Annotated in this window: 111 protein-coding genes, 8 tRNA genes and 1 pseudogene (2 of these 120 only partly in view); 49 read left to right on the top strand and 71 right to left on the bottom strand. The window is 33.9% G+C overall.

What is annotated here, in order from left to right; genetic code table 11:
* The 3 genes from larC to Q7I96_05990 all read left to right on the top strand — a co-directional run.
* A protein-coding gene (larC, locus tag Q7I96_06000; protein MDO9627160.1) for a nickel pincer cofactor biosynthesis protein LarC crosses the window boundary here: on the top strand, window positions 1-759 show its 3' portion. The gene continues 450 nt to the left of window position 1, outside the view; only the last 759 of its 1209 coding nucleotides appear in the window; its start codon lies off the left edge, out of view; the stop codon is at window positions 757-759.
* A gap of 124 nt (window positions 760-883) precedes the next feature.
* A complete protein-coding gene (gene queC / locus Q7I96_05995; protein MDO9627159.1) occupies window positions 884-1573 on the top strand; it encodes a 7-cyano-7-deazaguanine synthase QueC in 690 nt (229 codons plus the stop codon).
* 180 nt (window positions 1574-1753) lie between these two features.
* Window positions 1754-2278 carry a hypothetical protein gene (locus Q7I96_05990; GenBank protein MDO9627158.1) on the top strand — a complete coding sequence of 175 codons (525 nt, stop codon included), beginning with the start codon at window positions 1754-1756 and terminating at the stop codon, window positions 2276-2278.
* 107 nt (window positions 2279-2385) lie between these two features.
* Here the strand turns inward: Q7I96_05990 and Q7I96_05985 are convergent, their stop codons facing one another.
* Together Q7I96_05985 and oadA are read right to left on the bottom strand one after the other, a co-directional pair.
* Window positions 2386-2721, bottom strand: a complete 336-nt coding sequence (locus tag Q7I96_05985; GenBank protein MDO9627157.1) for a hypothetical protein — start codon at window positions 2719-2721, stop codon at window positions 2386-2388.
* A gap of 295 nt (window positions 2722-3016) precedes the next feature.
* A complete protein-coding gene (gene oadA, locus Q7I96_05980; GenBank protein MDO9627156.1) occupies window positions 3017-4738 on the bottom strand; it encodes a sodium-extruding oxaloacetate decarboxylase subunit alpha in 1722 nt (573 codons plus the stop codon).
* 845 nt (window positions 4739-5583) lie between these two features.
* Between oadA and Q7I96_05975 the strand changes: the two genes are divergently transcribed.
* A complete protein-coding gene (locus Q7I96_05975; protein MDO9627155.1) occupies window positions 5584-5775 on the top strand; it encodes a 4Fe-4S dicluster domain-containing protein in 192 nt (63 codons plus the stop codon).
* Window positions 5776-6067: 292 nt separating this feature from the next.
* Here Q7I96_05975 and Q7I96_05970 read toward each other — a convergent pair whose 3' ends face one another.
* The 5 genes from Q7I96_05970 to Q7I96_05950 form a co-directional block, all read right to left on the bottom strand.
* Entirely contained in the window at window positions 6068-7162 is a 1095-nt protein-coding gene (locus tag Q7I96_05970; protein MDO9627154.1) for an inositol-3-phosphate synthase, read from the bottom strand.
* Window positions 7163-7626: 464 nt separating this feature from the next.
* Window positions 7627-8040, bottom strand: a complete 414-nt coding sequence (locus Q7I96_05965) for a small multi-drug export protein (GenBank protein MDO9627153.1) — start codon at window positions 8038-8040, stop codon at window positions 7627-7629.
* Between the two features lie 191 nt (window positions 8041-8231).
* Window positions 8232-9179 carry a hypothetical protein gene (locus tag Q7I96_05960; protein MDO9627152.1) on the bottom strand — a complete coding sequence of 316 codons (948 nt, stop codon included), beginning with the start codon at window positions 9177-9179 and terminating at the stop codon, window positions 8232-8234.
* A 113-nt stretch (window positions 9180-9292) separates the two neighbouring features.
* Window positions 9293-9865 (bottom strand): thymidylate kinase, encoded by a 573-nt coding sequence (locus Q7I96_05955; protein ID MDO9627151.1) that lies wholly within the window; start codon window positions 9863-9865, stop codon window positions 9293-9295.
* A gap of 85 nt (window positions 9866-9950) precedes the next feature.
* Window positions 9951-10604, bottom strand: a complete 654-nt coding sequence (locus Q7I96_05950; GenBank protein ID MDO9627150.1) for an SEC59/DGK1/VTE5 family protein — start codon at window positions 10602-10604, stop codon at window positions 9951-9953.
* Between the two features lie 273 nt (window positions 10605-10877).
* Here Q7I96_05950 and Q7I96_05945 point away from each other — a divergent pair, with 273 nt between their 5' ends.
* The gene (locus Q7I96_05945) at window positions 10878-11702 is read left to right on the top strand and encodes a UbiA family prenyltransferase (protein MDO9627149.1); all 825 of its coding nucleotides are present in this window, start codon (window positions 10878-10880) and stop codon (window positions 11700-11702) included.
* A gap of 142 nt (window positions 11703-11844) precedes the next feature.
* On the opposite strand, the gene Q7I96_05940 is transcribed toward Q7I96_05945, so the two are convergent.
* The gene (locus Q7I96_05940; protein MDO9627148.1) at window positions 11845-12588 is read right to left on the bottom strand and encodes an alpha/beta hydrolase; all 744 of its coding nucleotides are present in this window, start codon (window positions 12586-12588) and stop codon (window positions 11845-11847) included.
* A 395-nt stretch (window positions 12589-12983) separates the two neighbouring features.
* Here Q7I96_05940 and Q7I96_05935 point away from each other — a divergent pair, with 395 nt between their 5' ends.
* The 10 genes and pseudogenes from Q7I96_05935 (at window position 12984) to Q7I96_05890 (ending at window position 20140) form a co-directional block, all read left to right on the top strand.
* Window positions 12984-13490: a DUF308 domain-containing protein gene (locus tag Q7I96_05935; GenBank protein ID MDO9627147.1), complete on the top strand. Its 507-nt coding sequence runs from the start codon at window positions 12984-12986 to the stop codon at window positions 13488-13490.
* A 141-nt stretch (window positions 13491-13631) separates the two neighbouring features.
* The gene (locus Q7I96_05930; protein ID MDO9627146.1) at window positions 13632-14456 is read left to right on the top strand and encodes an ion channel; all 825 of its coding nucleotides are present in this window, start codon (window positions 13632-13634) and stop codon (window positions 14454-14456) included.
* Between the two features lie 143 nt (window positions 14457-14599).
* Window positions 14600-15058, top strand: a complete 459-nt coding sequence (locus Q7I96_05925) for a hypothetical protein (protein ID MDO9627145.1) — start codon at window positions 14600-14602, stop codon at window positions 15056-15058.
* A 203-nt stretch (window positions 15059-15261) separates the two neighbouring features.
* Window positions 15262-15744: a DUF308 domain-containing protein gene (locus Q7I96_05920; protein ID MDO9627144.1), complete on the top strand. Its 483-nt coding sequence runs from the start codon at window positions 15262-15264 to the stop codon at window positions 15742-15744.
* Window positions 15745-15967: 223 nt separating this feature from the next.
* Window positions 15968-16531: a PadR family transcriptional regulator gene (locus tag Q7I96_05915; GenBank protein MDO9627143.1), complete on the top strand. Its 564-nt coding sequence runs from the start codon at window positions 15968-15970 to the stop codon at window positions 16529-16531.
* 1 nt (window position 16532) lies between these two features.
* Window positions 16533-17165, top strand: coding sequence for a GyrI-like domain-containing protein (locus Q7I96_05910; GenBank protein MDO9627142.1), 633 nt, complete (start codon window positions 16533-16535; stop codon window positions 17163-17165).
* A gap of 4 nt (window positions 17166-17169) precedes the next feature.
* Window positions 17170-17568, top strand: coding sequence for a hypothetical protein (locus Q7I96_05905; GenBank protein ID MDO9627141.1), 399 nt, complete (start codon window positions 17170-17172; stop codon window positions 17566-17568).
* The gene (locus tag Q7I96_05900) at window positions 17568-18407 is read left to right on the top strand and encodes an amidohydrolase family protein (GenBank protein MDO9627140.1); all 840 of its coding nucleotides are present in this window, start codon (window positions 17568-17570) and stop codon (window positions 18405-18407) included. Before Q7I96_05905 ends, Q7I96_05900 begins: the two co-directional genes overlap by 1 nt.
* Before the next feature lie 8 nt (window positions 18408-18415).
* On the top strand, window positions 18416-19420 hold the full coding sequence (locus Q7I96_05895) for a nitrogen fixation protein NifH (protein ID MDO9627139.1): 1005 nt from the start codon (window positions 18416-18418) through the stop codon (window positions 19418-19420).
* Window positions 19421-19545: 125 nt separating this feature from the next.
* Window positions 19546-20140: pseudogene (locus Q7I96_05890) on the top strand (DNA alkylation repair protein).
* Window positions 20141-20176: 36 nt separating this feature from the next.
* On the opposite strand, the gene fumC reads toward Q7I96_05890, so the two are convergent.
* The 3 genes from fumC to Q7I96_05875 form a co-directional block, all read right to left on the bottom strand.
* On the bottom strand, window positions 20177-21580 hold the full coding sequence (gene fumC, locus Q7I96_05885; protein ID MDO9627138.1) for a class II fumarate hydratase: 1404 nt from the start codon (window positions 21578-21580) through the stop codon (window positions 20177-20179).
* A gap of 814 nt (window positions 21581-22394) precedes the next feature.
* Window positions 22395-22874, bottom strand: coding sequence for a pyridoxamine 5'-phosphate oxidase family protein (locus Q7I96_05880; protein ID MDO9627137.1), 480 nt, complete (start codon window positions 22872-22874; stop codon window positions 22395-22397).
* An 89-nt stretch (window positions 22875-22963) separates the two neighbouring features.
* Window positions 22964-24331: an MBL fold metallo-hydrolase gene (locus tag Q7I96_05875; GenBank protein MDO9627136.1), complete on the bottom strand. Its 1368-nt coding sequence runs from the start codon at window positions 24329-24331 to the stop codon at window positions 22964-22966.
* A gap of 356 nt (window positions 24332-24687) precedes the next feature.
* Here Q7I96_05875 and Q7I96_05870 point away from each other — a divergent pair, with 356 nt between their 5' ends.
* The 5 genes from Q7I96_05870 (at window position 24688) to Q7I96_05850 (ending at window position 27638) form a co-directional block, all read left to right on the top strand.
* Window positions 24688-25632, top strand: a complete 945-nt coding sequence (locus Q7I96_05870; GenBank protein ID MDO9627135.1) for an ATP-binding cassette domain-containing protein — start codon at window positions 24688-24690, stop codon at window positions 25630-25632.
* A gap of 76 nt (window positions 25633-25708) precedes the next feature.
* A complete protein-coding gene (locus Q7I96_05865; protein MDO9627134.1) occupies window positions 25709-26476 on the top strand; it encodes an ABC transporter permease in 768 nt (255 codons plus the stop codon).
* 114 nt (window positions 26477-26590) lie between these two features.
* Window positions 26591-26809: a hypothetical protein gene (locus Q7I96_05860; protein MDO9627133.1), complete on the top strand. Its 219-nt coding sequence runs from the start codon at window positions 26591-26593 to the stop codon at window positions 26807-26809.
* Between the two features lie 221 nt (window positions 26810-27030).
* The gene (locus Q7I96_05855; protein ID MDO9627132.1) at window positions 27031-27252 is read left to right on the top strand and encodes an AbrB/MazE/SpoVT family DNA-binding domain-containing protein; all 222 of its coding nucleotides are present in this window, start codon (window positions 27031-27033) and stop codon (window positions 27250-27252) included.
* Between the two features lie 14 nt (window positions 27253-27266).
* On the top strand, window positions 27267-27638 hold the full coding sequence (locus Q7I96_05850; GenBank protein ID MDO9627131.1) for a type II toxin-antitoxin system VapC family toxin: 372 nt from the start codon (window positions 27267-27269) through the stop codon (window positions 27636-27638).
* 569 nt (window positions 27639-28207) lie between these two features.
* Here the strand turns inward: Q7I96_05850 and Q7I96_05845 are convergent.
* The 3 genes from Q7I96_05845 to Q7I96_05835 all read right to left on the bottom strand — a co-directional run bounded on the left by Q7I96_05845 (window position 28208) and on the right by Q7I96_05835 (window position 32082).
* Window positions 28208-28729: a hypothetical protein gene (locus tag Q7I96_05845; protein MDO9627130.1), complete on the bottom strand. Its 522-nt coding sequence runs from the start codon at window positions 28727-28729 to the stop codon at window positions 28208-28210.
* 198 nt (window positions 28730-28927) lie between these two features.
* Window positions 28928-29536, bottom strand: a complete 609-nt coding sequence (locus Q7I96_05840) for a PAP2 family protein (GenBank protein MDO9627129.1) — start codon at window positions 29534-29536, stop codon at window positions 28928-28930.
* Window positions 29537-29628: 92 nt separating this feature from the next.
* On the bottom strand, window positions 29629-32082 hold the full coding sequence (locus Q7I96_05835) for an Ig-like domain-containing protein (GenBank protein ID MDO9627128.1): 2454 nt from the start codon (window positions 32080-32082) through the stop codon (window positions 29629-29631).
* 545 nt (window positions 32083-32627) lie between these two features.
* On the opposite strand from Q7I96_05835, the gene Q7I96_05830 reads away from it, so the two are divergent.
* Entirely contained in the window at window positions 32628-34124 is a 1497-nt protein-coding gene (locus tag Q7I96_05830) for a PQQ-binding-like beta-propeller repeat protein (protein MDO9627127.1), read from the top strand.
* 346 nt (window positions 34125-34470) lie between these two features.
* Here the strand turns inward: Q7I96_05830 and gdhA are convergent, their stop codons facing one another.
* Window positions 34471-35805, bottom strand: a complete 1335-nt coding sequence (gene gdhA, locus Q7I96_05825) for an NADP-specific glutamate dehydrogenase (GenBank protein ID MDO9627126.1) — start codon at window positions 35803-35805, stop codon at window positions 34471-34473.
* Between the two features lie 1158 nt (window positions 35806-36963).
* Here gdhA and Q7I96_05820 point away from each other — a divergent pair.
* From Q7I96_05820 to pscS, 5 genes are all read left to right on the top strand, one after another.
* Window positions 36964-40695 (top strand): VWA domain-containing protein, encoded by a 3732-nt coding sequence (locus tag Q7I96_05820; GenBank protein ID MDO9627125.1) that lies wholly within the window; start codon window positions 36964-36966, stop codon window positions 40693-40695.
* 399 nt (window positions 40696-41094) lie between these two features.
* Window positions 41095-42144 (top strand): hydrogenase formation protein HypD, encoded by a 1050-nt coding sequence (gene hypD / locus Q7I96_05815; GenBank protein ID MDO9627124.1) that lies wholly within the window; start codon window positions 41095-41097, stop codon window positions 42142-42144.
* A gap of 93 nt (window positions 42145-42237) precedes the next feature.
* Entirely contained in the window at window positions 42238-42933 is a 696-nt protein-coding gene (locus tag Q7I96_05810) for a phosphoglycolate phosphatase (protein ID MDO9627123.1), read from the top strand.
* Between the two features lie 314 nt (window positions 42934-43247).
* Complete coding sequence (locus Q7I96_05805; GenBank protein MDO9627122.1) at window positions 43248-44549, top strand: TldD/PmbA family protein; 1302 nt, start codon at window positions 43248-43250, stop codon at window positions 44547-44549.
* 75 nt (window positions 44550-44624) lie between these two features.
* Window positions 44625-45764, top strand: a complete 1140-nt coding sequence (pscS, locus tag Q7I96_05800) for an O-phospho-L-seryl-tRNA:Cys-tRNA synthase (protein MDO9627121.1) — start codon at window positions 44625-44627, stop codon at window positions 45762-45764.
* A gap of 103 nt (window positions 45765-45867) precedes the next feature.
* Here pscS and Q7I96_05795 read toward each other — a convergent pair whose 3' ends face one another.
* The 7 genes from Q7I96_05795 to Q7I96_05765 all read right to left on the bottom strand — a co-directional run bounded on the left by Q7I96_05795 (window position 45868) and on the right by Q7I96_05765 (window position 52267).
* On the bottom strand, window positions 45868-46326 hold the full coding sequence (locus Q7I96_05795) for a GyrI-like domain-containing protein (protein ID MDO9627120.1): 459 nt from the start codon (window positions 46324-46326) through the stop codon (window positions 45868-45870).
* 207 nt (window positions 46327-46533) lie between these two features.
* Entirely contained in the window at window positions 46534-47052 is a 519-nt protein-coding gene (locus tag Q7I96_05790; protein MDO9627119.1) for a hypothetical protein, read from the bottom strand.
* Window positions 47053-47282: 230 nt separating this feature from the next.
* The gene (locus tag Q7I96_05785) at window positions 47283-48767 is read right to left on the bottom strand and encodes a TrkH family potassium uptake protein (protein ID MDO9627118.1); all 1485 of its coding nucleotides are present in this window, start codon (window positions 48765-48767) and stop codon (window positions 47283-47285) included.
* 323 nt (window positions 48768-49090) lie between these two features.
* A complete protein-coding gene (locus tag Q7I96_05780) occupies window positions 49091-49537 on the bottom strand; it encodes a universal stress protein (GenBank protein ID MDO9627117.1) in 447 nt (148 codons plus the stop codon).
* Window positions 49538-49912: 375 nt separating this feature from the next.
* Window positions 49913-50398 (bottom strand): TIGR00288 family NYN domain-containing protein, encoded by a 486-nt coding sequence (locus Q7I96_05775; GenBank protein ID MDO9627116.1) that lies wholly within the window; start codon window positions 50396-50398, stop codon window positions 49913-49915.
* A 290-nt stretch (window positions 50399-50688) separates the two neighbouring features.
* A complete protein-coding gene (locus Q7I96_05770) occupies window positions 50689-51459 on the bottom strand; it encodes a carboxymuconolactone decarboxylase family protein (GenBank protein MDO9627115.1) in 771 nt (256 codons plus the stop codon).
* A 118-nt stretch (window positions 51460-51577) separates the two neighbouring features.
* Entirely contained in the window at window positions 51578-52267 is a 690-nt protein-coding gene (locus Q7I96_05765) for a class I SAM-dependent methyltransferase (GenBank protein ID MDO9627114.1), read from the bottom strand.
* Window positions 52268-52493: 226 nt separating this feature from the next.
* Here Q7I96_05765 and Q7I96_05760 point away from each other — a divergent pair, with 226 nt between their 5' ends.
* Window positions 52494-52895: a hotdog fold thioesterase gene (locus tag Q7I96_05760; protein ID MDO9627113.1), complete on the top strand. Its 402-nt coding sequence runs from the start codon at window positions 52494-52496 to the stop codon at window positions 52893-52895.
* Window positions 52896-53008: 113 nt separating this feature from the next.
* Here the strand turns inward: Q7I96_05760 and Q7I96_05755 are convergent, their stop codons facing one another.
* From Q7I96_05755 to Q7I96_05745, 3 genes are all read right to left on the bottom strand, one after another.
* On the bottom strand, window positions 53009-53503 hold the full coding sequence (locus tag Q7I96_05755; protein MDO9627112.1) for a tetratricopeptide repeat protein: 495 nt from the start codon (window positions 53501-53503) through the stop codon (window positions 53009-53011).
* A gap of 237 nt (window positions 53504-53740) precedes the next feature.
* A complete protein-coding gene (locus tag Q7I96_05750; protein ID MDO9627111.1) occupies window positions 53741-54199 on the bottom strand; it encodes a GyrI-like domain-containing protein in 459 nt (152 codons plus the stop codon).
* Between the two features lie 119 nt (window positions 54200-54318).
* Window positions 54319-54792: a GyrI-like domain-containing protein gene (locus Q7I96_05745; protein MDO9627110.1), complete on the bottom strand. Its 474-nt coding sequence runs from the start codon at window positions 54790-54792 to the stop codon at window positions 54319-54321.
* A 224-nt stretch (window positions 54793-55016) separates the two neighbouring features.
* Between Q7I96_05745 and Q7I96_05740 the strand changes: the two genes are divergently transcribed.
* From Q7I96_05740 to Q7I96_05725, 4 genes are read left to right on the top strand one after another with little or no spacing between them, the layout of a single operon-like run.
* The gene (locus Q7I96_05740) at window positions 55017-55577 is read left to right on the top strand and encodes a TetR/AcrR family transcriptional regulator (GenBank protein MDO9627109.1); all 561 of its coding nucleotides are present in this window, start codon (window positions 55017-55019) and stop codon (window positions 55575-55577) included.
* Between the two features lie 59 nt (window positions 55578-55636).
* Window positions 55637-56140, top strand: coding sequence for an aldo/keto reductase (locus Q7I96_05735; GenBank protein ID MDO9627108.1), 504 nt, complete (start codon window positions 55637-55639; stop codon window positions 56138-56140).
* On the top strand, window positions 56137-56859 hold the full coding sequence (locus Q7I96_05730; GenBank protein ID MDO9627107.1) for an aldo/keto reductase: 723 nt from the start codon (window positions 56137-56139) through the stop codon (window positions 56857-56859). Before Q7I96_05735 ends, Q7I96_05730 begins: the two co-directional genes overlap by 4 nt.
* 12 nt (window positions 56860-56871) lie before the next feature.
* Window positions 56872-58080, top strand: a complete 1209-nt coding sequence (locus tag Q7I96_05725; protein ID MDO9627106.1) for an aldo/keto reductase — start codon at window positions 56872-56874, stop codon at window positions 58078-58080.
* Between the two features lie 125 nt (window positions 58081-58205).
* On the opposite strand, the gene Q7I96_05720 is transcribed toward Q7I96_05725, so the two are convergent.
* The 4 genes from Q7I96_05720 to Q7I96_05705 all read right to left on the bottom strand — a co-directional run bounded on the left by Q7I96_05720 (window position 58206) and on the right by Q7I96_05705 (window position 61293).
* A tRNA-Ser gene (locus Q7I96_05720) sits at window positions 58206-58290 on the bottom strand.
* A gap of 340 nt (window positions 58291-58630) precedes the next feature.
* A tRNA-Ser gene (locus Q7I96_05715) sits at window positions 58631-58715 on the bottom strand.
* A gap of 234 nt (window positions 58716-58949) precedes the next feature.
* Entirely contained in the window at window positions 58950-60332 is a 1383-nt protein-coding gene (locus Q7I96_05710) for an MATE family efflux transporter (GenBank protein MDO9627105.1), read from the bottom strand.
* Between the two features lie 259 nt (window positions 60333-60591).
* A complete protein-coding gene (locus tag Q7I96_05705) occupies window positions 60592-61293 on the bottom strand; it encodes a class I SAM-dependent methyltransferase (GenBank protein MDO9627104.1) in 702 nt (233 codons plus the stop codon).
* 161 nt (window positions 61294-61454) lie between these two features.
* On the opposite strand from Q7I96_05705, the gene Q7I96_05700 reads away from it, so the two are divergent.
* Complete coding sequence (locus Q7I96_05700; protein ID MDO9627103.1) at window positions 61455-61781, top strand: hypothetical protein; 327 nt, start codon at window positions 61455-61457, stop codon at window positions 61779-61781.
* Between the two features lie 5 nt (window positions 61782-61786).
* Here the strand turns inward: Q7I96_05700 and Q7I96_05695 are convergent, their stop codons facing one another.
* Window positions 61787-62620, bottom strand: coding sequence for a carotenoid biosynthesis protein (locus tag Q7I96_05695; GenBank protein MDO9627102.1), 834 nt, complete (start codon window positions 62618-62620; stop codon window positions 61787-61789).
* 129 nt (window positions 62621-62749) lie between these two features.
* On the opposite strand from Q7I96_05695, the gene Q7I96_05690 reads away from it, so the two are divergent.
* Window positions 62750-63505, top strand: coding sequence for an L-2-amino-thiazoline-4-carboxylic acid hydrolase (locus tag Q7I96_05690; GenBank protein ID MDO9627101.1), 756 nt, complete (start codon window positions 62750-62752; stop codon window positions 63503-63505).
* A 99-nt stretch (window positions 63506-63604) separates the two neighbouring features.
* Here Q7I96_05690 and Q7I96_05685 read toward each other — a convergent pair whose 3' ends face one another.
* Complete coding sequence (locus tag Q7I96_05685; GenBank protein MDO9627100.1) at window positions 63605-64012, bottom strand: hypothetical protein; 408 nt, start codon at window positions 64010-64012, stop codon at window positions 63605-63607.
* A gap of 75 nt (window positions 64013-64087) precedes the next feature.
* Between Q7I96_05685 and Q7I96_05680 the strand changes: the two genes are divergently transcribed.
* Both Q7I96_05680 and Q7I96_05675 read left to right on the top strand, forming a co-directional pair.
* Window positions 64088-64210 carry a hypothetical protein gene (locus tag Q7I96_05680; GenBank protein ID MDO9627099.1) on the top strand — a complete coding sequence of 41 codons (123 nt, stop codon included), beginning with the start codon at window positions 64088-64090 and terminating at the stop codon, window positions 64208-64210.
* A 249-nt stretch (window positions 64211-64459) separates the two neighbouring features.
* Window positions 64460-64705 carry a hypothetical protein gene (locus Q7I96_05675; protein MDO9627098.1) on the top strand — a complete coding sequence of 82 codons (246 nt, stop codon included), beginning with the start codon at window positions 64460-64462 and terminating at the stop codon, window positions 64703-64705.
* Between the two features lie 242 nt (window positions 64706-64947).
* On the opposite strand, the gene Q7I96_05670 is transcribed toward Q7I96_05675, so the two are convergent.
* The 3 genes from Q7I96_05670 to Q7I96_05660 form a co-directional block, all read right to left on the bottom strand.
* Entirely contained in the window at window positions 64948-68577 is a 3630-nt protein-coding gene (locus Q7I96_05670) for a hypothetical protein (protein ID MDO9627097.1), read from the bottom strand.
* A gap of 430 nt (window positions 68578-69007) precedes the next feature.
* Window positions 69008-69412: a hypothetical protein gene (locus Q7I96_05665; GenBank protein MDO9627096.1), complete on the bottom strand. Its 405-nt coding sequence runs from the start codon at window positions 69410-69412 to the stop codon at window positions 69008-69010.
* Window positions 69413-69600: 188 nt separating this feature from the next.
* Window positions 69601-71241, bottom strand: coding sequence for a hypothetical protein (locus Q7I96_05660; protein MDO9627095.1), 1641 nt, complete (start codon window positions 71239-71241; stop codon window positions 69601-69603).
* 332 nt (window positions 71242-71573) lie between these two features.
* Between Q7I96_05660 and Q7I96_05655 the strand changes: the two genes are divergently transcribed.
* The 4 genes from Q7I96_05655 (at window position 71574) to Q7I96_05640 (ending at window position 75245) form a co-directional block, all read left to right on the top strand.
* The gene (locus Q7I96_05655; GenBank protein MDO9627094.1) at window positions 71574-71957 is read left to right on the top strand and encodes a DUF5518 domain-containing protein; all 384 of its coding nucleotides are present in this window, start codon (window positions 71574-71576) and stop codon (window positions 71955-71957) included.
* A 72-nt stretch (window positions 71958-72029) separates the two neighbouring features.
* The gene (locus Q7I96_05650) at window positions 72030-72893 is read left to right on the top strand and encodes an alpha/beta hydrolase (GenBank protein ID MDO9627093.1); all 864 of its coding nucleotides are present in this window, start codon (window positions 72030-72032) and stop codon (window positions 72891-72893) included.
* Between the two features lie 46 nt (window positions 72894-72939).
* Entirely contained in the window at window positions 72940-73518 is a 579-nt protein-coding gene (locus Q7I96_05645) for a hypothetical protein (GenBank protein ID MDO9627092.1), read from the top strand.
* Between the two features lie 272 nt (window positions 73519-73790).
* The gene (locus tag Q7I96_05640) at window positions 73791-75245 is read left to right on the top strand and encodes a tetratricopeptide repeat protein (GenBank protein ID MDO9627091.1); all 1455 of its coding nucleotides are present in this window, start codon (window positions 73791-73793) and stop codon (window positions 75243-75245) included.
* Between the two features lie 79 nt (window positions 75246-75324).
* On the opposite strand, the gene Q7I96_05635 is transcribed toward Q7I96_05640, so the two are convergent.
* From Q7I96_05635 to Q7I96_05615, 5 genes are all read right to left on the bottom strand, one after another.
* Entirely contained in the window at window positions 75325-75921 is a 597-nt protein-coding gene (locus tag Q7I96_05635) for a carboxymuconolactone decarboxylase family protein (GenBank protein MDO9627090.1), read from the bottom strand.
* A gap of 16 nt (window positions 75922-75937) precedes the next feature.
* Entirely contained in the window at window positions 75938-76717 is a 780-nt protein-coding gene (locus Q7I96_05630; protein MDO9627089.1) for a YoaP domain-containing protein, read from the bottom strand.
* Window positions 76718-76786: 69 nt separating this feature from the next.
* On the bottom strand, window positions 76787-77941 hold the full coding sequence (locus tag Q7I96_05625) for a hypothetical protein (GenBank protein ID MDO9627088.1): 1155 nt from the start codon (window positions 77939-77941) through the stop codon (window positions 76787-76789).
* A 2-nt stretch (window positions 77942-77943) separates the two neighbouring features.
* The gene (locus Q7I96_05620; GenBank protein ID MDO9627087.1) at window positions 77944-78612 is read right to left on the bottom strand and encodes a hypothetical protein; all 669 of its coding nucleotides are present in this window, start codon (window positions 78610-78612) and stop codon (window positions 77944-77946) included.
* Between the two features lie 227 nt (window positions 78613-78839).
* Complete coding sequence (locus tag Q7I96_05615) at window positions 78840-79124, bottom strand: hypothetical protein (protein MDO9627086.1); 285 nt, start codon at window positions 79122-79124, stop codon at window positions 78840-78842.
* Between the two features lie 97 nt (window positions 79125-79221).
* Here Q7I96_05615 and Q7I96_05610 point away from each other — a divergent pair, with 97 nt between their 5' ends.
* Window positions 79222-79596: a DUF5518 domain-containing protein gene (locus tag Q7I96_05610; GenBank protein MDO9627085.1), complete on the top strand. Its 375-nt coding sequence runs from the start codon at window positions 79222-79224 to the stop codon at window positions 79594-79596.
* Between the two features lie 291 nt (window positions 79597-79887).
* The gene (locus Q7I96_05605; GenBank protein ID MDO9627084.1) at window positions 79888-80592 is read left to right on the top strand and encodes a DUF169 domain-containing protein; all 705 of its coding nucleotides are present in this window, start codon (window positions 79888-79890) and stop codon (window positions 80590-80592) included.
* A 142-nt stretch (window positions 80593-80734) separates the two neighbouring features.
* On the opposite strand, the gene Q7I96_05600 is transcribed toward Q7I96_05605, so the two are convergent.
* Both Q7I96_05600 and Q7I96_05595 read right to left on the bottom strand, forming a co-directional pair.
* Complete coding sequence (locus tag Q7I96_05600) at window positions 80735-81103, bottom strand: hypothetical protein (protein MDO9627083.1); 369 nt, start codon at window positions 81101-81103, stop codon at window positions 80735-80737.
* Window positions 81100-81414, bottom strand: coding sequence for a hypothetical protein (locus Q7I96_05595; protein ID MDO9627082.1), 315 nt, complete (start codon window positions 81412-81414; stop codon window positions 81100-81102). Before Q7I96_05595 ends, Q7I96_05600 begins: the two co-directional genes overlap by 4 nt.
* A 140-nt stretch (window positions 81415-81554) precedes the next feature.
* Between Q7I96_05595 and Q7I96_05590 the strand changes: the two genes are divergently transcribed.
* Window positions 81555-82556 (top strand): NAD(P)/FAD-dependent oxidoreductase, encoded by a 1002-nt coding sequence (locus tag Q7I96_05590; GenBank protein MDO9627081.1) that lies wholly within the window; start codon window positions 81555-81557, stop codon window positions 82554-82556.
* Here Q7I96_05590 and Q7I96_05585 read toward each other — a convergent pair.
* The 4 genes from Q7I96_05585 to Q7I96_05570 form a co-directional block, all read right to left on the bottom strand.
* Window positions 82547-82837: an alpha/beta hydrolase gene (locus Q7I96_05585; protein ID MDO9627080.1), complete on the bottom strand. Its 291-nt coding sequence runs from the start codon at window positions 82835-82837 to the stop codon at window positions 82547-82549. The two genes, Q7I96_05590 and Q7I96_05585, sit on opposite strands and share 10 nt — an antisense overlap.
* A complete protein-coding gene (locus Q7I96_05580) occupies window positions 82809-83033 on the bottom strand; it encodes an alpha/beta fold hydrolase (protein ID MDO9627079.1) in 225 nt (74 codons plus the stop codon). The genes Q7I96_05585 and Q7I96_05580 overlap by 29 nt, the downstream gene beginning before the upstream one ends.
* Window positions 83034-83192: 159 nt before the next feature.
* The gene (locus tag Q7I96_05575) at window positions 83193-84557 is read right to left on the bottom strand and encodes a hypothetical protein (protein MDO9627078.1); all 1365 of its coding nucleotides are present in this window, start codon (window positions 84555-84557) and stop codon (window positions 83193-83195) included.
* A 206-nt stretch (window positions 84558-84763) separates the two neighbouring features.
* Window positions 84764-84904: a hypothetical protein gene (locus tag Q7I96_05570; protein MDO9627077.1), complete on the bottom strand. Its 141-nt coding sequence runs from the start codon at window positions 84902-84904 to the stop codon at window positions 84764-84766.
* A 187-nt stretch (window positions 84905-85091) separates the two neighbouring features.
* Here Q7I96_05570 and Q7I96_05565 point away from each other — a divergent pair, with 187 nt between their 5' ends.
* The 3 genes from Q7I96_05565 to Q7I96_05555 all read left to right on the top strand — a co-directional run bounded on the left by Q7I96_05565 (window position 85092) and on the right by Q7I96_05555 (window position 88305).
* On the top strand, window positions 85092-85643 hold the full coding sequence (locus tag Q7I96_05565) for a hypothetical protein (GenBank protein ID MDO9627076.1): 552 nt from the start codon (window positions 85092-85094) through the stop codon (window positions 85641-85643).
* 346 nt (window positions 85644-85989) lie between these two features.
* Window positions 85990-87546, top strand: a complete 1557-nt coding sequence (locus Q7I96_05560) for a hypothetical protein (protein MDO9627075.1) — start codon at window positions 85990-85992, stop codon at window positions 87544-87546.
* A 30-nt stretch (window positions 87547-87576) separates the two neighbouring features.
* The gene (locus Q7I96_05555) at window positions 87577-88305 is read left to right on the top strand and encodes a hypothetical protein (protein ID MDO9627074.1); all 729 of its coding nucleotides are present in this window, start codon (window positions 87577-87579) and stop codon (window positions 88303-88305) included.
* A 127-nt stretch (window positions 88306-88432) separates the two neighbouring features.
* Here Q7I96_05555 and Q7I96_05550 read toward each other — a convergent pair.
* The 21 genes from Q7I96_05550 to Q7I96_05450 form a co-directional block, all read right to left on the bottom strand.
* A tRNA-Ser gene (locus Q7I96_05550) sits at window positions 88433-88517 on the bottom strand.
* A 72-nt stretch (window positions 88518-88589) separates the two neighbouring features.
* Window positions 88590-88898 (bottom strand): 30S ribosomal protein S10, encoded by a 309-nt coding sequence (rpsJ, locus tag Q7I96_05545; GenBank protein ID MDO9627073.1) that lies wholly within the window; start codon window positions 88896-88898, stop codon window positions 88590-88592.
* Between the two features lie 45 nt (window positions 88899-88943).
* Window positions 88944-90185, bottom strand: coding sequence for a translation elongation factor EF-1 subunit alpha (gene tuf / locus Q7I96_05540; protein MDO9627072.1), 1242 nt, complete (start codon window positions 90183-90185; stop codon window positions 88944-88946).
* 165 nt (window positions 90186-90350) lie between these two features.
* On the bottom strand, window positions 90351-92543 hold the full coding sequence (locus Q7I96_05535; GenBank protein ID MDO9627071.1) for an elongation factor EF-2: 2193 nt from the start codon (window positions 92541-92543) through the stop codon (window positions 90351-90353).
* Between the two features lie 181 nt (window positions 92544-92724).
* Entirely contained in the window at window positions 92725-93285 is a 561-nt protein-coding gene (rpsG, locus tag Q7I96_05530) for a 30S ribosomal protein S7 (GenBank protein MDO9627070.1), read from the bottom strand.
* A gap of 4 nt (window positions 93286-93289) precedes the next feature.
* Window positions 93290-93715: a 30S ribosomal protein S12 gene (locus Q7I96_05525; protein MDO9627069.1), complete on the bottom strand. Its 426-nt coding sequence runs from the start codon at window positions 93713-93715 to the stop codon at window positions 93290-93292.
* 232 nt (window positions 93716-93947) lie between these two features.
* Entirely contained in the window at window positions 93948-94379 is a 432-nt protein-coding gene (locus tag Q7I96_05520) for a NusA-like transcription termination signal-binding factor (protein ID MDO9627068.1), read from the bottom strand.
* A gap of 7 nt (window positions 94380-94386) precedes the next feature.
* Window positions 94387-94683, bottom strand: a complete 297-nt coding sequence (locus Q7I96_05515) for a 50S ribosomal protein L30e (GenBank protein ID MDO9627067.1) — start codon at window positions 94681-94683, stop codon at window positions 94387-94389.
* Between the two features lie 11 nt (window positions 94684-94694).
* Complete coding sequence (gene rpoA2, locus Q7I96_05510) at window positions 94695-95792, bottom strand: DNA-directed RNA polymerase subunit A'' (protein ID MDO9627066.1); 1098 nt, start codon at window positions 95790-95792, stop codon at window positions 94695-94697.
* Window positions 95793-95966: 174 nt separating this feature from the next.
* On the bottom strand, window positions 95967-98624 hold the full coding sequence (locus tag Q7I96_05505) for a DNA-directed RNA polymerase subunit A' (protein ID MDO9627065.1): 2658 nt from the start codon (window positions 98622-98624) through the stop codon (window positions 95967-95969).
* 126 nt (window positions 98625-98750) lie between these two features.
* Entirely contained in the window at window positions 98751-100562 is a 1812-nt protein-coding gene (gene rpoB / locus Q7I96_05500; GenBank protein ID MDO9627064.1) for a DNA-directed RNA polymerase subunit B, read from the bottom strand.
* 47 nt (window positions 100563-100609) lie between these two features.
* Window positions 100610-102154 (bottom strand): DNA-directed RNA polymerase subunit B'', encoded by a 1545-nt coding sequence (locus Q7I96_05495; GenBank protein ID MDO9627063.1) that lies wholly within the window; start codon window positions 102152-102154, stop codon window positions 100610-100612.
* A 238-nt stretch (window positions 102155-102392) separates the two neighbouring features.
* Window positions 102393-102626 (bottom strand): DNA-directed RNA polymerase subunit H, encoded by a 234-nt coding sequence (locus Q7I96_05490; protein MDO9627062.1) that lies wholly within the window; start codon window positions 102624-102626, stop codon window positions 102393-102395.
* A gap of 44 nt (window positions 102627-102670) precedes the next feature.
* A tRNA-Lys gene (locus tag Q7I96_05485) sits at window positions 102671-102744 on the bottom strand.
* 8 nt (window positions 102745-102752) lie between these two features.
* Window positions 102753-102824: transfer RNA gene (locus Q7I96_05480), tRNA-Asp, on the bottom strand.
* A gap of 325 nt (window positions 102825-103149) precedes the next feature.
* Window positions 103150-103223 (bottom strand) — tRNA-Tyr (locus tag Q7I96_05475).
* Between the two features lie 72 nt (window positions 103224-103295).
* Window positions 103296-103370 (bottom strand) — tRNA-Pro (locus Q7I96_05470).
* A 50-nt stretch (window positions 103371-103420) separates the two neighbouring features.
* A tRNA-Thr gene (locus Q7I96_05465) sits at window positions 103421-103494 on the bottom strand.
* A 388-nt stretch (window positions 103495-103882) separates the two neighbouring features.
* Window positions 103883-105106, bottom strand: a complete 1224-nt coding sequence (locus Q7I96_05460; GenBank protein ID MDO9627061.1) for a phosphoglycerate kinase — start codon at window positions 105104-105106, stop codon at window positions 103883-103885.
* Between the two features lie 111 nt (window positions 105107-105217).
* On the bottom strand, window positions 105218-105898 hold the full coding sequence (tpiA, locus tag Q7I96_05455) for a triose-phosphate isomerase (protein MDO9627060.1): 681 nt from the start codon (window positions 105896-105898) through the stop codon (window positions 105218-105220).
* Between the two features lie 343 nt (window positions 105899-106241).
* The gene (locus tag Q7I96_05450) at window positions 106242-106727 is read right to left on the bottom strand and encodes a transglutaminase domain-containing protein (GenBank protein ID MDO9627059.1); all 486 of its coding nucleotides are present in this window, start codon (window positions 106725-106727) and stop codon (window positions 106242-106244) included.
* Between the two features lie 13 nt (window positions 106728-106740).
* On the opposite strand from Q7I96_05450, the gene Q7I96_05445 reads away from it, so the two are divergent.
* The gene (locus Q7I96_05445; protein MDO9627058.1) at window positions 106741-106950 is read left to right on the top strand and encodes a hypothetical protein; all 210 of its coding nucleotides are present in this window, start codon (window positions 106741-106743) and stop codon (window positions 106948-106950) included.
* Window positions 106951-107297: 347 nt separating this feature from the next.
* On the opposite strand, the gene Q7I96_05440 is transcribed toward Q7I96_05445, so the two are convergent.
* Window positions 107298-107894: a transglutaminase domain-containing protein gene (locus Q7I96_05440; protein MDO9627057.1), complete on the bottom strand. Its 597-nt coding sequence runs from the start codon at window positions 107892-107894 to the stop codon at window positions 107298-107300.
* A 1069-nt stretch (window positions 107895-108963) separates the two neighbouring features.
* Here Q7I96_05440 and twy1 point away from each other — a divergent pair.
* From twy1 to Q7I96_05425, 3 genes are all read left to right on the top strand, one after another.
* Window positions 108964-109878, top strand: coding sequence for a 4-demethylwyosine synthase TYW1 (gene twy1 / locus Q7I96_05435; GenBank protein MDO9627056.1), 915 nt, complete (start codon window positions 108964-108966; stop codon window positions 109876-109878).
* 180 nt (window positions 109879-110058) lie between these two features.
* Window positions 110059-110922 carry a DUF1002 domain-containing protein gene (locus Q7I96_05430; GenBank protein ID MDO9627055.1) on the top strand — a complete coding sequence of 288 codons (864 nt, stop codon included), beginning with the start codon at window positions 110059-110061 and terminating at the stop codon, window positions 110920-110922.
* Window positions 110923-111304: 382 nt separating this feature from the next.
* A complete protein-coding gene (locus tag Q7I96_05425; GenBank protein MDO9627054.1) occupies window positions 111305-112387 on the top strand; it encodes a hypothetical protein in 1083 nt (360 codons plus the stop codon).
* A gap of 163 nt (window positions 112388-112550) precedes the next feature.
* Here the strand turns inward: Q7I96_05425 and sucC are convergent, their stop codons facing one another.
* The 4 genes from sucC to Q7I96_05405 all read right to left on the bottom strand — a co-directional run.
* Complete coding sequence (sucC, locus tag Q7I96_05420; protein ID MDO9627053.1) at window positions 112551-113654, bottom strand: ADP-forming succinate--CoA ligase subunit beta; 1104 nt, start codon at window positions 113652-113654, stop codon at window positions 112551-112553.
* Between the two features lie 167 nt (window positions 113655-113821).
* On the bottom strand, window positions 113822-114370 hold the full coding sequence (locus Q7I96_05415; protein MDO9627052.1) for a 2-oxoacid:ferredoxin oxidoreductase subunit gamma: 549 nt from the start codon (window positions 114368-114370) through the stop codon (window positions 113822-113824).
* A 1-nt stretch (window position 114371) separates the two neighbouring features.
* The gene (locus tag Q7I96_05410) at window positions 114372-115235 is read right to left on the bottom strand and encodes a 2-oxoacid:ferredoxin oxidoreductase subunit beta (GenBank protein ID MDO9627051.1); all 864 of its coding nucleotides are present in this window, start codon (window positions 115233-115235) and stop codon (window positions 114372-114374) included.
* A gap of 75 nt (window positions 115236-115310) precedes the next feature.
* Window positions 115311-115343 carry the 3' portion of a 2-oxoacid:acceptor oxidoreductase subunit alpha gene (locus tag Q7I96_05405; protein MDO9627050.1) on the bottom strand. 1092 nt of this gene lie beyond the right edge of the window, so only the last 33 of its 1125 coding nucleotides appear in the window; its start codon lies beyond the right edge, outside the window; it ends in the stop codon at window positions 115311-115313.

Genomic DNA, 115343 nt, shown 5'->3' with positions numbered 1-115343 from the left:
TATGGCCTTCCTACTGCTCTTGGTGGAGGAACTAAGGAAACAGCCCACGGAAGAATTCCCATACCTTCTCCATCTGCATTAGATATTTTAAGAGGAGCTGCCAGCTTTGGAGGCCCAGAGAACAAGGAACTAACCACACCTACAGGGGCTGCTCTTTTAATGACCATGGTTCAAGACTTCCAGGAATTTTATCCACCTTTCATGCATCAGAGTACAGGATATGGTGCAGGGGGAATGGATCTAGATTTTCCAAATGTTCTTAGGGTTAGTAGAGGTTTAAGTCCAGTTAAACAAGATAAAATAGTTTTGCTGGAGACAAATATTGATCATCTAAGTGGGGAAGTCATGGGCCACATTTTTAAGCGCTTAATGAAAGATGGTGCATTGGATGTAGTTTTGATACCGATAATCATGAAGAAAAATAGGCCGGGACAGCTTTTAAGAGTAATATGTAAGTTAAAAGATTCTGAAAATGTCTTGGGGGCCATATTCAGGGAAACAGGTACTCTGGGCATTAGAACTTTTCCACAGGTTCATCGAAGTATTCTTGATAGAAAGATAGTTCCTTTAGAAGTGGATATTAAAGGAAAAAGAAAAATTCGATTTAAATTAGGAATGATGGGATCTCAAATAATAAATTCTCGTGTAGAATATGAGGATGCTCGCGGGGTTTCCGAAGAAACTGGAATTCCACTTAAAGATGTAATGGAAAAGGCAAATAAAGCTTTTAAACAATATTTAAATAGCCCTGATGAATAAAAAGAGTTTAATAAGTTATTAGTAGCTATTTACTATAATTTATTTTTAACTCTAATTTAATATTAAAATTAAATCATGTTTAAATTAAATTTTAATTAAAATTTTAGATACACGGGGAATAATAATGCCACAGAAACAGAAAAAAGCAATTTCAGTCCTTTCTGGAGGATTGGATTCAACTGTAGCCACTTCTGCTTTAAAAGAAGAATATGAAATTCATGCTTTAACCTTTGATTACGGCCAACGCAGTGCTAAGATGGAAATTGAGTCATCTAAACAAATTTGCCAAAAATTAGGTATTAAACACACGGTTATGGATTTATCCTGGCTGGGTAAATTGGGGAAATCGGCCCTAACAGATCATGAAAATGAAGTTCCTCAGTTAGAAAGTGATAAACTGGATGATAAAGAAATCTGCGACGAAACAGCCCGGAAAGTATGGGTTCCTGGTAGAAATGTGGTATTTACGGCCATTGCCACGGCATTTGCTGAGGCCGAGGATGCAGAAATAATTATTGTGGGCTGGGATTTGGAAGAAGCAGTTACTTTTCCAGACAACTCTCGAGAATTTTTAGAGGCCTTTAATAAAACTCTTGAAATTGGGACCTTGGAAGGAGTTCAGATTGAGGCCCCAGTTATTGATTTAAATAAGAATGAGATTGTTGAAATGGGTGAAACTGTAGACGCACCTATGGAAATGAGTTATTCTTGTTATATGGGTGAAGAACAACATTGTGGACTTTGTGAATCTTGTATGAGGCGCAAAAGGGCCTTTGAAATGGCTGGTGTGGTAGATAAAACTAATTATAAATGATTTTTTAATTTAAACCTATTTTTATTACTTTTTCATTTATTTATCTGTAGGATTTTTGAAATTAATTATTAATACGAAGAATTAGATCAAAATATTCTTAATTTATTAATAATGAATCTTAATTAAGTATATTAAAAACATGATATTTTTGTTAAGATTTTAATTATTATGGGGTAAAGAATGGAAAAATATGATTCAGTTATAATTGTGATAGCTATAATAATTGGGGCACTTATTGTTGGCGGGGCCGTGTTATTAGGTTCTTTCTTGATTTCTCAAGGTGTAACAATTTTTACGGATGATAATGAGACAGTACTTCCAACTGCAGCTAATGATTCTTACTTAAAACCAATTAATGGATCAGAACTGAAAGATTACGATGCCTCTTGTGTTCAATTGGAAAATAGTGTTATTCCCACTGGCTGGGATACAAGTAGTTTAGTGGCTAAGAATGTAAAATGTACGGGAAAAATAGTCAGCATTTTATCAAATTCTTCTAACTCTTCGGATATAATAATTCAAGTACCTGAGATTACCAAATATCCTTTTATTGTGGTAACTTATGGAGATAGTGCTCCATTTAACTCAGGAAATACTATTAATATATTTGGTGAATATGGCGACCTTGCTTCCATACCAGACCCTAACTCCGGCGAATACAAAATGGTTCCCATGATTCAGGCGGTTTATTTGCAAAAAAGTTGATATATTTAATTATCTATAATTTTTTAGATATTCTAAACATTTTTACTTAAACAATTTAAAAATAAAATTTTAGTATGATTATAGTTAACCACACTTAATCTAGTATTCTATAAACCCGGCCTCATTTCATTATAATAGAATTTACTGGCATTTCCTGAGTATTTAATATAATCGGTTATTTTACCGTAATAATAACTCATCAAGCCATCAGGATTTTTTGATTTACTTTGCATTACCTGAATAACCACTAATTTTTTATTGCTGACTTTTTTAATAGTAATAGTTGTAGTGCCTATTATCTTCTTTTTTTCATAAGATTTCATTTTCATGATTATATAATTAGGACTGTACTGATAGGTTTTCCAAGTAGTTGCTGTGCTTGATTCAGAATCATAAGATGATCCATGATCAATAACTTTAACTGCAGCTACTGGACTGGCCATTTGCAGGCAGCATACGAAAAGTGAGAGTATTAATAGTGCAATGATAGTTCCTTTTTTAATTATTGTATTGCCTCCTTATTATTGATTTTTAAATCTTTAATAATAAAGTGTTATTTTATTATTTAAATATTATTAATCGACTTTCAAAAGATAGAACAATTAATTTTTCACAAATAATAAAAATAAATTAAATTATTTTTTGATTTATAATTTAAAAAAATAAATTTAGAATAAAAAAGGAATTATAAAAATCAATTATTATTCATATAATAAAAAAGGATAAATAAATGATTATTTACTTAATAACCATCAATGTATCGCCAGTATTCACGGTTTCCCCTTCGGCAGTGAATATTTCCTCAACGGTTCCAGAATGAGCGGCCTGGATATCATTTTCCATTTTCATGGCTTCAATAACGGCCACCACATCTCCTTCCTTAACTTTGTCACCAGGGGCAACTTTTAATTTTAGAACCATTCCCTGCATGGTGGAGCTAACTCCTCCTTCTACAGGTCCGGATGGGGGTTTAATGTTTCCAGTTTCTTCGATGCTGATGTATCCTGTAGGGACAACTTTTACTTCGAATTGGTCTCCATCGACTTCTACATTGTATTCAGTAGGAATAGCTGAAATATCACATGAACCATTACTTTCTGAAGGAGGAAGTAAAATTTCTGCTTCAGCCTCTCCTTTTAAGAATTTAGGGGCCACGGCAGGGTAAAGAGCAAAAGTCAGGATGTCTTCTTCTTTGTGAATAATTCCCATTTCTTTTCCTTCTTTTTCATATCGAGCGTATTGGGGTTCTAGAATGTCTGCTGGCCTACAATCAATAGGTTTTTCATCACCAATAATCTGTTTGGAGATTTCAGGATCTACTGGTGCCGGTGGTCTTCCATAGTATCCTTTAAAGTAATCTTTAACTTCGTTGGAAACCATTTTGTATCTTTCGTCACCTAAAACATTCATTACTGCTTGAATACCAACAATCTGGCTGGTAGGAGTAACTAATGGAGGATATCCCATGTCTTTCCTTACTTTAGGCATTTCTTTTAATACATCCTCGTATCTATCCAGAGAATCCTGAGCTTTAAGTTGAGAAACCAGGTTAGAAAGCATTCCTCCAGGAATCTGGTAAATTAGAACATCCGTATCGATTTGTTCTGCAATTGGATCCAAAATACTACTGTATTTTTTCCTAATTCCTTCAAAGTACTTTTTAATACTATTTAATGCTTTTAAATCAAGGTCAGTATCATACGGGGTGTCCTTAAGGGCTGCTACCATGCTTTCAGTTGGTGGCTGTGATGTTCCCCATGCAAGTGGAGAAATTGCAGTGTCTAAAATATCAACTCCTGCCTGACAGGCAGCATAATAACTCATTGGAGTCATACCACTGGTACAATGGCAGTGCAGATTTACTTTTAAATCTGTTTCTTCTTTTAAGGTTTTAACCAGTTCGTAAGTGTCATGTGGAGAAATTAACCCAGCCATATCTTTTATAGCAACGGAATCACATTCTAGAGCTTCTAATTCTTTTGCAAATTCCACGTATTTTTCCATGGTGTGATAGGGACTGATAGTGTAACTTATTACTCCCTGAACATGAGCACCTTGAGCTTTAGCAACTTTCATGGCATATTCCATGTTTCGAATATCATTTAATGCATCAAAAATCCGGAAAACATCTATTCCATTTTCATAAGATTTTTCCACGAATTTTTTAACAATATCGTCGGGATAATGTTTGTAACCAACTAAATTCTGTCCTCTAAGGAGCATCTGTAGGGGAGTCTTAGTTACAAGTTCTTTTAGGTTTCTTAGCCGGTCCCATGGATCTTCATTTAAATATCTAATGCAAGTATCGAATGTTGCACCACCCCATGCTTCCAATGAGAAGTACCCAATTTTATCCATTTCTTCAGCAATAGGGAGCATATCTTCGGTTCTCATCCGGGTTGCCAGGAGAGACTGATGTGCATCTCGGAATGCAGTCTCTATAATTTTTATTCCTTTCATTGTGACCCTCACAAACATTAAATCATAATATATAAATTTTTATATTGTCTATATTTAATAGTCAAAACTAGCATATATACTTCTCAATTAGTATTCTTTTAATGTTAATTACTCTTATTTTTTCAGAGTAACTACCAAAATGTTTATATATATTACTTTACTATGCATATATGTCAAAAGGAAATATGATTCCTTCTTCCTAATAAACCTATAACAAAATTTAAGCCCAATATATCATTTAAAATAGATAAACTGCCATTTATCCTTCTTTGAGGGATATGTGGTCATTTAATATTATTAATGAAAAATGAATTATGGTTTTTATTCAATAATATTGTTGGAGGCGGTTTAAACCATGAATCATAAATTTCATTTAATCTCAAATGGGAGTTCATTCACACATGAATTTGGGCTTAAATTGAGATTATATGAGTTATTTTGGCCTATTTGGTTTCATAGAACTAATTTATCATTAAATTATCTATATTTGGATTAATATTCATATCTGTACATATATTCTATTATTGGACATAATATCCTTAAAACATTCACATCCGGATAATTTGGGAACTGCTACAAAAAATCACTCTAAATAATATTGACTTTATTTGTTCATACGCTGTACGAGCATCTCTCCCCCAAATTATCCATTTTTTATCACTAATTTAATCATCATTATTATATAATTAGTATTAAAATTTTTCATAAATATAATTTTAAGGAATATAGTTATATGCTTAAAATTTCAATTACTCTTATTGTTATAAATCATGACAATATAAGTGAATTTAATTGTCATTAACAAAAAATTTACAAAATAACTAAAACTAAAAAAGGTAGATATTATGCCAAAAGTAATTATAGATGATGGAAACTGCGATGGAGCAGAGTGTGGAGAATGCGTCGATGTTTGCCCTATGGAAATCCTAATCATTGATGGGGAAAAAATAAAGATCCAAAACGTGGAAGAATGCAATGAATGCGAAGTCTGCGTAGATGTTTGTCCTAATGCTTGTATCGAAGTAAAAGAAGACTAATTTTTTATTTTTTTACTAAATTTTATTTTTCATTTTTTAGATTTAATATTAAAATAAGATTTAACTATTTTTAATTAAATTGAAGCTATTTTTTAATCTAATTTTTAAAACAGGATGATGAAAGTGTTTAAACTATATTTAAACAATATTTAAACATTAATTCATTAATTCATTTTTTTAATGTATTTAATATCAAATTGATTCAATAAATTCAAAAATAGAAATAAACTAATAAAATAAAAAAGAGAATATTGGATTTGAATTTTAATTTAAATAGACATTAAAGTATTAATTACCTTTCTAATTTTCCTTCAATAAATTCATCCACCTTTTCTGCAGCTTTATCATCAGTAAACTGTTCTGGAGGATGCTTCATAGTATATGATGATATGGAGATTAGAGGTCCTCCAATTCCACGTTCTAATCCTAATTTACAGCATCGGATGGCATCAATTACACATCCTGCAGAGTTAGGAGAATCTTCTACACTTAGACGTAGCTCAATGTTCATGGGAATATCTCCAAAGGTCTTACCTTCCATTCTTAAAAAACAAATTTTATTGTCTTCTTGCCATGGTACGTAATCACTGGGCCCAATGTGTATGTTGTGGGGATCCATTCTTTCACTTAAAACAGATTGTACTGCTTCAGTTTTTGATTCCTTTTTAGAATCTAAACGATCCCTGTTGAGCATATTAAGAAAATCAGTGTTCCCACCAGTGTTAATTTGATAAGTACGGTCTAATTTGACTCCTCTATCTTTAAATAAATTGGCCAGAGTCCTGTGAGTTATGGTAGCTCCTATTTGGGCCTTAATATCGTCACCAACAATTGGTATTCCTTTTTCCTCAAATTTAGCAGCCCATTCCGGGTTACTGGCAATGAAAACTGGCATATTATTGATGAAGGCTACTCCAGCATCTAATGCACACTGTGCATAAAATTTAGTGGCTTCTTCAGAACCTACGGGTAGATAATTCAAGAGTATTTCAGCCCCACTTTCTTTTAAGACTTTAACCACATCCGATGGATCTGCATCAGCTTTTATAAATGTGTAATTATCTTCGTATTCTTTCATGTGGGCAGCAACACCATCCAGGGCATGGCCCATGGATACTTTAACTCCACTGCCTGGTATTTTATCACAGAATACTTTTGTACAGTTGGGCTTAGCAAATATGGCCTTGCTAACGTCTTCTCCAACTTTTCGCTTGTCAACATCAAAAGCTGCTACTACTTCTATGTCTTTTGGTTGGTAGCCACCAATTTCCCAGTGCATGAGTCCAATGGCGTCTTCACTCTTTTTGTCCTTGTAATAATGTATCCCTTGGATGAGGGAACTTGCACAATTACCCACACCGATTATTGCTATTTTTATTTTATCCAATTGTAACACCTTTTAAACTAATTTAAAAAAATGTGATTAGTAAGCACAAAATAATATTCTTCTGGTCACTCTTATCAATATACTATATTGAGTTTAGGGAATATATAATCTTAATATATAATAAATCTGTTCTTATTTAGTTTTAGGGAATATTATAATCTTTTAAATTTATGAAATTTATTAAATGAACATTAATTATTTTTTATAATTAATTTTATTAGACTAATTTTAATATTCCTTATAACTTTTTACATACAGTTTCTTTTTAATTTAGCCATTTTACTATTAAATCTTTTGCTTAAACTAATATCCTTAAAAATATTGTCTGAAATATTTTTTGAGGTTAAATGTTAACTTTTATTATTCTATCTTTATTAGCTGAATAATATTGACCATAAAAATCAATAAAATAATAAATAAATATAAATGAAGATTAATTTTATTTTTACAGCATTATTTGATTATTAAAATGTTGAAGCTATATTAATTCCCTGTAAAACTAAAATTACAAGGATAATTGTCCACATTATTATTCCCACACTCATCCACAAAAGAAGACGCTTTCGGGGTGCTCCCAAAGCAACTCCAATGGCCACACCAAGGGGGGCCCCAAATAATAATGGTGAAAGGAGGCCCAGGCCTATTATTCCGTATTTATTCCATATTTTTCTTAATAATCTTTCCCTACTACTTTCTGGTTTATCCACACTTTTTAAAATCCGGTTTCTAATATTTTCTCCAATCACAATGACTATAACTGCTGCAGTGATGGCCCCTAATGAACTAGCAATGCCAATTATAATTGGATTAAGGCTTAAAACAAAGCCTGCAGGAACGGAGGCCCATAGCTCAACAATTCCTAATAAAAAAACGCCCAATATGGATAAAAAATATTCTATAGGACTTATATTGCTCCCTCCACTAATTTTATTTAAATTTAATCAATAATAATTATAATAGACTAGCTATTTACAAAATTAATAAATAATTGAAATAATTTATATAAATAGTTTATTACTGATATAAAAAAATAAAAAAAATATAATTTTATATCTATTTTAGCACGGGATTAACTTTGAATTAGCACTATTCTCAAAAATAAAAACACAATCCAGAATACTAGGAGTAAAGTGCTCAATTTGCTAGGTATTTTATCTGAGGACAATTTATTTAGTTTTGAATTAAGACCCCAATGCATTAATAATATCATTATCAGCAGAATTGTTTCGATTATTCCCAATATATTAAATGTGTTTTTATAGTATGTTAGAATCCACATTACTGCAGTAATAGCTACTCCAATTAACATTATTGGATTTATTGCACTATAAACTGTTTTTGCTACTTCTAAGGTGGTAATTGATTTGCGAGATCTTATAATGAGAACATAAAGTACTATGAATGTTCCCATGGCCAGAATTAATCCTAAAAATTGTAGGAATAACTCAGCTACAGGCACTTTGAATATATCTGCTTTAATCAAAGGTAATAAAAAGATAGTACTCATAGTTTCAGCCGGTGGAAAAGACTCTATATCTCCTATGGCCAATGAATATCTTCCCTGGTTATTACCATTAAAAACTTTAATAAAATAGGTTCCTGCGGGCACGGTCTGGTTGAATTCAGGGCCTTTAATATAATAATCTCCACCAAATTCTTCAAAATATGGGGTCCAAGTACTATTTTTAGCATCAAGCAGACCTATGGTTTTACCAGAAGAATCAGTTATTTGCACTGACATTAAATGGCTACTTGCTCCAGGAATATCTGGAACCAGGATATTAGTATACAATTGGAATTGTTTATTGCTCTGGATTTTATAATAAACTGGATTTCCATTTAACTGTCCGTAAAAAGCCTGTGATATTTCGGGATTTTTAACCACAATTGGATTGGCAATGGTGCTGTTGGCACTGTCCAGACGGGGCTGGTGAGCAAAGGCCATTGAAATCGACAAAAAAAGAACTATAATTAAAATTCCCATTATTCCCAATTTAGAATGTTTTGGAAATGTCATGTTTATTTATTTTGATTTTAATTAGCAATAAAATTTTGTTTTGATTTATTAGTTAATTTATAAATAATACGGTATTATATCAGTTTAAATCACAATTAATATCTAATTTATAATTACTTATTAATTTGGTCCAGATCGTCCAGTATGATATCTATTTGTTTTTGAACATTTTCAATAGTTCCACAACTATTGACTACATACCATCCTTTAGTAAATTTAAGAGCCTTAAAACGCACTTTCTTAAGATCCTCAAGGTTTTCAAACATTTCTGTTTCTTCCCTAGTAGATACACGTCTCAGGGACTCTTCAGGGGTTACATCTAGGAAAAACATGTAATGCGATGTTGGTAATATTGCTTCTAAGACAAAATAAAATACTTTGGCTAATTTTAAGGGTAAATATGTGACTCCCATTAAGTACCTTGAGAATATTAGTGTGTCAGATTTTCCATAGTATAATCTAAGTGATCTAATAACATCTGCAGCATAATAAAATGCAGCTTTGATTTTATTCTTTTTACCCTGACCTAAAAGCGCTTTTTTAGCTTTAAGGCCGTACTTATTGTCACTTTCTGGATGGGAACGGAAAACTACATTCTCACCTTTAGAAACATATTTTTCAACAATTAGGCGAGAGTGAGTATCTTTTCCAGCACCATCTAAACCATCTATGACTATGAACCGCATTTATACACCATATGTTATATTAATAAATATCAACATTATTTATTTTTTATTCGTTAAATCGCTTTTCAAATGGTTATATAAAATTTTATAGCATTCCCATTAGTATAAAAGTTGCCACAGCCCCAAAGCACGCAGTTAAATTGTCCAACCCTTTTGGTGTAATTCCTTCCAGTAAAGTGGCCACTAAAGAAACCATAATAATTGTCAAGCCATTAATTGGCTGCCCATAATAAATTAAAACTCCTAAAAGGGCAAAAATTAAGACAAGGAACATGGCCAGAGATCCTTCAATACTTTTGGTGTCCCCTAGAAGGTTGTATTTATGTTTACCAAATCTAGCTCCAATCAATGATGCTAAACCGTCCCCATAGGACATGGCAGCAATACCCACGGCAATGATCCATGGCTGGTCAAAGAAGAATAATGCCAGAATTGTCCAGGCAATGGCATAATAAACCAGACCTAATCCATGCCCGGAACTGGATACTTTATGATTAAGTTTAATAGGTGAATGCGGACTCATTAAAAATGTTAAAACTACAAATGGTGCTGCTGCCAGGAAAGCCATAGCTTTCATGGTGGCAAAAATTGGTAAAATAAATAAAACATTCCCTACCATAATATGAACGAACTTTCGGCTGAAGGTAGGGTATTTACTTAATAATTTTTCTGATACTAAAAGTAAAATAGCTACATAACCATAAACAAATATCAATCCTAATAAATCACTTTGTACCATGAATTTATAAAGTCGTTCAATATATAAGTGAATTTGGATTTGATTTTGATATAATATCACAATATTTAAAAGCTAATGGATAATGATAAGAAATTATTGAGAAATTATTGAGAAATTATTGAAGTTCCATGATGAACTAGAACTTAGAAATTGTGAAAATTCTAGATTAAATTTGATATTAAATAGACTATATGAATAAAGTTGTGAATAGAATATTATTGATTAAAATCATATTATCTCTCTCTAAATTATTATTAATTAACTGGTGTTTTAATGAATGCGTATTTAGAAATATTAAGGCCCTTCAATGCCATGATGGCGGTAATTACCATAGTTTTAATGGCAGTAATCAGTGGACAGTTTACTTTTAATGTATTCTTAGCAGGAATCGTAGTTTTTATATCTACTGGTGCGGGAAATGCAATTAATGACTATTTTGATCATAAAATCGATGCCATTAACCGGCCTGAGCGTCCCATACCTTCGGGCAGAATAAGTTTAAAAACTGCGGGAATTTATTCGCTTTTGCTTTTTGTAGTGGCTATAATAATTGGATTTATAATTGGTCTTCTTCCAGGAATAATTGTATTTTTCAGCGCTTTATTAATGGTTTATTATGCTTACAGTCTTAAAACAAAGTGTTTAATTGGAAATATAAGTATTTCATTTTTAACAGGTATGAGTTTTGTACTGGGTGGAGTAGTGGTTAATGAGCTACTTATTTCAATTTATCTTGGTTTTTTTGCCTTTTTAATGACCATGGCCCGGGAAATAGTTAAGGACATGGAAGATATGGAAGGGGATAAAATGGAAGGGGCCTCTACCTTGCCTATAGTTTACGGAAAAAAAGTTTCTTCAATAATAGCTGCATTTTTCATGATATTAGCTAGCTTGGCCAGTCCGGCGCTCTATTTTTTGGGAATATTCAATATTTTGTATCTTATAGTTCTATCAGTGGGCATTGTGATATTTTTAAGAGGTTCTGTGTTGATTTTAAAGGATCAATCCACACAAAATACTAAAAAGATTTCTAAACAGATTAAAATAGGCATGGCTGTAGTTTTCTTGGCCTTTTTGATAGGTTCTTCCATCTTTTAACTAATTTTAAAAATAAAATTTAAATATTTTTTAATTCTTTTTAAATTTCTTTTAGTAGAATTAATTTGGTATTATTTTATGAGCATATTTCTGGATATAAATGATTTAAGCTGTGCCGAAAAATTTATAGAAAAAAATTAATTTAAAGGTTGTTAATAAATTCAATTATGTAATTCACGGTTTGATTCTGCTGCTCTTCCCGGGTGATGGTACTGTTATTATCTCCAGCTTGGATTTCATAATTGCCAAAATTAAAGTGATTACCTCCAGTTAGGGTAATGAAAGTAGTATTGGCTGGAAATTTATTTTTATTATCCGAAATATCTTGCTCTTTGGTTAGTCCATCTAGGGAACCTCGTATGGATAATGCTTTAAAAGTGGCATTTGATGCATTTGCTGATGGATATGCAGCTAAATATATCACACCACTGATTTTATCCTGATTATTCACAGCATAATCTGATGCAAAAACACCTCCCAGGGAATGGCCTCCCATAATCCATTTTTTTATTTCTGGATGGCCTGCTATTACTGAATCTGCCTTATTTGCTCCAAAAAATGCTAAATTAAATGGCATTTTTACAATAATTGTTGTATAATTATTTTCAGCTAGTTTAGAAGCTAAAGTTGCATAAGCTTCGGCTTGAACTTTGCCCCCAGGATAAAATATTATTCCGGTAGTGCTTTTGTTCCCGGTGGGAGTGAATGTAATGGAATCAGCAGTATTCTCTACAGAATAGGCTGCTGTGGATTGAAGTGCGGATATCGCTGCATTATCTGCATGATAATAGTCAGAAACATAATATGTAAATCCTGCGACGGCTATTAAAATCAAAGCTAAAAAACATATTAAGATAAATTTCTTTTTTGAATTAAAATACTTCATTTCTGACCCTCTTTAATTAATTCTTATAAATAGTTGGTCTAAGATGGTTAAAATAATTATTCAAAATATGGATTATTTTTTACACAATTTTTTTAAAATAATATTTTTCTAATGAATTAAAAACAATAATTTAAAATTAAAGTTGATTAAACATCAATAAATGAAATTAAGGACAAAAATAGATATTAATGATTTTTTAACTCTCAAAAAATGAAATTAAGACTATTTGGAAGAAATATATTGATTAATTAGTTAATTATCTATTATATGGCTGGCTTGAGATAAATGCAACACATCTTCTAAGTTTAAATAGACAATTATTAATATTACCTTATTAAATATAATTTAATATAAAATTAGGGCTTGTTGGGATGAAAAATTATGGAGGCGACTTTATGGCTGAGAAAAATGTATTGTCTGGAATTTTAGCAATTATTTTAGGTTTATTAGTCATGGCATTTCCCATGTTCAGTGTATTTACACTTAGTGTCCTAACTGGATTTGGAATTATATTTATTGGAATATGGTTAATTTTTATGGGTATGGCCGCATGGAGTACCAATAAAGGAATCAGTATAGCTTCCTTATTACTGGGAATTATTGGCCTAATCGTAGGTATAGGACTATTTGGAAAAATACTCGCATTTAGTGTATTGGTCGGAATGGTAATTTACATAGGTGGATTTTTCTTAATAATCGCAGGCATAATTGCTCTTATATCTGGCCAAGGCTCTGCTGGCAGATGGGGCGGCCTTTCAGGTATCATTCTAGGTGTTCTATATTTGATAATTGGTATGTATGCTTTGAATCCATTATATCTAGCATTTTTAATCGGAATTTTCTTAATAATTAATGGAATATTCCAAATTTTGATGCCAGAACCAGAACCAGAATTAGAATAAAAATAAAATATTCACAAGCCCTATTTTTTTTAAAATTAATTTGAGGACATTAATTGTGAATTTGGGAATTAAATTTAAAAATTAACTTAATCATATGAATCAGATTTTATCTGTATCTCACTACCTAGTGATGTGTGAAAAATGGATCGACACTATAAAGTAATTTTTGAAGCATTATTGTCCTTTTTGATAATAATTGAAATATTATTCCTGGTTTTGCTGTCTATAGGATTCGCGGTAGGAATACAACCTGATTCAATATATTCTTTTGGTATATGGGATTTGATTATATGTATTATTATTTTGTTTGATTTTGTCTTTTTCAGAGTCATTGGAAGTAATGTGAATAAAAGTGAATTTATCCGTGAAAACTGGGTATATATTATTGCTTCTATTCCATTGTTTTTCATAAGTTTCAATATTTTCAATTTACTGGATTATAAAATAATTATTGGGTTAATCGGAATACTAAGGCTTTATGCTCTTTTGAAAGTTTTGAAAATTACTACAAGGAATGTCCTTAAATATCCCCAAAAAACTAAATTAGATTATGCCACATTTATCCTTTTATTAGTCCTCATAATAGGTTCTTTGCTATTTTTTTTAGTAGAAAGAGGAGTTAATCCGGAAGTTACTAGCTATGAGTCTGCTATCTGGTATTCTTTGGTTTCTATGACCACTACGGGATATGGGGATATTGTTCCAATTACACTTATTGGCCAAATTATAGGTGTAATAATGATATTTTCGGGTATGGGCTATGTAAGTTTAGTCACAGCTACTTTAGCTTTTTCTTTCATTGAAATATTCCGAAAAGCGAGTAATAAGGCATCTACTAAACTTGGAAAAACTGCAGAAAGGCTGGAGAGCAATTTGGATAGTCATGATAAAAAAATAGATGAAGTACTCAAAAAAATGGAACAATTAGAGAAAAAAATAGATGAACTGGAAAAATCAAATAAATAAAAAATTAACAATTTTTTAGTTAAATAAAATAAATTGGTTGTTATAATGATTTATAATCTTAAAAATGTCCTCTTCGACAATAATTCTTTTTATATTGATATTAACTATATTTCCGTAGGAATTTTAACCCATAATTCATTTTAATGCTTAGGATAAGAAAAATGAAAAAAAGAAAAGAATCTTATTCAAAAACTCAAAATATTGATAGTCGTATTATAAAGCGACTGAGAATCTACTTACTTGTGATGTTTATTCTGTTAGTAGTGATAGTATTTGAAGTATTAAATGGTAGATTTAGCATCTTATTTTCAATTAGTGGGATAATTATTGGCCTTCTAATCGGGATCATTGTAAGCCGCGTCTATAACCTTAGCTGGGATGAAGAAGCTAACAATGTCATTGGGAAGATTGATTGGATTGGTGCAGTAATTTTAGTGTGTTACTTGATTTTTATATTTACTAAAACACAGTTGCTGGGATATTGGGTCCAGGGAAATTCATTATTTGCTATGGTTCTTGGTATAACTGCAGGTACCATGTTGGGGCGGGTTATGAGTACAGAAAGAGGCATAAAAAAAGTTTTGAAAGTTTTAGAAATTTAGAAATAATTCAAATTATAATTATAATTATTATTATTATTATTATTATTATTATTTAATTTTCATTAGATGACTAAATACTGATTCTATCACTTTTTAACAGATGTTTCAAACCAAATCACAAAAATTATTAATTAAAGTATTATAATATTAATATATTGAGTTTTCAATAATTGAGTTTGTTAATAACTAAATGGAGTGAAAAAATGGAAAAAACAGGAAATGCGTTGGTTTTGATCATTTTAGGCCTTATTGTATTGGCCTTTCCATTATTAGGACTGATCCCTTATGCTTTAATCACTGGATTCATAGTCTTGATATTGGGTATTGGTCTATTAATGAGTGGAATAATGGAAATGGGTGAAAGTGCCGGATTGGGAATTCTTCAAATTATTTTGGGAATAATTGCTCTGGTTTTGGGTATTGGTTTCATATTTAATCCTGGACTATTTGGTTGGTTAGCTGGTTTCATAGTATGGATTGTAGGATTATTCCTGATTATTGCCGGTATTATGGGTGTAATTTCCAAAGCTGATGGGAGCAGATGGAATGGTGTCGTTGCCATAATCATAGGTATTTTATACGTTATTATAGGAAATCTGTTCAAAGATAACCCGGCCCTTTTAGGTGTTTTAATCGGCCTATGGCTATTAATCACGGGAATAATAATGCTTGTGATGAAAGAATAAATGAAATTTTCACCAAACTCGTTATTTTTCTTTTTTTAAATTGAAAACATTAATTCATTGTAAGATATTGGATGGAATTTATTATTTAATCTATTTTTTTAGTAATTACTATTTTAACAGCAGATTTTACAATTTAACATTTGTAGTGGAATATATTTTTTTGAATTCAAAAGATTAAGCTTATTAGAAACTTTTTTATATTATTCTATACCTAGAATATAATATGTCTAGAATATCGGATATTGAAGCCGCCATATTGGGACTACTTTATGAACATTATCACTATGCTTACCGTCTTGAACAGATTATAAAAAAGAGAGGAATGCGTAATTGGGCAGATATAGGATTTTCATCCATTTATTATGTTCTTAAACGGCTGGAAGAAAAGGAATTGGTCGAAAGTAAAATGAGAACTGCTGAAGGCAAACCATCAAGAAAGGTATATACTATAACCGAAGAAGGACAGCAGGCCATGCAGGAAAAAGTTCAGGAAATTTTATCTGAAAATAAAAAACAAATATACTCCTTTGATCTGGGAATGGCTAATATTGAGATTTTAGGGCCAAAAAAAGCTATAAATTGTCTAAATGATTATTTGAAATCAACAGAAGAACGCATTGAATTTCTTGAAGAATCAATAGTGATGCATGAAAGTATAACTTCTCCTTACAATGTAATTGCTCTTTTTACCCGCCCTTTGGCCCTTTTAAAAGCAGAAAAATCATGGGTAGAAAATTTCATTCAAAAAATTAAAGAGATTGATGGATTTAATAAAATGGAGTCATAAAATGCCTAAAATTGATCTTAAAAAAGAATTAAAAGATATTTATTCCGCTTCTAAAAGTAAAGCTACAATTGTAAAAGTTCCTAAATTAAACTATCTAATGATTGATGGAGAAGGAGATCCTAATAATTCAATTGAATATCAACAAGCGATGGAGGTCCTTTTCCCAGCTTCTTTCAAAGTAAAATTTATTTCTAAAAAAGATAAATCCCAGGATTATGTGGTAATGCCCTTAGAAGGCCTTTGGTGGGCGGATAATATGGAAGATTTCAATGTGGAAGATAAATCAGGCTGGAAATGGACAGCCATGATAATGCAACCTGATTTTATTACTAAATCCATGATTGAACAAGCTATTGAAGAAGTTGAGGAAAAGAAAAATCCGGTAGCACTTTCTAAGATGAGGTTTGAAACCTTGGAAGAAGGACCATCGGCCCAAATTATGTATATTGGTCCCTACTCTGAAGAAGGCCCCACAGTTGCAGCATTGCATGAATTTATTGAGAAAGAAGGATATGTATTTGATGGTAACATCCATGGCCAACAGCACCATGAGATCTATTTAAGTGATATGCGACTTATAAAACCAGAAAGACTTAGAACGATTATAAGACAACCCTTAAAAGAAAATAGGTGAAAAAATGAACAAAAATTTGAAAATAATATTATATGGGGGTTTGGTCTGGCTGATCCCTTTCGCGATTTCTTTTATTGTTTTCCCGCTAAAAACTTCAATGAGGCCTCTTTTTGAATCTATAATGCCTTTAGTTCTGTCTATGGTGGTGATAACTCTTGCTTATTATTATTTGAAGGATTTAGAATCTGATCTTGTTAAAGAAGGATTTTTGATAGGTATTTTGTGGTTTATTATCAACATTGCTATAGATCTTTTCATTTTCATGCCGGCCAGCCCTATGCAAATGAGCTTTTTGAATTATATGATGGATATTGGCCTTACTTATGTAATAATTCCAGTCATAACTCTGGGAATGGGCTTTATGGCCCATAATAAATCTGATAAAGTAGTTGAGGTTAAATAATGATTATAGATGCTCATGTACACCTCCATCCTACCAAAGAAGTTGGAAAAATGGTTGTGGAAATGATTAAAGAAGAACAGGGGGTAGATTATTACAGCTATGGCACACCTGATGATTATTTAAATGATATGAAAAATGCAGGTATTGATAAGGCAGTAATGGTCAGCTTTGCACATGATAACCAGCTTAAAAACAATAATTTTTGGACGGTAGCCATAACTCGATCTGGAAAAAACAGACCTGCTAAATATCCTATGTTCATCCCGTTTATATCAGTAAGTCCCACAATGAATGGCAGAACTCCGGTGGAAGAGCTTGAACACAAGTATAACTGGGGAATGAAAGGCCTAAAGATTCATCCAATAGCTCAAAATTTTTCTCCAGATGATGAACGAATGTGGCCGGTTTATGACTGGATGGTTAAACATGATTTGCCTATTACGGCCCATTCAGGAATGAATATTGATAATAAATCTGATCTCGGTGAACCAAATAGATGGATTAAAGTTTTAGAAAATTTTCCGGATTTAAAGCTCATTTTAGCACATTTAGGTAATGGGTTTTGGGATCAAACAGTAGAAATAGCAGATAAATATCCTAATGTAATGTTTGATACTGCAATTGCTATTTCTCACATTGATAGTCCCACTACACTGGACGATGAAGAATCAATTGACCTTATAAAGACCATTGGTTCCCACAGGATACTGTTTGGTTCAGATTATCCCTGGGTAAATCCTGGAAAAGATATAATGAAAATAAAAAGCCTTGAAATTAGTATGGATGATAAAAAGAAAATTTTAGGGGAAAATGCAGCTAGACTTTTTGATTTAAAGTAGGTGTTAATATGGGTGGATGGAAATCATATTTAAATTCAGATCCCACTGAATGGCTCTTGGATGAAAATAATCCTTCAGTTAGATACTTTACCTTAAGAGACATTTTAAATAGGTCAGAAAATGATTTGGAAGTTAAAGATGCTCAAGAAAAAATAATGGAAATCGGTGTTGTTCCTAAAATACTGGATAAACAGGAAATTGGAGGATATTGGGGCCTTCCTGAAAATTTTTACAGTCGTGCTAAATACAAAGGAACCTCATGGCAGTTAATAACATTGGCTGAGCTGGGAGCTGATGGAAAAGATGAAAGAATAAGAAAAACTTGTGAATTTATCCTTAAAAATGCTCAAGATCCAATTAGTGGCGCATTTTCATATATAAGTAATAAAAACGGAGAAGGGGACTATGAACGAGTTCTAACATGCCTTACAGCAAATATGGCTTGGTCTCTTATTAAATTTGGGTATTTAGAGGATGAAAGAATTCAAAAAGCAATAGAATGGCTAATAAAATACCAGAGATTTGATGATGAACCAGGTAAAGCACCAAATGAATGGCCCTATAAAAGATGGAAAAGATGTTATGGTGAACGTACATGTCACAGCATAATTGTAAAATCTCTTAAAGTCTTTTCTGAAATACCTAAAAATAAAAGAACACCAGAAATGGTGGATTATATTGGTAAAGGGGCGGAACACATGCTTAATCATCATATCTACAAAAGAAGTCAACCTCCGACTTTAGGTAGTTTTAAATGGCTAGAATTTGGTTTTCCATTGATGTGGAGCATAGATGCTCTGGAAGTTTTGGGATTACTCACTAAACTGGGTTATAAAGATGAAAGAATGAAGGATGCCTTTGATATTATGATATCCAAACAGAATGATGACGGTAAATGGTTATTGGAAAATACTTTTAATGGGCGTGTTCAAGTGGGGATTGAAAGAAAGGGAAAACCCAGTAAATGGATTACTTTAAATGCATTGCGCGTTTTAAAAGGATATCATGGTTAAATACATTTTAATATGATTATTCATGGATTATTATAGTTTTAAATTATCAAAGATGGGTTATCATGAAATTTGAAGAAATAATAAAAGAATTAGAATCTCTTTCCAATCCTGAAGATGTAGAAGGAATGGCCAGATTTGGCATAAATCCTGAAAATGTTTATGGGGTAATACCTGAGTTAAGGTGCATGGCTCGAAAAATCGGTAAGAATCACGTTCTTGCAGAAGAACTGTGGGATTTTGGCTACCATGATTGACGACCCCACAGAAGTCACAGAAGAACAAATTGAAAACTGGGTACTAGATTTTGATACTTGGGACATATGTGACCAATGTTGTATGAATCTGTTTGATAAAACACCTTTTGCTTATAAAAAGGTTTTTGAGTGGAGCAAAAGAGAAGAAGAATTTGTAAAAAGAGCAGCATTTACCATGATGGCTGTTTTAGCAGTGCATGATAAAAAGGCCACGAATGAGAAATTTGAGCAATTTTTCTCGGTTATTATTAGAGAATCAAATGATAATCGGAATTTCGTTAAAAAAGCAGTTAATTGGGCATTAAGGGGAATTGGAAAAAGGAATATAGCTCTAAATAAGATGGCCATTGAAATTGCATTGGAAATAAAAGAATTAAATTCTAAAAGCGCAAAGTGGATATCTTCCAATGCTTTAAGGGAATTAGAAAGCGAAAAAATTCAAAATAGATTAATTAATAATAGTTAGGGTGTTAAAGCCAGACTTTTAAAGGGTAAATCATGATTAATATTTTATTGATGGATGAACCATTTTTACGGGATCAACTACTTTTTCAAATTCTTCTTTTGAAATGTAATTTAATTTTAAAGCGGCTTCTTTTAGGGTTAAATCATTTTCCAATGCATAATGGGCCACATAGGATGCTTTATCATATCCAATTACTGGACTTAACGCAGTTACTAACATTAAAGATCTTTCTAAGAAGTACTTAATCTGTTCTTCATTTGCCTTCAGGCCTTCTACTAAAAATTTCCTGAAATTATGGCATCCATCCCCCATTATTCTAATAGATTGCATTATATTGTAGATGAGGAGTGGTTTGTAAACATTCATCTCCAAATATCCTCCGGCCCCGCCCAGAGTCACGGCCAGATCATTGGCTATAACCTGAACAGAAATCATGGCCAAGGCCTCGCACTGTGTTGGATTAATTTTTCCAGGCATTATTGATGACCCTGGCTCGTTGGATGGAATATCTAACTCATGAAAACCACAGCGAGGACCACAACTTAGCATTCTAATATCATTGGAAATTTTGTACAGTGAAGCTGCCAAAGTTTTAAGGCATCCGCTGACTGCAATCAGGCCGTCATGTGATCCATGTACAGTGAATTTGTTAGGTGCGGTTACAAAGGGCAAACCAGTTAATTTAGCAATTTCTTGAGCAGATTGTTCACCAAATTCCGGAGAAGCATTAATACCAGTACCTATTGCAGTACCTCCTAATGCCAATTTATAAATATCACTTAATGAATCATCTAAACGCTTTAAATTATCATCTAACATGCCTACATAGCCTGAAAATTCCTGGCCTAATGTCATGGGAGTAGCATCCTGCATATGGGTCCGGCCAATTTTAATAATGTCTTTCCATTCTCCTGATTTCTTACCTAAAGCATCTCTTAATTGTATTATTGAAGGAATAAGTCTCTCTTTTATACCCTTAGCAGTTGATATGTTCATGGCTGTAGGGAATGTGTCATTTGAGGATTGGGACATGTTTACATGGTCATTAGGATGAACTGGTATTTTACTTCCTAAAGGTTTTCCAGTTAGCTGAGAGCATCGATTGGAGATTACTTCATTAATATTCATATTGAAATGAGTTCCACTTCCCGTCATCCACACATGGAGTGGAAACTGATTTTGATGTTCTCCATTTAATAATTCATCACAGACTTGAATTATCAAATCTTTTTGCTCATTATTAAGTTTTTTTTCATTGTAATTTACAACTGCTGCTGCTTTTTTTAAAATTACATATGATTCTATCATTTCACGAGGAATTAGGTCTTCTCCTATGTTGAAATATTTTAAAGAACGCTGTGTTTGAGCACCCCACAGCTTATTTTTCGGGATATGAACTTCTCCTAAACTATCCGTTTCTTTACGGTGCTTATTTTCCACTTTACCACCCTCAAACCAGAAATTTATAGAATCCATTTAAAAATAACTTTTATACTACTTTTCCACGGAATTAAAATAATAAAATTAATGAATTATTAAATCAATTAGTTTAATATCTGTACTAGGAATGTATTAAGATTTATTTAATAATTTTACAAGCAATTACTAAGATAATGAATTTTAGTGAATATGCTCACATTAAAGATTGGAAGTAATGATGCTTATCTGCTTTTCATGTTGATATTAATAATTTAAATCAATAAAAACTAGCATATATGTATGTGTTTAAATTAATATAAGGTTATACTAATTTTTTTATTCATTAATTAGTTAATAAATGTTTTAAATTTATTTAATTAGTTTAATTATAGAATTATAATTAAATATGCTTTAAATATTATTAATAATCTCATTTATAGACTTTAAATTATTATTGAGTTTTAAATAAACTAATATTTGATTTTAAATGAATAATATTGATTTTATCCTCAATTTGGAAATTTATTTTTTCACTGGAAATGTATGTATTGAACTTTTGGTGAAAATTATCACATTAACCTGACAAAGATGTTATACATTTGTGATTATAAGAGATGAACTAGGGTACCATGAGCTTTGTTGGAGGATTTAGGAATCCAAATTAACCATATCCCCCCAATTTTTGGCAATGTTTGGTGAACGGCCTCCTTCAAGCGAACCCAACTTTATTTTTTGTTTGATTTTAAATCTAATTTATTTAATACTCTTAAAAATTTTAAATATTAAATTTATTGTTGTTTTGTTAATCCGGAATGTATTGATATTCTATTGATATTTATGATTCTGCTTTTTTTATACCAATAATTGATTGAACATTAACTAACTTCCAAACATAAGAACACTCTTTTTGAACGAGACAAGCTAATGGATCCTCAGGAGAATGGCCTAAAGCAGCTAAAATATTTCTAGATAAACCCTGTGATTCAATAAGATTGGCAAAAAGCTGTCTTACTTCTTTTCGTTTTTCAGGTGATTGTTCTTCTATAATCTGACCTTGCAAGGTTACAAACTGGTAATTGGATAAGTCATCATTATATTCTTCTATTTCCACAGCTACCCTAGGATTTTTCTCCAATCTCTTGATTTTTTTCCCATATTTTGTAGATAAGAAATAAAGATGATTATCTTGAAAAACATATAGAAATGGGGCGATATATGGATATTCTCCAGTGAAGGCAATTCTACTAATGAAATTATTTTTGATAATAGAATCGTACTCATTTTTTTTTATTAGGGGCACTTTGTATAAACTCAAAACATCACCTTTTAATTTTTTTTAATTTTTTAATGAATTCAATAATTATTTATATAATTCATAATATATAGGGGGTTTTAATGATTATTTTATTTAACCACCGGATATTCGGCATTTAACCAGGCCCCCATACTACCTAAAACACTTTTAACGGATTTATATCCATTTTTTTGTAATATGCTAGCAGCAATAGTTGATTTATAACCAGAATCACAGTATATTATAACTTCTTGGTCTTTTGGAATTTCATTTAGTTTTAAAGGCACTTCTCCTACCCATATATTGTGGGAATTTTTAATATATTTCTTTTTATGATCATTTAATTTTCTTACATCCAGTAAAAACATATCTTGTCCATTATCTTGAGCTTCTTTTAACTGGTGAACGGACCATATATCTAAATTTTCAACTTTCATAGCAGCCATATACCATGATAGAAAACCATCTGATAAATGACCATAAATATTATCGTAACCTAATCTAATCAGATAACGTTTAATTTCATCCATTTTTTGCTCATTATCATCAATGATAATTATGGGATCTTCGTAATTCAAGAACCATCCTGCATAAGCTCCCAGACCTTCTCTCCAAATATTAATGCTGCCTGGAATGTGACCTCCACCAAAGCTGGTTGGCTTTCTAACATCAACTATTTGAGCACCTTCAGATGCCTCAGACTTAACTTCGTGTGCATTCAATGGGGTTAGATAGGGGATACTCCCCAATATTTTGGGCCCATTCTGATTGCTAATTTCCATTTGCCTAAAGTAAGGTGGAGTATAAAGTTTTTCTTCAACTTTTCTCTGAATAAATTCTTCTTCACTTAGCTGCAACAGGGGATTTGTCTTTTTTTCATAACCTATGGTGGTTATGTCTTGTTCCCGAATATCTGCTCCACAAACTGAACCGGCTCCATGGGATGGGTAAATTATGGTCTGATCTCCCAGGGGCAGTATTTTTTGCTGTATGCTGTTGTATAATAATTGGGCCATATGCGGAGTTTCTGACTTTCCAAAAAAATCAACCCGACCTACTGCACCGGCAAAAAGCGCATCTCCCACAAAAACCATCTGCGAATTATCAGAAATACTTTTATCTTTAATTACAAGCGATATACTTTCTTTAGTATGGCCTGGTGTTTCTAAAACTTCTAGTTCTAGAGAACCTAAGCTAAATTTGTCTTTATCGAATACAGGGTTTCCATAAGCAAAATCAACTTGTGAACCATGAAGTATTTTGGCCCCAGTAAGTTCTGCCAGCTCCAAAGAACCAATGATGTAATCTTCATTACGATGTGTTTCAAAAACGTATTCTATTTTGAAATTATTGGCCTCTGCCAGATCAATATAAATATCTACATCTCTTCGAGGATCTATTACGCTGGCTTTGCCATGGTCACCTAAAAAATAAGAATTATGGGCAATGCCTGCTGATTTAATCATTTCAAATATCATTTACCCCACCACCGGATTATAATTTAATCGATTATCACTGATTATATTATAGAGTTAAAAGTAATATAATTTTATTAAAATTCTTTTTGAATTAAATTGGATAATGGGGAAATTATTTGAAAATATGCATTTCAAATATTTTATTAATTACTTTATCAATATTTAAGGTAGAAGCTAAATTAATTGAATAGATTTAATCATTATTTGTGGGTTTAAATTAAGTTTTAGCTTAGAATAGTGCTTTTTAAATCATTATTTTGGGTTTAAATTAAGTTTTAGCTTAGAATAGTGTTTTTTAAATCCATTAAATAATCTATATTGATTGATATCATTTTAATATAAATCGGGGTAATAAAATGGGCTATGCAATTGAAACTAATAAAATCAGTAAAAAATATGATAGTTTCACGGCCGTAGATTCTATTGATCTTAAAGTACCTAGAAATAGCATATATGGTGTTTTAGGACCTAATGGGGCGGGCAAGACTACATTAATTTCTATGCTGTGTACTATACTGCGTCCTACTGGTGGTTCGGCAATGGTAAATGGTTATGATATTGAAAAACAGGCCAAGCAAGTTAGAGCATCCATTGGAATTGTATTTCAATCAAGAGCACTGGATGATATTTTAACAGGTAGGGAACATCTGGAAATGCATGCTGCATTATATGGGGTTCCTAAAGACATTCGACAGGAAAGGTTGGATGAAGTCCTGGATTTAATAGCACTGGGTAAAAAAGCAGATGAATATGTGAAAACATATTCTGGAGGAATGAAAAGACGGCTTGAAATTGGCAGGGGCTTAATTCATCACCCTAAAGTTCTTTTTTTAGATGAACCAACCCTAGGCCTTGACCCTCAAACCAGGGAAAGTATATGGGATTATATTTATGATTTAAACCAGAATCATGATATTACAGTCCTCTTAACCACACACTACATGGAAGAGGCAGATAAACTCTGTGATGAGGTGGCTATTATTAATCAGGGTCATATAATCACTTCTGAATCTCCGAAAAATCTAAAAAGGGATCTAAAAGCAGATACTCTTACTATTACTGTAGATTCTCCAGAGGAGTTTGTAGAAAAAGTTAAAACCCTAGGATTCATAAAAGAGGCATTTTCAGTGGATGGTGAGGTCAAATTAATGGTTGAAATGGGAGAAAACCTAATTCCTGCAGTTGTTGGATTTGCCAGCGAACAAGGATTCCCTATTCGGTCTATTGAGCTGGAACATCCCAATTTAGAAGATGTTTTTATTAAATTTACAGGTTCTAAGATTAGTAGTGAGGGGAAATAATGCTATTGGTCCGTTTTAAATTTTATAAATCTAATTTGATGTTTGTAGATTCTCAAATATATTTGGGGGCCTAGTAATGGCAGAAATTGAAGGAATATATACTATATGGCTCAGAGAAACCAAGAGATTTTTCAGATACCGCTCCCGAATTGTGACTTCTGTGGTAACTCCGCTTTTATGGCTAATAATATTTGGAACTGGTTTGGGATCAGCAGTAAGATTTGGTGGGAACATACCTGGTGGGTATCAGGCATTTATTTATCCAGGAATAATTGGCCAAACCATTCTTTTCACATCTATCTTTTCTGGCCTTTCGGTTATTATGGATCGCCAATACGGGTTTTTAAAGGAAATATTGGTTGCTCCCATTTCAAGACCCTCTATTGTATTGGGGAAAGCATTGGGAATCAGCACTGCATCAGTAATTCAAGCGTCTATTTTATTGATTCTTTCTTTCATTGTAGGGGTCGCTATGGATCCTCTGACATTCGTTCTTTGTATTATAATAGCTTTGATAATGTCAGTGGGACTTGGGGGTATGGGCCTGGTTATTGCCGCTTTTACAGATAGTATGGAGGGATTTAACCTTATAATGAGTTTCATTGTTTTACCTATGTTCCTTTTGAGTGGAGCACTGTTTCCCATCACGGGACTGCCCACATGGCTCCAGGCAGCAGTTTATATAAATCCCTTGACTTATGGTGTGGATGCACTGAGAGCCGCTACTTTAGGTGAATCAGCACTTCCTTTAGAAATAAGCATTATTGTAATCACTTTCTTTGCTATATTAATGATTTTAATATCTGCATTAATATTTAGCAAGAAAGAACAAAGCTTGATGTGAGTTTTGTTCTATTTTTTGTTTTTTTAAATAATTAATATGATCAATTATAATAAATAATGATTTAAATAGGCATAATTTATATTTAATTTAAAATTCATTTTTGGAGAATTATACATGAAAAAAGGTCAGGAAACTAGAAATCTTAAAAAAAGAAGCAAAGTAACTTTAAAATATCAAATAATTGCTTATGGAGTAATTATAATTGCTTTAACAGCTTATTTCTATATTTTGTATTTGCTAAATATTTCATCATCAATATGGACATTTTTAGGGGCCATAGTGATCGCAGTTATTGTTTTACCGTTAGTACAAGGATTAATTTATCCTAAGTAAATAATCAAAGTCAATAAGCTTAAAATAAGATTTTTTTTAACATATGTCCAAAATTTATTTTAAGAATTATGAATAGAACTAATCTCAAGAAAACAAATAAAAAATATTAATATAGTTCACTTAATTTTTATCATACTAAACTTTTTAAGGTATTACTGCCCAAATTTTGGTAGGATAACATTTCTAATATTATTGGATATTATTTAATTTAAGGTGAGATCATGGTTAGTGTTACCAAAAAATTTCAAGTGACAATTCCAAAAGATGTAAGAGAAGATTTGAATATTCAATCTGGAGATAAGGTAGTCTTTGTAAAAAATAATAATTGTGAATGGGTAATCATGACAGTTAAGTCCTTGGCTGAAATGATGGTTTGTGATGAAAACTCAAAAAATACAGATTCAGGATCAAGGCAGAGTTTCACAACTCAACTTGTAAAATAATTTGAGGCAATAATATGAAATTAGTTTTAGACACAGATGTGCTGTATAATAAGCAGTTCTTCAACTGGTTATTAAATTCTGATGAAGAAAAGTATTTATCGGCTGTAGTTTATATGGAATACCTTTATAATCAGACTAATATGGGAAATACTCCCTCAATGGTTGATACTATTTTAAATGAGATGAATGTAGTAGTGGTTCCTATTGGAACTGAAGAAGCAAAGATGGTTATTGAAAAATCTTCTAAAGATTTCGTTAAAAATGCAAGGGATTATGTTGTGGGAAGTACTGCTATTTTATTGGATGCCCATTTAGTAACTGATAATTTGGAAAATTTTAAATGGCTGGAAAATGTTTGCACTCCTGCTCAAATTTTAGAGAAATAGAATTCTAAAATTGCTTTTAACTTTTTATTCTTAAAATTTTTTTATTAAAATTATAATCTATAATTTTTCAATATTTCTTTAAGATTTTTAAAAATAAAAAAAAAATCATGAAAGATTCACATTAATAAAAATTTTAATGAATTATAATTATTCAAAAATAAAATCTTAAAACCTTTGATATTTTTACCATTACATGGATACCACATACTTTAAAAAATTCTATTTGAAAGGTAGTTTAAAAATTATTACATGGAACATCTAAGAAAACCACTACTTATCTACAACACTAATCATATCTACTACTAATAGTCAGAATTTTTTCAGTATTTAATTTCACATTTTATTGCAGCGTAATTATTCCAATTTTTATTAGTAATTAGAGTTTTTTTTCTCAATGCCCATCTTTTTCATTTGTGAAAATGATAAATTAATTTTTGAATTTAAAATTATTCGTATTGTGAAAAACTGTTGCTAAAGATTATGGGTTTAATGATTTAAAATTGATTTTTTATGAATTATTATGTTAGTAAATTCAAGGTGGAAATATAATTGAGGAAATTTATAAAATATTATATCTCACCTATTAAAAGTGGAATATTACCTACTAAATAGGCTAATAACGCGAAAAATATCAGATAAGCAATGCCTGATATAAAATGGGCTTTGAATGTGTTGTCATCATCATCATCCCGGCCCCAGTTGGAAACCACATATTGAAATTCGTCTGCAGAATAGAACTTCAGGTGATTTTCGGTGGCGATAATTGAGTGTAATATTTTTACAAAACCTAAAACTGACAAAGCGGCAAATGCTGCGGCCATAATGGGAAATGGGCCACTGTAAGGTGTAATAACGAATGCATATAGTATTAAAAGCCATATAACTGGAAAAATATCTATTAAAAAGAATCCTACGATGAATCTACGTATAAAACGATTTCTTCTCTTTTTATCATTTGAAAAAAATAGTTGAACATCGAATGTTCGGTATTTACGTATTAAATTCATTACAATCATTAAATAAATCCCGAAAAACAGGATTAATGCGTCTTTACCATTTAGTAAACTACCCATTGAACTACTTAAAACCATTATTTTTCACCATTAAAATATTTAAAAAACTTGTAATTATATTATATTTTATCCTTATCAATGAATATTTATTTATTATACTGTTCATTTCACAATTTCAAAAAAATTTGAAATATATTTATACACTCTTATGATATATTTAATTCTTTAATGATATTAAAGTTCTTTAAGAAATTCAATTAAGCTAAACAAAAAAAATTAAATAATTAAATTTAAGAATAGGATCATTTGGGCAGCAGTAAGTATAAAACCGAACAAAAATCCGACCAAAACTTGGGAAACAGTATGGCGATTTAAATATACTCGACTCCACATTACCAAAGGTCCTAATAATCCCAATATGGCGCCAGCCAAACCAAATGCAAAAATTAAACCCGTTGTAGGTCCTGAAATTCCCATGGAATGTATGCTTATCTTCCAGTATCGGGATATGACCATTACTATCATGGTATTGGAAAAATAGCAGAACATTAGTGCGGTACTAATGGGTGGAGCTTGCATCATGAAAAGGGCGATTGTGCCTAAAAAATAGGAAATAATAGCAATTATTAATGGTATTTTCCGATCTTCCTTTTTCAAAAGGTCGCGATGAATATTCTTTCTCTTTAAAAAAACTATTATTACTACGGCGGGCAGTATGCTGGCGAAAAAAACGCTTATGATATCTATTTTAATAAAATCATTGAAATTTAAGTAGTAAAAATTTATAATTGAAAAAACAATCAAGGCCAAAATAGGAGCATTACTAACATCTGAAATTAACTGGGCCTGTTTTTCATATTTTTTATTTTCTTTTAGATCGTTCATAAGTCTCCTCTATTAGAAATACTGGCCAAAATAATTAAAAACAAAATTAAAAACTATTCTATCATTAAAATTCAAAAATAAAAAACTGGGGTTTAGGCCCCTGTTTTGAATTTAAATGTGTATTTTACAGCTAACTTGTGTCCTGCATAGTCTTTAATGGCAGAGGACGGGATGTATACTGTGTAATAACTGTACTTGGTTCTTTTGTAGGTTTGTTTTATGTACAATGTATTTCCGGAAATCCATTTTTTAATGGATACATTTTGTCCACGGCTGTTTTTTACTACAACTTTTGACCAGTTAATACTGGACTTAATGTTTTCACTAAACTTGATGTAGATGGTACTGGTTCTAGAAACACCTTTAGCCGCATTTTTAGGATAAGTTGAAACTACTACTGGTGGTGTAACATCAATCACAGTTCCTGAAACTGTGGCAGTACTGGTTCCTCCGTGGCCGTCATTTATAGTGTATTTGAAACTTTCTGAACCGAAGTATCCTGCATTTGGGGTGTAAGTAATTATATTTCCATTTATTGATACTTTTCCATGTAGGGGTTTGCTGAAAATGGAAACAGTTAGATTATCGCCATCAGGATCCATATCATTTTTAGTGACATCTATCGCAGTGGAAACAGTGTTTAGAGTATTAAATACATCATTTACTGCAATTGGTGGATTATTAACAGTTATAGTTACTGTAGCAGTGCTGGCCTCCCCGTGGCCGTCATTTATGGTGTAGGTAAAACTGTCAGAACCTATAAATCCAGTATTTGGGGTGTAAGTTATGGTTTTATCTGGATTTACATTTATTGTTCCATGTAATGGGTTGCTGGTACCAGTTATGGATAAATTATCGTTATCCATATCACTATCATTTAATAGAACTGGAATGACAACGGAAGTGTTTCCAGGAGTCATTTTTGCATCATTTGCAGCAACTGGAGCATCATTTACTGGAGTAACGGTTATATTAACTACTGCAGTACTGAAACCATTTTTTCCATCGGTAATGGTGTATGAAAAACTATCTAATCCATTGTAATTAGAATATGGTTTGTATAATATGGTTTTATCTGGATTTACAGTCACGGTTCCATGTAATGGTCCAATAATCTTATATATGGTCAAATTATCTCCATTTTGATCAGTATCATTGTTTAATACTGGAATAGTAACATTGGTATCCTCAGCGAGAGTTACAGTATCATTAATTGCAATAGGCTCGTTATTTACCTTAGTGAAGTATATTTGTTCTCCAATGATATTCTTTCCTTTAATAAGATCGCTGGCACTGGATTGATAAACTATAGTTGTTCCGTCATAGCTAATAACTGGATTGAAACTTCCAGCATTTCCACCTTTACCTCCACTTCCAGGACTCATGAGGCCCATTTCATCATTAAGAACATCATAAACGAATATATTTTCTTTTCCATTGGTTATTAGGCCGGGTATTAGGTCTGTGGCCGTGGAGTAGAAGGTTATTATGGTTCCGTCTGCATTTATACTGGGACGTGAACTGTATCCATTTCCTCCATTTCCAGAGGCTCCTTTGGTTATGAGGATTAATCCAGTATAATCATTATAGATGAAAATATTTTCATTAGTGTTGGTTAAAGTCCCGTAGATCATATCTGTGGCAAATGAAGCAAAAACAATGGTGCTCCCATCGGCACTGATGTGGGGATAGTTACTGACACTGTTTCCTCCATTTCCAATGGCCCCATAACTTATTAAATAGTTTATTTCTTCATCCAAGTCATAGAGGTTAATATTTCCATAAGTTACGCTTGTATTGTCTTTTAATTTGCCATGTTCGGAAAAATATGCTATTAATCTACCATTAGCACTGATACTAGGGTATCTATTATTTCCTGCTCCGCTAAAGTCAGCTTCATTACTGATTAATGTGTTATTTCTTTCCCCAGAACTATCTATATAAGTAACAAAAATTTCGTAAGTATTTGTTGCTTTACTCATATTTTTGTAAATATTGTTGGCTTGGGATTCATAGGCTATAACCGTTCCATCGTAATTAATGGATGGATGGCCACAATCCCCATTTACCCCAGCCCCACCTGGCCCTTCGGTAATAAGTTCAGTAATTTCGGAATTTATATTGTAAGTGTAGATGTTGGCGGTGTTATTTATTACGCGTCCCGGTAACAGATCACTGGCACAGGAAGCAAAGGCAATAATAGTTCCATCACCACTTATGGTAGGGCTGTAACTGTCTCGGTTTCCACCATTACCTTTCAGGCCTTTACTAATTAAAATGGTTTTCCCTGAGCTTTTATTATACAGGAATATGTTTTCGTTGTAGGTTGTGGTTTTATTTGGTATGAGATTGGTGGATGTTGATGAATATACAATTAAATTCCCATCAGCACTTGTACTGGGAACTGTACTTTCATGATTTCCTCCACTTGAAATACTGCTATTGGATACTAAAGTAGTATTATATGCATTTGTTGCACTAACTGTTCCAATCAACATGGTTATTGTAAAAATAAGCAGTATTAGTATAGTTAATTTTTTAATCAATATATTTCCCCTCCTATTTTTTATATTAGATATTATTAATTTATTTTTGTGCAAAACAAAAAAAATATATTATTATAATTTATATTGTTTCTATATTTATTATGTATTTATATTAAAATCATATAGAAACTTTTTTAAGTAGAATATTTTGATTAAAATCAAATATTTAAAACGTATAAAATTAGAATTTATTGAATTAAATTAAATTTGAACTATTAATTCTGGTTATTAATTAATTTTAAAAAACGGGTTTGTTTGATATTGGTGAAATAGGGGCATAAACTGATTTTTTCACGATTTTTGATTTTTCACTGCGTAATTTCTTGTATGCTTTATCACCAACCATTTTAAACAAGTGAAAATATATTTTACAATTTTTATCATAAAAAATCAGCATCATAAAATAAATATTTATGTTATAACAATAAATTAAATTGTGAATTTTCAAATTGTCCACTTTCTTTATCATCATATAATATTCAAATATTTACAATGATAAAACCGGACAAGAAACTCTAAAAATTGTAAAAGGAGGTGAAAAATAGTTGATCAAAAAAGAACACAAATTAAAACAAATAACACTTGTCATGGCTTTGATTGCACTGATATTTATATCAATTAGTCCGGTTATGGCTGATTCGCCCGATACCCTGGCTGACAGTCAGTACCCTAAAGCCATGAATGACAACCAGAACACTGGACAGTCCCAGTATGTTGGACCTCAAAACAACAGCACAAAATGGAACTATACTACTGGAGATAACGACAGTCAAATAAATCAGGCACCATCTATAGGTCCCGATGGCACCATATACTTGCCAACTCGATTCAATAATGGTACAAATTATCTAGCTAATTTATATGCATTGAATCCAGATGGAACCAAAAAATGGAATTATACCATTTTAGATGGAATCCTGAATGAGAACTGTTACAATTACTTTGTAGGATCTCCAGCCATTACAGCTGATGGCACCATCTATATTACCGGTGAATTCCATGATAATACCCGAACTTACGGTATGGTATATGCCTTCAATCCTGATGGAACTGTAAAATGGAAATACATCCTCAACGAAGGAGCAGCAGTCTACATGAGCGGATCTCCAGCAGTTTGGACTGATGGAACTATCTACTTCAGCAGCAGCTATTACGAAGGAGGATGGAACGCTAAATTAAACGCGTTAAATCCTGACGGCACTAAAAAATGGGAATATGGTGTTTCCGAAGGACAGTATGGTGATAATGTACCATCTCCCGCTATAGCTCCCGATGGAACTATCTACTTTGTATATCACGTTTGGTCTTATAGTGACAGAACAGTTAACCTATGCGCATTCAATCAGAATGGGAATATAATATGGGTTTACCAATTTAATGGAGGAGTAAGATCACATCCAACAGTCGCCAGTGATGGAACTATCTATTTAGCAAGTGACGACAGCAAATTATACGCAATAAATCCTAATGGAACATTTAAATGGTTATATGCCGCTGAAAAAGGAGATTACTCTTATTTTGCAACAGCCCCTTCAGTATCTAAAGATGGTACTATATATGTCGGAGGTTCTTTCCAAGATAATAATAAGTATTCTGGCATTTTGTATGCAATTAATCAGGATGGAACCCTTAAATGGAGTTTCACCACTGTTCGTGCAGTTGGTATAGATCCAGTAATAGGTGCCGATGGAACCATTTACTTTGGTGATGGTAGTGCCTGTACTACATTCTATGCTTTAAACCCGGATGGAACCATTAAATGGTCATTAGCAGTTAATCCAAGTACTTCCGCAGCCTTATCTAGTGATGGTACCCTATACTTCGGGGTGAACATTGATGGAATCTTTTATCTCTACGCTGTTCAGGGACCAGGAGTTAATCCTGGAAACAATACCAACAACACCAACAATACCTCTGTTAACGCATCAACCACTACATCATATGACACCGTGGGAATGCAAAACACTGGAATGCCATTAACTGGAGTAATACTGGCAATTTTAATGGTTGTAAGTGGATTTATAGGTGTTAGTAAAAAGTAATAATGGGATTTTACATCCCACTCCCAATTTTTTTTTAAATCCCTAAATTATGTAATAAACAGTTCAAAATACCTTAGAACTGCTTGGAAAACTTTAATTTTTAATACAATCAATATATTTCCCTTAAAAAAAGTAAAATGAAAATTATTTTCCATGATAAGCTTGGTCATTAGAGGACAATAGGTGGTAAGAAAGTATATGGAACTTTTAAAAAATCACTCGGATGAGCACGATGATTTTGAAGTAAAGTTTCAATCCTTGTTTTATTGGAAAAGCTTCTGCAACTAATAAATTATATATGATTTATAAATATCTTACTCATAACAGAATATACGTATATTAGTTATTAGACAATTCCCTGAGCCATCATTGCCTTTGCAACTTTAATAAATCCTGCAATATTAGCTCCAACTACATAGTTGCCTTCAAATCCATATTCTTTAGCCATTTTATCAATATTTCTATATATTTCAATCATGTTTCTTTTTAATCTGGAATCAACCTCTTCAAATGACCAGTGCATATTTGAGCTTCTTTGGGCCATTTCTAGTACACTGGTTGTAACTCCTCCAGCATTAGCTGCTTTCCCTGGTAAGAACATTAATCCAGATTTTAAGAATAATTTAGTAGCTTCGGGGGTTGATGGCTTATTTGCTCCTTCTGCAACATATTTAACTCTATTATTAATAAGTTTTATTGCTGAATCTTCATCTAACTCATTTTGAGTAGCACAGGGAAGAGCTATATCGCATTTTATATTCCAAAGACCTTCACTTCCTTCTTTATAGACGGTATCAGGAAAATCATTTAAGTATTCATAGATACATTTTCTTCTTTCTTCTTTGATATGTTTTACAAATGGAATAGATATTCCATTTTCATTATAAATGTAACCTTTTGAGTCAGACATAGCAATGAGTGTTGCTCCAAGTTGTATAGCCTTTTCAGCTGCATATATGGCCACATTTCCTGAACCAGAAACTATTATCTTTTTACCTTCCAAAGTTTCTCCCCTTGCTTTTAAAGCTTCTTCCAATATATAAATAAGGCCATAACCTGTGGCTTCTGTTCTTACAAGAGATCCACCATATTCTATTCCACTTCCGGTTAATACGCAGTTATGTCTGTTTGTAATTCTATTATACTGCCCAAATAGGTATCCCACTTCTCTTAAACCCACACCAATATCCCCCGCAGGGACATCAATTTCAGGCCCTATATAATTACTAAGTTCAACCATGAAACTCTGGCAGAATCTCATAACCTCAGCATCGGATCTGCCTTTTGGATTGAAATCACTTCCACCCTTTGCACCGCCAATTGACATGCCGGTAAGACTGTTTTTTAAAATCTGTTCTAATCCTAATAATTTAAGAACTGATAAATTAACCGTCTCATGAAAACGAAGCCCTCCCTTATATGGGCCAAGTGCACTGTTGAACTGAACACGAAAACCTCGATTCACCTGTACTTCACCATTATCATCAACCCATGGTACTCTGAACATAATCACTCTTTCAGGTTCTAAAAATCTTTCTAAAATCTTTGCTTCCTGAAATTCAGGATGCCTTTCAAACACTACATTAAGACATCTTAAAATCTCAGTTGCAGTCTGTATGAACTCTGGTTCATAAGGATTTTTCCTCTTCAGCTCTTCTAATACATCATCTACGTATGTCATATCATCATCTTCTTATTTTAAAAAACATTAATTAAATATTTATGTGGCATGAAATTCTCATATCTAATCAAAATCTTAATGAATCTAATCATACTTGTTGAAGATGTTGTTCTTCATAATTAGAAGTTAAGAATTACTAATATATATAGGCTGTCTATTTATAAAAAAACTGCTATAAAATTACTGCTCCTGGCCTTCCTGTAGAAAAATAATAAGAGTAGCCTATCCCAGGTCGCATTACTAAATACATCAAAGAATATGAAAAAAAGGGGAATATTATCTCAAATGTCAGAAAAAGATTAGACTAACTAATTATTCATTGGCAATTTGTTCGATTATGTCCATGAGCTCAGGATACTATTTAATTGTTTTAAAAAGTAATTTGATAGTTCAATTGCCTTTTCAATCGTTTTCTAGCTTTCTTTTATATTTTAAAAAATAAAGATTAATCTTCCTATCCCTCAATTTAATACCCTTTTCCTCTTCAGCATCTGCTTCCAAGATAAGTTCATCTGGTGTTTTACCAATTAATTCACAAAAGTTTTTAAAGCAATTAAGATAGGCTTTTAGACTTGATTTTTCTAGATCTTTTCTTAGTACTCATAAGTCAATACGATCTTGGGAGGCAACATCAAATTTCATACTAGAATCTCCTTTAAGTAATATTTATTATTGTATTACTAATATATTTTATAGCATTATATTTCGTGTTTTTCCTTGCCACATGTTCGTTAAATCTACATATGACGAACTTGATTATTTCTCTAATTTATTTCTCTTAAATATGAATAATTATTCTCTAATTTTTCTCGAGAATTATTAATATGATGTACAATTATGTGCATCGGATTGTGCTATTTGTCTGAAATTTATTTTTAATACAAATATATTGGCATTATATGGTTTTCTTATTAATTTATTTTTGAATTCGCTTAAATTTTATTAATATTGCTTTATTTTAAATTAAACATTTTTTAGATAATTTCTAAAATAATTATGAATTGTTCATTTAAAAAGTTAATATGTTAGAAATTATTGGCCAATATAGAAAAAAACATGATAAATAATTACTTATATTTCTTAAGTCCATATATTCTATGTTAATCGCAATATAAAGGAGGTGAAAAATTGAAAAAAAAATTGAAAAGGGGGGGAAAAGTGAAAAAAAATTTGATTATAATGAGTTTATTCATGGTAATCATGGTGCTTTTTATGGCTGGATCAGTATGTGCTCAGCCTGTAGAAGCAAATAAAACCGCCCAAGTAACCGGGGTTGATACAGCCACGGTTAACATAGAAGTGAATGGATCCAGTGATTCAACCCGACTTCCTGCTGATGTGGTTTTTGCCATAGACGCTTCTGGAAGTATGAGTACCAGTGACCCCACAGGTCTTAGAAAAACTGGAGCCATCAGTTTCATAAATCAAATGAACAACACCACTGATAAAGTGGGTGTGGTTAATTGGGCTAATATAATAAAACAACAGCAAGGTTTAACCAGTAACTTCACTCAGGCTATTAATGTAGTGAACCAGAACACTCCTGGAGGAACAACAAATGGTGCTCTGGCAATGCAAACATCCATTAATATACTCAGCTTATCATCACTACCAGCTAATCAAAGGAACATCATCTTACTAACAGATGGAGAATTTAATGCAGGTGGTAATGCTACACTCAATCCAGATCAAATGGCTATATTCTATGCTACTCAAGCAAAAAATCTTGGATACAATGTCTATACCATAGGTTTAGGACCGGATGTTAATCCTACTGTATTAACACAGATGGCATCTGTTATCAACGGCGTGCCGCAATATTATTTTGCCAACAATGCCTCAGTCATAGAAAGCATCTATAACCAGATATTCCAAAGCATAACCACTCAAGCTAAAAATATCACTGTCACAGATGTTGTACCCAACTACATGACCTATGTAGGAGCTACCATTGTCCCCACAACCAATGTTTTAAACCCAGATGGTACCAGAACCTTAACCTGGTTTATACCAAGTCTAGGACAAGGACAAAACTGGAACGTAAGTTACAATTTAATGTCAATGAAAAACGGATTCAACATTCCCACTAATTTAATAGCTAACATTACTTACACAGACCCACATAACAACACTGGAAACTTAACATTACCCATACCTCTAGTAGACTTCCCAGCAAATCTTAATGTGACCAAACATGGAACTCCTGAGCCAATTTGGTCTGGTAGTTTATTATCTTACCACATGACTATACAAAACGATGGTCCACATACTGCCTGGAACGTGAGCTTTTTGGACACCATACCTCCAGTTTTAACTAGTGGAGTACAATACTCTTTGGATAATGCTAACTGGAATCCATACACGTCCGAACAGAATGTACCTCTTGGAAACCTGTCTGTTGGTCAGACTGTTACTTTCTGGATTAGAGGTATTGTAGATATAAATGCCCCAGCCCCAGGTACTATCACCAACACGGTTAATGCATATCTTAATGGAACATTCAATAATAACGCTACAGCAAACAACAATTTAATCCCTGCTGCAGATTTGGCCATAATAAAAACAGCCAACCAGACATCAGGATTAATCTCTGGACAAAACGTAACATTCACCCTAACAGTTACAAACCTAGGACCCAACAACGCAACGAACGTAATGGCATACGACCCCATTCCCACAGGAATAGCATCATTTGGTGCTGCAACTCCTAGTCAGGGAACTTGGGATCCTATTACTGGAATATGGAACATAGGAACTCTGACAGTTGGTCAAATAGTGACTCTTGTATTTAATGTCACCATAAATAATACGTTCATAGGAAACATAACCAACATCGCCACCGTCAACGGAACTGAATTCGACCCCAACCCACAGAACAACCAGGATTTAGAAGTACTTTTCGTCGAAACCCCATATGTACCCACAGCAGATCTCACAATCAGTAAAACAGTTGACGAACCAACACCAAATTATGGAGATACAATCCATTTTACGGTGATTGTGTTCAATGCAGGGCCAGATGCTGCTCAGGATGTATTGGTCACAGATGTATGGCCAAGTGGGCTGATTTTCGTATCCTCAACACCAGTACCATCTTTAATAGTAGGGAACATATACACCTGGAATTTAGGAACTCTGGGACACGAACAATCTGCAACAATTAATATAACTGCAATAGTAAATGCCACCGGATTAATAACCAATTTCGTGAATGTAACATCAACCACCTTTGATCCGCACCCTGAAGATAACAACGCAACCGCTAACGTGACTGTGGAACCATCAGCTCATGTTGTATTAAACAAAACAGTTAACAATCTAATACCAGATTATTGGAGTTTAGTGACGTTCACCATCACCGCACTTAATACAGGTCCAAACGATGCCCAAGGTGTGCAAGTAACAGATATATTACCAGCTGGATTGACCTATGTTTCATCTATATTTACACCAGGAACAACATATGATTCAAATACTGGAATATGGAATATAGGAACATTATTAAACGGCACCTCAGCATTCCTGAACATAATAGCTAATGTGACTGGAGTAGGAACCATAACCAACTGGGCTAGTGTGACCAACCAGACAACCTTTGACCCATTACCATGGAGCGAAGACAACGAAACAATAAATGTACCTTCAGCATCTATCTTTACTCTTCATAAAGAGTGGAGAGCAAACCAAGACGGAACACCAATAAACACAGCACAATACCAGGATAATGTCTGGGTAGTCTTCAGTGCAACAAATCTAGGCCCTAGTTTTGCTACAATCACTCTAAGTGATGCTCTACCAGCAGGATTCGTACCAGATAGTTACTGGCAATATAAATGGGATTCAGGAAGCTGGATTAATGTCCCTAGCCAATGGATAGGGAGTTGGCTCGCATCTATTGATGTAGGCCAAACATTATGGGTAGCAATACCTGGACAGATAACCGTAGCCAATACTACACTAAACAACATAGTATACCAAACATCACAAACCAATTACAACCCACAATACCCACAAGGACCACCATACGGTAACGCAAGCGCACAAGTGGACATACCACTACATTCACACGTGGTAATAACAAAAACGGTGAATAATTCTACTCCAAACTATGGAAGTACAATTATATTCACAGTAATAGCACATAACAACGGACCAAATGATGCATCAGGTGTGCAGGTAGTAGATAACTTACCAACAGGACTAGTATTCGTTTCATACCTATCCTCACAAGGAATATACAACTCCACAACAGGAATATGGAACGTAGGAACATTATTAAATGGTACAAACGCAACTCTAAACCTAACCGCAATTGTAAATGCAACAGGGGAGATGATTAACTGGGCTAGCGAAGCCAATGCTACTATAAACGTACCAAAAGCAGCAGCATTGTATCTGGTAGTCAATACCACTACACAATGTATAAGAATTCCAAACAATGTGTTGATACAATTCAAACTGGGAAATAATGGACCCGATACTGCAGAAAATGTAGTAGTCACATGGGTGGTTCCAAAAGGAATGAAATTTGTCAGTGCAACCCCGGAATCAGGTTATGGAACTGCAACTTATGATGCAGCTACCAGAACGTTAACTTGGAATGTAGGGGATGTACCTATAAGTGATCCCTACTTGAATATTCTTCTGACCCTAATTGAACCAGGAAAATATTTGATTGATCCATCAGTGGCTTCAGATACATTTAATCCAACATCTACTAATATAACACCAGCAGATGTCTGTGCAATATCTACTAATGGAACTAATGGAACCAACGGTTCTAGTGGCAATAACGTCCCTATGCAAGATACAGGAGCTCCACTAGCTTTACTGGCAATTGCAATATTGTCTATAGTCGCAGGAATAATAATGCCCAAAGGAAAAAATTGATTTCGGGGTAAAACCCACTTTTTTTATTTTTTTGAATAATATGACAATATTGTTTATTAGAATATTTTAAATAGATTTTTTAATTGTGTTTTTCAATTAAATGATTAATATGCTTTTTTTTTAGACTTTTGATTTATTTAAGATCCATTTGGATAAATTTCTGAACTGGATCATTTGGAATACAAATCAATAAAAAAAACTTTAATAAAATCTTAAATGTTAGCAATACTCAGCTTATTTTGTATAAACTTATTTACTCAATTAGCATATAGTAGCATAACTATAATTAAATCAGTTAAGATTCTTTATAATATTCAATAATTAATGGGGATTATCTGAGTCTTTTTGGCCCTAATTAATTGTCCTCTTTATTATAATTGAAATAAGTAAGGTGAAGCCATGAAAAACTTATCCAGGGAAATTGTGGGAAGGATTGAAAAAATATCCCAACCAGTAAAAATAATGCACGTTTGCGGATCTCATGAACACACTATAATGCATCACGGAATCAGAACACTACTGCCTGAAGAAGTAGAAGTAGTGGCAGGGCCAGGTTGCCCAGTTTGCTGCGTACCTGCTCGTGAAATTGATGAATGTCTCCAACTAGCTGAGAAAGGAGTAACCATAACTACCTTTGGGGACATGCTCCGAGTACCAGGTTCTAGAAGCTCATTGGCTGAGGCCAAAGAGGATGGAGCTGATGTTAGAGTAGTTTATGGGGTGAATAATGCGGTGGAGATTGCTCAAAAAATGGACAATGAAGTAGTATTCATGTCCGCTGGATTTGAAACCACGGCTCCTACCACGGCTTCAGAATTACTGGCCGGACCGCCAGAGAACTTTTCCATACTTTCTTGTCACCGAATGATTCCACCAGCACTCCAATTTTTGATTGAATCTGGTGAAGTGAACTTAAATGCACTGATAGAGCCAGGTCATGTTGCTACTATCATAGGTACTAAACCGTACGAACCATTTTCTGAAAAATATGGAATACCTCAAGTGGTTGCTGGATTCAATCCATTGGACATTCTTATGGCGGTTTACATGATACTGAGACAGATTAAAGCCGGAAAAGCAGAAGTACAGAATGAATACAAGCGTGCGGTAAGGGAAGAAGGTAATTTAAAGGCCCAGAAAGCTTTGGACGATGTATTTTACATAACTAGTAGAGAATGGAGAGGATTTCCAGAAATTCCTGACTCAGTGATGGAAGTACGAGATGAGTTCTCCCAGTTCAATGCTCGCGAAAAATTTGACATAAAAGTTGAAAGAGTAAAAGAAGCACCTACTGGTTGCATATGTGGCCCGATTCTCAGGGGAGTCGCCCGACCAGAAGAATGTAAGTTATTTAAGGAAGAATGTACTCCAATGAATCCTATTGGGGCTTGTATGGTTTCTAAAGAAGGTACTTGTAATATTGCCCATCGTTACAGTTCTTTTAAATAATCTTTACATTTCAATAAATCTTAAAAATTAAACTTAAAACAATCTTTTTTATTTTTAACTTTTTTAATTCATCTAAAATAACCGGAGAAAAAAATGAACTCTATTAAAGCCATTGCCTTAGATATTGATGGAACAATAACTGATCACACTCGTAAGGTATGTATAAGTGCTATTGAGGCCATTAGAAAGGCAGAAAATGCTGGAATACCAGTTATCATAGTCACAGGTAATATTTTATGCTTTACTAGGGCAGTTTCTGTATTTTTGGGTACAAGTGGCGGCTTGGTAGCTGAAAATGGTGGTGTGATTCTTTCACAGGGTCGGATGAAGGTTCTAGGTGATATTAGAAAGGCAGAAAATGCTTATGATTACTTAAAAAATCAATCTGAAACCCGGGAAAAAGTGGAGAGAGTTCCTTTTTCTGAAATGAGAGTATCTGAAATAGCTCTTTTTAGAAATATATCTGAAAATATAATTAAAGATGTTTTAAATGGTCAGGATGTGGAAATATATGATACCAAGTTTGCCCTACATCTAACTGACCCTATGGTAAATAAAGGTTCTTCCCTGGAAATTGTGGCCAATGAAATGGGTATTAAAACCAAAAATATTTTGGCTGCCGGGGACAGTGAAAATGATATTGATTTCTTAAAGGTAGCCGGCCATAAAGTGGCGGTGGCCAATGCCGATATTGAATTAAAAGAAATTGCAGATTATGTAACTAAAAATCCCTATGGTGATGGTGTGACCGAGGCCATTGAGCGTTTTGTATTATCTGATTTGTCTTAATAAATTTATTAATTTATATTTTATTCTAAAACGAAATTTTATAGCTTATTTTAATAAATAGTGTTATTTAAATTATTACTTTTAAATTTATTATAACCAAAAATAAACTGTTTCAAATAAATAAATCATATTAATTAACATAATAAATTAAAGAAGTATATTAAAGAAATATAATAGTGAGTTTCATATTCACGTTTATATTAAAGAAGTATAATGAAAATTATTTATTCCAAGGGCATTTATAGTTCTAATAATCGTGGAACTATTGATTTTTGGATTTTTAGATTATAATTCAAATCAGGGAGTTTTAAGAGATGATGGAAAGTATAGCGGAGCAGGCCCTTAAAAAGGCCCAAAAATATGCGGATATAGTGGAAATATTCGTTGAAAATGAACAATCACTTCAATTAGACTTACAACTAGATCATATAGATTTTGCTAAAGAAGATTCAACAATGGGATTGGGAATAAGGGTCATTATTGACAGTAAAATGGGATTTTCATACACTTCTGATCTTGAAGAAATTGAAAGTGCGGTTAAACGTGCTGTTTCTAATTCAAAAGCTAATGAAAAGGATGAAAACTTTGTTCTAGCAGAGCAGGGGAATTATTCGAACATTAAAGGAACTTATGATTCAAAATTTAATTCTATGGAAGTGGAAGACGCTATAAATTTTGCTCAATCCATGTTGGATAGTGTAATGGAGGAAAAATGCGAACCGACCTCGGGCGGATTTTCCACCGGTCTTGCAAAATCCTTTATTTTAAATTCTAATGGTGTGGAATGCAAAAATATTTCCACGGGCTTTGGAGGCTACATTGCAGTTAATGCTGAAAAAGATGGGGAAAAATCAACAGCGTATGATTCGGTATCTTCCTGTTTTATGGATATTGATCCTGAAAAACTAGCTAAACAAGTATGTCAAATTGCTAAAGATTCTATAGGTGGAGAATCTGTAGAAACCAGGGACATGGATGTTGTACTGGATTATCATGCTGCTGCAGGCCTTTTAGGGACTTTCATCAGTGCTATAAATGCAGATAATGTTCAAAGAGGCAGATCTATATTAGCTGATAAAATTGGTGAAGAAGTATTTTCTTCAAATGTTAGTATATTTGATGATGGTACCTTGGAAAATGGCCTTTTATCATCTCGCTGTGATGGGGAAGGAACACCGTCAGAAAAAACGACTTTAGTTGAAAATGGTATTTTAAAAGGATTTATATACGATTTATATACGGCCCATAAAGGAAAAACTTCCAGTACTGGAAATGGTAGTCGTTCCTTTGCAGAAACTCCATCTGTGGGTCCAAGTAACCTGGTTTTAGAATTCACAAAACAAAGGGATTTATCTGAATTAAAAGATGCTATTTTAGTAACGGATGTTTTAGGGGCACACACAGCTAACCCTATCTCTGGAGATTTCTCAGTGGAAGCCAACAATGCTTTTATAATCAAAGATGGTGAAATAAAGGCCCCGGTTAAGAAAGCAATGCTATCTGGAAACATTTTCGACTCTTTAAAATCAGCAGAGAAAATTAAATCTCCCGTGAGGCAGTATGGTTCATTTGTAATTCCTAAAATTCTGGCTCATGATTTGAGGGTTGTTGGATAACTAAGGATTATATAATCCTTAAAATTAATTATTTTATTAAATTAGCTTATTAATTGTTTAAATAGTGGTGATAATATGGAATGTCAAAATTATGGCCTTACTCGGAGTGTGGAACGGGAAAATCTGAACTTAAACCCCCTTCAAAGGGGAGGAGTTCTTTCGGCAGCGGCTAGAGAGGCACTTTATGATTTTGGTGATGGATACAGTGTCTGTGATTACTGTGCTGGACGATTAGATGAAATTGCTAAACCCTCTATTGGAGGATTTTTAGAGGATCTGGCCAAATTTATCAATGTTGATGCAGTGAGAACCGTTCATGGGGCAAGAGAAGGTAAATTTGCGATAATGCATGCTTTATGTGATAAAGGGGACACCATTGTAGTGGATGGAAATGCTCATTATACTACTCACCTGGCGGCAGAGCGTAATTCTTTAAATATAGTTGAAGTTCCGAATAATAGTGGCCCTGAATTTGAAATAACTCCTGAAAAATATAGGGAAGTTCTAGAAAATGCCATTGATGAGAAAGGTGAAATAAAATTGGCCCTTTTGACCCATGTAGATGGCGATTATGGGAATTTAACTGATGCCAAAAAAATTGGAAAAATTTGCCAGGATGCTGGTGTCCCACTGGTTTTAAATTGCGCTTATTCCATGGGAAGGCTACCTATTGATGCTAAAGAACTAAATGTTGACTTTGTAGTGGGAAGTGGTCATAAAAGTATGGCTGCATCAGGCCCTATTGGAGTTCTGGGGATGAAAGAAGAATGGGCTGATAAACTTCTTGAAAGATCTTCCAGACATCAAAAAAAGGAAATTGAGATGCTTGGATGTACCAGTAGGGGCGCTCCAGTGGCCACCTTAATGGCATCCTTGCCTCATTTAGTTGAACGAGTAAGTAAATGGGACGATGAAGTCCAAAAGGCCAGAAATTTTGTAGAACAAATGGAGGAAATTGATGGGGTGGTACAAGTGGGTGTGCGGCCTACTAATCATGATCTGGTGAGATTTGAAACACCATTCTTCCATGAAATTGCTCAAAAACACTCACGAAGAGGATTTTTCCTTTATGAAGAACTGAAAAAACGCAAAATTGTGGGAATAAAGCGTGGCCAGACCGAATGGTTCAAATGCAGTGCTTATGGTATGAGTCAAGAGCAAATAGATTATATTGCTGATTCATTTAAGGAAATAGCTAGAACTGCTTTGGATTGAGGTAATTGTAGAATAAAAATAGAATGAATATAAAAAATTAATTAAAAAGGATTTTAATTAATGTTATTAATCCCAACTATTTTATTTTATTTGCTTTTTATAATTATCCCATTTTAATAACTGGAAATTGGACTTCAGTAACTAATTCATTGACTGAAACATCCTCTGGAGAGTTGTAATATATTTCTTTTGGTGAACCAATAACATCGTATTTATTAATCATTACAAACTCTACCATGGCCTTATAAACGTCTGGTAAATCACTGTAAGGCCCTTTATATTTGGCTGAAATAACAGTATGCTCTGGTATGGTAGCTATAACAATTCGGGATGTCCCCTGGATTTCGCCCAGTACTGGAAATCCAATATCATAAGTAACCTTTTCAGCATCGTCCTTGGGACTGGTATAATAAATCGCAAAAGGGGATCCTGCAACCTGAATCGCATTATCTTCTATCCAAGCGGCTATTTCATTTATAAGGTCTCCCATATCCTCAACAGGCCCTATATAATTTATTAAGGCATGTTGCTCTTCTGCCACAACTTTTTCTTCTATTTGCATTAAAATCACCACCTAATATTGATTTGTAGTATGAAATAATGTATAATCAAGCCTATGTTTTTAGACTATACCTTATTATTTGTAATTTTTTTATTTAAAGTAAATTACTAAACAAGTTTTCAATATTATACACTTTTCACTGATATTAATAGCTAAATCATACTACTTTTTCCCAGCAAAAAATTATTAGTATTTACTTATTTTAAACTATTTTGAAATTTTTAATGTTTTCAAAATGTTTAAATAAGCGTCTTCGGTCTGATTAGCGACTGATGGAGGACATACATACTCAACTATGTACATATAGTTTCCACTGTCAATGGTAGCGATTTTATTGGCTACAGTTGGACCATTTCTAGTGTATTGCATTACATTGTAATCATTTACTTTCAGGTTACTAACTGAAGAATTGGATGAATTCAGTATAGAAACCTGTAAACTAGTTGCATTAAACCCAGTTCCACCAATTTTTTGCATTTGAACTATTATAAACGCTTCTTGATCAGCACCGGACGCATTTTTTATTTGTTGGGTATAAACTACTTGAGAAAAAACAGTATTATTAAAATCACCCACGGCCTGGTTCTGGGACCATCCGCCGGGTATCTGGAAAAAGACATCGCCTTGGTCAAAATCACTGGTCCAGGCGTAGAAATAAAAAATACCTCCACCTACAATGGCCAGTATAACTATAATTAAAACTATTGGCAGTAAATCAGACTTCATAAAAGCACCTCTTATCCTATATTTTATTACTCAAAGTATTTATTTTAGGTGCATTTTTAGTATTTGACAATTAAAAACAATAATCAAATAAAATAATTAATTGAAATAATTTGATTATTATTACAAAATAAGACAGATTTGATTTTATTAGATAAAACTGAATATAAATTGTTATTTTTACTTTTAAGAAATTAAAAATAGAAAAATAAAATAAAATAAATCCAGATACTTTATCTTCTGGAAATATTTTTAATGGTTATAAATGCTAATAAAAGCACAGGCCATATTTCTAACCGTCCCATCCAGAAATCAATGATGAAAACAATTTTCACCAGGGGGGGAGAGCTGGCAGTCAGCAATCCGCTGGAAAGGCCCACATTACTCAGGGCAGAGGCCACTTCAAAGATTACTTGGGAAATATTATTGTAATAAAGCAGAACTAGGATTACACTGGCAATATAAACTACGAAATAGGTAAATACAAATGCTCCAACGAATCTTAACACATCATCAGTTACCTTTAATTCACTCACGTGGTGAATTTTCTTGGGGATTATGGCTTTGCCGGGTAATATGAATGACTTAACCTGCCAGACCATACTTTTAATTAGTATTCCAAATCTCAGCCATTTAATACCTCCACCTGTAGAACCAGATCCGGCACCAATAATCATTAGTAAGGTGATTAAAAATATGCCTAAACCAATCCATTGTTTAAGAATATCTGGATAGAATGCAGTTTGCAGCCCAGTGGTGGTTACCGCAGATACTACTTGGAAAAGGGCAAATCGAAGGTTTTCCAATAGGCCAGAACCGTAAATATGGTTTTTAAGCAACATAAATGTAACCAGGATGGTGGCTATGATTATCAGACTGTAGGCCACCTTGGTTTCTATATCCTTAAAATACTCCCTCCAGTTACCTTTTATCACCGTAAAGTGCAGGGCAAAGTTGGTGGCTCCAATCATCATAATAATCATGGCCACAATTTCAATCCAAACATTATTGTAAAATAGAATACTGGTGTTGTGCATTCCAAATCCACCAGTGGATAGTGTAACAAATGTTTGGAAAATAGAATCAAAAATAGGCATTCCGGCTAAAATAAAGAGAATTATTCCCAGAACGGTGAATCCGGCATAAATATAAACAATAACACGAGTAGTATGTTTTACACTAGGAAGTAATCTTTCTTCACGACCTTCTGCAATATACAAACGCATAACATCGGCCCCAGTGGATCTTAAAAGAGCTAAAACCAGAAATATTATTCCTAAACCGCCGAGCCATTGGGTAAATGCGCGCCAGAAGTGTATGGTATAAGAAACTACATCTAAATTAGGGTACATACTGAAACCAGTGGTGGTAAAACCTGACATGGCCTCAAAATAAGCATTAAGATATGATAATTCTCCAGAAAAATAGTAGGGCAGTGCACTCAGAGCGCATACAATCAGCCATATTAAAGTTGAAAAAACCATGGCCACTTTAAGGGTCATGCTTCCTTCTTTTTTAAACAATTTTCTGCTTATGGCACCAAATAACATGGTAACTATAGATGCAGATAAAAAAGGAACTATATATTGAGGTTCATGATAAATTAATGAAATTATAATTGGTATTAGAATGGCGATCCCTAAAAGAAGACATACATCGCCAGTATGATGCATAATAGTACTTATTTCTTTTTTACTAATTCGATTTATTTGTTGCATGTTTTATCCCCATTTATTCATAGGCATCACATTGATCAGTTTTTAATTTTAAAGTGATTTTTCATCGAACTGATTAGAAATTCATTATAATCTACTAAAACTGTTCATTTTTCTTATTTTGAAGAATAAATGCCTAATTTTCTTTTAGGCATCTATCTAATTCACACAGTATGAACTCAGAAATATATAAATCTTGTGGTCGATTAACTGATATTTTTCATATTTAGTAGATATTGGCCTTATTTGGGGATTTAAATGACTTAATGGGATTAATAGTTATCTTAGTGTTAGAAAAAGTAAGTTTAATTAAAAATAAGGCACAATTAACGTACAACTAATACGGGGCATGTTGCAGACCTTAAAACTTTTTCAGCCACACTTCCCAGTAAGAAACGGTCTAAACCATGTTTTCCAGAATTTCCCATAATTACTAGACCTATATCTTCTTCTTTGATGGTTTCTAAAATAGTTTCTGAGGGACTACCTACCTTAAGTTCGGTTTTTAATGTTATATTTTCACACGAACCATTGCATTTGTGCATTTCTAATTGCTGAGTAAAACTGTCCAAGGCATTTTGTCCTTCTTTTTTCATTACATCTTCCATTCTTTCAATCAAGTCGCCTTCAGGCAACGTTTGAATGTAAGAGGTTTCAATTACACTCAAAACAGTTATATTTGAACCAATTAATTTTGCAAGCTCTATCGCATGTTCACCTGCTTTTTTTGAATATTTGGAACCATCTGTGGTTAATAGTATATTCTTATACATTTTTTCACCCCTTAACTGACTAATAAATTAATAACTGATAATATGGATTTAATCGACTTAAACCTTAAGATAATTGTTTTATCTATAAATGGGCCCAGTACGAACTAAAATACCAATTATAATCACTTTAATCAAGGACGAGGACTCCCAGAATGATGAGCATGTTTTATACCTTTCTCACTTTCTTTTTTCAAATCCTTTTTATTAGTCATTATAATAAATTTGTTTTAAATTTTATTTATAATTGAGTAAAAAGAGGATAAATTAAATGAATATAAAAAAATAGTATCTAATTAATATGAAATTGAAGAGAAATTAAATAAAAAATTAATAATATTAATCAAAAATTATATTTAAAATAATAAAATAATTAAATTAATCTTTGCAGCTGTTTTCACCATTTAAAACAATTGTACTGTCTGCAGCGTTTTTTAAAGCAATACTAAAACCAGGTTCGGCCCCGATTACTATTGTTTCTTTACCATTCTCTTTAGCAATATTAATAAGTGGCATAAACTCGGCATTACGGGTCATAAGTGCCAGTATGTCAATATTGGGGTTGTAAATCAATTCATAGGCCTCTACTGCCATTTGAACATCCACGTCTCCCGCCACCATCATGGGAGAAAAACCCTGGTTAACTATGGCTTCAATTAATTTATCAGACGCATATTGATTTAAAAGAACTTTAGCTACTTTTAAACTACCATTTTCTTCTAAAAGTTCTTTTATAAAGTCTAAATTAAGACAAAATTCTTTTCTGAGCATGTTTGGCCCATCAACCAGCAAGCCCACATTTTTATCTCCTGCCTTTTTTGTTTTAATGGGTAAATATTCTTTAAATGAACCTAATCTTTCCATATAATCACCTAATATTATTAATAACTATTTTAAATCATGATTTATCTTTAAATTAGTATTTATGTGCAGTTTTCCCAGTTTAATATATTAATTATATTAATATACAAACATTTTACTTTATTATTCTTGGTTGGAATTATACTAACTTCAACACTATAAATTCAACTAATTATTTTTATTACATTTTGTAGTTTAAATAAATTTGCCAAAATCAAGCCCAAATTTTACAAGATTTTTCTTGATTTTATTTAAATAACTAAAATAATAGAATTAATATATAAATAAAATGATTATAATTCTTTAAAAACATTTTTGGCTACATTTAATCCATTTATGGCTGCTGGAAATCCTGCGTAAACGCTCATCAGAATCATAGTTTCTATTATTTCTTCTTTTGTCAGCCCAATACTTAATCCTGCTTTTACATGAAATGCTAATTGGCTCTGGGCCGTTCCCTTAACGGTAAGTGCAGATATGGTTGCAATTTGGCGAAAGCTTGCTTCAAGATTTTTTCTGTTGTACACGGAACCATAAGCATGTCCAATAATATAATTTACCATATCTGGTGCTATTGAATCTAATTTTTCCTTCAATTCCTGAATATGACCTTCTTCCAATTTTTCTAACCATTTTGTTCCGGTTTTAAATCTATTTTCATCTGAATTTTGAGAAACAGGATTAAATTTAATACCTCTTTCATAAATCACTTCTTTTAATACGGTTATTCCATTTATAGCTGCTGGAAATCCACAGTAAACTGACATCTGAATCATTATTTCTACCAGTTCTTCAATAGAACAACCCACATTAATGGCCCCATTTATATGAACTTTTAATTGGGGAGCTGCATTTCCCATTGCAGTTAGTGCGGCAACCACTGCAACCTCTTTTTGCTTTAGGGAGGTCCCTGTACGGGAGTAAACATCGCCAAACTCGTACTCAATAATGTATTGGCCTAAATCTGGTGCGATTTCATTCAAACTTTCTACTACTGCCTCTCCTGCACTACCATCAACTTCTTTAAGCTTTTTCCAGCCTATTTTATATCTTTCACTTTCCATGAATGTCCCTTCTTTCTTAATTGCAAATCAAATTTTAAACTATTAATTCAAATTTCAATTAATAGATATTTAAATAAATAAAAATTTTATTTATTAAAACGACTTTAAAGATCTAATTTTATTTTATACAATAAAAACCGGCCTGCAGGTAGGAATACCATAAAACTTCCACGGTGGAAAATCCAGAATCTCTTAAAACGGCCAGATGGTCTTCAATAGTTATGGGAAAATATTCAACATCAAATCTAGCCAAATGCTGATCTATTTCTTCTTCATCTTTTCCATGTTCCAATTGGAAGTTCTTCCAGTAACTTTTTCCGATCCCTATTCCTTTTTTAGTGAGTGGCCGAATATTTTCAAAGGTTATAAATGTTCCATTTTCTTTTAAAGTATCATAACAAACTTCAATGGCATTTATCCTATCTTCGTATGATAAATAATGGTGACATTGAATGGCCGTGATCACATCGGGTTTATTTTCTAATTTTTCTTGGAATTCTTGAGTTGTTGATGGATTAAGAAATTTAACACGATCTTTTTGAGCAGATAATTTTGATCTGGCATTCTCCAGCATTCCTTCGGAAGGATCCAGAAGCAAAAATTGAGTATCTGGGAATTCACTTAAGGCTTTTCCAATTAGAGAACCAGTACCGCAACCGGTATCCATCCATATTTCTGGAGGTGAAGGCAGTGATTTAATTAAATTAATGGTTTCCTGATGATATGAATCATAATATGGTAGTGTATTTATCACATGAGCATCATAAAGGTCGGATTGGTAGGGAGTGGTGTTGTCGTGCTTTTTCATATTATCAACTCATATATTTACTTATTTATTTAATTAATTTAAGCTATAATTAAAATAAAGTTATATTTGGATTAGTATTCAGTATAGATTATTCTTAGAATCTTAATAATTAATATTGTTTAGGAGTTATATATTAAATTACATTATAAAATACTTGCAATTATCGAATTATTAAATTTTTTTAAATAAATTTTTATCTTATATTTAAACTATTGAGGAATTAATAATGGAGCAAATAAAAAAATATTTTCAAAAAGATAAATTTGCCAAGTTTAATGGCATAGAAATCCTGGAAATAAAAAAAGGATGGGCTAAAGTCAAAATGGACATCACAGAAAATCATTTAAATGGTGTGGGAATTGTCCATGGAGGTGCTATTTTCACCTTGGCTGATATGGCCTTTGCTGCTGCGGCCAATTCACATGAGAATATTTCCGTGGGTATAAATGCTACTATATCCTATATGAATGCTGGAAGAGGAAAAATCCTACTGGCAGAGGCCCAAGAAGTTTCCAGAAATCCTAAATTATCATCTTATACGGTTAGGATAACTGATGAAAAAGATGATTTGGTGGCTATTTTCCAGGGAATGGCCTATATAAAACGAGAAAAAATTGATTTTTTATAGATTTCAGGGATTTTAATCTTTTTAAATTCATAATTATGATAATATAATCTATAAAAATAAGAATCTGGACATATAATGTGATAAAAATAAAATTAATTAATATATATACGATATTAATCTGCTGAATTCTTTTCTTTTAAAACAATACCTCGGAGTTCCTGCGCTTCTTTAAAGTTTTTATCTTTTTTAACTGCCTTTTGAAGCAATAATTCCGCATATTCGTAGTTTTTAAGATTGTAAAATCCTTTGGCTTGTAGATAGAGTCCAAATTTGTAGAAATCGTCTTTTTGTGAATATCTTTTCAAAAAAAGCTCAAGCGTATCTACTGACTCTTGGTATCTTTCTAACATTAAAAGAACGTAGCCTTTGTTATATATTACCATGCTATCCATAGGATTAAGGGCCATAACATGTTCAAAGCAATCTAAAGCTTCAGGATACTTTTTAAGACTTAAAAGAGCTATACCCTTATTATTCCAGGCTGGAGAATACTGTTCATCCACTTCAAGTGCTTTATCAAAAAATACCAACGATTTTTCTATTTCTTCTTGTCCTAAAAATGCCATGGCCTGATCATAATACATTTTTACATCATTAACTTTCATCATTTAAATACACTCCAATTAGCTTTGATAAAATATATTCATTAATTTTAATGTTTTAAATTATAAACTTAAATTATGGTTGTGTTGAATAATTAGTTATAGTTCTTTCTTATTTATAAAAAATATGATTTTTAGAATATATACTCTGATTTTATTAAAAGTAATTTTTAGTAGTCAAAAATAAGAAAAAAGCAAAATTAGATGTTTAATTAAAAAATTATTTAATGAAATTTCATGATTCTATTTTTTCATTACCGGAAACTGAACCTCAGTTAAGAGTTCGTTTTCATCGACCTCATTGGGATCATTGAAGTAAATCTCAGTAATAGGCCCTACAATATTGTAACCATTGGAAATTGCATATTCTGCTACTGCGTGAATAACCGGGCCAACATGGGTATAGGGGCCTTTATGTATAGCTGCAACTACCATATGTTCGGCTATTGTCTTAGATTTTATTTTTTCATCTTCAGGTATATTTCCGGCAACTGAAAAACCTATTTCATATATTAATTCTTCTTCAGGAACTTCTTCTGGACTGTTATAATAAGTTCCATATACTAGGCCAGTCATTTCCAGGCCTTTATCCATTACCCACATTCCTAACTCCTGCATGTAATCGGGAATTTTTAGATAACTGCCTTTACATTCTATATAAACTACTGTGGTTTCTTCAAATTTTTTCTCTGTTATCTCCATTCAAAAACCTCCACATAATAATTATTTATAAATTTGTAAATGCTCATTAATCAAGTATATCTATTATTTATTTTATTATTCTTATCTTAACAAATCAAATTTTTAAATCAGTTTATTTCTTAAATTACTGGAAATTGGACTTCGGTTAGCAATTCTTCTGCCGAGGCCATTTCTGGGCTGTTTAAATATATTTCTTTGACGGGGCCCACTATTTTTAGATTATTCTGGATCGTGTATTCGTATAAATCCACATAAACTGATGATGCTTCACCATATGGTCCTTTAAATACTGTGGAAACTACTTGATGTTCGGAAATTGTCTGTAAGTGAACTTCTTCATTATCTAAATCTTTTAGACTTTCTTCCTCTATTTTTCCTTCAAACCCAGCCCCTACTTCCCATTCTAATTCATCAGGAGTCACTTCTAAGGGAGAATTATAATATAGTCCATAGACTGGATACTTTGGTTCCAGGCCATTTTTTACTAGCCATTCAATTACAGCCCCTAAACAGCCTGGAATTTTATCATAACTACCAATTTGATAAATAAATGCTACTTGATGCTCTGGAACTGTTTTTTTCTCTATTTTCATTGTAGGATTCCCTATTTTAGTTAATAATGGATTGTAATTTTCTAATTAATTATTCATAATATTGCTATAAGGTTCATGAACTATTTTGTGGAAGAGTACATGAAAAGTATTTCAAGTAAGTAATTCTATTTTCAAAATTTTTAAATAAATAAATAAATATAAATACTAAACTGACTAATCAGTCTATATTAATTTGAATGAATTATCTATTATAAGGTGAAAATTTGAAGGAAAAAGAGCTGCGAATTCTGAATGCATCATTAAAACTATTTGTAGAGAATGGATTTCATGGAACATCAACTGCAGTAATTGCAAAATCTGCGGGTGTGGCCACAGGAACATTATTTCACTATTTTAAAACCAAAGAAGAGTTAATCAACAGATTATATCTTTATTCAAAAGAGTCGATGGTAGGTGAAATTGCTGGCCATTACAACAGTAAAAAGTCATTTAAGGAAAATATAAAATATTTATGGATATCCCTGGTTGATTTTGGAATAAAAAAACCAGAAATGTTTCAATTTATTCTTAGTTTTCACTGTTCTCCATATATAACTTCTTTAACCAAAGAAGAGATTGAAAATCGCTTAGAAATGGCCTTAGAAGCATATGCTGTAGGTTTGAAAAAACATGAAATTAAAAATGTTTCTTATGAATTGATTGTGGATTTTTTATGGGGCAGTATCGTGGCTACAGTAGGACATATTGAAAAATATCCAGAAAAAGCAAGTTCTAACATTAAAGAACAGGCTTTTGATCTTTTTTGGGATGGAATTTCGAGGTAATAAATATTTTATTATAATATTCAACTAACAAGTCAATCTACGTTAAAAGAGGTAATGGAATGTTATATCGTGAAATAGAAAAAAATGGTGATGAACTTTCTGTTTTAGGTTTTGGTGCAATGAGATTGCCAACCAATAATGGTAGGGCAGATGAAAAAAGGGCTACAGAACAGATCAGATATGCTATAGATCATGGTGTTAACTACATTGATACGGCCATAGCATACATGAATGAACCATTGGTTGGTAGAGCACTTGGTGATGGATACCGAGAAAAGGTTAAAATTGCAACGAAACTTCCACCGTGGAATGTAAATAAGGCAGAAGACATGGAGAATATTTTTAAAGTCCAGCTGGAGAATTTTAATATCAATTATATTGATTATTACATGTTACACGGCCTTAATCATCCTGGATGGGAAAAAATGCTGAAATTTGGGGCACTGGAATTTCTGGATAGATTAAAATCTGAGGGGAAAATAATCAATGCAGGATTTTCATTCCACGGAGATAAAGAACTTTTTAAAGAAATTGTGGATGCATATGATGGGATTTTTGCATGATTCAATATAATTATCTTGATGAAAAAAATCAAGCAGGAAAAGAAGGTTTAGAATATGCAGCAGAGAAAGGACTGGGAATAATAATTATGGAACCATTTAGAGGAGGCAATTTGACAAAAAACATACCCTCGGAAGTGGAAGATATCTGGAATCAAGCGGAAATAAAAAGAACACCTGCAGAATGGGCCTTACGATGGATTTTAAATCATCCAGAAGTTACATGTGTACTTTCAGGGATGAATGAAGAAGAACATATAAAAGAAAATCTTCGAATTGCAGATGAAGCATTACCTAATTCTTTAAAATCAGAAGAATTAGAGTTGGTGGAAAAAGTTAGAGATAAATATAGGGATCTGATGAAAATAGGATGTACCGGATGTCAGTATTGTATGCCCTGCCCTGCAGGAGTAGATATAGCTCGGTGTTTTGAATTCTACGACAGCACATATATCTTTGGAAATAAAAGAATGAACCAATTGCAATATGCTTTGGGTCTAGGAGTTTTCCATGAAGGTGCTTATGCATCTAAGTGTATAAAATGTGGAAAATGTGAAAAACACTGCCCTCAGGATTTACCTATTATGGATCTTTTAGATGATGTATCGGGGGATATGGAAGGTGTTTTAACAAAAGTCGTGCCTCCAGTATTCAAATTTTACCTGGCGATTAATGGAAGAATAATGGGAAGAAAAGCAAAGAAAATAAGTAAAGACAATTAACAGGCTGATACAATGCAATATAGGAACATTGAAAGAAACAATGATGAAATTTCAGCACTTGGATTCGGTGCTATGAGGCTTCCAACTAAAACAGGTCGAATTGATAAAGAAAGTGCAAAAGAACTGATTTATCATGGGATAGACAATGGAATAAATTTTATTGACACTGCATTTCTCTATCACGGAGGTGCAAGTGAATCATTTTTAGGAGAAATCCTGAAAGACGGATACCGGGAAAAGGTGAAGCTCTGCACTAAAATGCCGTCATGGTTTATTAATAAATATGAAGACATGGAAAAATATCTGGAAATACAACTTGAAAAGCTTCAGACTGACTATATTGATTATTATCTAATCCATGCGCTGGGTAAAGACAGTTTCGAAAAACTTAAAGATCTGGGAGTTCTGGAATTTTTAGAAGATGCCCGTGCAAAAGGTAAAATAAAAAATATTGGATTTTCTTTCCATGACAATAGCGAAGTCTTTAAAGAAATTGTAGATGCTTACAACTGGGACGCGTGCTTAATTCAGTACAATTATTTAGATGAAAAAAATCAGGCCGGAATTGAAGGTGTTAAATATGCATACTCCAAGGGAATTGCAGTATTCATTATGGAACCATTAAAAGGAGGTATTCTCGCGGGAGATGTACCTGAAGATGCGCAAAAAATATGGGAAAAAGCTGATATTAAGAGAAGTGCAGCAGAATGGGCTTTGAGATGGGTTTTAAACCATCCAGAAGTTACATGTGTAGTTTCTGGAATGGGGGAATTAGATCAACTTAAAGAGAATATTAAGGTTGCAAAAGACACACTATCAGATTCAATAACTGCAGATGATCTAAAACTCTATGATGAAGTTAAAGGAGTTTATGGAAATCTCATGAAAATTGACTGTACTTCTTGTGGTTACTGTATGCCATGCCCGGTGGGAGTGGATATACCTGAATGTTTCAGCATATATAATTACAAATACATGTTTAAAAAAAGAGGAGCGTCTTTTATGTATTTACAACGTTTTGGAGGCATATTTGGCGGAGATGAATCGCATGCAGGGCTTTGTATTAACTGTGGAAAGTGTGTGAAGATGTGTCCGCAAAAACTAGACATTCCTGAACTTTTAGGGGATGTTTCAGAGGAACTTGAAGGAAGAGGATTTAAATACAAAGTAAAATTTATGGGGAACGTGGCTATGCCTCTTATAAAGCTTTTCTATCACTGAGTCATAAATTATCCCGGAAATCTAATAAATCCTGAGGTGCAGGGCCATGACTATTTTTAATTAGTGAAATGGATTTTAATATTTTAATCCATTCCAAAAAAATAAATTATATAAAAAAATTTAGACGCCGAGACCGGGATTTGAACCCAGGGAGAGCGAATGCTCACAGGATTTCGAATCCTGCGCCTTACCAGACTAGACTATCTCGGCAATTTAGAAATTGATAATTCAATATTAAACTTCTTTTTATTAAACACTTATGTAAAATAGGCCTTATTTCCAGAATAAAAGTCTTTTCCTGTTCTGAACTTTAAATAATATTTGCTGTTTATTTATTATTTCTATAAATACATGATTTAATCATATCCCCTTAACCGATAAGATGATGATCTAGAATTAAATAGGGAAATTGAACTGATTTCTAGATTACATTTAAAGAAATAGAGTATCAATCAAAGTTCTAAAAAAATTTATAAAATAGTTGATGAAATAGAATAAATTTAAAAATCAGAATTAATAAATTGGCCGATCTGTTTTTTAAAGAATTGAGCGCCGGGACTGGGATTTGAACCCAGGCGGAGAGAATCTCCACAAGATTTCCAGTCTTGCGCCTTACCAAGCTAGACTATCCCGGCATAGAACAGCTTATTAAGGTTTGGGTTCATATTATAAAAAGATTTTGATTAGTTTGTTAATTATAATTAATGGATAAAATAATTAAATTATTATTAACTCTTGTCAGATTAGCTTTTAACGATATTATCTGAAAGTGGTTAGAATTCAAAATTTTGCAATATGGGCTATTTGGGAGTTTAATCTAGGCCTGATTTTCATATATTATTGAAACTACTAATCCAAATCCACTAATTTTAATAATTCTTTTTAAGGCCTTTGATGTAATAATTGGCCCATAGATAGGCCACAATACATCCCAAACCTCCACCCACAACTATTGCCCACCATACTCCTTGAGATCCCATATTTAATACAAAAGCAAATAGATATGCAAAGAATGAAATGAAAACTACTTCTCGTAGCACGGTAAGTATCAGTGAAGTAATTCCTTTTCCCATACCTTGGAAAACTGAACTGGCAGTGATCCCCAGGGGAACTGTTATATAGAACAGGCACATCACCTGTAAGAACGCAGCAATATCTGGGGCCATGAAAGCACTCTGGGAGGAATAGGCAAATATGCTGGCAATATTTTGAGCAAAGATATAGGTGAGGACACTTGTGACTAAAGCAATTCCCACCCCTAATTTGGCTGAGTAATGGAGGGTTTTAGTAAGATTTCCGTATTTTCTAGAGCCGTATGCTACTCCAGAAACAGTTATGGCTGCAGTTCCAATCCCTATGGGTGGAATCATGGCCATCATCACTACTCTCCATCCGGCAGTATAAACGGCCACTGCCTCGGCTCCGCCGGTCATGACCAGGACTAAATTTAATACTATGCCTAAAATTGACATTACAAATGACTCGGCACTGGCGGGTAGACCAACGGCCAAAATATTTTTTACTACTTTCCAGCTTGCTTGGAAATCTTTCCTGGAAAAAGAAACATAAGTATCTCTTTTTAGAAGTAACCAGTAGATCATAAAGATACAGGAGAGGCCAGAGGAGAGAACCGTAGCCCAGGCAGCCCCACTAACTCCCCATCCAAAATAATAGATAAATATGGGGTCTATAATTATATTTAAGATGGCAGTGGCGGCCATGGCATACATGGGTCTTCTTGCATCTCCTTCTGCCCTTAAAATACCAGATGCTACACTGGAAAATATGATGAATATTAAACCTCCAAATATGACCTGCCCGTACTGAATGGCCAGATCCAGGGTTTCACCTACCCCCATGGCCAGAAGAATACTGGGGAGAAATATTAAGAGAACTGCAGTTAAAAATACTGAAATCACTATGGTGAGAATTATGGAGTGTGTGGCAGCATTATCTGCACCTTTTTTATTCTTTGCACCTATACAACGGGAAATTAATGATGCTGCTCCTGCCCCCAGGCCATTACCCAGTCCCATGACTATCATAAATAGTGGGGTGACAAATCCCAGAGCTGCCAGAGCATTAGGCCCTAAACCAGCTACCCATATACTGTCTGCTAAATTATAAGCCATGATTAAGAGCATGGAAATAATCATAGGAACTGAAAGCATACGTATGGCTTTTTTAGGGTCTCCAGTTATAGTGGAGATTCGTTGATCCATATCACTGGTGGGATTTTCATTAGAACTCATTATTTTCTCCATAATAGTATATTATTAATCATATGGTATTTTTATATTATGAATGAATATATTAATGCGTAGTTTGATATTTAACTGCAATAAAAGCATTATTTTAATAAAAAGGAGTTAAATTAATTAGCATCCTGAAGTAAAATAGAGATTTAACTTTTATTTTAAAGAGTAATAAACTTTTGGGTGAAATAGTTAAAATAATAGTATTTTTCTCCACCCATAAAAACTATTTGAAAAGTTCTGAATTATTAATAATTCATTTTTTAGAACAAATATATGTTAAAAAATTTCCTTCTATTATTTTTGAGTTAATTGAAAAACCTGTTTTTTCAAATAAACCATCCATAATCCAGTCATAGGTACTGAATTCCTCTTTAATATGGATTAAAGTTTCATGGGCCATGGAGTCTCCAGCTGCACAACGAAGATCTTCAATAATACTATTAATGACATTTTCATGGTCTTCAGGATCAAATGTAAATACCAAATCGGAATAATAAAGTTTTCCGTCGGCCTTTAAAATGTTGGCCATCTTAAGCAAGGCTATGGATTTCCAGAAATCAGGAAGGTGGTGTAGGGCGAATTTGGAAACTATTTTATCCACAGCTTCTCCTTCGTGTGAATAAGTTAAAAATCCGCCACAATGGATTTCAATATTGGTAATATTCTGCTTTTCGGCTTTTGTTTTTAAAATATTTAGCATTTCTGGAGATAAATCTACACCGATAACTTTTTTAGAATATTGGGCCAGATTTAGGGCAATTTCACCAGTCCCACAACCAAAATCAAGCACTACATCTTCTTCGGTTATTTCTAACTTCCCTACCATATCTTCTGCTTCGGCCTGGAAATCCCTGAACTTTTGGTGCTGATTATCGTATTTTTTGGTGATTTCAGAGTCTGAATAATCTACTCCAATTTGTTTTTCGCTAAAGTACCATGAGGGATTGTTTTTCATATTAATATTCCTTATCAGTTTTTTTTAAACATAGTTTATATATGAGATATTAGCTATTTTAAAATTTAACTATTTTTAGGAATTAATTTGGCCATTAATCAATATATATGGTAATTAATTCTGGGCAAGATTTATAAATTAATATATTCATAAAAAAAGTGATGAAAAGAATTACTAAAAAGCCTTGGTTTATTTCTGCCTCCAAAGAAATTAAGTGGAAAGATAGGGGACGTCCAATAACCTGGCAGGGATGGGCCTTTACAATTTTTTACGTTATTCTTATGATTACTTTAGTTTTATACTCGCCATTTTTCTCAAATGAATATGATATATTCTACCCTTTGCTATTTGGACTTAGCATGCTCCCATATCTTATAGTTGTTCGATTAACTTCTGATACGGATAATAGTCCTTCTGGAATTACCAGTGCCGAGATAAGTAGGATACTTAAAGAAAAAAAGGATGAAATAGCATTTTCTGAATATTAAATTTTTTAACTCAACTCTTTTTTGTTCATAATGTTAACCATGGCCAATATGGCCACAAATACCATGGTGAAAACCGTGATCAGGGCCATGGATATAGTAATGTCATTGTACTGGTAGAAAACGGATAATATTGTTCCCAGGGCAGTTATGCCATAAATAACTGCTGCTTCAATCCAATAAGGTTTATTAGATATTTTAGAAAGTTTTTCTGGTTTTAAAATATCGTATCTGGATATATACAGTGCAAATATCTGGAAGAATAGATATACTACTAAAAACCATCCAAAGAAGTTGGATATGGGGACTCCGAAGTAGGCTCCGGGTGTTGTCCAGACCCAGAGGCCCTGTAAAGTTGATGAAATAGGGTCCACCGTCAAATCCCACATTACCATGAGAAATGCCGCTACGAATGGCACTATAAATACTTGTTTTCCTTGAAGTTTTTTAGCATATTGGTCCGTTAATACATGGGCCAACATCCAGGCCAGATAACCTATGGCAAAATAGGCAAATATTATGATTAGGGGCACGGTTAAGAGTCCCAGGCTGGGGGAATAATGATAAAAACCAAAGGGGAAACCGGTAGCTATACTCAGATTTTCAAAAAAGAAACTAACGGCCCAGGTGATCAGGAAAAATATAGCAATGTTTTTTCCACCATATCGTTCTCTTCCATGAAATACTGCTAGAATAAAGAGAAGAGCAGTTACCAGGAAAGAATCCAGTGCCAGTAAGTTAGAGTTTTTATAGGTGAAAATTAAAAGAACATTAACCATTAAAAATATGAATATTAAAGACCACCTGAGTTTGCTAAAATTTTTAAAATTTTCCTTAAACATTATAATCCCCTAGAAATAATTTTATAATTCTCAATACTCCTAATTTTATTTTATAAATTTATTCTTCTATTCGAATATTAATAACTCAGCATAATAGTTCTTAATTTTCTATGATTTTTAATTATAATAATGTTTACTGTAATTAGAATACAGTTTAATGGAAATATTTCGCAAGTTCTTTATGATATTAACTACAAATTAAATACTATGACAGGTTATTCTGCAGAAGAAAAATCTAAACTCTTAATAGAATTTGAGAGCTTTAATAAGGCCATTAAACAGTTCATAGGGAAAAAATTTGGTGATGACTTTGCAAAAACTGCTGCTCTTCAAATAAAAAAAGAATATAATTCTCTTCTAGAAGATATGCCATATATTGGAGGTTCTGATAATCCATTAACTATCACTATTACCTCTACCACCCAATATTTGGCTGTTTACTTGGTTTTAAAAAGAAGGGGAAAAGATTTGAAGGATATTGGTGAAATCTGCTACAGGCATGCTGATGATTTTTTTAAAAATAACTCTGATGAGATAGCGCCCATGGATAATCCTCAAGTTATAGGATTTCTTAAATATATGGCCAGTGAATCGGAAAATAGAATATATCCTGGAGATTTTGTTTTTGAATTTGTGGAAGGGGAAGACTTTGATTTTGGTCTGGACTTTGAAGAATGTGCTATATGCAAATTTTTCCATGAGAAAGGGGCTGATGAATTTGTTCCCTACATGTGTGCTACGGATATTCCTGAGAGTAAATATGGTGGCTTGGGCCTAAAAAGGACAATGACTCTGGCCGAGGGTGCTGATAAGTGTGATTTCAGGTATAAAAAAGGGGACAAGACTGAGATTGTTTCTACAGTGATTAATGAGGATGATTTTTAATTAATTAGAAAAATTTCATATTATTTTAATATTTAAGAATAGTACTTTAATTTTTAAAAAATAAAAAAAGAAAGAAAACTAGTAGTTATTTAATTTTTTTTATCGCAGTGCTGGTTTTCGTACAATCCTGACTGATTTGGTGAAGGTCAGGTTTATGAAGGTAACTGTTGTTTGTGGTTTAACAATAAATAACCAGTTTATACCACTTCCATTAATGATGGAGCCGGCATGGATTTGACCAATAAGGGTCATGTTCCGGCCGAGATCGATATTGGTATTATTATCTCCAGAATACTGGCCATCAGCAATCTTTACAGCCCCATCAGTGTTTACAGTTCCTGTAACATTTTTAATAGTGAGTTTAGGCCCACTGGTACCATTGAATACGGCAGATAATCCGTCGTTATCATCATTACCACTGGTGGCATTAACATAAATGTTATCACCGGAGGCAGCTGAAGCAGCACCCATACCTGCCACAAAAACCAGAGACAAAATTAGTAACAATAAAGGAACTGCAATTTTAAACTTATTTAATGATTGGTTTTCATTAGCTTGTTTTTTGATCTTTTCACCTCCTTTATGCTGGATCGATTTATAGAATTGAGTGTCCAGGGTAATGGCACACTTTCTAAAAATAGCAATGAAAGTGAATCCACCATCAATAATGGTGAAGAAAAAATTCTATTATACTGGTTAATATGATTAAAACTAATATTGAATTATTTACTAATTAAATCACGGATAATAATATTAAACTAACTTATATTTTTTATTATTCAATTTAAAGCAAAATTAGAATATTAATATGGAAATAAAATAATATAATTGTTTTCTTTAAATAATTTATTAGTATTTTATTTTGGCCAATGCATTATAATCAGAAAAATAATAAATGTATTAGGAATAAAAATAAGAAAAGTATTTTTAGGATTTTCTAGGAATGGTGTATATATGATTAATAATGACATATTGAAAGAATTTGAAGCTACAAAAGAGTATGAAGAATGGCAAGAATCACTATTTGCCATTATTGGATATACTATGGATGAAAAAATTAATGATGAAGAATTGGCCGGAGAATTAATGGCGGATCATCTTAAGGCAAGTCTCGAATTAGGGAAAGGATTAGAACTGGCAAAATACGAATCAGGAAAAAAGATGAGTGATGAGTTTCTGCGAGAAAGCCACGGGGAATGATAATCGATAAAATAGCTGATAGAAACTCAGAATAAATCATAAAGTACATAATTTGAGCATATTTTTTATTTTAAAAGAATATAATTTAATATTCTTTCTTATTTGCTCTATTTAGGGATCTATCTAAATTCAGGAGTAATAATGCTTTTTTCTTAACTATCATCTGGTATCTAGATTTAATAAAGATTTTAACATCTATCTCAGCATTGAAAAATAAAATAAAAAATAAAAAAAGAGTATTTTTATTTTCTTTTAGGAACTACTAATCCACTTATAATAAGCAATATGGCCATTATAAGGTAATTCAATGGTATTCCGGTGTTTTGCATGGATACGGTGCTTGTTGCGTTTACTGTTGTGTTTTTGATGGGATCTGTGCTTATTATTAGTGGAGTTACTCCTTCAGTATTGGTATTGTAGGTTGCAGAATCAATATGGGCATTGAATGAACTGTTACCGATGGCATTGTTTTTTCCAGTTATGTGGAGGTAAGGATCACCCACTTCCACGGTGTTTAGTATCCAGGTTATGGTATTCGTGTTTTTATTGTAGTTCCAGGTTCCATCACCACTAATATTTGATATTTCAAATCCTTTTGGCAGAGGGATAGTAACTGTAACCTCATCTGCATTATCTGGTCCATAGTTACCGAGCTTGTAGCTTACTGTGAAGAACTCACCTATGGTCGGATTATTGTTACTTGAGCGTATATGAAGATAGAGGTCTGCTTTAGGCACATATATTGTGGCATTTACAGAATCTATGGTGTCTGGATCTGTTTGTGTTTGGTTTATTATACTTGCACTGTTTGTAGTGTTTTTACCAGCTATTATGGCTGTGACCTTACCCATTAAACTTAGTGTGGCTGTTTCACCACTGCTAAGATTTAATGCCCATATTCCACCACTGTAGTTTCCTTTGGATGGATTTATGCCCACATCTGAGAATCCATGGGGCATAATGTCATGTATCAGAATATTAGTTGCATCACTGGGCCCATTGTTATGTGCAGTTACGGTGAAGAGGACTATTTCTCCCACATTAGGCCTGGTCTTATCCACAATCTTGGTTAAATCTACATCAGCTATTGTATCAACTGTAGTGGTCACTATGGGTGATGGTGTGATGTTTCCAAGAGTATCTGAAGTTGCAGTAGCATTGTTCTGGAAAGTTGTTCCATTAAGTGTACTGGAGGGTATTGTTCCATTGATGTGAATGGTTCTAGATTCTCCTGCAGGTATATTTCCCAGGTTGAAGGAATCGTGGCTGACTCCTTGGAGTATGGGGGGAATATTGTCTATTATTTGCACATTTTCTGCTGGGTCCGGGCCGTTGTTAGTAACCGTTATGGTGTAAGTGATTTTTGTTCCTGCTGTAGCTTCGATAGGGCCTGTTTTGGTGACAGTTAAGTTTGCTACTTTGTTGATATTGATATAAGCAGCTTCCAGAGCATCAGTAGTGTAACTATCAGCAATTGCATTAACTCTAACACTTGAAGGGGCTGGCCCTTCATTAGCAAAGAATGTTACTGGAGTTATAGCTCCGTTTATGGTGTTTAGCATGATTGAATGTTGTCCAACATTGTTTAAGCTACCCCAAGGTACTTCCAGTGTTATAAACCCATCGGGTATTTGCCCACCACTTAAAAGGTCACCACCATTGATGTGGTTTAAATCAGCAGTAATCATTGATGTTTCACCATTATTGATGGTGTTAGGGGTTGCATTAACTGTTAAAATAACCCAGGGATTGGCATACACTGAACAAGATTCCACATAAATTAAGTTTGCTATAGTCATGGGATTGCTATTATTTCCCCACCAGTTATTGGTGGCATTTACTGTATGGTTGTAGCAGTAAAGGGCCGTTCCGTTGTTGTTTGCTATGTTTTTAACAATCCTGTTGAAATGGATCTCAACAGTACTGTTATGACAGTAAATAGCTCCACCATTTGTTGCGGTGTTTCCGATTAAATTACTCTTAGTCAGAGTAAAATTGCACCAATAATTACTGATAGCTCCTCCTTCACCATTTGCCGTGTTATTGGTGAAATCACTGTAACTTATCGTACAATTACCTCCCGTGGCAATGGCCCCGCCGTCTCGGGCCTGGTTATTAGTAAAAGTACCATTAGTAACAGTTAAATTACAAAAAGCTCCATTGAAGATAGCACCACCAAAAATAGCAGCAACATTATTTATAAACTTACAGTCAGTAACTGAACAGTCAATAAAACCTCCATTTATGTAATTTAAAATAGCACCACCATTCAACGAAGCGGTGTTATTGGTGAAATCACATTTATTTACATTGCTGGTAATTAAAGCGGCACTAATAATAGATATATTGCTTATAATACCTCCATAGGACTCTGTCCCTGTAGCGGAATTATTATCAAAGGTACATCCGCTAACTGTACTGGTCATGGATCCTAAAGCAAGAGTACAGACATTAGATATGGCAGCAGCATCCATCGCAGTATTACCGGTGAAATTTGAACCAGTCACCGTGCTCATAACATATCCTGTGGTAGAAGGATCACAGATATTGGCTATGGCACCGCCATGATAAGTAGCAGTGTTTTCTGTGAATTTACTGTCTGTCACAGTACTAATAACTGAACCCGATCCCGACCCAAATACTGGGACAAATAGGTAATTGGCAACTGCACCACCATAATTAGCATTATTACTTGTGAAAGTACAATTGGTAATAGTGTTAATGGCACTCTGCCATGTACTGCCACTAATACTGGATATAGCACCTCCATAATTAGCCGTGTTATCTGTGAAAGTACTATCGGTAATTGCACATGTACTTTCTATATTGCTAATGGCGCCACCATAAGTATTAGCTCCAGTTAAACTGTTGTTTGTGAAAGTACAGCTATTAACTGTTAAATTACCATGATTTGCGATTGCACCACCGGAATTATAAGTGGCCCAACCCTGCCCTGTTGCTTCTATTACTAGGTTGTTGGTAAAATTACAGTTATTAACTATTAAATCAGAATCCTGCCCATTAGATATGGCTCCACCACCACCAATAGCAGTGTTAGTTGTGAAATTACAACCATTTACAGTATTTATTACAGAACCAGCACCAAGAACTCCATTACTGATTGCACCACCACCGGAACTTGCAGTGTTGTTAATAAAACTACAATTACTTATATTATTAATAATTGAGCCAGAAGCATAAATGATGATATTACTGATTGCACCACCACCCGATTCTGCTGTGTTATTAGTAAAACTACAATTGGTTATTGTATTAATAATGGAATCAGAACTTGAATAGAGAAAATTAATTAATGCACCACCATATTCTGCAGTATTATTAGTAAAACTACAATCTACAATATCTAAATTCGCAAAATTGCTAATGGCGCCACCATAATTACCATTATTACTTGTGAAAGTACAATTTTCGGCGATTAAAGTACCATTATTTATGATAGCACCACCTAAATCAGTTGAATTTCCATTGGTAAATGTTAAATTCTGGATTAAAACACTAACTCCAGTTTTAATATTGAATATCCAGTTGGTGTTGGTTCCATTAATTATGGTATTTGCCTGACTTTCACCTTTAATAACCATATTCTTTTCAAGGGTGATTCCAGTATTGTTTGTCCCATTGTATTGTCCATTTGCAATATTAACTAATCCATTAGAGTTTACTGTTCCAGTAGCATTTTTAATAGATAATTTAGCTGTGGCTGGGGTGAAACCGTCATTGTCATCACTTCCTGATGAACCATTAACATAAATAACATCACCCTCAGCAGCATAAGCAGAATTTGCCAATATGAGCGTAAAAAATAAAGTCGCTGCAATTAATAGAATACCTTTTGGTAGGTTTCTTTTCATTTTTTCACCTCCTTTGTGAATATAAATTTTTAAGACAATTATTAAGTGTTCTATAGTGATAGTGCACTTTTAAGAAGATAAAGAAGTGAAAAAATCTTATCAATAACAGGATAATTTGTTATATTATTATTTGATTCTTATACTAATTATTTTAGTATGCTGTTTTCGGGGTTATTAATTAATTATAAATAAATATTCTTTAGATTAAATTCATGAAATATATTATTAATTAGTTTTATCTAAAATAAAAGATTGTAAAATAAGATTGGAAATGAAGGAAACTAACTATAGAAAATTGTTTTAATGCCTTTAATTTTATAATGCAAGCTTTTAAACAATTTTTATTAAAAAAATAAAAAAAATGAAGACTTGAATAATAGTTAAAAATTTTAATCAGAAGCAATTTAACTGCAAAAATGGATAATGGATATTAAATATCTGTGAAGACTGCAGTAGCACCGCCCCATGGAGCAGAAGTACTTTGTGAAGCGAGTTTTTTCCCACCTTTAGTTATTGAAACAGTTAGAACCTCATTACCGCCCTCTGTTTTACGGGCAGAAGCAGTTACTGACCCAGTTACATTGCCTATACTATTTTTTTCATTTCCAGTACCTGCTAGTGAACGATATCCGAATGGGCCACTTACATCAACTGCCCAACTACCAGAATAATTTACCACAATATCAACATTATCTGAAGCTGAAACATTTGTTGTATTAGAACTAGATAAGTTGGTAGTGGAATTACCATTATTATCATTATTTGAAATACATCCCGATAAGGCCACAACAAAACAAATAACCAAAACTATTAAACCTATTTGAAGTTTTTTCACTTTTATCCCCTTCTTGAATATTTTATCTATGATTATTATTACAAAGTTATTATAATTATAATTATCTTTATCTGATTTTTTAGAATTTCCCTTCTAGATATTACTTAATAAAAAATATTCAGGGGTTTCATATTCAAAAAGTGCTGATTTAATTAATTTTAAAAAATAAAAAAAGAAAAAGAGTAGTTTTATTTTCTTTTAGGAACTATTAGTCCACCAATAACCATTAAAATGGCTAAAACCAGATATTGTACTTGAATTCCAGTAGTTTGCATTCCGACGGTCTTTTGTGTTGTAGCTGCTTTAGTAATGGTCACATTAGTCCTTAAAGTCTGACTATCCAGAGTTGCAGATGTCCATGCTTCACCAGCAGCATCATCTCCACGTAGTATTGCCGTGGCCACACCATTAATGGTTTCAATAACCACTGATTTACTACCCACATTACCTAAAGTTGTAGTAAATGTAACCATAGTACCATCCGGCAAATGTCCTGCCGCAGGATTGTGGAACACGCCATGGGAATCATATCTAAAATCAGCAATCAAATTAGAAGCCTGTCCCTGCTTAATAATGGTTGGATTAGCACTATACCTCATAACCAGCCAGGGATCATAGCTCACAGAACCATTAATCAACGTGGAAAAAACTGGATTATTTGAACCCCACCAATTATAAATGGCATTCACTGAACCAGAACTACATTCAACAGCATTAGGAGTGTTGTTGAATATGCGATTAAAGTTCGCAGTTAGAGTACCAGATACTTCTCCTAATTGATCATTGAATATTGCTCCACTCTGAGTAGCGGTGTTCTGCTGAAGTGTACTGCTTGTAATGGTTAAGTTACCATAATTGTAAATAGCTCCACCTTTAAGAGCACTGTTATTCTGGATATTGCTACCAGTAATGGTTGTAGTGCCCATAATGTTATGTATTCCACCACCCGAAAGTTCGGCAGTGTTATCTTGAATGCTACAATCAGTGACCATTAAATTATTCCAATTGGCTATTCCACCACCCATAGGGGCAGTATTGTCCTTTATGATACTGTCCGTAATGGTTAAACTCTCAAAGTTATCTATTCCTCCACCATTACTACCCTGGTTTTGTTGAATGGTACTTCCAGTGATGGTTAATTCTCCATCATTGAGTATTCCTCCACCACCTGCAGCCTGATTCTGTTGTATGATGCTATCAATAATGGCCATAGTATCCAGGTTATATATTCCTCCACCAAAAGACGGAGCTGTGTTCTGCTGAATAGTACTGCTCCTAATAACCAAATCACCACGGTTGGATATTGCCCCACCATTTCCTTCTGCGTTATTGTTGGTGAATATACAATTAGTAATGTTTAAGTTACCATAATTGTAAATAGCTCCACCTTCACCGGTGGCATTGTTGTTGGTGAATTTACAGTTGATTATCTGAGTAGGTTGGGATTGTGTTCCACCTCTATTTGAGAGACCTGCCCCTCTACCATTGAATGTTCCATTATGGTATCCATTGGTAATAGTCAAACCCTGCAGTTTTACATTGTTAACACCAGTTAGTACTTCAATTACTCTATCATTATTCTGAGCATCGATAATTACATCATCAGGGTTGTTGGTAGCTCCTTTGAACGTTAATTCTTTATTAATCTTGATTCCACTTTGATTATAAGCTCCAGTATTCAGAATAATAGTATCTCCAGAAGCCGCATTATTTATGGCGTCTTGTATGCTATCTTCAGGATTTATAGTTACATTGGCAGCACTTATAGTGGGTATTGATAAAAATAGTGTAAATAAAAAGGTTAAAATCACGAGATTTCTTGTTTTCAACTTTTTTTCACCTCCTTCATGATTTATAATTTTATAATTATATACTATTATTATCGATATACCTATTATTTTTTACTAAAAAATTATCAATATGACTATTATAACGATAAAAAGGAGTTATTAAATCATGAATGTACAGGAATTAGGTGTAAGGGGTGCTGGGCCTGCTGGGGGTGGCCTTCGAGGAGGCTATAATCTTTAAAAAATTTTTTCTACAGGTTATGTGGCTGGGGACAGTGCTGGTGGGGGACGGGAGTCATAGATTATAGATTAATTATTATGAACCATAAAATACAGAATAAAAGATGCATTGAAATTGGAGTTGATTAAAAATGGATTGGAAAACTATTGGAATAGGTGCGTTCGTTAATGCCGCTTTAACTATTTGCTTGTCATGGATATTCTTACCATTATTCTTTTTAGGCCCTATTGCAGGTGGATTCATAACATCTTACCTCAGTAAAGGATTTGAAGACTATGAGGTAATGGATGAAAAAGATGGGGCCGTAGTAGGGACCATGTCTGGAATAATTGGAGGTATATTAATATGTTTATTATTAATTATGGGTCTGGGGAATATGGGTGCTATTACTGGATTTGTATCTACAGGAATAGGTTTAATAGTAACCGCATATATTATAATTCAATTATCAGTTATGGTAAGCCTAATTTTAGGTTTAATAGGGGGAATCTTGGGTGTGGTCGTTAAAAAGTAAAGAGGTGTGATTTAAGTACTAGATAAGATATTTAATTAAGATTTCATAGTTTAAATAAAATGGGCGTTATTTATGAATGAAAAAAAATTATACACCAAGGATTCTGTAACATCTTATGACGGCACTAAAATTGGATACCGACAAATAGGCAGTGGCCCAGGTATTATTCTTCTGCACGGAGGAATAAATGCATCCCAACACCTTATGAAGCTTGCTACTTTACTCTCAGATGAGTTTACAGTATATATTCCTGACCGTAGGGGGCGTGGGATGAGTGGACCAAGTAATAATTACTGCATAGAAAAGGAAGATGAAGACCTGGATGCCATCATTAAAAAAACTGGTTCAAACTATGTCTTTGGAACGGCTGACGGTGCTTTATTTGCACTGCATGCTGCAATCTCTAATTCAGATATCCATAAAGTTGTGGCCTATGAACCCCTCATCTTCTTTGGACAACCAGGGATTGAAGAATTCAAAACCATCATCCAGCACTATGATGGGTACATGGCCCAGGGTGACGTGGCTGCGGCCATGGAAAGTTTAACCAAGGATTCTAAGAAATATATGGTGATTAATATAGCTCCTGATTTTATTCTGGTTCCTATTTTCAAATTGGCACTAAAATTGGATGCCCGTAAAGTCAAGGGTGATGATGTATCTCTCCAAGAGCTTCTCCCTACATTACACGACGAACTGGAAATCGTTCAAAAAACAGAAGGAACACTCGATAACTACAAAAAGGTTTTTGCAAAAGTATTATTACTGGGCGGCAGCAAAACGGAACCCATGTTAAAAGAAACCCTCCAGGCTCTGGATAAAATAGTCCCTCATTCTCATTTGGTGGAGCTGGAAGGATTAAACCATGGATCTGCACAGGACTATGGTAATCCCGAGCCCATTGCACAGGAAATAAAGACTTTTTTGGAGAAATAAAATAGCCATAACTTAAAAAATAAGCAAATAATAACGAATGATAAACATGCTAATCAAAAATAAAAAACTGGCCATTATTGCCGCAATTTTAACATTTATAGCATCATCAGTGCTATTCACGAGCATTATACTTTATGTTGTTAAAATACCTCTCTCCGCCCTATGGGATGGCCAAAATCAACTCTATTTCTTCACCGGAATATTACTGGCCGGGGCCTGTGCATCCATTGTTTATGGTCGGGGCGGCACTGAAAAGGCAGCAAGGGCGGTCCAAGTTGTGGACGAAATGATGGGAATAGATGTAGATAAAAAGGATATGTGGAGAATATTGCGGGCCGTGGAGCAAATGCCTCCTTTCGCGGTGGATAAATACGTTTCAGGTAATATAAATGGTGTAGAGTGGTTTGAAGACCAGATAATAGATTATAAAACTAAACTTAATGATGAAGACCTTTTAAAAATAAGGAAAGTCCTGGAAATGCCGGTGGGGGAACTTCAAAAGGTAATGGAAAAGCTCTATGAGGAAACCAATTTGGAGCAATTTAGAATACTGGCCCAACCAGATGCTGAGGAATTAATTACCATTAACCTGCAGGAACTTAAAAAGATTCTATTTGCGGAATAAATCTTTATAAGAGTATTAACTTAAATAATATTTTTTCAATTAAAAAAACTTTTTTATAAACCTAAGCTGGAGAAACACTTTAAATTAATATAAACTGGAAATACTCCGCTCCACTCTTTTTTTTAAATATCGGTTAAAATAAATTTTTACTAAATAAGTATGAATTATAGTCCAATCCAGATTTCAATCACTGAAAAATGCTTAGTATTCTTAAATAAAGTTTTTATATTACTTTTAACAACTTTATTTTATAATTTTAATAAGGTGTCTTAATGGGTTTATTTGATAGATTAAAAAACGCAGCTTCAATAAATAATAAAGGTATTGAATTATCAAAACAAGGAAAATATGAAGAAGCAATGCAATACTATGAAAAAGCTTTAAAATTAGATCCAAAATTAGAAAAAGCATGGTATAACAAAGGTTTAGCTCTTAAAAACCTTGAAGACTATAAAGAAGCATTATATTGCTTTGATAGAGCTATTGAAATAGATCCTAAGTTTATACGTGCTTGGAGTTTTAAAGGAGAAATCCTTGGAATTATGGGTAAATATGGGGAAACTTTTAGTTGTTTTGATAAAACACTTGAATTACACCCAGAACATGTGAACATACTAACTGAAAAGAGCTTCTGGTTAGGAGTAACAGGACAATATGAAGAAGCGCTTGAAACAGTTAATCATGCTATAGAAATAGATCCAAAATTTGCCCCGGCATGGATCAATAAGGGATTGCTATTAATTAAGCTTGAAAAGTATCAAGAAGCTGAAGAATCATTTAATAAAGGATTAGAATTAGACCATGATGCCACCAGTACAATAGTTAATAATGGATTTATTCTTTGTAAACTTGAAAAGAATGAAGAAGCTTTAGATTGTTTTAATAAATCCCTGGAATTAGATTCATGTAATATTGTAGCATTAAGTAACAAAGGCGCAATTTTATATGCTCTCCAAAAGTTTGATGAATCTTTGGAGTGCTATGAAAAGTATCTGGAACTGGATCCTTTTAATTTTGAAATAATTCATAGTAGGGGGGAAATTTATGAAAAGCTTGGTAGATACGATGAAGCCATAAAATGCTATGATATGAGTGGTGCGTCATTTAAAAAAGGTCTTTGTTTAAATAAAACAAAAAGATATGAAGAAGCACTAAAAACTTATAATTTAATCTTGAAATCTCCACATTCCAATACTGAAATAATATTATACCACAAGGGAATAACCCTTCAAAACCTGGAAAATCACAAAGAAGCGTTGAAATGTTTTGAAAATGTATTAAAAATAGATCCAGATTGTGAAAAGGCCAAAAAACTTGCAGAGGAAACAAAAGAAATTTTAGACAAAAATAATGAAGTTTTAGATGATACTGATTTTAATCCAAATGGAAAAATTGAAGAAAAAATAAATAATGAAATAGAAACCCTACCAAATGAATTAGAATATATAAAATTGGATGTTCTTGAAGAAGAACTAAATGAAGTGGATAAAGTTGAAAAGAAACCGAAAATATCCAGACTTACAAAATTACAGTTAAAAATGTTAAATAAATCATTGGATATGGATCCACTTCATGCTGGAACATGGTATGACAAAGGAGTTATCCTTAGAGAGATTGGAGAATATGATGAAGCACTGGAATGTTTTGAAACTGCTTTAGCACTAAAACCGGGGTATAAAAAAGCTTTAAAAGCTAAACAAAAAATTTTAAACTATATTAATAATTAATTTTAATTCATTTCCAGCATTGAATTTAAAATCAAAAGTAGATTATAATTTGATTAAAATAAAAGGTTTAATGAAAATTTTAAAAGCTAATCACTGGTTTTCTAAACAAATTCGAGATTAAAGCATGAATAAGAGCAACAGGTATTAAAGCCGTGCCTAAAATCATACGGGCCTCATATAAAAAACTACTTCTTGGATCCGACCTTCCTTTCAGCCGGTTAAAAAAAGAACTCCAGGCAATACCATAAGCATTTCCCATCATGATAGTCCGAATAGAACCAAGAATTCCTAGGGCCCGGGAAGTCCCATAGATTTTTACAATACGCTGCCAGGATTCCTCAGTAGGGTGGCCACGGGTATCGGCATAATGCTGGGCAAACATGACGGCGGCAAGTTCATCATCAGGTATATCATCCATAATCCCGGCCAGCAAATTATGGATTTCTTCGCCGCTCATTCCACTCTCCAAGGCCCTTTTGGTGTGGGCGTAAGAACAGATGGCACAGTCATTGACTTCAGTAACTGCCAGCATGATCCTTTCTATGAATTTAGTGTCTAGTCCCTGGTTCTTTTTGGCCGAAGATAAGTACTTCATGGTCCTTATTCCGTGGTAAAAGATCCAGTAAGATTCCTGCACGGAATAAAGTTTTTTACCAATTTTAGTTTCAGTTTGCATGTTTATAAAAAAATCTTCAGGGGAGTACTTTTTTCATTATATTCTCAAATCGGGTCTTGCTAATGGGATGATAACTTAATATTTCACCCTCATAGATAAGACTGAATGATCCGAAAGCACAGGGTGAATTTTGAACATCAGGGGCATCCTTTAAATCAACCAGATTGGTTTCTAGTTTGAATTTATTTTTTGCAGTTTCTATAATCGCATTAACATTTTTTTCAGTGTAGGGGCATTGTACTGAGCGGAGGATGGTCAATCCATTAGAGTATTCTTTTAAAGACTCTCCCATATCTTCCCGGAATCTGGGATCGGGTGATTTTTCATCAAACTTCTTTACCAACAAATCAAAATCCGGTTTAACACTATCCACTATCTGAAAACCTTTATTCAGGAATATATCATTACCTACCATGAAGGGGCCTTTTCTGGTGACTACGGCCACTCCCCGCATTTCCTTATCCTGGGCCTCTTTAATACATTCATCCAGTAGCCGGGAAGCCATTCCTTGACCTTTAAATTCTTTTCGGAACCCTACAAAAATGCAGTGGATAAACAAGTACCCCTTGGCTTCCACCGGGCGGTGAGCATATTCTCCAGGAATGTATTCCAGCATTCCCTGATAACCGCCCTTTTCAGACATTACTATCTTAATTCGCAATCCTTTAGGGTAATATTCCTGGAACCACTCAATTTTTTTCCTTAATTCCAAGTGTTTTTTCAGATCTTTGTACCCGCAAACACCATAATCTGATATATTATCTGGATTCAGATCTATTATCTCTATGTCGCCCATGTTATTTTCTCCTAGATTTTCAGTCGATGAAACATATAGAAAGTCTGTTTTGATTGTATAACAATCCCCTTACTCATTGTGGGATTTATTAAAAAATTGATCCCATTTTTCCTCTCCAAAAATCGCTATGAACTTCTTTTTATCCTCAGAAGAATATTGGAAAGCTTCAGGTCGCTTATACCTCTTTTTAGAATATATGGCTTCTGCTTCGTAAATTAAATCCACATCTGGTTTGTTAAAGGGCTTGCATTGATGGTAAACTCTTTTTATTAAGTCCAGGGTTTCATCGGAATACCATACTCGGTTAGCTCCATATTCATTCAGGAAGGTTTCGTGGGTAAATATGTCATCCCAACCCATCTGGAAGTATTCATGGAATATTTTCTCCCGGGCCTTTAGTATTCCAGGATTGCATTCCTGGGTACGTTTAATATTTCGCATAGTGTAAGATTTACCCCTCATATCTGTCCAACGTTTATCATAGGGTGCAAAATTACAGAAAGAATCCAGCCAGTCATATACATTCTCAACCATCTTCCCCCATAACCTTATAATCATATCCCACTGATTAATAGTAGGAGCATACTCCCAATCTATCTTTTGTCTTTCTAGTCCAAATTCAAAACTATCCGCCACCTTAAAGGGTGAACTGGCTGCCAGTTCATCGTGAATTCGGAGGATTTTTTTGTGTTTTTCAACCTCCAGTGGCAGGTGCATAAATTCCGCGAACATTTTATCAGAAATTATAGATTCCCTCACCACCAGATCACCTTGCAAGATCTGGAAAAGACCGGTCTCCTCAGCAGTTCTTAAAAATGCAGGATAGGATATATCCGATTTTCCAATTTCAATTAAGTCCTGAATGGGTCTTTTAAGTATTTCATAATTAGGATGACCCTCCAGACTTTTGATGGAAGTCTCATAGGCCTCCAGTGTTTTCTCCATGAGCAACTCATCGCCCCCATCCGCAGAGTATTCCCCTTTCACCATGGCCGTCATGGTTTCGGAATAGGCATTGCTGAACTTGATGAATAGATTTTCAGTGGTGAGTTGTGCTGTAAAACTGACTACATCATTAGTTTCCTGGGCCAATGTTTCCATCCTGCCAAGAGCTTCGCCCATTTTTTGGAATGATTCGCCGGTTGCACTTTTCTCTTCCATTTCCAAGTACATGTTGCGGTAGGTGTCCAGTATGGTATTGGCCATTTCTTTATCCACAGGCATTTTTAGATCCCCCGGTAAGTTTTAAACTGTTTTATTTTTTTTTCCAGCACTTCATGGGGGATGGGGATGAGTCTTCGGTGTCTTTCCTCCCATATAAGATCCGATTGGTACTGCCACGGGGGATCCCATTTCTGGGCCTGAGGAAGCATTGCATCTTCCCATTGCTTATTACCCTGTTTTATGAGTTCCTGAGGATTTTCCTGATTTATTTCATTTTTCCATTCATCAGGAACCTCTGCAGATTGGTAAACCTCTATTTCTTCCAGAATCATCAAATCATATCTGATTTGGTCAGTGAATAAGTCCAGAGTAACTTCCACATTCACATCACCCTCAATCTCAGATACAGTATTTATCAGTTCAACATCTGTTTTTAGAGAATCAACGATATCAAGAATCCGTGAAGGAGCATGTAGACGTATTTCCTCTTTTAATTCTATTAATAAATTTTTTCGTGCAGTTTCCTGGTCTTTTACCAAGGCTATGGCATTTTTAACAGCCAGGTTTCCCCATTCAACCTTTTGACCGAATTCTTCAAGATCTTCCGATTCAGATATCGCATCATATAATGCTTTTTCAGATTTGTATGAATAAGGATATAATAAGTTATTTTCATATTTCTTTAATCTTGATTCATAATATTTCACATATTCCTGGTGCCTCTGGTTCATCGTGAAAACCCTCCATTACCCAATTATTTTATTATTTATCATGTTTTAATAATAAAAACGTGTGTTGATTAAATATTCTTTTAAATTAAACTTAAAACCATGTGTATAAAATATAACTATTGTTTAATGAAATGATAAATAATAAAACCACAGTTTTGCCTTGATTTTTATGATATCCCTATCTAAAAGACTTAATATTGGTATTAATTCTGTTTCTGGGATTATTTTTATCCATCACGGGCCTCCACCACCGTACCGGAAATGGGAGCATAAATAGGTTTTCCATAGCAGTAACAATCACTTAAATGTACCTTACCCAGAATATAACTCAAAGTACTCTTTTTATAAAATTTAAGGGGTTTATGGGCCCAATCAACCTGTAAAAGATCGAAGGCATAAGTCTGTGCAAAATAATCCGTGCCGTGACTGGGAACTTTACTATCTGGACTATTTAAGACCATCCACTCCCCTTTTAATGGTGATTCTATGGGTATAGGTCCGGTATCTTTCATAAAGTTTTATTTATTTAAAAGGAGTATTTAGTTATTATGAAAAAAACTTTATTAATCCACAATAGATTATAACCATGGTTTAAAAGGTGGTTATAATATGGTGGAAATAAACTGGGTTACGGTAAGAAATGGTTTGTTGTTATCCTTAATCCTGTGGATTATTCTTCGAGAATTTGCAGGAGATATTGGAGGACTTGTTGGATTTCTGGCAGCAACAATATATGTCGGTTACAAAGCTAACGAAGGTTATATGGACGGTGCCGCACACGGAGCACTTGTGGGTATCGTTGGAGGTATCGTCGGTGGATCGATTATACTTATTTTATACCTTATAGGATTAGGGGATACTGCAAAACAGCTCTGGCCAGTTACCGGAGTAATGGAGGCAATTATAGTTATAATCTTGTATGGTATTATTGGAGGAATTGGTGGTACTATTGGTTCTGCCATCAAAAGGCTGATTAACCGATAATGTCCATCTTTCAAGAGAGGTTTTTACGGTCTTTGCTAGTTTAAATTATAAATACTTCTCATAGTAACCTTTTATTTTTTTAAAATCAATTTAATATTGTTTAAATGTATTAATAGCATAAAAAGAGATAATTTTTATGAACCGGTCGCTAGTTGGTTACCTAGTTTTTTTTCAAAAAAATAGATTGGAGGCCGGAATTCTATTCCTTTTTTGAATAAATTAATTAGTTTAAAGGTATATACCATAAACATAGACTAAATTAATTATTTTTTAAGCGGGAGATGGGTTTAAATGAGCTATAAAGAACAGGCAGATGTTTTTAAAAAGGTTTTTGGATTAAAATATGAACCTATGGCGATTTCTTTTACTAATGATGAAATTAAATCTGGCCGATATGAAAAAATATCCATTTGTAAAGCAATGAAACTGGCAGCTGAGGGTGAGAGCTTTATAATTGATGAAGATGTTTCGACCTGCCCAGGTGGTAATCACTACTGCGGTTTTAGCGAGCCTTTTGCTGGAAAACAAAAAAGAAAATTGCAGAAATTCCTCACTAAGGGTGAGAAACTTACCGGATCCATTGTTAGTTTTGAGAGAATGAGAAAATTAGCAATACCACCGGCCACGGATTTATCTGATAGAATTGTAATATGCCCCTTAGACAAGGCAGAAATAAGGCCAGATATGATTTTATTTTTATGCAATGCTGAGGTGGCCTGTCGCCTTATAACCTTAGACACTTATTGGGATGGCCTATCACCACAACAGCAAATAATAGGGGCCTTATGTCATTCGGCCATAGTCTATACTATCATGAGTGGGAATACCAATATGACTGTGGGAGACTGGACGGCCAGAAGCCATCAAGGTTTTGATCCAGATGTGGTCTTTTTATCAGTACCATATGAACGCATACACAATTTAATAGCCGCTATACCGCATTGCTCGGCCGGAAATGGTGAGGTGGATATTCCTGAAGAATTCCGGTCTGATTAATATTTTATTTTTTAAAGAACAATTATAACCTTGCTACTTTTCATAAAATAACTATTTTTAATCTGGAAATGATTATAACAAATTCAAATAATAGGGATATAAAATATGTAATTAATCTTCATTTTCCATTTTATACCATTATTTATTGAATTCTCTCACCAAGAATTATTTTTGGAGCTTTAACCAGACACCTATTAAATTCTTTAAAGAAATTCTCAAGGCCAGATTTAGTAGCCTTTCCATGAGTTATCTCATTGTCTAATTCCCAGTATAACACATAAGTGTAAAATTTAGGCTTTCGAGTTAATTTAATAGGTGGCTTTCCATTTTTAGCATCACTAAAACTTCCCGGCCGGTGCGTTCGTCTCATATACCTAACATCTTTAACTCCAGGGAATTCGCTGTGATGCTTAAGAACCTTTTTAATTAATGCCTCAAATTCTTCAGTTTTATCTGGTTTAACTTCATATAAACAAACTTCAACAAATGAATCTTCTTTATAAGTATTCATACAATTACCCCGGTTAAATATCCGATAACTGCCCCACCTACTATACCAATAATTAAAATGGGGGCATAAGTTCTACTTATGATTGCTGAGGGAAGGGAAAGACCAATACCAAGTAAAGCTCCAGCAATGATGGGATTAATTCCAAGGACAACATTTGGAATTATGAAACCTATCATGAAACGATCTATAAATGCTCCGGCCATTGCATCTCTTCTTTCGCCTGAATTTTCAAACTTCAAGGGTATCATTATCAATACCGACACAATTCCAAATATTATTCCCACTATTATTCCAAAAATAACACTATTCATATTCTAAACACCTTTTACAAGAATTAATAATAGATTTTTTATTCCATTTTATATTGCTTTGTTATTAATTTATATAATAATCTTACTAAAATAAAATGGAATGAAGTGTTTATAATCTATAATTCTGGAGGAAATCATAATTGTACGATGTCATAGTAATCGGGGTCGGGCCTGCAGGCTGTATGGCTGCTAAGAAAACCGCAGAAGCTGGACTAAATGTTTTACTGGTGGAGAAGAAGTCATTACCTCGGGAAAAGTCCTGTTCAGGAATTCTAATCCAGAAATCAATTAAAGTAGTGGAAAAAGAATTCGGAAAAATACCAGAAAGGATCTTCTCACAGCCCGTCCTTAATCAGGGAATCATCATCACCAATGAAGAGGGTCAGGTTTATCCTTACCAGAGTGAGGGTTACAATATCTGGAGAAACACCTTTGATGAGTGGCTGGCCCTAAATGCTGAGAAGGCCGGTGCTGAGCTTAGAACATCCACCAAGGTTATGGGTTGTGAAGAAAAAGAGGACCACGTACTGGTCCAATTGGAAGATTATACCGAAAAGGCCCGCTGGGTCATTGCCTGTGATGGGGCAGGTAGTAGAATTAAAAGGAATATTTTGGAGGTAGATGGGGATTATATCATCACTTACCAGACCTTTTGCAGGGGTTTGATAGATCTGGGCAGTGCATTTTTCCACGCCTTTTTAGATACTTCCCTTTCCCAGTACGATGCCTGGTTCAATGTGAAAGATGACTATCTTGTTATAGGTGTGGGAGTTAAAGATTCATCTAAAATGAAAGAATATCATGCTAATTTTGTTTCTTATCTGGAATCCAATTTTAATTTAAAAATAGAATCAGTTGAGAAAGAAGAAACAGGATTAATGCCCCATATTCGATCTGGATTTAATGTAGACTTAGGGAAGGGCCGACTGCTCTTTGCAGGCGAAGCGGCTAATTTATTGAATCCTATTGGTGAGGGAATTTCCATTGCCCTGGCCAGTGGCTACTGTGCTGGTGAGGCCGTTATTGGTGGTAGTGATGTTCTTAAGGGTTATAATGATGCTTTGCAGGGTGAAATTGATTATATGGTGAGACAGTGGAGATTTCTAGGGAATATTTCGGAGCTTGGTTTTGATTATCGGTAAATACACTTTCTGGTAATTCGGGGTAGGGCAAAGAAGGCAAAATGCCGGATATAGGGATTCATTTTAACTTCTTTCCATGTTTCAACCAAGGGAATGGCCGTATTCATAATCACGGCCTGGGATATATTTTCTGGAAAATTTCTTAAAAAAGAATAGGTGACCATACCGCCTAAGTCATGGCCTACTAAAGTTACATTATTTAGATTAAAGTGATGAATCAAATCCTGAATAAAACTGGCTATGGTAAATTTATCACTGGAACAATTGACTGGATTTCCCAACTCCAGGCATATCCAGAGATAAAATATGATAATTTTCTTTTAATAGGGCCATTACATCGGCAAAGCTACCCCAGTTTTCAGGATAACCATGCAGAAATAGAATAGTTGGCCTTTTGTTATCTCCAGCTTCAATGATATGAGTTGAAATTCCATTGATGTCAATTTGCTGGTGCTGGAAAGTGTTTTCTATGGCCATGATATTTTATTGTGATTAGGTTTGTGATATATTTTCTTCTGAGAATTCTAACTTGACTATTTGCAGCAGGTTGTATTTTTGTAGATTAAAAAATGAGCTTAGTGATTGATGGATGTCTGGTTAATAAATTTAAATTGTTTAGTGTAATATACAATATTTTTAATCAAGTATTTCTTTTTTAGATTCGAATATATTCAGAAATGGTTCTCCTTTGTATCCGAGAATCGTTAAAATTATTCTATCTAATAAATAAATTAATCTATTTAATTCATTATTAATTTCAATATTTCTTTCATTTCCACTAGAGTTAATGATTTTTGGGAATTTTCCAGTATGAGCTATTTTATTTCTAATCTGTATAAAATCACGATCGAATTTTGTGAGTTTTATTGAAAATCGTGTATCTTTACTGAAAGCCGTTAATTTATCATCCATGGTAGGGTGTGGATATGATATTTTATCTGCGATTTCATCTGCGATTTCCTCATATTCCTCCAAACCTTTATTTTCAAGTACCCTTTTTATTTTGTTGATGTTTTGTTTGAGTATACTATTACTAAGACTATTTTCTTCTTCTACACAAATTTCCTCATATCCGGTTAATATTGTTTCTAGGCCTGTTACAAACAATAAAAAACTCAAATCACTATATTTTTGGGAAAAAGCTTCTAAATAAAAGGATATAAAAATATTTAAACCGAATTTATTAATATACTCTAAATATTTTGGATAGCATACTTCTAAGTAATTTCTGAGATCACAATCATCTAAATTATTTGAATCAATGATATCTTTTTCTTTATTAAATTCTTGAGTAAATACTGGTCTTAAAATAGTTTTAAATAATTTTTTATTAGCATAATAATCTTCATATATTGGACTTATACGATTTCGACAAGAATAAGATAATAAATCAGTTAAAATTTTAATCATATTTGGGAAATTTTTTTCTTTATTTTTATGTAAAGTTGTAGTTGCCTCGGAGGTTACAAGAATCTTTTTTTTATTTTCTTTAAGAGATTCTATCTTTTCCCCATAATTTTCATTATGAATAAAAAATATTTCAAACTCATCTATTTTGGCTTTAAAGCTATCAAAAGGATTTACAACGTTATTACACCCTCTAAAAATAAAATTAGTTAGCCCTGAGGAAATTGTAATTTCATCTGATTTTGTTTCTCCAAAGATGATTTCAATAGGCTCAAATATCTTTAAAACAAACTTAAATTTTAAATGTTTGTCTTTTTTATAATCTATTTTAATACTATTAAGATATGATTTTTCTATTTTAATTTTTCCTTCAGGGTCGTGAATATTCCCATCTATATCTACTTTAATAATTTTTTCTTGAAATTCATTGAATAAATCAGCAATTTCAGGTGAGGGATGATTTAAGTAAGCTTCAATTATTATATTAGCATTTGAATATTGCAATAAATTAAAATCTAATTCGATTTTGATTCTTTTGCTCAGAATAAAATCAAAAGTACCCTTGCCCTTGTATTTCTTCACAGTTTCTATCATACTATTACATTATGTCGATAAGAGTAATAATTTTATTCATTATCAAAAATGTGTAATATTAAGATTTAAAAAATAACAATTTTTAATTCAAAATAAAAAAATACGCCGGAACTGAGATTTGAACCCAGGCGGAGAGAGTCTCCACTGGATTTCAAGTTCCGGCATATCCAGAGATAAAATATGATAATTTTCTTTTAATCGGGCCATTACATCTGAGAAGCCATACAGTTCAGGATAACCATGAAGAAATAGAATAGTTGGCCTTTTGTTGTTTCAAGCTTCAATGATATTGGTTGAAATCCAGTGATATCAATTTTCTGGTGCTTGAAAGTATTTTTTATGGCCATGATATTTTATTGTGATTAGGTTTGTGATATTTTTCTTCTTCAATGTTTAGCTTGACTGCTAGCCAAAGATCCTGATTTAGATCCCTTAAACTATTATTCATATAAAACATCATGGTTACTTATTACTAAAAAGCATATTTTAAATATTTCAAAATTTAATTAAGATTATTATTATGGGGGATCTATTTTGTGTGTAAAAACTAGTTTGGACCTTAACCATTTCATGACAACGGAAATTAAAGAACTTTTAAGAGAAGTTGAATCTCTTGATTCAGAAAATTTGATTATAATTAATGAAATGTGTGATAAAGAATTATTAAAACAATCAGCGGGTGCTGCTGTTCATAGAGATACTAATGGTAATGATATTATATCTTTAGATCCAAAACGTGCAGATGAACATGCTTTAGCTCATGAAATCATGCATATTAAATTGCATCGTTCTGGATGGTCTCAGATATATTCAATGATACCTGATAACTTTGCAAGAAACTTAGCTGATAAAATGGACAACTTAATAGATCATCATGTTTTCTATCCCGAGCTAAAAAGTACTGGAATTGATATTTCAGGCTATTTGGATACTTTCACAGTTGGTTTTGATTATTGGACACGTTCTGAGGATAAAGAATTAGATATATTAAATAATGGATTAGATGCCTGTCAGGGGCTTCTATTTGGTGAACCATATAAAACTAGAACTATAGAATCCATCGAAAAAAATATCCTGAAAGCCTAAAATTAGCCATTGAACTAGAAGAAATAATAACTTCTAAAAATATTAACAAAAAAAATATTAGGAAAATCAGTGTTTCATTATTAGATTTCCTTAATGGATGTGTACAGAAAGAAAATAAGGAGGTACCTAATTTACGTCGAATTATTGGCATTAGTCCTCTGTTTACTGAAGAGGAACTTAATAAAAGAGCTTCTAAACATGTTCATTTTAAGTCTGAAAGAATGATTATTAACCATTATACTAGATATTTGGCTACATTTATCCTAAAATCAGATGAAACCCGATTTAGAACCTATTTGGGTAATGATAATGCTGAACCTCCTGAAATATTTGAAATACGACGATCATGGCAAACAAAATATTTGAAAGAATTATTAATTTCTCAAAATTTAATTTATGGAATTATATAGCTTATTTATGGGGGCATAAAATAGTGACTAACACTAAAAAATCTATAAAAATAGCAAAATGCAGCATCAAAGAAGGAGAAACTCTTGATATAATTATTGATGGAATAAGATCGGATGAAGAATATAATTTTTCGGTTAATGTTTCTAAAATTGAAGAAGATCATACATTTTGGGCATTTGAAACATCTTCTACTGTTAATAATCTTGATACTGATAAACAAATTAGTTTTAAAATTCCTGAAGATTATAAAGAGGGTCTGTATTTAATTAATCATATTACCCTAATCAATAAAGAAAAAAATATTCAAGATCCTTTATCACCTATTATGGATGAGGATCGAGAAAGTTTGCAAATTCCAGTCAATAGTAAAGCTTTATTTGAGGTAATAAAAGATTCTGATTCTCCTAAAAGTTGCTCAGAACTAAAAAATCAATATAATGAAATAATAACTAATCGAGAAAAAGAATTTAATCAAGGGTTTGGAAATGGATTACACGAGTATTTGGGCTTAGTATTTGTTAGAGACTGTAAATTAACCATTCGAATGCGTTTAGGAAGATATGAAGTAATTCCTTTTGAAGGAATATCTTGCAATGACGAAATATCACTTATAAAAAGCATACTTGCAGAAAATAACCTAAAACTGGGTATTAATGATGATGAAATCTTAAATAAATGCAAAAGTGAACAGCCTAGTTTTATTATTCACTTTCCTAAAGTTTGTGCGGATTCATTAAATGATGCGGCTTCTAAAATTAAAGAAAGATCTCAACTTATTTGTGATTTATTAGCCGTTCAAAGAGGAGCCCGCCCTTCAATAATCGGAATGGTATTAATCGGTTTGAATAACAATGAAAGTTGGTTTGGATTAAATATGCAATCATATGGTGGAAATTTACTTGGGGGTTTTTTATCTGGAGAAGATCCACAGTTTTTGGAGTACAGTATCCAAAAATCAGAAAATAATGAGAAAATTCAGCTATATTTTTCATTGTATAATGAAGCTAACAAAGAAGATAGGATTGAATTTAAATATTTCCGTTTATGGAATATTTTAGAAACAATTGCACGCAGCAAAAATTATATTGGCCAGGATTTACTTGATTGGCAAGGTAATATAGTAAAAAATAGGAGAGGTGTTGATAGAAAAATTCAAGATGATTCTAAAGAATTGGTTTTTGAACTTATAAGAGAAGTTTTCACTTCATCCAGTATGTCTAATAGCACATTTGCTATGGGCCTTAATCAAGGTTTAATTGATGAAATGATTCCGATTTGGTATAGGCATAGAAATTGTGTTGCCCATGGTGGTGGATGTTTCCATGATGACTCTAATTTCTGCAAAATAGATAAAGATCAATGGGTTAACTGTAAAAATGCGCATGATGAAATTATTTCGGTTCATGGTGTTAGAAATAGTTTTAATGATGGTTATCTTAGAGCATTAGATGGAACTGTTACGAAAATCATTGATTTTGAGATAAAACTTTAAGAATTAATTTTTAATGAAATAGGTAATAAAATGGTTTCTAAAAAATTTTCTGCAAGTACAAAACGTCAAATTCGTAAAGAAGCAGGATATGGATGTTGTAGATGTGGCTCTGAGATAATTCAATACCACCATATTAATCCTAATTTTAATAAAGTGGAAGATGGAATGGCATTATGTCCCGGATGTCATGATATGGCCACAAGAGGTGCTATGACACTTTATGAACAATTAGAATTTAAAAATAATCCATATAATATTGTCCATGGTTATAGTAAAGGAAAATTAATTATAAATCCGGGCACAATTCCTTTTTTATTTATTGGCCATAATACTATTTCTCCGTCGGAGAATATAATTACTGTTAATGGTGAAAGTTTATTAGGAATCAATATAAATGATGATGGGTTTATAGCCTTATCTCTTAAATTATACAATGAGAATGATGATTTAGTAATGGAAATATTAGATAATGAATGGATATCTGGTGACTTTTTAGCTTGGGATATTGAAGTAAGCTATAAATGGATAAAAATTCGTCCAAAAAAACGTAAGATTATTTTGGACATTAGAATTGATGGGATAATAAAAATAAAGGCGGATTTATGGCGAAGAGGGTCTAATATAAAATTGAGTCCTGAGAAACTTGAAATAATTGGTAATGATGGTAACATTAAATTTAGTACAGATCATTTTTGTGGAGTACTCTTAGAAAATTTTGGGTTTAATATAAATGAAAATGGAGAATTTTTCTTAGGTTAATATTGCTAATTTGAATTTAATTAAATTATATAATTTTTATATTTTTTTTTAAAGTAGTCTCATATATTTATTATCAATTCTCTTTGTAACTGATTTTGATAATAAAACAAATAAAAAATAAAAAATACGCCGGAACTGGGATTTGAACCCAGGCGGAGAGAGTCTCCACGGGATTTCAAGTCCCGCGCCTTACCAAGCTAGACTATTCCGGCAAATGAGAATAATATTCAAAAATAAGCAATAGGCCTAATATAATAAAAAATAGGGATTTAAGCTAAATTTAATTAGCTCTTTAATTCAATCTCGATACTCACGTTGTCAGGTACATTTACCTTCATGACCTGTCTCATGGCTCGCTCGTCGGCTTCGATACCCACTAATCTTTTGTGGATTCTTAGCTCCCATTTTTCCCAAGTTGCTTTCCCTTCACCATCTGGTGATTTACGGGTAGGCACTACCAGCTTTTTAGTTGGTAATGGGATAGGGCCAGAGAGATCTACGCCAGTTCTTTCAGCTATTTTTCTTAGCTGTTCGCAGACATAGGCCAATTTTTCAGGGTCAGTCCCTGTGAGTTTAATTCGTGCGTTGTGCATTTTTTTAGTCTCCAAAAAATAAAAGAGTAAAAAGGTTAATTAAACCTATTTAGCCTTTACGAGATCAATACACATACCAGCGGCCACGGTTTGACCCATGTCCCGGATAGCAAATCTACCCATGTGTGGAATGTCCTTGATTTTCTCGATAACCATAGGTTTGGTTGGTTTAATTTTCACTATTGCAGCGTTACCGGTTTTGAGGTAGTCCGGGTTTTCTTCGTCCACTTGACCAGTTGCTGGGTTCATCTTGTTAACTAATTCTAAGAAAGTACAAGCGACCTGAGCGGTGTGACAGTGGAATACAGGGGTGTATCCTACGGTGATAACACCAGGGTGTTGTAATACAACGATCTGTGCGGTGAACTCTTTAGCTACACTTGGAGGGCTGTCAGGGTGTCCTGCAACGTCTCCTCTTCGTACATCGTTTTTACCTACACCACGTACGTTGAATCCTACGTTGTCACCAGGTTCTGCTGAATCAAGCATTTCGTGGTGCATTTCGATGGATTTAATTTCTCCGATAGCTCCGGCAGGTTCAAAGATTACACTTTCACCTTTCTTCATGAGTCCGGTTTCGATTCTTCCCACTGGAACGGTTCCCACACCAGTGATGGAGTAAACATCCTGGATAGGTACTCGTAGTGGTAATTTGGTTGGTTTCTCAGGAGCAGTGAAGGTTTGTAGAGCTTCTACGAGAGAAGGTCCTTTGTACCATGGAGTGTTTTCACTCTTAACGGTGATGTTGTCTCCTTCGAAAGCAGAGAGTGGTATGAAGTGGATGTCTGCTGGCTTGTAAGCTACAGTCTTAATCAAGTCAGAAACTTCGCCTTTTAAGGTGTTGAACTTCTCTTCATCGTAGTTAACCAGGTCCATTTTATTGATACCGATGATTATCTGGTTGATACCGAGGGTTCTAGCCAAAAATGCGTGTTCTTTAGTTTGTGGCATGATACCGTCGTCAATAGAGACTACTAATACTGCGGCGTCAGCCTGGGAAGCACCAGTAATCATGTTCTTAACGAAATCACGGTGACCAGGACAGTCCACAATAGTAAATTCGTACTTTGGAGTTTCAAACTTAGCGTGAGCTAAATCGATGGTTACTCCTCTTTCTCTTTCTTCACCTAATTTGTCCATTATAAATCTGAACTTGTTTTCCCCTTCTGCTAGCTGTTGTTCAGCAATAGCTCCGGATTGGAGTAATAAATGTCCCACAAGGGTTGATTTTCCGTGGTCTACGTGTCCAATAAACGCCAAGTTCATATGTTCTTTTGTTTTAGCCATTAACAATACCTCCATTTATTTGCGTTAGCAATCAGTTAATTTGAGCTTAGGTTAAGTTTAGACTTAACCCTTTAAATAGGTAATGATGTTGTTGTCCACTGGGAACATGGTCATCATTTAAGCTTTTTTAATTTAAAAGATTTAAATTGAAAAATAAGGTTAGATTTAACCTAAGTAGTGTTCAGGACCATATGGTTCTGGTGATAGGCCTTTTCTGTCCCTAATTTCTCTTATAATTTCTTTTTGCAGTTCACGAGGCAGTCTTTCAAATCCTGCATTCTCGGTGGACCACAAACATCTTCCTTCAGCTGCAGAACGAATGTCACCGGCAAATCCAAACATTTCCGCTACAGGAACTTTGGATTCTACGGTGGCCATGTCTCCTTCCTGGGACATATCCACAATTTGGCCTCTTCTGTTCTGAACTTCTCTGGTAGATGATCCCATGTAATCTTGGGGCACGTTGATGAATACCTTTTGGATAGGTTCCAGTAATGTTGGCCCGGCCAGCATTAATGATCCGTATACTGCTTTCCTGATAGCAGGCAATACTTGGGCAGGTCCTCGGTGTACCGCATCTTCGTGTATCTTTGCATCCATGAGTTTGATTTTGATTCCCATGACCTTCTCTTTAGCAATAGGTCCATCATCTAGCGCACTCTCGAAACCTTCCATTAAAAGTTCCTTGATTTCGTCCAGGTACTGGATACCTCTGGTCATGTTAACAAATATTGATCTCCGGTAAACATTCCAAACTTTTCGGGCTTGGTCTTTTTCCAGACCGAGTTCCACGAATTTTGGAATTAAATCTTTACCTTTAACACGGCCTTCCTTAATTTCTCCACTTTGAATGGCCTGGAATATTTCGTCTTCCAGTGGTTCAATTTCAATGTAGAACTTGTTGTGCTTGTTAGGTGATTTTCCTTCCACAGGCCCTGCAGTTCCAGAAATGGTTTCCCGGTATACTACGATTGGTTCTGAGGTTTCAATTTCTACACCTTTTTCATTGATACGGTAAGCGATAATTTCCAAGTGAAGTTCACCCATACCGGATATGAGGTGCTCTCCAGTTTCTTCGTTGATTTCTACCTTAATGGTAGGATCTTCTTTACCTATTTGCCTTAAAACTTCAATTAGTTTAGGCAGGTCCTTGGTGTTTTTAGCTTCTACCGCTACCGTAACTACTGGTTCGGAGATGTGTTCTAATCCTTCGAAAGCCTCAATTTTACGGCCTTCATTACAGACAGTTTCCCCAGCTACAGCGTTTCTGGCACCAGTAATTGCTACAATGTTTCCGGCAGGCACTTTATCAGTGTTTACTCTTTCTGGTCCGAAGTAAACTCCTACTTGCTGGATCCGGTTTTTACCGTGAGATCCCACGAAAAAGATTTCAGTTCCTTTTTCAATAGTTCCACCGTAAACCCGTCCAGTAGCGATTTCACCGGCGTGCTTGTCAATACTCACATCAGTAATCATTACTGCTAATGGCCCGTCAGGGTCAGTGTTGAGCATGGCTTGGCCTTCTTCACTGTCTAAGTCTCCTGGCCAGATGGTAGGTACCCGGTAAGCTTGAGATTCATCAGGGCTTGGTAAGTGTTCTACTACCATTCCCAGTAATACGTCAGCTAGAGGCACTTTGTCAGCTAATTCTTTCTGTTTTTCGTCTTTACAGTAGTTGATGATATCATTGAAGTTGATACTAGTTTGCTGCATGACTGGTACATTGAGCGCCCAGTTGTGATATGCAGATCCGAAAGCAACACTTCCATCTTCTACTCTAACTTGCCATTTGTCTTTTAGCTCTTTAGGAGCCATATTCTTAATGAGCTTGTTAGCACTGGCAATGGTCTTGACGAACCGATTTTGTAGCTCGGTAGGATCAAGTTTTAATTCGTTAATTAACCGGTCAACCTTGTTAATAAATAAAACTGGCCTTACATTCTCTTTTAGAGCTTGTCTTAGCACAGTTTCTGTTTGGGGCATGATACCTTCCACAGCGCATACTACTACTACTGCACCGTCTACCGCTCTCATGGCCCGGGTTACGTCCCCACCAAAGTCCACGTGACCTGGTGTATCAATAAGGTTGATCAGATATTCGTTATCGTCATACTTGTGAACCATGGACACGTTTGCTGCGTCAATGGTGATTCCTCTAGCTTGTTCCTGTTCATCGAAATCTAGGAAACGCTGGTCTCCAGCTAACTCAGAGGATATCATACCAGCACCGGCCAACAGGTTGTCAGACAAAGTTGTCTTTCCGTGGTCGATGTGGGCCACGATACCGATGTTCCGAATGTATTTCGGCTGGTACATCAGCTCTTTTATTCTATTAATCATTTTGTCTCGTCTACTCACTAAAATCACCTGGTAAATATGACAAATCTCATAATTTACATTTAATCATTTTATTATCTTTTGAAATACCCTAATCATGCTATTATACTATATAGCATGCACCACTTCCATTTTTTTAAAAAGAGTTAATGAAAATAATAATTTCCATGAAATCATTTAAAAAAAAATATGAAAATGGTAATTAGTGGGCAGATCTAGCAATTCTCTCTTTTTCTTCTTTTTTCTGAATAGCGAAACTTCTAGTATCGTATTCTGCTGCTAGAAGAAGTTCGTCAGCTAGACTTTCTGCCATAGATCTTTTACTCTTGAAAGCAGATTGCATAGCGCCTCTGGTTAAGAAACCGAGAGAGAGGTCTACTCTTCGCTGAGGTGCAATATCCACTGCTACTTGGTACCCGATTCCACCGTATTTAATTCGGGTGGTTTCTTCCCGAGGAGAAGTGTTTTCCACAGCTTTGACTAGAATTTGCACGGGGTTTTGTTTGGATCGTTTGTTTATAATATCAAAAGAACCTTCAACGATACTGAAAGCTTTATTTTTCTTTCCAGCGTTGATGTGGGTTCTCATAATTTTATTCATTAACCTTTCTACAATAGAGACTTTTGATTTGGCGAATTGTCTTTTGACGTGCCGGCCCATAGTGTGGGGAACCATTATTTCATCCAAACATAGGTAATTAACCAGACCCATGTCTTCTACTTTTACTTCTTCCAGATCCCACTTATCAAAAACTTGACTCATGAAATTACCTCACTGGTTTTTCTATTTTCCCTTTAACCATTTGTGATAGGGAAACGTTGTTAACTTTAGTTACTTTCCATCGGACACCAGGGATATCTCCCATGGATCTTCCGGAAGGTCCGCCGATACCGGCTATGAGTACTTCGTCGTGCTCATCGATGAAACCAATAGCACCATCACCTGGGCAAAAAGCAGTTAGCTGTTTACCGTTTTTAATGAGCTGTACTCTTACACACTTTCGTATAGCAGAATTTGGTTGTTTTGCTTCAATTCCCACTTTTTCGATGACGATTCCACGTGCTTGTGGTGCACCTTCTAAGGGATCAGCTTTTACATCTAAACGTAATGCTTTTCGTTTATATTGAGTATCTTTCCATTTGAAATGTTGTCTATTTTTTTTGAGCTTTTTAGCTGCGAAAAGTCCTGGCAAGTTAATATTCCTCCTTATAAATTTGAGTTAATAATCCCGCTTTCGGTTATTAGCGTAATCAATATAAAACCAATATATATTAAACCATATAAATTTAGCTAAAAATTTAATGAGAGTAATTGAAATATATTAAGTTATTTAATTTTTCTAGTTTACTAGTTTTTACAATTATATTAAGATAATATTAAATTAATTTTAATAGTTTCTGCTAATTACTAGCATTCTAGTTAATTTATTTTATAACGATATTACTAATGCTGTGCTGTCGTTTGGCCAGTAATCTGGCTCTTTCAATATTTTGACCGCCTTTACCGATGGCAGTCCTCTTATTTTTACCATCTGTGTCTACAGTGGCAACTTTTTCCCCGTTCTCCCTTTGCAGAATTCTGATACTGCGAAGTTTAGCCGGGGCCATTAAATTGGATATGAATTCAACGGGATCTTCAGAGTGCTCTATAACTTCAACACCTTTATCCACTGTTTTCTGGACTTTGGTTACGGTACTTCCTCCTTTACCGATGGCAAGGCCCATGTCTCCCTTTTTCACCAGAAAAGTAATTTTTCCGTTTTCATCGTCCACGATACAATCTTTTACCATTGCACCGGTCATGCTTTCAAACAGTGCAATATATCTTATTTCATTGGTGGTGAATTTTATAGTCACTTGAACACTACCCCATTGCTTCTAATATTGTAGAATCTCCAGGTTCTTTGATGACCAGAGTGGCCACGGTAAATGGCTTACCACAAACAGAACCTAAATCAACACTGGTTCCATTAAAGGTGTAAACAGGAATTTCAGAAAGTTTAGCATAGTAAGCGACATCTTCTTTGATGTTCTCTGGGCTGTTTTCAGCAACTACTACTAGTTTTCCTTTACCTAATTTTAAGGCCTGAATTGATTTTTCTGATCCTAAAGTGACAACACCTGTGTCTACAGCTACTCGTATTCCTCTATCTACGTCCATCTACTGCCTCCTTATTTTTTTTGTTTCATTAAGACACCAACAGAGCCCGTTCCTAACGGTATTGGTTGTCCGATAATAATGTTCTCAATGATTCCGGTAAGGTGATCTATCTCTCCTCTTATACTAGCGCGAAGAAGATGCTTTCCAGTTTCTTCAAAAGAAGCTCTAGCAAGAACACTAGCTTTCTCACCACTAATACCATGTCTACCTATGGACTTAATCGAACCATCAGCGCTCATCATATCTGCTACTAGCATAATATGTCTCACATCGACTGTAAGTCCTTGTTCATCCATTGTACGTTGTGCTTCGTGTATAATTGCGTTCCGGCCTGCTTCTATTCCGAGAACTTTCTCTACTTCGTGGATATCGTTGGTTGTAGTTCGGACTTTGTCCACACCTTCCATTTTAAGAACAGCTCCAAGATTTGAACCTTCAGTGTGAATCACCCATTCGTCCTCTTCTTTACGAATAACGACTTTTCCGATGTTTTTCACACCACTTATTTGAAGATCTCGTACTTTATCTGCTAAAAGTCTTAATTCTCTTATACTTGGTTTAGCAGGTTCAAAACTTAGTACGTTGTTATCTATCTTAACCTTCTTAAAAGCTTTTTCTACACGATTTATAATGTCCTCGAAATCAAGCCTTTTATCTTCAATTTTAGGCATATCCAGTTCCACTACTACATTCATTTCAGCATAGTTAACGTGGAAGTCCTGGACAATGTCATTCATAGTACTTTTACCAATCTGATTGGCAATAGTCCTTACGAATTCTTCATCACCTCTGAATTCTTCTTCAAAGTATATGGCCATGGTTGGAGTGGATATCTTCTTTCTAGCATCCACAATTTCAATGAGTCTGGGAAGACCCAGGGTAACGTTAAGTTCTGCTACCCCTGCATAGTGAAAAGTACGCATGGTCATCTGAGTACCTGGCTCCCCAACAGATTGGGCAGCAACAGTTCCTACAGCTTCACCATCTTCCACTTTGGCACGGTCATAAGATTTTTTAACTTTTTTAACTAATTCATCAAGTTCTTTATCATCAAGGTCACGTTTTTCTACAGTTTCAGCTATTTCATATATTAACTGTTCTGTAAAAATTTTCTGAGCCCTTTTCTTTTTAACGACTTTTGTAACCTTTTCTATTGTTTCCTGCACAAAATCACCTAAACCCGAAATGTTAAAGATAATTTAATTATCATTATTTATCAATTAATTTTTTCAAATTAATTAAATTTAATATCTTAATTAAATTAATTCCAGATCACTTAACTATCACTTACCTGATTTTATCCTCATTTCGTCTACGAGTTTGTCCAGGTCAACTACTTTACCATAGTCACTCTTGGCTGGATCTACTCCATCTTCTCCATAAAGGGTCTGGATAACAACGCCCCGGTTGTCAGTAACCTTACCTTCTGCATTTACACTCAAATCCTGCAGAGCATTAACCAGTCTTCTTTGCATGTAACCACTCTGAGCAGTACGTATAGCTGTATCTACCAGACCTTCTCTTCCTCCCATTGCGTGGAAAAAGAATTCTATAGGATCCAGACCTTCTTTGTAACTGGAGTGCACAAATCCTCGTGCTTTTGCTCCTAGTTCACGTTTTTGGAAGTGAGGTAGTGTTCTTTCACTGTAACCCCTGTCGATTCGGCCACCCCGAACTGACTGTTGTCCTACACAAGCAGTAATCTGAGTAAGGTTCAGCATGGAACCTCTTGCACCAGTTAAGGCCATTATTACTGCGTTGTTTTCGTTAATGTCAAAGTAACTTTCTGCAATTTCCCCTGACTTGTCCCGGGCTTCCCCTAGAACCTGCATGATTTTCATTTCCAGAGTCTCTTCCAGGCTTCTACCAGGTAATGGTTCCAGTTCGTTGTTATCATAAGCAGCTACCAGTTTATCTACTCTCTCTTCAGCTTCATACAGATAAGCTTCGATATCTTCTTTAGCTTCTTGAGGAATTTCTTCGTCATTGGTACTGGTGGTGAATCCTGCTTTCATAATACCTGAAACTGCCAGTTTGGTAGATGCATCCAGGAATTCCCTGGCGCTATCAGTTCCGTATTCTTTCACAATGTGATCCAGGATTTTTCCAGAGAAAGCACCATAGGCTTTTTCATCTATAACTCCACTTAATAGTTGACCTTCTTCGATAACTACGTAAGCATCGTTTTTACAAGATCTTTCGGTACACTCGTCACATTTTCTGCAGATTTCTGCTCGGTAAACCATGTTCATGTCCTTAGGCAGCACTTTACTGAAAATTTGTTTTCCAGTCCAGGTTTCACCAGTTCTATCAGGTATAGGTAACTTTGCGTTCCTTAAAACCTGGAATACTTGATCTTCATTGAATATGGCGCTTTTCCGGGTTAACAGATATGCTCCTGAAATGTGATCGTGTATTCCTCCAATAATAGGTCCTCCGAACCTTGGGGAGAGAATGTGTTCCTGTACTCTCATGAGTGACTTGGCTTCGGCACGTGATTCTTCAGTTTGGAAGACGTGCATGTTCATTTCGTCCCCATCAAAATCAGCATTGTATGGTGGACATACACAGAGATTTAATCGGAATGTTTTATATGGTAAAACCCGTACTTCGTGGGCCATCATGGACATTCTGTGAAGGGAAGGTTGTCTGTTGAAGAGAACCACATCTCCATCTTTCAAATGCCTCTCTACCACATATCCCAGTTCACCTTTTTCCAGATAATTCTTTTCCAGATTTTCAGCTACAGTTTCTTTTATTTCGTCATAAATTCTAATTTTCCGACCGTCAGGCCTTATGACATAATTTGCTCCAGGGTGTACCTCAGAACCATTCATAATGTATCCTTTAAGTTCTTCCAGGTTCCATTCAGTTACTTTTATTGGTACCGTAACTTCAGTGGCTATTATTTCTGGAACTCCTACTTCATTGATACTGATGTTTGGATCTGGTGAGATAACGGTACGCGCAGAGAAATTTACACGTTTACCAGAAAGGTTGCTTCTGAAACGACCTTCTTTTCCTTTTAATCTCTGAGCAAGAGTTTTCAATGGTCTACCGGATCTGTGTCTGGCTGGTGGCACTCCTGATGCTTCATTATCAAAGTAGGTGGTTACGTGGTACTGTAAAAGTTCCCATAAATCCTCTACAATAAGTTGTGGAGCACCAGCTTCCATATTTTCTTTTAAACGTTGGTTAATACGGAGAATATCAACTAATTTGTGAGTTAAATCATCTTCTGAACGTTCACCAGTTTCTAGAGTGATGGAAGGTCTTACTGTAACTGGAGGAACTGGTAAAACTGTTAGAATCATCCATTCAGGTCTGGCTACTTGAGTACCATCCTTGGCCTTCTCAGCATTTACTCCTAAAATCACAGCATCAGAATCAGTTATTATTTCCAACCGTTCCCTTACTTCACTAGGAGTAAGTTTATAGTTACCTTCTACAATGGAAACTGGTTTATCAATTTTAACGTCTTCCTGCTCTTCTTCACAGTGAGGACATTTATCCCTTCGAGCGACAGTATAAACATCTTTAATTATTTTGGTTAAACTTTCCTCGTTTTTGATTAGTGTCTTGAATTTGTTCTGATAATCAAATATTTCACTATCAGTTAATAAAATCCGTCCGCAAGTGTTACAAGTGGATCTCAATATTTTATGAATAGTATCTGCGAATCCTACGTGAATTACAGGTCTGGCTAGATTTATATTTCCAAAGTGACCCTGACATTCTCCACCTTTAGTACCACAGGTTCTACATTTTAAACTGGGATCTATAACTCCTAAACGTGGATCCATTAGCCCATTTTCAATAGGGTATCCATCTTCGTCATAGGTGTCTGGTGTTACGATTTTTGTAACAGACATACTTCTTATGTCGTCTGGAGACATTAATCCGAAGTTGATTTGGGAAATCTTCTTTAAAATTCCGGTCAAAGTTTTCTCTCCTTTAATTTGCTATTATTAATCCCTTATTTTTTACCTTATTTTTTTTTAAATTTCAATTAGTGTAATTATCCATAAATTGAAAACATAAATTGAAAAAATATTAAGGATGTTTGATTAGGCTTTATCCTCTAGAACCAGTTTAGGGAATATAGTTAGGCTCTTTAGTTCGTCTAATAAAAGTTTGAATGCATATGAAATCTCTACTGGGAACGATTCTGATTCCCCACAGATTGGGCAGTATGTTTTATCCCGGACTTTATCATAAACAGATACCATACCGCATTCTCCACATACAATAGCTTCGTACTTATCTGATTCATCTAATAATCGTTCTTTAAGAGCTAAAGCTGCTCCATGAGCAATTAAGCAATCTCTTTCCATTTCTCCAAACCTTAGACCACCTTCTCTGGCCCTACCTTCTGTAGGTTGGCGGGTAAGTACTTGTACAGGTCCTCTGGATCTGGCATAGACTTTATCAGCGGTCATGTGGTGCAGTTTTTGGTAGTAAGCAACTCCAACGAATATCTCTGCTTCTATTTTTTCACCAGTAATTCCATTGTATAATGCTTCTACACCTGCAGTTTCATATCCATTTGATTTAAGAGCAGTTTTAATGTCAACTTCCTGCTCGCCAGTGAATGGTGTTCCGTCAATTCTTCTTCCTTCCATACATCCAGCTTTTCCACCTAACATTTCCAGCACCTGTCCAATGGACATCCTTGATGGAATAGCGTGAGGATTAACTACTAAATCCGGTACAATACCATTTTCAGTGAAAGGCATGTTTTCTTGAGAAACTATGAGTCCTACAACCCCTTTTTGCCCGTGCCGTGAAGCGAATTTATCTCCAAATTCAGGTTGTCTCTGGTCACGAACTCTTATTTTTGCTAATCTACTTCCTTCAACAGTTTCAGTTAGTAAAACTGCATCTACAGTTCCTTTTTCTCCGTGCCTTACCGTAACTGAAGTTTCCCTTCTTCTCTCTGCCACGGTTCCAAATTCATCTATTTCTTCTAAAAACCTTGGAGGAGATGTTTTACCTATCAATACATCTCCGGAAGAAACAACAGATTCCGGATTCACTATCCCGTCATCATCCAGGTGACGGTAAGCTTCTTCAGATCGATATCCTCTAACTCCTTTTTCAGGTATTTCGAAATTGTCTTCTTGTCCTCCAGGATATCTTCTCTCAGATGCTTCATAAGATCTGAAAAATGATGATCTGGAAAGTCCACGTTCAATAGAAGCTTTATTTATAACTAAAGCATCCTCCATGTTGTAACCTTCATAAGACATAACTGCTACCACAAAGTTCTGCCCAGATGGACGTTTGTCGTATCCTGTAGCATCAATGATTCTGGTTTTAACAATAGGTGTTTGTGGATGGTGTAAAAGGTGAGCTCTGGTATCAGTACGCATTCCATAGTTAGAAACGTATAGGCCCAGTGCCTGTTTAGTCATTCCTGCTTCCATAGTGTTCCTTGGTGAGGAGTTGTGGTTAGCAAAAGGAATAATCCCCGCACAAATACCTAACATGGTAGATGGATCTATTTCTAGATGGGTGTGATATTCATTTAACTCGGCCAGTGACATGGCAATATAGGAGTTTTCTTCTTCCTCAGCATCGAGGTATTCGATAAACCCATCTTTCACTAAATCGTTCCATTTAATGTCACCCGTTCTCATTCCGGCGACTTGTTCTTCCTGAAGTAATGGTGCTGCGTCTTTAACAATGATTAAAGGTCTTCTAGCACGACCAGGGTCATTAAAAATGTAAATTTCATCAGTTTCAGTATAATATGTAATATTCATCTCATCAGAGATCTCTCCAGTTCTTCGTTTTGCCCTCATTTCATCTACGAAGTTGTTTGGATCTTCACAGGCCCCGATGAGTTTCCCGTTTATGTAAATTTTAGCTTTTCTCACGAAATTGCCTCCCGATTAAAAATCAAAGAATTGTAATAAAAAATGGTTTACTCCAGTATACCCATCTTTTTGATGATATTTTCAATTTCTGCAGGATCTGAGCCTTCAGATATTTTAGCCATAAGGGCCAGGTTTTTCACCAGACCACAATTTGGACCTTCTGGGGTTTCATTGGGACAGATTTTACCGAATTGAGTTGGGTGCAAATCCCTTGCTTCAAAGTGAGGTTGACTTCTACTTAATGGAGAAACAACCCTTCTCATGTGAGACAAAGTACCCATGTAACTGGTTCTATCCAGAAGCTGGCTTACACCTGCTCGTCCACCTACCCAGTTTCCAGTGGCTATGGCGTGTTTAATGTTCTCGGTTAGCACATCAGAACGCACAGCTTGTTTTACAGAGGGTTCTTTACCTCTAGCTAAACTTCGCTCTAGCTGATAACTCATATCTCTGGTTAAACTGGTGAATGCAACACGGAATAAATCTTCCATTAAATCTCCAGATACTCGCAGTCTTTTGTTAGTGTAATGGTCCTTATCATGCGGTTCACGTGTTTCAGAAATAACTTGAAGTAACATTTCGGTCATTTCAGCCAGGTACGTGGCTTTTTCAGCACGCGTTTCTGATTCTACACCCATGTGTGGTAATAGATATCTATCAATGACGTCTTCTGCTCTTCTAATACGGTATTCTTCAGTCATACCTTTAGCGACACGATTTCCGATGTATTTGATGGCACTGGTTTGTAAGTATTGCCTTCTCTCTTCTTGAGAGAGCTCTTCCATTTCGCTTGGCTCTAACTTAAGACCCTGATCAGAAACTTGTATATCGTCGGCTATAATCATTTGATAATTGAAATCATCAGAAATATGGGTGATAATTTCTTCATCAGTAGATAATCCTAATGCTCGCAGTAAAACAACAAGTGGTATTTCTCCTGGAACGTAAGGGAATGAAATTCTTAAGAAAACTCCAGTTTTTCGCGGTTTTCTGTATTCTAAAGAAATTCTTGCTCTGAAACCACTCTTTATTGATGTAACAATGGCCCTAGCACGTCTATCTTCAACTTCACCGATTCTTTCTAGAATAATTTTATTAGGAGCGATTTCTTCCATGGTAACTATGGCCCTTTCAGAACCATTTACTATGAAATAACCACCAGGATCTTGAGGATCCTCTCCTTTGACCACTAATTCTTCTTTATTTAAACCATTCAAATGACATATGTCTGATTTAAGCATTAGAGGTAATTCCCCAATGTAAACTTTTTCAAAATCTGGTTCGCTTTCATCTTTTTTCAAAAGACGCATTTCCAGATACATATGTGCAGAATAAGTTAAGTTTCGAAGCCTAGCTTCTGTTGGAAATATAAGGCTCTTGGAACCATCAGCCTCTTTAGTAAAGGGCTTTTTAATTTCAAGTTGTCCTGTTTCGACGGAATATTCTCCTTGTTCTAACTCAATAGGTTCAGTTATGTCAATTATGTCCTGTATTCGATGATTTACAAAGTCGTTATAGGATTTAACGTGGTGATCTACCAGGTTGTGTTCATCAAAAAATGCGTCTACCAATCCCCATGCACTCTTTTTCATGGACTTCCTCCAAAAAATAAATACTACAAAATTTTTAGCTAAAATATTAGTTTTAATAAATACTAGTTTACTTTCAGTTTTAATACTCATTTATTCAAACTATTAATCATAAATTCAATTTAAGCAAATACGATTTTTATATAATATTTGTTGAAATGTTTTAGATTATGAGTTTGATTTTTTGAGTTATTAGAGTAAAAAAATGTTAAATAAGAATTAATTAAATTGAACCACTCGATTAATCATGCACCCGCCTATAAGTAACAAATTTTCCTGCTGTGGCGCTTTTACGAGTTATTTCAAGTATGTCTCCTTCTTTAGCCCCAATAGATTTGACCACAGGGTCATCAGTTTTTATTTTAGGGAGCTGTTCAGGATGTGCTTCAATTTTTTTAAGTACTTTAGAAACTTCAGATTCAGACAAAATAACATGATCGGGAACTAGTTCGTGCTTTAAGATATCTTTCTTCACAATATATCCTCCAGTTAAAATAATCCCAATAAAAAATCAGAAAACGGGCCCGACGGGAATTGAACCCGCGGCCACTTGGTTAAAAGCCAAGCGCTCTGCCAGACTGAGCTACGGGCCCTAATGGAACGCCCTGGCCGGGAATTGAACCCGAGTCGCGGGCTCGACAGGCCCGCATGATAGCCCCTACACCACCAGGGCAGGTTTCCAGAATTAGAGCAATTTTAAGTATTTGGTTACCTGCTTATATACTTTTCTAATAAAGCTAGTATTCGTACTATATGTTCATACTAATTCTACAGCGCTGATTAATTAGGGATGTTAAGATATAGATATATCTTTGATTATTTTTATAGTATATAAATAGTACGGTTGATTTTGTTCTCAAAAATTATTATATCAATTAGATTAGAATTAGATGGCATTTATTAATATTCATCTATGGATCTTATCTTAATTAAATTCTAATTTATAAAGCATTATATATAATAGTATCTATTATATCGACCGCTTTCGAGATCAAAAGTCCCGCCTGCCGGACTTGAACCAGCAACCCTCGGATCTACAGTCCGATGCTCTGCCGAATTGAGCTAAGGCGGGTGATTGATTATTATATGTTAAGTTTTTCATGCAATTAATTAATACATGAAAATAATCTATGAATTTTAAGAATGGGACCACCCGGATTTGAACCGGAGTCTCAGGCTCCCAAAGCCCGAAGGATCGACCAAGCTACCCTATGGTCCCCATTGCTTTAATTAAGTTATATAAATACTAATTTTATTTCTCGTACTTAGAGCCCCGGACGGGAATTGAACCCGCGACCACGAGATTACAAGTCTCGCGCTCCACCAGACTGAGCTACCGAGGCATTTTGATTTTAGGAAGTATTTACTTAAATACTTTGTGGTTATTTATTTTCCACATTGCCTTAAACGGTATCTTTTTAAGATAAAGACCTTTATTTATATTAAATATTTTTCTTTGATTCATTTTTAATCTAATATTTAATATTTAACGAGGTAACAAATCAGTTAGATGTTATTGCTTTTATAGTTTGCTATTTGGAGATTATTATTAATTATATTTGTATTTATATTTATTATTAAATTTCATGCTTTTAAAAAAGGTTTAAATCTTAAATTAAGCATTTATAATCTTCTAATATTGATATGTAGTAAAAATTATGGTTTTAAAAAATAATTATTGCCTTTCAAATAATCATCCTTTTAATAATCATTATAATTAATTATGGCAGCTTATTTTTTAACGGCCACTTCTTCTAAAACTTTTACTACTGGAAGTTCTTCACCTGCCAGAAGACTTATACTGGCCCCACCACCACTACTAATGTGATCAATTTCACCTTCAAAGCCCATTTGAACTGCGGCTGCTGCTAGATGGCCTCCTCCAATAATAGAGAATCCATCTGAAGAAGCTATGGCATTGAGTATGTCATCGGTCCCAATACTGAATTCTGGATTTTCAAAAACTCCGGCGGGCCCATTGGCAAATATGGTTTTGGCCTGACGTATTTTTTGGGCATATAATTTGATAGTTTCTGTCCCAATGTCATATATTGGAAGATCCGGAATCTCATTAACCGGAACATCCATCCTTTTATTATCTTTACAAATTGCCACATCTATGGGTATTGAGATTTTATCCTTAAATTTATCTATTAACCTCTCAGCAACCTTTAAAAAATCAAAATATCCCTTTTTCTCAATAAATTCTTTATTACATCTACCAATTTTTACTTTAGATGCTAGAAGGAATATATTGGCTACTAATCCAGTAGTGAGAATAAAATCAGCACTTCCATTTTCCAGTACATTTTCTATTACCATAATGGAATCATCGACTTTTACTCCACCTAAAACATACACGCAAGGTCTCTGGACATTATCTAATGCACCATAAAGAATTCTAAGTTCTTTTTCCATCAATCTTCCTGCCGCGGATGGTAATTCGAAGGCAAAACCGACTAATGAAGGCTGTGATCGATGAGCAGTTGCAAAAGCATCGTTAATAAAGTAATCGGCAATGGAAGAAAGTTTTTTCACCATATGGGTGTCTGCTTGCAGATGAGCTTCTCTTTTTAAAACTTCTTCTGAGTAAAAGCGGACATTTTCAAGGAGTAAAACGTCACCTGGCTCAAGTCGGGCAATTGTTTCCATGGCCGCACACCCAAATATATCTTCTACATAAATCACAGGCCGACCGAGTATTTTGGATAAAACATGTGCATGTTGTTCTAAGGTGGTAAAATCCTTTTTACCTGGACGACTTTGATGAGCTAAAAGGATAGTTTTAGCTCCTTTATCAGATAGTTCGAGTATAGTTTCTGCATGAAGTTTCATTCGTGTGTCATCTAAGATAATTCCAGTATTAGGGTCCACAGGGGAATTTATATCTACTCGGACTAGAACTGTCTTGTTGTTAAACTGAAAATCATCTATGGTATTGAATTTGAGTGACATTCATATTCTCCTTAAGCTGCCGAACTCAGTAGCTATTAATAAAATATTAAAAACATAAAATTATTAAATATTAGGAATTAATAATGAAATTCTTAATGATATTTAATTAATTTAAATTTTACTTACCAAATCTAGAAGTGCTTTTTCAGGACTTTTAGCTAGAATAATGCCAGATGCTAATAAAACACCTTCTGATCCTAGATCTAGAGCAGCTTTCATGTCATCGCCGGTGGAAATACCAGCACCACAAAGAATCTTCACAGAAGGATTTATCTTTTGTACTGCAGCAACTGTACCGGTGACAACTTCAGGTTCGGCCTGTGAAACAGGTATTCCGGATCCTATAAGTTCTGGTGGCTCTACAGCAATAAAATTAGGTCCTAATGAAGCTGCTGCTGCACTGGTTTCAATATTATTAGTACAAACCACGCTGACCATTTCCGCTTGGGAAGATCTTTTAACAATTTCACCAATGTCTGCTAAATTCATTCTCTTTTCAGAGTGATTTATCAAAGTACCTACTGCTCCGGCTTCTTGAGCACATTCCATGAGAACGCTTCCAGTATGGCCGCCGGCAGTAATTGGATCAATATGTTGTGCTAGTACGGGAATATCAACTTCTTTTGATAGATTATAAAGATCTATATGTTGGGGAGCCACTGCAATATTTACTCCTGTTTCTTTTGCTACTTTTTCACATGCTTTAGCTAATTCTAAAGCGTTTTTTCCTGTCGATTCCAGGTATGTTTTGAAATTCAATATTACAATGGGAGTTTTTGAAATTAGCTTCATTAGAATCCTCCAAATGAGTAAATACAATAAAAAATTATTTTATATTAATAATTTGGAGTTAATATATTATAAAAATATTTGGGTTAAGTAGCATATTTATTTTAATCTACTAAAATACTTCAAATACTAAAAAAACGCTAAATTAAGAGAATATGAATCACTTCAATATTTATTATAATTCATTATTAATTCCTAACTAATTCTCAAAATACTCTTGGAATTTTAGTTATTAATTGTAAAAAATTTAGATAAACAATAGATTCTAATTGATTATTAAATTATTTTTTAATAATTTAGATCAAATTAAAAATAAAAAATTCTAAAAAATAAAATAAAAGTAAACCTATTTACCATTATAGGTTACTATGACCTTGCTTGCTTTTGCACAAGTAGATGTGTAAGGTTTACTTCCATATTTTTTGGTCACCAGTGAAGGTTCAAAGGTGATCCATTTTCCATCAATTTTTACTTGTGTCCAGCGGTGTCTGGATGATGCTGATGTTGCACCTTGCACCACTCGGACGGTGTATCCATTTTTTTTGAGTATCTTTGCAGTCCAATCTGAGAGTCCCCAGCAGTCTCCGTATCCGGTTTTATTAACACCTGCAGCAGTATGAGCTGCTCCGGATCTGTGATTTAAGTGTTTGTTAATGTATTTTCGCAAAGTGCTTAATCCAGCTTTTCCTTGCAAATGAGTTAATTGTGCATTCTCTGCTGCCGTAGCTTTAGTAATACTAGCAGCGCTTACTTGTGAAACTGTTCCATCGATTTTTAAAGTAGTTTTAGAGTTTTGGATGTCTCCTAATAAAGCCCCTTGTGAAAAGGGCAAAATGCTCACTACCATGCATAATGCAATTAGTAGCGAATATCGCGAATGTCGCTTAATTGTACCGCCTCCATGTCTAAAAGCCTCAAATGGCTATAAATTAGACTTTGGTAACAACACTATTATTCATATTATAATGCTATATAAATGTTTCTTTGTCAAAATGGACAAAAAAGCTTATATAGGGTCCTTTTTTAGATTTAGAGCACTTAATGGACTTTGTTAAAAGTCTTTAAATCTCTTTTTATAATGTTTCTTATCTTAGAAGAGCCTTTATAAATTAGTATGGCTTTTAAAATCGCCTTAAATGCGCCTTTTAATTTTTACAAACAATAAATTTCTTAATAAAGTTCTAATTAATTAAAAAATCTTTTGTTTGCTTTTAAATACAAGAAAATTGCCATAATCTCTTTAAAAATTATTTGTTTTAAATTGATTAAACTTTTTTAACATAGATCTGTTAAAAAATTAATAAATGGTTCAATATTACTTAAAATTTCTTAAAAATAGTAAATAATTATTAAAATTAATTTAAAATTTATATGGATTGCTAAAAATAAAAAAGAGTAAACATTAAATGTTGTAAGTTTTTATAACTGAACTTACTTTTCCGCAAGTGGCGGTGTAATGTTTACTTCCATATTTTTTGGTCACCAGTGATGGCTCAAATGTAGTCCATTTCCCATCTACTTTTACCTGTGTCCAGCGGTGTCTGGATGATGCTGATGTTGCACCTTGCACCACTTTAACTTGATATCCGTTTTTAGATAGCTTTTTTGAAGTCCAATCTGAGAGTCCCCAGCAGTCTCCGTATCCAGTTTTTTCAACACCTGCTGCGGTGTGTGCTGCTCCGGATCTGTGGTTTAAGTGTTTGTTAATGTATTTAGAAAGTTTGTTTAATCCAGCTGTTCCCTGTAAATGATTAAGTTCTTCTTTTTCTTTTTCTGTTGCTGGACTAATGGGACTAGTACTCTTGCTTTTTTTGTAATAGTGGTTTTTAGAGTATTTCTTGTAATACTTGGACTTTTTATATTTGTAGTACTTTTTTTGGGAATAACTTTTGTATTTCTTTTTGTAAGCAGCGCTTACTTCGGAAACACTGTTATCCACCTTTAAAGTTGTTTTTGAGTTTTGTGTATCTCCTACAATGGCACCTTGTGAAAAGGGCAAAAAGCTCACTACTATGCATAATGCAATCAGTAGGGCATATATTGAATGTCGCTTAATTGTACCGCCTCCACGTCTAAATGCTAATAATGGCTTTTAGACTTTTGGTAACAATAGGTATTATTCACATTAGAAGACTATATAAATGTTTTGTTGAAAGATAGGACAACAAAGCTTATATATGGTTTATTTTTTCATTTAAAGCAATTAAATCAAATATTGGCCATCATCAGTTAAATTCTAAATTAAAGGCGTTATTTCGCTGAAAAAAGCATTATTTTGGGATATTTATGGCTAAAATTTTATTAAATAGATTTTTATTATTAGAGTTATCTAAATATAATTCTAAGCCTATTTAATAACAAAAATAGTCATAATATGTCTTTAAATTTTGAATAATTTAGTTTTAGGCCACTATTTTCAGAAATTTATTCAGTTTAATAATATTTTTTTAACTATTATTGTTTGGAAAAATAGATTTGAAATTATAAATTGGCTAATTAATATTTCTTATATCCAATGATGAGATTTGATGATTTTCTGTAAAAACAAGATCAAAATAAAATATAATATTTAATATAATTATTTAATGTGATTGGTTTATGCGATGGGTATTGATTATCTGGTTAAGATATATAATTTTTAGAGTCTCAAGTTATAATTCGATAGAAAGCTTTTCTCTATTCAAAGTGTTTTATCCAGCTTATGTTTTAACAACACACTTTTCCAAGCAAAAAGTATCGTTTACAAATACTATTTTTTGTTTCTGAATGACTCAATGAAATTAAAGTATATCGCCTAGTATTCATAATATCAAAAAAAAAAGAAAATTAAAAATTTTATATTAAACATATAAAGTATTAAAATTGAAGCTGATAATCTTATTATTTACAGCTATTAATTGAATGGTAGATAAATTATATTATGTAATGATTAAAGATAAATTAAACTAAATATTTTTTAATTAGTTTAATAATTTCATAACTAATTAAATTTCATTAAATTTTAATTAGCTATTACCTATTTATAAACTTAATTTATCACATAATTCAATTTTAAGTAAGGATATAAAATGATATTAACAACTGAACAACGGCAAAAGCTTGAGAAAATGGGTTATCGTTTTGCAGGCGAGAATTACCATGCCGCCGCAAAAATATGTCACTGGACCAAAAAAAGCATTCTTGATGAGGGAGTATGCTATAAAGAAAAATTTTATGGGATTGAAAGCCATAGGTGTCTTCAAATGTCCCCTAGTATTCCTTTTTGCCAACAAAAATGTTTTTTCTGCTGGAGAGACCTTTCCAGCACGGATATTAAATGGGAGGGGCCTTATGATGAACCAAAAGAAATAATTGAAGATTGTATTCAGGCCCAAAAAAAGTTGTTATGTGGCTTTTTTGGGAATGAAAAAGCCAATAAAAAGAAGGCCCTGGAATCTGGTGATCCTAAAAATGCAGCTATTTCTCTGGCAGGAGAACCTATGCTTTATCCAGAAATTGGAGAGTTAATTTCTGAATTTAATCGCCGGGACTTCACTACATTCTTGGTCAGCAATGGTCTAACACCATCTAAATTAAAAGAACTTCCCCAGGATCCAACTCAACTTTATATTTCCCTGGATGCTCCGGAAAAGGATACTTATCAAAAACTTTGTCGACCACAAATCGAAGGTGCCTGGGAAAATCTTAATGATTCTCTGGAATTACTTTCCACTTTTGACTGCCGTAAGGTTCTTAGAATAACCGCGGTTAGGGAAAAGAATATGTTTGATCCGCAAGGATATGCTGATTTAATCAAAAAAGCCCAGCCTGATTTTGTAGAAGTTAAAGCATACATGTTTGTAGGATATTCTCGTCAAAGAATGGCTTTAGATAATATGCCTATGTTTTCAGAAGTAAAAGATTTTGCCAGGGATATTGGGAATTTATGTGGTTTGGAAGTAGTAAATGAATCTACTGAAAGCAGAGTTGTTCTTTTAGCTTAGATATAGATGGATTATTCTGTAGCTGCATGGTTTTAATACCATTAAATTCTATTTTTTTTAATATTTTAATTCTAATTTGTGAAAAACATATTTTGCGTTGTTTTTTTGGGCATAAAAATACTTATTACTATAAAAAAGTATTTAATAATGGCTGTTCAATTATAGTAAAGAGGTGATGCTATGAAGAAGTATATGGCAGGTTTTCTTTTAGTTTTAGTACTAATTGCTCCCATATATGCTGTTTCTGGTTTTTCAATTACCCTAGGGGAAGCAACCAATAATAATGCAGCATATAAAAATTCAATGTTGAGCTATTTTCAGTCTAAAACTGATAAAAATATAACTGATGCAACTACTAAGGTTATAACTGCTTCAGAAGTTAATAGTGTATCTAAAAATATCACTGGATTGGTTTATCCTTCAAGTAAGATATTTTCATGTGCCATGGTTGATTTAAGCTATCAAAACGGAACTAAGGTCATTGTAGATAAAAGTAAAGTAACTGTAGTAACGCCGCAAATGTATGCTAATGCCCTACAATCTTCAGGAATAGATCGGGGATATGTGGTTGTTTCTTCTCCAGTTCCTGCTACTGGTGAAGCTGCTTTAGCCGGAGTTTTAAAATCTTATGAGATTGCTGTAGGTACTCCTATTCCAGAAGAAGCTAAAAAAGCATCTACTGAGGAGCTATATCTGGAAACTCAACTGGTAAATCAAACTGGTCAAAATGGGGACAAGGTGGCACAACTTTTTTCTGATGTAAAAAATCAGACTCAAAGTCAGAATTTACAGAATCCTGATGAGATAAAAGTTATTGTGGTAAATGTTGCAAATCAAATGAATATTAATCTTAGCAACAACCAGACTCAACAAATAGCGGATTCTGTGGCTAATTCTCAGAAAGTTCGATCCAATTTGACTAATTTCCAGGATAAACTTCAAGGTATAAGTCAACAAGTTTCTAATCCCGGGTTTGTAGATCAAATAACCAACTTCTTGCAAGAAATATTGAATTATGTGCAGGGATTAGTTTCTGGACAATAAATAAAGTGTATTTCACTGGAATTGAGAAATATTGGGTTATAACTTCAGTTAATATTAATTCAATATTCTTAATTTTTAGATTTTAATGAAATTTTTAACCATATTTTTTTTAAATTGAGAAATATAAAATATAGAAAATTTGAATTTTCAGCCGATTTATTTTTTTGGAGATTGGGTGGGTTTGGAAAGTTTATAATTAATTAAATATGATATGCTAACTATGCTACTGTTTTAAAATAGTTTGTAAAATTCTTTTAAATTTTCAGGGTCCATAGATAACTTAGAGAAACAAAAATGAACAAAAAATTTCTTTCATTTGATTTTAAAACTAATTTAGCCCATATATTTATATTATACTGATTATTAAAACTAATTTGATATCATGTTCATTGCTCAAAATAATCTGCAACTAATAATAGAAGTAGCAGTCATAATACATCTAGGAATTTTACTCCTTTTTAATGTGGTGGCTTTACCTTTAAGTATGGTCTTGTTTTTAGGGATTGTACTCACTTCTCTTATCGCTGCCATGTTTAGTGTAGATGCTATAATATTATTGCTTCCTTTTCTGTCTCACCATGAATTTACTCACCCTTTTGGCCCTTTAGCTGTTTTTGGCTGGGTTACTGTGGCTGCTGCTGCTAGCTTACTCAGTGAAGTAGGGATTAAATCAACATCTATAAAAACATTAAGTATTATTCTTTTCTTTGTTATTGCGGTGGCCGGAGGAATAATGCATAGGTCTTTCCTCATATTATGGTTTTTGGGATGGGCCTTTGGATATTTAATAATGTCCAAGAGTTTTAAAAGGAGTACTAAAATAACTCGTAAATCAGTCATAGGTTTTATTATTGCAGGTGCGGGTGGATTTGCCATGCTAGAAATCATGTCACAAGTACTTAATAAAGCCGTCTTAAGTCCCATGTTAAGGGTTTCTAGATTGGAACAGTACTCTATTCCTAGTTTGAAAACAGTTTTAACAAACACTAACTTACTTGGTCATGTACAAGGATCCTGTTACTGGAAATCAGCATGCTTAGGTGGGGCAGATGGTTATATGACTCTTCCAATGACATTTATACAAGGTTTAGGATTACCATACCATCTTTTTTATGGTGTACTTGTTGCAAAAAAGGATTATATAGATTATATGCTCCCTGGCTTATTTGCTGTAGCATTTGACGCCGGATATTTGGGACTATTATTTTTAATGTCATGGATAATGTTAGTTACTATAACTGGATTTGTTATATTGCGTAAGTATCGCTCTAAAAGGAAAGATGGCAGTCGGATATTTTTAGGAAGAGAAGCACTTCTAATTGGTGCATTAGCTGCTTTCTTATCTCAAAGTATTGTAGGACTGTTTATATTTAATAGGTCATTCAATGAATCCGCTTTGTTGACTTATATTGTCCTTTCAGCATTAGTAATGGCCCATTCAGTAACATTAAAAAGAAGTATCTAATCTGAAATCAAGAATAAATAAACAGTAATATCATGATTATTTTAATTTTTTAGTATTTTTTTAACTATAATTGATTTAAAATTTTAAAAGTAATGAAATAAGAATTATTTTAACTATAATTCAAAATAAATTATAATTTAATTTTTAAATAAAAATAATTAGATTAAAAAGAATTTCGAAGTGCTACTGCCTTTTTAGCGGCATCTTCCATGGATGTTTCAAAAGATACTCCAGCATCAGTGAGTAATCTTTGTCCTTCTTCTTCATTTGTCCCAGTAAGTCGAATAACCAATGGAATTTTCCTTTCAGCTTCTTCTAAAGCTTTTATAATTCCTCGAGCTACATCATCAGCTCGGGTGATTCCACCTAGCACATTGAGAAATATAACTTTTACTGGAGAATAATCTATTACTAAATCCAGTGCTTTTTTTATAACATCTGCGGATGCACCACCACCAATATCCAAGAATGTAGCTGGTTCTCCACCATTTAATTTTATCATATCCATCCCCGTAAGTGTCAAACCTGCTCCATTTCCAATCACGGCAATATCACCCTCAAGTTTTACAAAAGCAAATTCTTCTGCTTCATACTCATCCAGCTCCATCATTTCCAGGTGACGGAAAATAGAATCATCATCCAAATCGAGTTTAGCATCAGCAGCTATAATTCCTTCAGGGGTTACAATAAGTGGATTAATTTCGGCCAGGTTAGCATCATATTTTTTAAATACCTGAAATAATTTCCATATAATTCCTCCTACGGAGGATATTAGTGAGCTTTTTACTCCCATTTTTCGAGCTATTTCTCGCCCTTCATAGGGCAAAAAGTCGTCCTGTGGATTAACATGATATTTGATGATTTTTTCAGGGCTTTTTTCAGCTAATTCTTCAATATCCACTCCGCCTTCTGCACTGGCCATAATAAGCGGTTTTTTATTGGCACGATCAACAGCCACACTGACATAGAATTCCTTTTTAATGTTGGCTTTCTCTTCTATAAGAATATATTTGACTTTTTCACCTTTAATTTTACTAGATAATAACTCTTCAGCACATTTAAAAGTTTCTTGTGGTGTATTGGCGAATTTTATTCCACCAGCTTTACCACGTCCACCTACCAGGACTTGAGACTTTATGGCCACGGGCCGGTTCATATTTTTCGCAATTTTTTGGGCTTCTGCACTGGTTTTGGCCATATATCCTTCAGGTACAGATATTCCATCATTTTTAAACACAGCTTTGGCATTATATTCATAAAGTTTCATTTTAAACCTCTATTTATGTTATTACCTATTTAATGTTATTAATTATAATTAATTAGAAATATGATTATTATAATTATAGTATATTGCAGATAACGTATTCCATTTCTAAATTAAAAAATAAAAATAAAGAATTGATAAAATATTTTAATAATGGTATTTTAAAATATTTATTTTACTATCGCCAGGCCGGCCTCAAAAGCAGCTAGATTCTTAGCCTCAGTTCCCGGAGGCACACTTTCAGCTATGGCCTTTTCAGCAGCTTCAACAGAAATTACCTTGGTAATTCCAGTTATGGCTCCAATCATCACAATATTGGCCACTATACTAAGCCCAATTTCTTTTTCAGCAGTTTTGGTTACAGGGGCTTCATAATAATTGATATTATGTTCTTTAACAAAAGGAAGAACTTCTTCTTCAATTATCATATCTGGATCAACAATTAGGGTTCCACCATCTTTTAAATCATGTAAATATGCCATTAATGCTTGATGGGACATTGCAACCATAATATCTGGACTTTGTACTTTAGGATAGTCAATTTCCTCATCGCTGATCACAACTTCTGTTCTGGAAGCACCACCCCGAGCTTCAGGCCCGTAGGATTGGGTTTGAACTGCATGTATATTATCGTGTAGTGCTGCAGCTTTACCAATAACTATTCCAGCTAATATTATTCCTTGACCTCCAAATCCTGCAATTCTTATTTCTTTTCTCAATTTAATCCTCTCGGTAAGCTGATTTCACGGCTTGAGATTTTTGCCCGTATTTTTCTTCAATTAAATTGTAAAGTTCATTAGAGAACTCTGGCCGTGGTTCATTGGCAAATTCGCCAACAATTATTTTTCCTTCAAGCTCTTCAGCACTCATTTGATCAGCTTTTCGCTTGTTTACACCGCTATCTTTCATCCAGCGCATCATATCTACGGGAGTTCTCAGTTTGTTTTTCCGACCAAAATAAGTTGGGCACTGGGAAATAACCTCAATAAATGAAAATCCTTTATTATTCAGGCCTTTTTTAATGGCATTGGCTAGTTGAAGGGCATGTGCAGTTGTCCAACGGGCAACATAAGTTGCACCTGCTGCTGTAACCAGTTCAGCAAGATCAAAAGGCCGTTCAAATGCACCATACGGTGCAGTACTACCATAACTCCCCTGGGGGGACGTAGGACTTATTTGCCCTCCGGTCATCCCATATATGCTATTATTGATACAAATAACCGTCAGATCTATATTTCTCCGAGCCCCGTGAATAAGGTGATTTCCACCTATAGCGGCCGCATCTCCATCTCCTGTGAATACAACTACATTAAGATCGGGGTTTCCCAGTTTTAATCCTGTAGCAAAGGATATGGGTCTTCCATGGGTAGTGTGTAATGAATCGCATTTTACATATCCTGGTATCCGTGAGGAACAGCCAATTCCTGAAGCCATAGCGATACTGTCAAAATCAACTTCTGCCATTTCCATGCCGTTAAAAAATGTATTTAAAACTATACCATTACCACATCCGGCACAAAAAATGTTTGGAAGTCTATCCTTTCTTAAATATTTCATAAAAGGACTTTCATTGTTTTCTTCCATTTCAGCAACTCCTTAACTTGAGTTATTCTTAATTTTTGATAAATTAAATTTTAATTACTTAGACTAATGATTGAATTAGCTTTTTTCAATTTTAGACAAAATTTCCAG

The organism is Methanobacteriaceae archaeon (assembly GCA_030656015.1).
Lineage (GTDB): Archaea > Methanobacteriota > Methanobacteria > Methanobacteriales > Methanobacteriaceae > UBA349.
Note: the sequence above shows the minus strand (reverse complement) of the source record. Positions and strands in the feature narration are given on the sequence as shown.

What these genes read in the sequence shown, in the direction of transcription:
- Q7I96_05760 (MDO9627113.1), top strand. Translation starts at nt 52,494, where the DNA reads ATGGAGCAAATAAAAAAATATTTTCAAAAAGATAAATTTGCCAAGTTT.
- Q7I96_05695 (MDO9627102.1), bottom strand. Translation starts at nt 62,620, where the DNA reads ATGTTTAAGGAAAATTTTAAAAATTTTAGCAAACTCAGGTGGTCTTTA.
- Q7I96_05870 (MDO9627135.1), top strand. Translation starts at nt 24,688, where the DNA reads ATGGGCTATGCAATTGAAACTAATAAAATCAGTAAAAAATATGATAGT.
- Q7I96_05910 (MDO9627142.1), top strand. Translation starts at nt 16,533, where the DNA reads ATGCCTAAAATTGATCTTAAAAAAGAATTAAAAGATATTTATTCCGCT.
- Q7I96_05990 (MDO9627158.1), top strand. Translation starts at nt 1,754, where the DNA reads ATGGAAAAATATGATTCAGTTATAATTGTGATAGCTATAATAATTGGG.
- Q7I96_05730 (MDO9627107.1), top strand. Translation starts at nt 56,137, where the DNA reads ATGATTCAATATAATTATCTTGATGAAAAAAATCAAGCAGGAAAAGAA.
- Q7I96_05785 (MDO9627118.1), bottom strand. Translation starts at nt 48,767, where the DNA reads ATGCAACAAATAAATCGAATTAGTAAAAAAGAAATAAGTACTATTATG.
- Q7I96_05605 (MDO9627084.1), top strand. Translation starts at nt 79,888, where the DNA reads ATGAGCTATAAAGAACAGGCAGATGTTTTTAAAAAGGTTTTTGGATTA.
- Q7I96_05655 (MDO9627094.1), top strand. Translation starts at nt 71,574, where the DNA reads ATGGATTGGAAAACTATTGGAATAGGTGCGTTCGTTAATGCCGCTTTA.
- Q7I96_05750 (MDO9627111.1), bottom strand. Translation starts at nt 54,199, where the DNA reads ATGGAGATAACAGAGAAAAAATTTGAAGAAACCACAGTAGTTTATATA.
- Q7I96_05755 (MDO9627112.1), bottom strand. Translation starts at nt 53,503, where the DNA reads ATGATGAAAGTTAATGATGTAAAAATGTATTATGATCAGGCCATGGCA.
- Q7I96_05840 (MDO9627129.1), bottom strand. Translation starts at nt 29,536, where the DNA reads ATGAACGATCTAAAAGAAAATAAAAAATATGAAAAACAGGCCCAGTTA.
- Q7I96_05650 (MDO9627093.1), top strand. Translation starts at nt 72,030, where the DNA reads ATGAATGAAAAAAAATTATACACCAAGGATTCTGTAACATCTTATGAC.
- Q7I96_05430 (MDO9627055.1), top strand. Translation starts at nt 110,059, where the DNA reads ATGAAGAAGTATATGGCAGGTTTTCTTTTAGTTTTAGTACTAATTGCT.
- Q7I96_05580 (MDO9627079.1), bottom strand. Translation starts at nt 83,033, where the DNA reads ATGGCCATAGAAAACACTTTCCAGCACCAGCAAATTGACATCAATGGA.
- Q7I96_05630 (MDO9627089.1), bottom strand. Translation starts at nt 76,717, where the DNA reads ATGGGCGACATAGAGATAATAGATCTGAATCCAGATAATATATCAGAT.
- Q7I96_05790 (MDO9627119.1), bottom strand. Translation starts at nt 47,052, where the DNA reads ATGAAGTCTGATTTACTGCCAATAGTTTTAATTATAGTTATACTGGCC.
- Q7I96_05735 (MDO9627108.1), top strand. Translation starts at nt 55,637, where the DNA reads ATGTTATATCGTGAAATAGAAAAAAATGGTGATGAACTTTCTGTTTTA.
- Q7I96_05865 (MDO9627134.1), top strand. Translation starts at nt 25,709, where the DNA reads ATGGCAGAAATTGAAGGAATATATACTATATGGCTCAGAGAAACCAAG.
- rpsJ (MDO9627073.1), bottom strand. Translation starts at nt 88,898, where the DNA reads ATGCACAACGCACGAATTAAACTCACAGGGACTGACCCTGAAAAATTG.
- Q7I96_05725 (MDO9627106.1), top strand. Translation starts at nt 56,872, where the DNA reads ATGCAATATAGGAACATTGAAAGAAACAATGATGAAATTTCAGCACTT.
- Q7I96_05770 (MDO9627115.1), bottom strand. Translation starts at nt 51,459, where the DNA reads ATGGAAAGTGAAAGATATAAAATAGGCTGGAAAAAGCTTAAAGAAGTT.
- Q7I96_05625 (MDO9627088.1), bottom strand. Translation starts at nt 77,941, where the DNA reads ATGCCTGTGGATAAAGAAATGGCCAATACCATACTGGACACCTACCGC.
- Q7I96_05705 (MDO9627104.1), bottom strand. Translation starts at nt 61,293, where the DNA reads ATGAAAAACAATCCCTCATGGTACTTTAGCGAAAAACAAATTGGAGTA.
- Q7I96_05895 (MDO9627139.1), top strand. Translation starts at nt 18,416, where the DNA reads ATGGGTGGATGGAAATCATATTTAAATTCAGATCCCACTGAATGGCTC.
- Q7I96_05615 (MDO9627086.1), bottom strand. Translation starts at nt 79,124, where the DNA reads ATGAAAGATACCGGACCTATACCCATAGAATCACCATTAAAAGGGGAG.
- Q7I96_05410 (MDO9627051.1), bottom strand. Translation starts at nt 115,235, where the DNA reads ATGGAAGAAAACAATGAAAGTCCTTTTATGAAATATTTAAGAAAGGAT.
- Q7I96_05680 (MDO9627099.1), top strand. Translation starts at nt 64,088, where the DNA reads ATGCTGGATCGATTTATAGAATTGAGTGTCCAGGGTAATGGCACACTT.
- Q7I96_05905 (MDO9627141.1), top strand. Translation starts at nt 17,170, where the DNA reads ATGAACAAAAATTTGAAAATAATATTATATGGGGGTTTGGTCTGGCTG.
- Q7I96_05810 (MDO9627123.1), top strand. Translation starts at nt 42,238, where the DNA reads ATGAACTCTATTAAAGCCATTGCCTTAGATATTGATGGAACAATAACT.
- queC (MDO9627159.1), top strand. Translation starts at nt 884, where the DNA reads ATGCCACAGAAACAGAAAAAAGCAATTTCAGTCCTTTCTGGAGGATTG.
- Q7I96_05925 (MDO9627145.1), top strand. Translation starts at nt 14,600, where the DNA reads ATGCTTAGGATAAGAAAAATGAAAAAAAGAAAAGAATCTTATTCAAAA.
- Q7I96_05645 (MDO9627092.1), top strand. Translation starts at nt 72,940, where the DNA reads ATGCTAATCAAAAATAAAAAACTGGCCATTATTGCCGCAATTTTAACA.
- Q7I96_05570 (MDO9627077.1), bottom strand. Translation starts at nt 84,904, where the DNA reads ATGGCCATAAAAAATACTTTCAAGCACCAGAAAATTGATATCACTGGA.
- Q7I96_05445 (MDO9627058.1), top strand. Translation starts at nt 106,741, where the DNA reads ATGCATAATGCAATTAGTAGCGAATATCGCGAATGTCGCTTAATTGTA.
- twy1 (MDO9627056.1), top strand. Translation starts at nt 108,964, where the DNA reads ATGATATTAACAACTGAACAACGGCAAAAGCTTGAGAAAATGGGTTAT.
- Q7I96_05975 (MDO9627155.1), top strand. Translation starts at nt 5,584, where the DNA reads ATGCCAAAAGTAATTATAGATGATGGAAACTGCGATGGAGCAGAGTGT.
- Q7I96_05875 (MDO9627136.1), bottom strand. Translation starts at nt 24,331, where the DNA reads ATGATATTTGAAATGATTAAATCAGCAGGCATTGCCCATAATTCTTAT.
- Q7I96_05670 (MDO9627097.1), bottom strand. Translation starts at nt 68,577, where the DNA reads ATGAAAAGAAACCTACCAAAAGGTATTCTATTAATTGCAGCGACTTTA.
- Q7I96_05920 (MDO9627144.1), top strand. Translation starts at nt 15,262, where the DNA reads ATGGAAAAAACAGGAAATGCGTTGGTTTTGATCATTTTAGGCCTTATT.
- Q7I96_05985 (MDO9627157.1), bottom strand. Translation starts at nt 2,721, where the DNA reads ATGGCCAGTCCAGTAGCTGCAGTTAAAGTTATTGATCATGGATCATCT.
- Q7I96_05775 (MDO9627116.1), bottom strand. Translation starts at nt 50,398, where the DNA reads ATGGAAAGATTAGGTTCATTTAAAGAATATTTACCCATTAAAACAAAA.
- Q7I96_05575 (MDO9627078.1), bottom strand. Translation starts at nt 84,557, where the DNA reads ATGATAGAAACTGTGAAGAAATACAAGGGCAAGGGTACTTTTGATTTT.
- tpiA (MDO9627060.1), bottom strand. Translation starts at nt 105,898, where the DNA reads ATGAAGCTAATTTCAAAAACTCCCATTGTAATATTGAATTTCAAAACA.
- Q7I96_05915 (MDO9627143.1), top strand. Translation starts at nt 15,968, where the DNA reads ATGTCTAGAATATCGGATATTGAAGCCGCCATATTGGGACTACTTTAT.
- Q7I96_05600 (MDO9627083.1), bottom strand. Translation starts at nt 81,103, where the DNA reads ATGAATACTTATAAAGAAGATTCATTTGTTGAAGTTTGTTTATATGAA.
- Q7I96_05765 (MDO9627114.1), bottom strand. Translation starts at nt 52,267, where the DNA reads ATGAAAAAGCACGACAACACCACTCCCTACCAATCCGACCTTTATGAT.
- Q7I96_05805 (MDO9627122.1), top strand. Translation starts at nt 43,248, where the DNA reads ATGATGGAAAGTATAGCGGAGCAGGCCCTTAAAAAGGCCCAAAAATAT.
- pscS (MDO9627121.1), top strand. Translation starts at nt 44,625, where the DNA reads ATGGAATGTCAAAATTATGGCCTTACTCGGAGTGTGGAACGGGAAAAT.
- Q7I96_05595 (MDO9627082.1), bottom strand. Translation starts at nt 81,414, where the DNA reads ATGAATAGTGTTATTTTTGGAATAATAGTGGGAATAATATTTGGAATT.
- Q7I96_05960 (MDO9627152.1), bottom strand. Translation starts at nt 9,179, where the DNA reads ATGACATTTCCAAAACATTCTAAATTGGGAATAATGGGAATTTTAATT.
- Q7I96_05950 (MDO9627150.1), bottom strand. Translation starts at nt 10,604, where the DNA reads ATGGTACAAAGTGATTTATTAGGATTGATATTTGTTTATGGTTATGTA.
- tuf (MDO9627072.1), bottom strand. Translation starts at nt 90,185, where the DNA reads ATGGCTAAAACAAAAGAACATATGAACTTGGCGTTTATTGGACACGTA.
- Q7I96_05555 (MDO9627074.1), top strand. Translation starts at nt 87,577, where the DNA reads ATGGTTTCTAAAAAATTTTCTGCAAGTACAAAACGTCAAATTCGTAAA.
- Q7I96_05515 (MDO9627067.1), bottom strand. Translation starts at nt 94,683, where the DNA reads ATGGACGTAGATAGAGGAATACGAGTAGCTGTAGACACAGGTGTTGTC.
- gdhA (MDO9627126.1), bottom strand. Translation starts at nt 35,805, where the DNA reads ATGACATACGTAGATGATGTATTAGAAGAGCTGAAGAGGAAAAATCCT.
- Q7I96_05610 (MDO9627085.1), top strand. Translation starts at nt 79,222, where the DNA reads ATGGTGGAAATAAACTGGGTTACGGTAAGAAATGGTTTGTTGTTATCC.
- Q7I96_05930 (MDO9627146.1), top strand. Translation starts at nt 13,632, where the DNA reads ATGGATCGACACTATAAAGTAATTTTTGAAGCATTATTGTCCTTTTTG.
- Q7I96_05635 (MDO9627090.1), bottom strand. Translation starts at nt 75,921, where the DNA reads ATGCAAACTGAAACTAAAATTGGTAAAAAACTTTATTCCGTGCAGGAA.
- Q7I96_05495 (MDO9627063.1), bottom strand. Translation starts at nt 102,154, where the DNA reads ATGAAAAAGAGTGCATGGGGATTGGTAGACGCATTTTTTGATGAACAC.
- oadA (MDO9627156.1), bottom strand. Translation starts at nt 4,738, where the DNA reads ATGAAAGGAATAAAAATTATAGAGACTGCATTCCGAGATGCACATCAG.
- Q7I96_05780 (MDO9627117.1), bottom strand. Translation starts at nt 49,537, where the DNA reads ATGTATAAGAATATACTATTAACCACAGATGGTTCCAAATATTCAAAA.
- Q7I96_05850 (MDO9627131.1), top strand. Translation starts at nt 27,267, where the DNA reads ATGAAATTAGTTTTAGACACAGATGTGCTGTATAATAAGCAGTTCTTC.
- Q7I96_05860 (MDO9627133.1), top strand. Translation starts at nt 26,591, where the DNA reads ATGAAAAAAGGTCAGGAAACTAGAAATCTTAAAAAAAGAAGCAAAGTA.
- Q7I96_05945 (MDO9627149.1), top strand. Translation starts at nt 10,878, where the DNA reads ATGAATGCGTATTTAGAAATATTAAGGCCCTTCAATGCCATGATGGCG.
- Q7I96_05935 (MDO9627147.1), top strand. Translation starts at nt 12,984, where the DNA reads ATGGCTGAGAAAAATGTATTGTCTGGAATTTTAGCAATTATTTTAGGT.
- Q7I96_05710 (MDO9627105.1), bottom strand. Translation starts at nt 60,332, where the DNA reads ATGAGTTCTAATGAAAATCCCACCAGTGATATGGATCAACGAATCTCC.
- Q7I96_05460 (MDO9627061.1), bottom strand. Translation starts at nt 105,106, where the DNA reads ATGTCACTCAAATTCAATACCATAGATGATTTTCAGTTTAACAACAAG.
- Q7I96_05900 (MDO9627140.1), top strand. Translation starts at nt 17,568, where the DNA reads ATGATTATAGATGCTCATGTACACCTCCATCCTACCAAAGAAGTTGGA.
- rpsG (MDO9627070.1), bottom strand. Translation starts at nt 93,285, where the DNA reads ATGAGTCAAGTTTTTGATAAGTGGGATCTGGAAGAAGTAAAAGTAGAA.
- Q7I96_05425 (MDO9627054.1), top strand. Translation starts at nt 111,305, where the DNA reads ATGTTCATTGCTCAAAATAATCTGCAACTAATAATAGAAGTAGCAGTC.
- Q7I96_05640 (MDO9627091.1), top strand. Translation starts at nt 73,791, where the DNA reads ATGGGTTTATTTGATAGATTAAAAAACGCAGCTTCAATAAATAATAAA.
- Q7I96_05795 (MDO9627120.1), bottom strand. Translation starts at nt 46,326, where the DNA reads ATGCAAATAGAAGAAAAAGTTGTGGCAGAAGAGCAACATGCCTTAATA.
- Q7I96_05675 (MDO9627098.1), top strand. Translation starts at nt 64,460, where the DNA reads ATGATTAATAATGACATATTGAAAGAATTTGAAGCTACAAAAGAGTAT.
- Q7I96_05700 (MDO9627103.1), top strand. Translation starts at nt 61,455, where the DNA reads ATGAAAAGAATTACTAAAAAGCCTTGGTTTATTTCTGCCTCCAAAGAA.
- Q7I96_05955 (MDO9627151.1), bottom strand. Translation starts at nt 9,865, where the DNA reads ATGCGGTTCATAGTCATAGATGGTTTAGATGGTGCTGGAAAAGATACT.
- sucC (MDO9627053.1), bottom strand. Translation starts at nt 113,654, where the DNA reads ATGAAACTTTATGAATATAATGCCAAAGCTGTGTTTAAAAATGATGGA.
- Q7I96_05690 (MDO9627101.1), top strand. Translation starts at nt 62,750, where the DNA reads ATGTTTACTGTAATTAGAATACAGTTTAATGGAAATATTTCGCAAGTT.
- hypD (MDO9627124.1), top strand. Translation starts at nt 41,095, where the DNA reads ATGAAAAACTTATCCAGGGAAATTGTGGGAAGGATTGAAAAAATATCC.
- Q7I96_05745 (MDO9627110.1), bottom strand. Translation starts at nt 54,792, where the DNA reads ATGAAAATAGAGAAAAAAACAGTTCCAGAGCATCAAGTAGCATTTATT.
- Q7I96_05845 (MDO9627130.1), bottom strand. Translation starts at nt 28,729, where the DNA reads ATGGTTTTAAGTAGTTCAATGGGTAGTTTACTAAATGGTAAAGACGCA.
- Q7I96_05620 (MDO9627087.1), bottom strand. Translation starts at nt 78,612, where the DNA reads ATGAACCAGAGGCACCAGGAATATGTGAAATATTATGAATCAAGATTA.
- Q7I96_05940 (MDO9627148.1), bottom strand. Translation starts at nt 12,588, where the DNA reads ATGAAGTATTTTAATTCAAAAAAGAAATTTATCTTAATATGTTTTTTA.
- Q7I96_05560 (MDO9627075.1), top strand. Translation starts at nt 85,990, where the DNA reads ATGGCAAACAAAATATTTGAAAGAATTATTAATTTCTCAAAATTTAAT.
- Q7I96_05855 (MDO9627132.1), top strand. Translation starts at nt 27,031, where the DNA reads ATGGTTAGTGTTACCAAAAAATTTCAAGTGACAATTCCAAAAGATGTA.